This window comes from Leptolyngbya sp. Cla-17 (assembly GCF_016807185.1).
GTDB lineage: Bacteria > Cyanobacteriota > Cyanobacteriia > Leptolyngbyales > Leptolyngbyaceae > ULC077BIN1.
In genome coordinates this window covers 1,469,467-1,584,277 of record NZ_JAEVYN010000001.1, presented here as the reverse complement: position 1 = coordinate 1,584,277, position 114,811 = coordinate 1,469,467, and the positions used below count along the sequence as shown (strand labels likewise).

At 47.5% G+C, this 114,811-nt stretch carries 111 protein-coding genes, 2 tRNA genes and 2 pseudogenes (1 of these 115 cut by a window edge); 61 read left to right on the top strand and 54 right to left on the bottom strand.

Annotated elements, in window-relative coordinates; translation table 11 throughout:
* Window positions 1–401: the 5' portion of a DUF4230 domain-containing protein gene (locus JOY44_RS07100; RefSeq protein ID WP_197985029.1), read on the bottom strand. It extends 406 nt beyond the left edge of the window; only the first 401 of its 807 coding nucleotides appear in the window; it begins with the start codon at window positions 399–401; its stop codon lies beyond the left edge, outside the window.
* Window positions 402–757: 356 nt separating this feature from the next.
* On the opposite strand from JOY44_RS07100, the gene glsA reads away from it, so the two are divergent.
* The 3 genes from glsA to JOY44_RS07085 all read left to right on the top strand — a co-directional run bounded on the left by glsA (window position 758) and on the right by JOY44_RS07085 (window position 3,339).
* Window positions 758–1,756 carry a glutaminase A gene (gene glsA, locus JOY44_RS07095; protein ID WP_197985028.1) on the top strand — a complete coding sequence of 333 codons (999 nt, stop codon included), beginning with the start codon at window positions 758–760 and terminating at the stop codon, window positions 1,754–1,756.
* A 66-nt stretch (window positions 1,757–1,822) separates the two neighbouring features.
* Complete coding sequence (gene mtnA / locus JOY44_RS07090; protein WP_171572944.1) at window positions 1,823–2,884, top strand: S-methyl-5-thioribose-1-phosphate isomerase; 1,062 nt, start codon at window positions 1,823–1,825, stop codon at window positions 2,882–2,884.
* 98 nt (window positions 2,885–2,982) lie between these two features.
* The gene (locus JOY44_RS07085) at window positions 2,983–3,339 is read left to right on the top strand and encodes a hypothetical protein (RefSeq protein ID WP_171572943.1); all 357 of its coding nucleotides are present in this window, start codon (window positions 2,983–2,985) and stop codon (window positions 3,337–3,339) included.
* Between the two features lie 87 nt (window positions 3,340–3,426).
* Here the strand turns inward: JOY44_RS07085 and JOY44_RS07080 are convergent, their stop codons facing one another.
* The 6 genes from JOY44_RS07080 to JOY44_RS07055 form a co-directional block, all read right to left on the bottom strand.
* Window positions 3,427–3,867, bottom strand: coding sequence for a hypothetical protein (locus JOY44_RS07080; protein ID WP_171572942.1), 441 nt, complete (start codon window positions 3,865–3,867; stop codon window positions 3,427–3,429).
* A gap of 823 nt (window positions 3,868–4,690) precedes the next feature.
* Window positions 4,691–5,827: a DegT/DnrJ/EryC1/StrS family aminotransferase gene (locus JOY44_RS07075; RefSeq protein ID WP_171572941.1), complete on the bottom strand. Its 1,137-nt coding sequence runs from the start codon at window positions 5,825–5,827 to the stop codon at window positions 4,691–4,693.
* 209 nt (window positions 5,828–6,036) lie between these two features.
* Window positions 6,037–6,414 carry a ChaB family protein gene (locus JOY44_RS07070; RefSeq protein ID WP_171572940.1) on the bottom strand — a complete coding sequence of 126 codons (378 nt, stop codon included), beginning with the start codon at window positions 6,412–6,414 and terminating at the stop codon, window positions 6,037–6,039.
* A 123-nt stretch (window positions 6,415–6,537) separates the two neighbouring features.
* Window positions 6,538–6,900 carry a hypothetical protein gene (locus tag JOY44_RS07065; protein WP_171572939.1) on the bottom strand — a complete coding sequence of 121 codons (363 nt, stop codon included), beginning with the start codon at window positions 6,898–6,900 and terminating at the stop codon, window positions 6,538–6,540.
* Window positions 6,901–7,113: 213 nt separating this feature from the next.
* Window positions 7,114–7,195, bottom strand: a tRNA-Leu gene (locus tag JOY44_RS07060).
* 124 nt (window positions 7,196–7,319) lie between these two features.
* Window positions 7,320–8,504, bottom strand: a complete 1,185-nt coding sequence (locus JOY44_RS07055) for a chromate transporter (RefSeq protein WP_171572938.1) — start codon at window positions 8,502–8,504, stop codon at window positions 7,320–7,322.
* A 193-nt stretch (window positions 8,505–8,697) separates the two neighbouring features.
* Between JOY44_RS07055 and tatA the strand changes: the two genes are divergently transcribed.
* From tatA to JOY44_RS06955, 21 genes are all read left to right on the top strand, one after another.
* A complete protein-coding gene (gene tatA / locus JOY44_RS07050; protein ID WP_171573752.1) occupies window positions 8,698–8,874 on the top strand; it encodes a twin-arginine translocase TatA/TatE family subunit in 177 nt (58 codons plus the stop codon).
* 80 nt (window positions 8,875–8,954) lie between these two features.
* Window positions 8,955–10,907 carry an ABC-F family ATP-binding cassette domain-containing protein gene (locus JOY44_RS07045; protein ID WP_171572937.1) on the top strand — a complete coding sequence of 651 codons (1,953 nt, stop codon included), beginning with the start codon at window positions 8,955–8,957 and terminating at the stop codon, window positions 10,905–10,907.
* A gap of 510 nt (window positions 10,908–11,417) precedes the next feature.
* Window positions 11,418–12,428, top strand: coding sequence for a UDP-glucose 4-epimerase GalE (galE, locus tag JOY44_RS07040; RefSeq protein ID WP_171572936.1), 1,011 nt, complete (start codon window positions 11,418–11,420; stop codon window positions 12,426–12,428).
* A gap of 149 nt (window positions 12,429–12,577) precedes the next feature.
* Window positions 12,578–12,712 carry a hypothetical protein gene (locus JOY44_RS32325; RefSeq protein ID WP_281063282.1) on the top strand — a complete coding sequence of 45 codons (135 nt, stop codon included), beginning with the start codon at window positions 12,578–12,580 and terminating at the stop codon, window positions 12,710–12,712.
* A 191-nt stretch (window positions 12,713–12,903) separates the two neighbouring features.
* Window positions 12,904–14,268 (top strand): glycosyltransferase, encoded by a 1,365-nt coding sequence (locus tag JOY44_RS07035; protein WP_171572935.1) that lies wholly within the window; start codon window positions 12,904–12,906, stop codon window positions 14,266–14,268.
* A complete protein-coding gene (locus tag JOY44_RS07030) occupies window positions 14,255–15,472 on the top strand; it encodes a glycosyltransferase family 4 protein (protein ID WP_171572934.1) in 1,218 nt (405 codons plus the stop codon). The genes JOY44_RS07035 and JOY44_RS07030 overlap by 14 nt, the downstream gene beginning before the upstream one ends.
* A 22-nt stretch (window positions 15,473–15,494) precedes the next feature.
* The gene (locus JOY44_RS07025; protein ID WP_171572933.1) at window positions 15,495–16,655 is read left to right on the top strand and encodes a glycosyltransferase family 4 protein; all 1,161 of its coding nucleotides are present in this window, start codon (window positions 15,495–15,497) and stop codon (window positions 16,653–16,655) included.
* Window positions 16,656–16,659: 4 nt separating this feature from the next.
* The gene (locus tag JOY44_RS07020; RefSeq protein ID WP_171572932.1) at window positions 16,660–17,589 is read left to right on the top strand and encodes a glycosyltransferase; all 930 of its coding nucleotides are present in this window, start codon (window positions 16,660–16,662) and stop codon (window positions 17,587–17,589) included.
* A 356-nt stretch (window positions 17,590–17,945) separates the two neighbouring features.
* Window positions 17,946–19,223, top strand: a complete 1,278-nt coding sequence (locus JOY44_RS07015) for a glycosyltransferase family 4 protein (protein WP_171572931.1) — start codon at window positions 17,946–17,948, stop codon at window positions 19,221–19,223.
* A 34-nt stretch (window positions 19,224–19,257) separates the two neighbouring features.
* A complete protein-coding gene (locus JOY44_RS07010; RefSeq protein WP_171572930.1) occupies window positions 19,258–20,403 on the top strand; it encodes a glycosyltransferase family 4 protein in 1,146 nt (381 codons plus the stop codon).
* A complete protein-coding gene (locus tag JOY44_RS07005) occupies window positions 20,393–21,364 on the top strand; it encodes a glycosyltransferase family 2 protein (protein WP_171572929.1) in 972 nt (323 codons plus the stop codon). Before JOY44_RS07010 ends, JOY44_RS07005 begins: the two co-directional genes overlap by 11 nt.
* A gap of 32 nt (window positions 21,365–21,396) precedes the next feature.
* Window positions 21,397–22,824 carry an O-antigen ligase family protein gene (locus tag JOY44_RS07000; RefSeq protein WP_171572928.1) on the top strand — a complete coding sequence of 476 codons (1,428 nt, stop codon included), beginning with the start codon at window positions 21,397–21,399 and terminating at the stop codon, window positions 22,822–22,824.
* 336 nt (window positions 22,825–23,160) lie between these two features.
* Window positions 23,161–24,294 carry a glycosyltransferase family 4 protein gene (locus JOY44_RS06995; protein ID WP_171572927.1) on the top strand — a complete coding sequence of 378 codons (1,134 nt, stop codon included), beginning with the start codon at window positions 23,161–23,163 and terminating at the stop codon, window positions 24,292–24,294.
* A 97-nt stretch (window positions 24,295–24,391) separates the two neighbouring features.
* Window positions 24,392–25,516, top strand: coding sequence for a glycosyltransferase (locus JOY44_RS06990; protein ID WP_171572926.1), 1,125 nt, complete (start codon window positions 24,392–24,394; stop codon window positions 25,514–25,516).
* Window positions 25,517–25,562: 46 nt separating this feature from the next.
* A complete protein-coding gene (locus JOY44_RS06985) occupies window positions 25,563–26,618 on the top strand; it encodes an acyltransferase (protein WP_171572925.1) in 1,056 nt (351 codons plus the stop codon).
* Window positions 26,619–26,753: 135 nt separating this feature from the next.
* Window positions 26,754–27,935, top strand: coding sequence for a glycosyltransferase family 4 protein (locus JOY44_RS06980; RefSeq protein WP_171572924.1), 1,182 nt, complete (start codon window positions 26,754–26,756; stop codon window positions 27,933–27,935).
* 82 nt (window positions 27,936–28,017) lie between these two features.
* Window positions 28,018–29,046, top strand: coding sequence for a glycosyltransferase family 2 protein (locus tag JOY44_RS06975; protein WP_171572923.1), 1,029 nt, complete (start codon window positions 28,018–28,020; stop codon window positions 29,044–29,046).
* A gap of 47 nt (window positions 29,047–29,093) precedes the next feature.
* Complete coding sequence (locus JOY44_RS06970; protein ID WP_171572922.1) at window positions 29,094–29,885, top strand: glycosyltransferase family 2 protein; 792 nt, start codon at window positions 29,094–29,096, stop codon at window positions 29,883–29,885.
* Entirely contained in the window at window positions 29,882–31,027 is a 1,146-nt protein-coding gene (locus JOY44_RS06965) for a glycosyltransferase (RefSeq protein ID WP_171572921.1), read from the top strand. Before JOY44_RS06970 ends, JOY44_RS06965 begins: the two co-directional genes overlap by 4 nt.
* 27 nt (window positions 31,028–31,054) lie before the next feature.
* Complete coding sequence (locus JOY44_RS06960; protein ID WP_203031944.1) at window positions 31,055–31,222, top strand: hypothetical protein; 168 nt, start codon at window positions 31,055–31,057, stop codon at window positions 31,220–31,222.
* Entirely contained in the window at window positions 31,207–31,671 is a 465-nt protein-coding gene (locus JOY44_RS06955; protein WP_171572920.1) for an archaeosortase/exosortase family protein, read from the top strand. The genes JOY44_RS06960 and JOY44_RS06955 overlap by 16 nt, the downstream gene beginning before the upstream one ends.
* A 43-nt stretch (window positions 31,672–31,714) precedes the next feature.
* Here the strand turns inward: JOY44_RS06955 and JOY44_RS06950 are convergent, their stop codons facing one another.
* Complete coding sequence (locus JOY44_RS06950) at window positions 31,715–32,521, bottom strand: DUF3747 domain-containing protein (protein WP_171572919.1); 807 nt, start codon at window positions 32,519–32,521, stop codon at window positions 31,715–31,717.
* Between the two features lie 186 nt (window positions 32,522–32,707).
* On the opposite strand from JOY44_RS06950, the gene JOY44_RS06945 reads away from it, so the two are divergent.
* Both JOY44_RS06945 and pth read left to right on the top strand, forming a co-directional pair.
* On the top strand, window positions 32,708–33,073 hold the full coding sequence (locus JOY44_RS06945; protein ID WP_171572918.1) for a TatA/E family twin arginine-targeting protein translocase: 366 nt from the start codon (window positions 32,708–32,710) through the stop codon (window positions 33,071–33,073).
* 6 nt (window positions 33,074–33,079) lie between these two features.
* On the top strand, window positions 33,080–33,703 hold the full coding sequence (gene pth, locus JOY44_RS06940; protein ID WP_171572917.1) for an aminoacyl-tRNA hydrolase: 624 nt from the start codon (window positions 33,080–33,082) through the stop codon (window positions 33,701–33,703).
* A 93-nt stretch (window positions 33,704–33,796) separates the two neighbouring features.
* Here the strand turns inward: pth and JOY44_RS06935 are convergent, their stop codons facing one another.
* The 3 genes from JOY44_RS06935 to JOY44_RS06925 all read right to left on the bottom strand — a co-directional run bounded on the left by JOY44_RS06935 (window position 33,797) and on the right by JOY44_RS06925 (window position 36,304).
* Complete coding sequence (locus tag JOY44_RS06935; RefSeq protein ID WP_171572916.1) at window positions 33,797–35,203, bottom strand: amidohydrolase family protein; 1,407 nt, start codon at window positions 35,201–35,203, stop codon at window positions 33,797–33,799.
* A 163-nt stretch (window positions 35,204–35,366) separates the two neighbouring features.
* Window positions 35,367–35,672, bottom strand: a complete 306-nt coding sequence (locus JOY44_RS06930) for an Mpo1-like protein (protein WP_171572915.1) — start codon at window positions 35,670–35,672, stop codon at window positions 35,367–35,369.
* 128 nt (window positions 35,673–35,800) lie between these two features.
* Window positions 35,801–36,304 (bottom strand): sterol desaturase family protein, encoded by a 504-nt coding sequence (locus JOY44_RS06925; RefSeq protein ID WP_197985027.1) that lies wholly within the window; start codon window positions 36,302–36,304, stop codon window positions 35,801–35,803.
* Window positions 36,305–36,813: 509 nt separating this feature from the next.
* Between JOY44_RS06925 and JOY44_RS06920 the strand changes: the two genes are divergently transcribed.
* Window positions 36,814–37,971, top strand: a complete 1,158-nt coding sequence (locus tag JOY44_RS06920; protein WP_171572914.1) for a hypothetical protein — start codon at window positions 36,814–36,816, stop codon at window positions 37,969–37,971.
* 113 nt (window positions 37,972–38,084) lie between these two features.
* Here JOY44_RS06920 and JOY44_RS06915 read toward each other — a convergent pair whose 3' ends face one another.
* Window positions 38,085–38,510: a hypothetical protein gene (locus tag JOY44_RS06915; protein WP_171572913.1), complete on the bottom strand. Its 426-nt coding sequence runs from the start codon at window positions 38,508–38,510 to the stop codon at window positions 38,085–38,087.
* A 79-nt stretch (window positions 38,511–38,589) separates the two neighbouring features.
* On the opposite strand from JOY44_RS06915, the gene JOY44_RS06910 reads away from it, so the two are divergent.
* Window positions 38,590–38,886, top strand: coding sequence for a DUF6439 family protein (locus JOY44_RS06910; protein WP_197985026.1), 297 nt, complete (start codon window positions 38,590–38,592; stop codon window positions 38,884–38,886).
* A gap of 115 nt (window positions 38,887–39,001) precedes the next feature.
* Here the strand turns inward: JOY44_RS06910 and JOY44_RS06905 are convergent, their stop codons facing one another.
* Window positions 39,002–39,289, bottom strand: coding sequence for a hypothetical protein (locus tag JOY44_RS06905; protein WP_171572912.1), 288 nt, complete (start codon window positions 39,287–39,289; stop codon window positions 39,002–39,004).
* Between the two features lie 222 nt (window positions 39,290–39,511).
* Between JOY44_RS06905 and ilvD the strand changes: the two genes are divergently transcribed.
* Window positions 39,512–41,200: a dihydroxy-acid dehydratase gene (gene ilvD / locus JOY44_RS06900; RefSeq protein WP_171572911.1), complete on the top strand. Its 1,689-nt coding sequence runs from the start codon at window positions 39,512–39,514 to the stop codon at window positions 41,198–41,200.
* Window positions 41,201–41,296: 96 nt separating this feature from the next.
* Here the strand turns inward: ilvD and JOY44_RS06895 are convergent, their stop codons facing one another.
* Window positions 41,297–43,288: a DICT sensory domain-containing protein gene (locus JOY44_RS06895; RefSeq protein ID WP_197985025.1), complete on the bottom strand. Its 1,992-nt coding sequence runs from the start codon at window positions 43,286–43,288 to the stop codon at window positions 41,297–41,299.
* A 413-nt stretch (window positions 43,289–43,701) separates the two neighbouring features.
* Here JOY44_RS06895 and JOY44_RS06890 point away from each other — a divergent pair, with 413 nt between their 5' ends.
* A complete protein-coding gene (locus JOY44_RS06890; RefSeq protein WP_171572909.1) occupies window positions 43,702–44,592 on the top strand; it encodes a sirohydrochlorin chelatase in 891 nt (296 codons plus the stop codon).
* Between the two features lie 131 nt (window positions 44,593–44,723).
* On the top strand, window positions 44,724–45,491 hold the full coding sequence (cobA, locus tag JOY44_RS06885) for a uroporphyrinogen-III C-methyltransferase (protein WP_171572908.1): 768 nt from the start codon (window positions 44,724–44,726) through the stop codon (window positions 45,489–45,491).
* Between the two features lie 33 nt (window positions 45,492–45,524).
* Here cobA and JOY44_RS06880 read toward each other — a convergent pair whose 3' ends face one another.
* Window positions 45,525–45,884 (bottom strand): hypothetical protein, encoded by a 360-nt coding sequence (locus JOY44_RS06880; RefSeq protein WP_171572907.1) that lies wholly within the window; start codon window positions 45,882–45,884, stop codon window positions 45,525–45,527.
* A 249-nt stretch (window positions 45,885–46,133) separates the two neighbouring features.
* On the opposite strand from JOY44_RS06880, the gene JOY44_RS06875 reads away from it, so the two are divergent.
* A complete protein-coding gene (locus tag JOY44_RS06875) occupies window positions 46,134–47,081 on the top strand; it encodes an RluA family pseudouridine synthase (RefSeq protein ID WP_171572906.1) in 948 nt (315 codons plus the stop codon).
* Between the two features lie 201 nt (window positions 47,082–47,282).
* Here the strand turns inward: JOY44_RS06875 and JOY44_RS06870 are convergent, their stop codons facing one another.
* A complete protein-coding gene (locus JOY44_RS06870) occupies window positions 47,283–47,729 on the bottom strand; it encodes a PPC domain-containing protein (protein WP_171572905.1) in 447 nt (148 codons plus the stop codon).
* A gap of 63 nt (window positions 47,730–47,792) precedes the next feature.
* Complete coding sequence (locus JOY44_RS06865; RefSeq protein WP_171572904.1) at window positions 47,793–48,593, bottom strand: DsbA family protein; 801 nt, start codon at window positions 48,591–48,593, stop codon at window positions 47,793–47,795.
* A gap of 229 nt (window positions 48,594–48,822) precedes the next feature.
* Between JOY44_RS06865 and gatA the strand changes: the two genes are divergently transcribed.
* Entirely contained in the window at window positions 48,823–50,271 is a 1,449-nt protein-coding gene (gatA, locus tag JOY44_RS06860; RefSeq protein WP_171573748.1) for an Asp-tRNA(Asn)/Glu-tRNA(Gln) amidotransferase subunit GatA, read from the top strand.
* A gap of 6 nt (window positions 50,272–50,277) precedes the next feature.
* On the opposite strand, the gene JOY44_RS06855 is transcribed toward gatA, so the two are convergent.
* Window positions 50,278–51,102: an SDR family oxidoreductase gene (locus JOY44_RS06855; protein WP_171572903.1), complete on the bottom strand. Its 825-nt coding sequence runs from the start codon at window positions 51,100–51,102 to the stop codon at window positions 50,278–50,280.
* Between the two features lie 75 nt (window positions 51,103–51,177).
* The gene (locus tag JOY44_RS06850) at window positions 51,178–51,858 is read right to left on the bottom strand and encodes a phosphoadenylyl-sulfate reductase (RefSeq protein WP_171572902.1); all 681 of its coding nucleotides are present in this window, start codon (window positions 51,856–51,858) and stop codon (window positions 51,178–51,180) included.
* A gap of 180 nt (window positions 51,859–52,038) precedes the next feature.
* On the opposite strand from JOY44_RS06850, the gene JOY44_RS06845 reads away from it, so the two are divergent.
* On the top strand, window positions 52,039–52,356 hold the full coding sequence (locus JOY44_RS06845; protein ID WP_171572901.1) for a glutaredoxin family protein: 318 nt from the start codon (window positions 52,039–52,041) through the stop codon (window positions 52,354–52,356).
* 27 nt (window positions 52,357–52,383) lie between these two features.
* Window positions 52,384–53,898 (top strand): UDP-N-acetylmuramoyl-L-alanyl-D-glutamate--2,6-diaminopimelate ligase, encoded by a 1,515-nt coding sequence (locus JOY44_RS06840; RefSeq protein ID WP_171572900.1) that lies wholly within the window; start codon window positions 52,384–52,386, stop codon window positions 53,896–53,898.
* A gap of 204 nt (window positions 53,899–54,102) precedes the next feature.
* Here JOY44_RS06840 and JOY44_RS06835 read toward each other — a convergent pair whose 3' ends face one another.
* The 3 genes from JOY44_RS06835 to JOY44_RS06825 are packed head-to-tail and all read right to left on the bottom strand — an operon-like array spanning window position 54,103 to window position 58,018.
* Entirely contained in the window at window positions 54,103–54,711 is a 609-nt protein-coding gene (locus tag JOY44_RS06835) for a Uma2 family endonuclease (protein ID WP_171572899.1), read from the bottom strand.
* 41 nt (window positions 54,712–54,752) lie between these two features.
* Window positions 54,753–57,476 carry a DEAD/DEAH box helicase gene (locus JOY44_RS06830; protein ID WP_171572898.1) on the bottom strand — a complete coding sequence of 908 codons (2,724 nt, stop codon included), beginning with the start codon at window positions 57,474–57,476 and terminating at the stop codon, window positions 54,753–54,755.
* Between the two features lie 5 nt (window positions 57,477–57,481).
* Window positions 57,482–58,018, bottom strand: coding sequence for a hypothetical protein (locus JOY44_RS06825; protein ID WP_171572897.1), 537 nt, complete (start codon window positions 58,016–58,018; stop codon window positions 57,482–57,484).
* Window positions 58,019–58,442: 424 nt separating this feature from the next.
* Between JOY44_RS06825 and JOY44_RS06820 the strand changes: the two genes are divergently transcribed.
* The 3 genes from JOY44_RS06820 (at window position 58,443) to JOY44_RS06810 (ending at window position 62,539) form a co-directional block, all read left to right on the top strand.
* Window positions 58,443–60,320, top strand: a complete 1,878-nt coding sequence (locus tag JOY44_RS06820; protein ID WP_171572896.1) for a DUF3685 domain-containing protein — start codon at window positions 58,443–58,445, stop codon at window positions 60,318–60,320.
* A gap of 226 nt (window positions 60,321–60,546) precedes the next feature.
* Window positions 60,547–61,242: an AIM24 family protein gene (locus tag JOY44_RS06815; protein WP_171572895.1), complete on the top strand. Its 696-nt coding sequence runs from the start codon at window positions 60,547–60,549 to the stop codon at window positions 61,240–61,242.
* A gap of 220 nt (window positions 61,243–61,462) precedes the next feature.
* On the top strand, window positions 61,463–62,539 hold the full coding sequence (locus JOY44_RS06810) for a family 10 glycosylhydrolase (RefSeq protein WP_245404904.1): 1,077 nt from the start codon (window positions 61,463–61,465) through the stop codon (window positions 62,537–62,539).
* A 158-nt stretch (window positions 62,540–62,697) separates the two neighbouring features.
* Here the strand turns inward: JOY44_RS06810 and JOY44_RS06805 are convergent.
* Window positions 62,698–62,784, bottom strand: a tRNA-Ser gene (locus JOY44_RS06805).
* A 79-nt stretch (window positions 62,785–62,863) separates the two neighbouring features.
* Here JOY44_RS06805 and JOY44_RS06800 point away from each other — a divergent pair.
* The 9 genes from JOY44_RS06800 to JOY44_RS06760 all read left to right on the top strand — a co-directional run bounded on the left by JOY44_RS06800 (window position 62,864) and on the right by JOY44_RS06760 (window position 69,939).
* The gene (locus JOY44_RS06800; protein WP_171572893.1) at window positions 62,864–63,232 is read left to right on the top strand and encodes a 2Fe-2S iron-sulfur cluster-binding protein; all 369 of its coding nucleotides are present in this window, start codon (window positions 62,864–62,866) and stop codon (window positions 63,230–63,232) included.
* 33 nt (window positions 63,233–63,265) lie between these two features.
* Complete coding sequence (locus tag JOY44_RS06795; RefSeq protein WP_171572892.1) at window positions 63,266–64,114, top strand: inositol monophosphatase family protein; 849 nt, start codon at window positions 63,266–63,268, stop codon at window positions 64,112–64,114.
* A 60-nt stretch (window positions 64,115–64,174) separates the two neighbouring features.
* Complete coding sequence (locus JOY44_RS06790; RefSeq protein ID WP_171572891.1) at window positions 64,175–65,131, top strand: J domain-containing protein; 957 nt, start codon at window positions 64,175–64,177, stop codon at window positions 65,129–65,131.
* On the top strand, window positions 65,132–66,364 hold the full coding sequence (locus JOY44_RS06785) for an ATP phosphoribosyltransferase regulatory subunit (protein WP_171572890.1): 1,233 nt from the start codon (window positions 65,132–65,134) through the stop codon (window positions 66,362–66,364).
* A gap of 132 nt (window positions 66,365–66,496) precedes the next feature.
* Complete coding sequence (locus JOY44_RS06780) at window positions 66,497–66,724, top strand: indolepyruvate ferredoxin oxidoreductase subunit alpha (protein WP_171572889.1); 228 nt, start codon at window positions 66,497–66,499, stop codon at window positions 66,722–66,724.
* A 35-nt stretch (window positions 66,725–66,759) separates the two neighbouring features.
* A complete protein-coding gene (locus tag JOY44_RS06775) occupies window positions 66,760–67,488 on the top strand; it encodes an ABC transporter ATP-binding protein (protein WP_171572888.1) in 729 nt (242 codons plus the stop codon).
* Window positions 67,485–67,976, top strand: coding sequence for a Mov34/MPN/PAD-1 family protein (locus tag JOY44_RS06770; RefSeq protein WP_171572887.1), 492 nt, complete (start codon window positions 67,485–67,487; stop codon window positions 67,974–67,976). The genes JOY44_RS06775 and JOY44_RS06770 overlap by 4 nt, the downstream gene beginning before the upstream one ends.
* 39 nt (window positions 67,977–68,015) lie before the next feature.
* Window positions 68,016–69,188, top strand: coding sequence for a molybdopterin-synthase adenylyltransferase MoeB (gene moeB / locus JOY44_RS06765; protein ID WP_171572886.1), 1,173 nt, complete (start codon window positions 68,016–68,018; stop codon window positions 69,186–69,188).
* A gap of 79 nt (window positions 69,189–69,267) precedes the next feature.
* A complete protein-coding gene (locus JOY44_RS06760) occupies window positions 69,268–69,939 on the top strand; it encodes an ABC transporter ATP-binding protein (protein WP_281063281.1) in 672 nt (223 codons plus the stop codon).
* Window positions 69,940–70,112: 173 nt separating this feature from the next.
* Here JOY44_RS06760 and JOY44_RS06755 read toward each other — a convergent pair whose 3' ends face one another.
* Window positions 70,113–71,279, bottom strand: a complete 1,167-nt coding sequence (locus tag JOY44_RS06755) for a serine/threonine protein kinase (protein ID WP_171572885.1) — start codon at window positions 71,277–71,279, stop codon at window positions 70,113–70,115.
* Window positions 71,280–71,364: 85 nt separating this feature from the next.
* Window positions 71,365–72,660, bottom strand: a complete 1,296-nt coding sequence (locus JOY44_RS06750; protein ID WP_171572884.1) for an FAD-dependent oxidoreductase — start codon at window positions 72,658–72,660, stop codon at window positions 71,365–71,367.
* Window positions 72,661–73,060: 400 nt separating this feature from the next.
* On the opposite strand from JOY44_RS06750, the gene JOY44_RS06745 reads away from it, so the two are divergent.
* Both JOY44_RS06745 and JOY44_RS06740 read left to right on the top strand, forming a co-directional pair.
* Window positions 73,061–73,291 (top strand): DUF433 domain-containing protein, encoded by a 231-nt coding sequence (locus JOY44_RS06745; protein WP_171572883.1) that lies wholly within the window; start codon window positions 73,061–73,063, stop codon window positions 73,289–73,291.
* The gene (locus JOY44_RS06740) at window positions 73,288–73,620 is read left to right on the top strand and encodes a DUF5615 family PIN-like protein (RefSeq protein WP_171572882.1); all 333 of its coding nucleotides are present in this window, start codon (window positions 73,288–73,290) and stop codon (window positions 73,618–73,620) included. Before JOY44_RS06745 ends, JOY44_RS06740 begins: the two co-directional genes overlap by 4 nt.
* 244 nt (window positions 73,621–73,864) lie before the next feature.
* Here the strand turns inward: JOY44_RS06740 and JOY44_RS06735 are convergent, their stop codons facing one another.
* The 3 genes and pseudogenes from JOY44_RS06735 to JOY44_RS06725 form a co-directional block, all read right to left on the bottom strand.
* Window positions 73,865–75,193, bottom strand: a complete 1,329-nt coding sequence (locus JOY44_RS06735) for an IS110 family transposase (RefSeq protein ID WP_171571962.1) — start codon at window positions 75,191–75,193, stop codon at window positions 73,865–73,867.
* Complete coding sequence (locus tag JOY44_RS06730) at window positions 75,193–75,372, bottom strand: hypothetical protein (RefSeq protein WP_171571961.1); 180 nt, start codon at window positions 75,370–75,372, stop codon at window positions 75,193–75,195. Before JOY44_RS06730 ends, JOY44_RS06735 begins: the two co-directional genes overlap by 1 nt.
* Before the next feature lie 60 nt (window positions 75,373–75,432).
* Window positions 75,433–75,621: pseudogene (locus tag JOY44_RS06725) on the bottom strand (transposase family protein); the annotation flags it as partial.
* Window positions 75,622–75,681: 60 nt separating this feature from the next.
* Between JOY44_RS06725 and JOY44_RS06720 the strand changes: the two are divergent.
* Window positions 75,682–76,565, top strand: a protein-coding gene (locus tag JOY44_RS06720; RefSeq protein WP_197985024.1) for an IS630 family transposase whose coding sequence is annotated in 2 segments (ribosomal slippage) — window positions 75,682–76,008 and window positions 76,011–76,565 — 882 coding nt in all. Because the reading frame shifts where the segments join, the coding sequence is not laid out codon by codon here.
* Between the two features lie 2 nt (window positions 76,566–76,567).
* Here the strand turns inward: JOY44_RS06720 and JOY44_RS06715 are convergent.
* A complete protein-coding gene (locus JOY44_RS06715; RefSeq protein WP_242541723.1) occupies window positions 76,568–76,768 on the bottom strand; it encodes a hypothetical protein in 201 nt (66 codons plus the stop codon).
* An 11-nt stretch (window positions 76,769–76,779) separates the two neighbouring features.
* Complete coding sequence (locus JOY44_RS06710; RefSeq protein ID WP_171572881.1) at window positions 76,780–77,214, bottom strand: transposase family protein; 435 nt, start codon at window positions 77,212–77,214, stop codon at window positions 76,780–76,782.
* Between JOY44_RS06710 and JOY44_RS06705 the strand changes: the two genes are divergently transcribed.
* Complete coding sequence (locus tag JOY44_RS06705) at window positions 77,213–77,908, top strand: hypothetical protein (RefSeq protein ID WP_203031943.1); 696 nt, start codon at window positions 77,213–77,215, stop codon at window positions 77,906–77,908. The genes JOY44_RS06710 and JOY44_RS06705 overlap by 2 nt on opposite strands.
* Before the next feature lie 23 nt (window positions 77,909–77,931).
* On the opposite strand, the gene JOY44_RS32790 is transcribed toward JOY44_RS06705, so the two are convergent.
* Window positions 77,932–78,682, bottom strand: a protein-coding gene (locus JOY44_RS32790; protein ID WP_415881097.1) for an IS1 family transposase whose coding sequence is annotated in 2 segments (ribosomal slippage) — window positions 77,932–78,411 and window positions 78,413–78,682 — 750 coding nt in all. Because the reading frame shifts where the segments join, the coding sequence is not laid out codon by codon here.
* Window positions 78,683–78,766: 84 nt separating this feature from the next.
* On the opposite strand from JOY44_RS32790, the gene JOY44_RS06690 reads away from it, so the two are divergent.
* Entirely contained in the window at window positions 78,767–78,970 is a 204-nt protein-coding gene (locus JOY44_RS06690; protein WP_171572879.1) for a hypothetical protein, read from the top strand.
* Window positions 78,971–79,196: 226 nt separating this feature from the next.
* Here the strand turns inward: JOY44_RS06690 and JOY44_RS06685 are convergent, their stop codons facing one another.
* From JOY44_RS06685 to JOY44_RS06650, 8 genes are all read right to left on the bottom strand, one after another.
* Window positions 79,197–79,406 (bottom strand): DUF6887 family protein, encoded by a 210-nt coding sequence (locus tag JOY44_RS06685; protein WP_171572878.1) that lies wholly within the window; start codon window positions 79,404–79,406, stop codon window positions 79,197–79,199.
* Window positions 79,403–79,621 (bottom strand): DUF6888 family protein, encoded by a 219-nt coding sequence (locus JOY44_RS06680; RefSeq protein WP_171571756.1) that lies wholly within the window; start codon window positions 79,619–79,621, stop codon window positions 79,403–79,405. The genes JOY44_RS06685 and JOY44_RS06680 overlap by 4 nt, the downstream gene beginning before the upstream one ends.
* A gap of 155 nt (window positions 79,622–79,776) precedes the next feature.
* A complete protein-coding gene (locus JOY44_RS06675) occupies window positions 79,777–81,033 on the bottom strand; it encodes a GNAT family N-acetyltransferase (protein ID WP_171572877.1) in 1,257 nt (418 codons plus the stop codon).
* A 92-nt stretch (window positions 81,034–81,125) separates the two neighbouring features.
* Window positions 81,126–81,827, bottom strand: a complete 702-nt coding sequence (locus JOY44_RS06670; protein WP_171572876.1) for a RibD family protein — start codon at window positions 81,825–81,827, stop codon at window positions 81,126–81,128.
* 3 nt (window positions 81,828–81,830) lie between these two features.
* Window positions 81,831–82,556, bottom strand: a complete 726-nt coding sequence (gene rnc, locus JOY44_RS06665) for a ribonuclease III (protein WP_171572875.1) — start codon at window positions 82,554–82,556, stop codon at window positions 81,831–81,833.
* Window positions 82,557–82,576: 20 nt separating this feature from the next.
* Window positions 82,577–83,197: a hypothetical protein gene (locus JOY44_RS06660; protein ID WP_171572874.1), complete on the bottom strand. Its 621-nt coding sequence runs from the start codon at window positions 83,195–83,197 to the stop codon at window positions 82,577–82,579.
* Between the two features lie 218 nt (window positions 83,198–83,415).
* Entirely contained in the window at window positions 83,416–84,327 is a 912-nt protein-coding gene (locus JOY44_RS06655) for a succinate--CoA ligase subunit alpha (protein ID WP_171572873.1), read from the bottom strand.
* A gap of 205 nt (window positions 84,328–84,532) precedes the next feature.
* Window positions 84,533–85,726, bottom strand: coding sequence for a succinate--CoA ligase subunit beta (locus JOY44_RS06650; RefSeq protein WP_171572872.1), 1,194 nt, complete (start codon window positions 85,724–85,726; stop codon window positions 84,533–84,535).
* Window positions 85,727–86,135: 409 nt separating this feature from the next.
* On the opposite strand from JOY44_RS06650, the gene JOY44_RS06645 reads away from it, so the two are divergent.
* Window positions 86,136–87,776, top strand: a complete 1,641-nt coding sequence (locus JOY44_RS06645; RefSeq protein WP_242541722.1) for a transglutaminase-like domain-containing protein — start codon at window positions 86,136–86,138, stop codon at window positions 87,774–87,776.
* A gap of 116 nt (window positions 87,777–87,892) precedes the next feature.
* Here the strand turns inward: JOY44_RS06645 and JOY44_RS06640 are convergent, their stop codons facing one another.
* Complete coding sequence (locus JOY44_RS06640) at window positions 87,893–88,825, bottom strand: hypothetical protein (RefSeq protein ID WP_171572870.1); 933 nt, start codon at window positions 88,823–88,825, stop codon at window positions 87,893–87,895.
* A 400-nt stretch (window positions 88,826–89,225) separates the two neighbouring features.
* Here JOY44_RS06640 and hisA point away from each other — a divergent pair, with 400 nt between their 5' ends.
* From hisA to JOY44_RS06625, 3 genes are all read left to right on the top strand, one after another.
* Entirely contained in the window at window positions 89,226–89,999 is a 774-nt protein-coding gene (hisA, locus tag JOY44_RS06635) for a 1-(5-phosphoribosyl)-5-[(5-phosphoribosylamino)methylideneamino]imidazole-4-carboxamide isomerase (RefSeq protein ID WP_171572869.1), read from the top strand.
* Window positions 90,000–90,093: 94 nt separating this feature from the next.
* A complete protein-coding gene (locus tag JOY44_RS06630; RefSeq protein ID WP_171572868.1) occupies window positions 90,094–90,660 on the top strand; it encodes a Uma2 family endonuclease in 567 nt (188 codons plus the stop codon).
* 66 nt (window positions 90,661–90,726) lie between these two features.
* Window positions 90,727–90,945 carry a hypothetical protein gene (locus JOY44_RS06625; RefSeq protein WP_171572867.1) on the top strand — a complete coding sequence of 73 codons (219 nt, stop codon included), beginning with the start codon at window positions 90,727–90,729 and terminating at the stop codon, window positions 90,943–90,945.
* 61 nt (window positions 90,946–91,006) lie between these two features.
* On the opposite strand, the gene ada is transcribed toward JOY44_RS06625, so the two are convergent.
* On the bottom strand, window positions 91,007–92,086 hold the full coding sequence (gene ada, locus JOY44_RS06620) for a bifunctional DNA-binding transcriptional regulator/O6-methylguanine-DNA methyltransferase Ada (protein WP_171572866.1): 1,080 nt from the start codon (window positions 92,084–92,086) through the stop codon (window positions 91,007–91,009).
* A gap of 299 nt (window positions 92,087–92,385) precedes the next feature.
* Window positions 92,386–93,243: a DUF1206 domain-containing protein gene (locus JOY44_RS06615; protein ID WP_171572865.1), complete on the bottom strand. Its 858-nt coding sequence runs from the start codon at window positions 93,241–93,243 to the stop codon at window positions 92,386–92,388.
* A gap of 293 nt (window positions 93,244–93,536) precedes the next feature.
* Between JOY44_RS06615 and JOY44_RS06610 the strand changes: the two genes are divergently transcribed.
* Window positions 93,537–93,944 (top strand): VOC family protein, encoded by a 408-nt coding sequence (locus JOY44_RS06610; RefSeq protein ID WP_171572864.1) that lies wholly within the window; start codon window positions 93,537–93,539, stop codon window positions 93,942–93,944.
* Window positions 93,945–94,134: 190 nt separating this feature from the next.
* Window positions 94,135–95,367, top strand: coding sequence for an acetate kinase (locus JOY44_RS06605; RefSeq protein ID WP_171573744.1), 1,233 nt, complete (start codon window positions 94,135–94,137; stop codon window positions 95,365–95,367).
* Here the strand turns inward: JOY44_RS06605 and JOY44_RS06600 are convergent.
* Window positions 95,354–95,533 carry a hypothetical protein gene (locus tag JOY44_RS06600; RefSeq protein WP_171572863.1) on the bottom strand — a complete coding sequence of 60 codons (180 nt, stop codon included), beginning with the start codon at window positions 95,531–95,533 and terminating at the stop codon, window positions 95,354–95,356. The two genes, JOY44_RS06605 and JOY44_RS06600, sit on opposite strands and share 14 nt — an antisense overlap.
* Before the next feature lie 178 nt (window positions 95,534–95,711).
* Here JOY44_RS06600 and JOY44_RS06595 point away from each other — a divergent pair, with 178 nt between their 5' ends.
* Both JOY44_RS06595 and cobN read left to right on the top strand, forming a co-directional pair.
* On the top strand, window positions 95,712–96,626 hold the full coding sequence (locus tag JOY44_RS06595; protein ID WP_171572862.1) for a hypothetical protein: 915 nt from the start codon (window positions 95,712–95,714) through the stop codon (window positions 96,624–96,626).
* Window positions 96,627–96,715: 89 nt separating this feature from the next.
* Window positions 96,716–100,495: a cobaltochelatase subunit CobN gene (gene cobN / locus JOY44_RS06590; protein WP_171572861.1), complete on the top strand. Its 3,780-nt coding sequence runs from the start codon at window positions 96,716–96,718 to the stop codon at window positions 100,493–100,495.
* A gap of 240 nt (window positions 100,496–100,735) precedes the next feature.
* On the opposite strand, the gene JOY44_RS06585 is transcribed toward cobN, so the two are convergent.
* The 7 genes from JOY44_RS06585 to deoC form a co-directional block, all read right to left on the bottom strand.
* Complete coding sequence (locus tag JOY44_RS06585) at window positions 100,736–101,089, bottom strand: hypothetical protein (RefSeq protein ID WP_171572860.1); 354 nt, start codon at window positions 101,087–101,089, stop codon at window positions 100,736–100,738.
* Window positions 101,090–101,224: 135 nt separating this feature from the next.
* Window positions 101,225–102,130: a lysophospholipid acyltransferase family protein gene (locus JOY44_RS06580; protein WP_197985021.1), complete on the bottom strand. Its 906-nt coding sequence runs from the start codon at window positions 102,128–102,130 to the stop codon at window positions 101,225–101,227.
* Window positions 102,131–102,416: 286 nt separating this feature from the next.
* Window positions 102,417–104,384: an acetate--CoA ligase gene (acs, locus tag JOY44_RS06575; RefSeq protein WP_171572859.1), complete on the bottom strand. Its 1,968-nt coding sequence runs from the start codon at window positions 104,382–104,384 to the stop codon at window positions 102,417–102,419.
* A gap of 74 nt (window positions 104,385–104,458) precedes the next feature.
* A complete protein-coding gene (locus tag JOY44_RS06570; protein WP_171572858.1) occupies window positions 104,459–105,673 on the bottom strand; it encodes a glycosyltransferase family 4 protein in 1,215 nt (404 codons plus the stop codon).
* Between the two features lie 91 nt (window positions 105,674–105,764).
* Complete coding sequence (locus JOY44_RS06565; protein ID WP_197985020.1) at window positions 105,765–107,507, bottom strand: MFS transporter; 1,743 nt, start codon at window positions 107,505–107,507, stop codon at window positions 105,765–105,767.
* A complete protein-coding gene (gene recO / locus JOY44_RS06560; RefSeq protein ID WP_171572857.1) occupies window positions 107,504–108,388 on the bottom strand; it encodes a DNA repair protein RecO in 885 nt (294 codons plus the stop codon). The genes JOY44_RS06565 and recO overlap by 4 nt, the downstream gene beginning before the upstream one ends.
* Window positions 108,389–108,529: 141 nt before the next feature.
* Window positions 108,530–109,210: a deoxyribose-phosphate aldolase gene (gene deoC, locus JOY44_RS06555; RefSeq protein WP_197985019.1), complete on the bottom strand. Its 681-nt coding sequence runs from the start codon at window positions 109,208–109,210 to the stop codon at window positions 108,530–108,532.
* 232 nt (window positions 109,211–109,442) lie between these two features.
* On the opposite strand from deoC, the gene JOY44_RS06550 reads away from it, so the two are divergent.
* A protein-coding gene (locus JOY44_RS06550) for an IS1 family transposase (protein ID WP_171572121.1) occupies window positions 109,443–110,272 on the top strand; the annotation gives its coding sequence in 2 pieces (ribosomal slippage) (window positions 109,443–109,784 and window positions 109,787–110,272; 828 coding nt in all).
* Window positions 110,273–110,440: 168 nt separating this feature from the next.
* Here JOY44_RS06550 and JOY44_RS06545 read toward each other — a convergent pair.
* From JOY44_RS06545 to JOY44_RS06530, 4 genes and pseudogenes are all read right to left on the bottom strand, one after another.
* Window positions 110,441–110,902 (bottom strand): annotated as a pseudogene (locus JOY44_RS06545) (DUF29 domain-containing protein).
* 59 nt (window positions 110,903–110,961) lie between these two features.
* Window positions 110,962–111,600 carry a histidine phosphatase family protein gene (locus tag JOY44_RS06540; protein ID WP_171572856.1) on the bottom strand — a complete coding sequence of 213 codons (639 nt, stop codon included), beginning with the start codon at window positions 111,598–111,600 and terminating at the stop codon, window positions 110,962–110,964.
* Between the two features lie 161 nt (window positions 111,601–111,761).
* Window positions 111,762–112,106, bottom strand: coding sequence for a hypothetical protein (locus JOY44_RS06535; protein WP_171572855.1), 345 nt, complete (start codon window positions 112,104–112,106; stop codon window positions 111,762–111,764).
* A 135-nt stretch (window positions 112,107–112,241) separates the two neighbouring features.
* On the bottom strand, window positions 112,242–114,791 hold the full coding sequence (locus tag JOY44_RS06530; RefSeq protein WP_171572854.1) for a glycogen/starch/alpha-glucan phosphorylase: 2,550 nt from the start codon (window positions 114,789–114,791) through the stop codon (window positions 112,242–112,244).
* Window positions 114,792–114,811: the final 20 nt, after the last annotated feature.

Here is a 114,811-nt window from a genome sequence, read left to right as displayed (position 1 = left end):
GTGTCACCGCTGGTTTGCACGCTTTGCTCGGTCAGTTGACTCAAATCAACTCCTGCTAGCACTTCGCCATAGGCAACATACAGCAGCTTGGTGGTGCCGATGGTAAAGCCGCTTACGGTCGCATCTTGCTCCGTAGGCACAACTGCTTGCATCGTGAAGGATGCGGTGGTCAATTCACTCGCTTCGCGCACTTTTTGGATCATGATTGAGCGCACATCCACCTTTGGCAGAGGTTGGGGTGGATTGATTAAGGTATTGAAGGCAGATAGTAAGCGATCGCTCCAGTGCCACTGACTAAATCCAATCAGCAATGCGGCAGTCACAGCGCCTCCCGACAGCATCCAGAGCAAGCCGCCAAACCAACTGCCTCTACGGTGATAGTGATGATCGTCCTGTCTCACGCTGCACTAATGGTTGACGACTCAAGCCGAAGCAATTATCAGTTACAATGTACTACTTTAGCAGCCAACCGAAATAGTTACCTTGGGTTACCACAAAAAATTCCATGAAAAAAGCCCCTGGGCGTCTGTCCGTGTTTCGACTCCAAGGGCTTCTTTCTTTCGATTAACTCCTCACATCGATATATTCCTACGGATCCTTGGAAATGTCTAGCCCCTTGTGCCAGATTGGCGAGTGGAACTAGGTGAACTGACAAGTTGGCGCTTGCTAGGGCGCTCCAGCAGCCTTAAATACTGTGAAACACCACGACGGGCTATATGATTGGCTTCCCTACTCTTTATGCCATTCACAACCAACCATGGATATGACTACTGGGGAAAATCTTGCTTCTGAGTCAGGCACTCGCTCTTTTCGTCCTCAGCCTCATTCGCTGGACTCTGTTCTTCATCAACTCCACTCAAAATATCAATTTTTACAATCAGGCAACTTGGCAACCTACATTCCAGAACTGGCAAAAATGGACCCCAACTGGTTCAGTATTTGTGTCATGACCACAGATGGGAAATTGTTTGAAGTAGGAGACTCTCGCCAGCTATTTACCATCCAATCCATTTCTAAGGTGTTTGTGCATGGATTGGCGTTGGAAGATCATGGACGCGATCGCGTGTTGTCGAAAGTGGGCGTAGAACCAACAGGTGATGCGTTTAACGCCATTATTTTAGATGAGCAGTCAAAGCGTCCTTATAACCCAATGGTGAATGCAGGCGCGATCGCGACCACCAGCTTAATCAAAGGCAAAGGAGCTACCGAACGCCTCAACCGCCTGTTGGAAATGTTTGAACGCTACATCGGACATGAAACCTTCATTGATATGCCAACTTTCATGTCTGAGCGCACAACGGGACATCGGAATCGGGCAATGGCACACCTGATGCTGAACTTTGGCATGATTGACGAAAAAATTGACGAAGCGTTAGATCTTTACTTTCAACAATGCTCCCTCATGGTGAACTGCTGCGATTTGGCAACAATGGCGGCCACGTTAGCCAATCGCGGTCAAAATCCCTTGACTGGGACGCAAGCGGTGCCTGCTTGCTATGTTCGGGATATGTTGAGTGTGATGTATGCCTGTGGCATGTATAACTATTCCGGCGAATGGGCTTACCGCGTGGGACTGCCAGCAAAAAGCGGAGTGAGCGGCGGAGTGATTGTGGTCGTTCCGGGTCGGATGGGCATCGGCATCTTCTCCCCACCCTTGGATGAGCGCAGCAACAGTGTGCGCGGCGTAAAAGTTTGCGAGGATTTATCTCAGCTTCTAGGGTTGCACCTGTTTAACTGTGCTGAAACCGAAGGCTAGGAAATTGCTCAATCGATAGGGGGCAACTTCAGGGATAATTTCTTTAGTTTCTGGTGCGTGTTTCAAATGGCTCAAGCAAATCCCGTTTATCCGGTTATCTGGCACAACGACCATGTGCGCCTAATTGATCAAACTCGCCTGCCCAACGAATATGGCAGCGCGGAGATCCGCCATTCTGAAGAGATGGCAGTGGCGATTGAAACGATGATTGTGCGCGGTGCCCCGGCAATTGGCGTGGCAGCAGCCTATGGCGTGTATTTAGGCGCAGGAGAAATTGAAACGGGCGATCGCGGCGAATTTTTGGCTCAGTTAGAGAAAGTAGCTGAACGCCTCCGAGCCACTCGACCCACCGCGGTCAACCTGTTTTGGGCGATTGACCAAATGATGAAAGTTGCCTACCACACCGAAGGCTCCGTCGATAAGATCAGAACTCTCCTGCTGGAAACAGCGCGCACTATCAACGCAGACGATATTCGTACCTGTCAACAAATTGGCGACCATGGATTGAGCATTTTGCCTTCCGCTCCGGCAAAACTACGAATTTTGACTCACTGCAATGCTGGCGCTTTGGCAACGGCGGGCTATGGCACTGCTCTCGGCGTGGTGCGATCGGCGTGGACAGCAGAACGGTTAGAGCGAGTGTATGCCGATGAAACCCGTCCTCGCTTGCAAGGCGCAAAGCTGACTGCCTGGGAATGCGTCCAGGAAGGGATTCCCGTTACAGTGATCACCGACAACATGGCAGCACACTGCATGAAGCTCGGCATGATTGACCTGGTAGTGGTGGGAGCCGATCGCATTGCGGCAAATGGCGATGCGGCAAACAAAATCGGCACCTACAGCCTGTCGCTCGTTGCCAAAGCCCACAACATCCCGTTTTACGTCGCGGCTCCCCTATCCACCATCGATTTCGCGATCGCCGACGGCTCCCAAATTCCGATCGAAGAGCGCAACCCCAGCGAAGTTTACCAAATTGGCGACACCACCCTCTGCCCCGCCGGAGCCGAGTTCTACAATCCCGCCTTTGATGTCACTCCCGCCGAATTGATCACCGCAATTATTACCGAACATGGCGCGATCGCTCCGGGTGAACTGAGCGATCGACTAAAAGCAAAATCGGCTGCTTAGCACAGATGCATCGCTGCAATAGCCTGATTAGCTGCTTGAGTTTGAGCGGTTCGAGCGCAGACTAACCGCACTATTCAAAATCTTTTAGGGAATGTGCGATGGCAGTAAATTTGGATATCTTCAAAACCCAATATCTACAACATGACGTTTCGGCTCAGATCGGTCGGTTGGTTGAAAACCTAACTCAAATCAAAGCAGTGGCTCAAGCAGGTACAGAGGAGAAGCTTGCTCAAGACCTGATTCGAGAAAGCCAGTTTTTTGTTGAGTGGATAGTTTCCAGCCTTAACCTGGATACAAACCTAGATTTAGCCAGCGAATTGGTTGAACTGCAACGCCAGTTGAGTCGATGGAAACTCCACTGGTCAAAGCTCTGGTTAAGCTCAGGGGATCGCTTGCAAATTGCTAGATGCTCTCAAGAGTGGAGCGATCGCTTGTTTAAATCACATATGCGTTGAAAAAGGAGATGCACCACGGTGTGGAGAAGGAAGATAGCTTTTCCAATATTGAACTTTGAAATTCAGATTAGTGAATAATCAAGAACTTCAAAATGAGTCTAACCAACGAAAGAGTTTTTCTGCTGAATCCCACCATCGTTGGAGAATCTCCTCACTAATCTCATACTCTTTTCCAGTATCATCTTTGAATTTAGGTTCACCTCGATGAGCAACTTTGTTTCGACACCTAAATAGATGATCAATATCTATATAAGCATTCTTGTCAAAATCCTTGAAGCTTTGACCAATGACCTGCACTGCGACTCCAGTTATCAAATCTAGAACTTTGACATTTACACGTCCTTTATCCTCAAGATACTCGAATGCCAGCCCTGCGCGACTAGCTTCTCCAAAAAATGATTGTTTCGTAGCAAGCTCGCAGGCAATAGCTAGCTCTAGTACAGCTCGACGCAGATTTCCGTTGAAAACTGAAGCTTGGGACTCCGAAAGAATTTCTTCATAGAAACGAAATTTAACCTGATTAGCCAAAGCTTTAAGAAGTTGTTGATCGTGCTTTTTCTCAAATTTCTTGATTCCAAATCCTTTTGAACCGATTCCTGGAACGGGTTTTACTACTCATACTTGGCGAGCTTTTCCAACTTCGTTTCCATCTTCATCTAGCCATCTTGGGTTTTGAACATCTTGGTGAAGCTCATCTATAGTTTTTAGAAGTGGATGTCTCAGCTTATATTTAAAGAAAAGAATTGCTTGATTCAGTACATTAACCGCTACGTCTGTACTCTGGCAATCTAGCTTCAAAGTAGGGCGTTTGAACTGTGTATTCCCTTATTCCCTTTGTTATTAATACTGATGGTGGGGCTTCAGTTTCACTGCGTGATACGGAAATTCTTATTTGGTCTGAAGGATGCGTAAAATGTCGCTCTGTCTTGTGCTTTGAGCCAGTACCTCTCTCAGGAATGATCTCCAGTTCTACATCAAAACCATCGATTGTAATTTGATATCGAAGCTTGTCATTTGATGACCTTTTTGTAACCAAAATTCCCGGTATTTCAACTTGAAATTCAGCTACTAAACATCGCGTGCTTGATCTAGTGTTACCCATATCAATCTATCAACAAGCTACAGTCGAGAATGATCCATGTATAGCCCAAATCGTTTCAATATTAAAAAATCCCCTATCGTGAGGCAGGGAATTTTTTAGTGAGTTAGCAAGTCGGCGTTAGCCAAACTTACCAGCAGTCGAAGTAATCACAAATGTAGCGTAAGTCAACACATACCCAACAGCAAAGTGAACCCTTTCAGCTAACTGAGGCAAAGTTGGCAGAGGATTGGGCAAATGCTTAATGTGAAATCACATTAAGCAATCTTTGAGGCTGTAGGCAACTTGCTCTTGCTGATCGGGGCGAAGTTCTGGAAACATCGGCAAAGACAGGACTTCTTGAGAAGCTTGTTCGCTATTGGGCAACTGACCCCGTTGATAGCCCAAGTCTTTGTAAGCGGCTTGCAAATGTAAGCAAAGCGGATAGTAGACCATTGACAGGACATTTTTTTCTTGTAGACGGCTTCGTAGAGTATCGCGGAAGGGTTCAGGGTTCTCTGACTCAGATTGCTGAGTGACGCGAATCGTATATTGATTCCAAACGCTTTTCCCGCCAGGGATTTCTTGAGGTAAAACGATGCCTGGAACCAGGCTCAAAAGTTGCTGATAGCGATCGCTGATTGCTTGACGTTGCTGATTCCACTGGTCTAGATAACGGAGTTTAATTTGCAAGATAGCCGCTTGCACTGCATCTAAACGGCTGTTTACGCCTAATTCTTCGTAATAGTAAGCCCCTTGACGACCGTGATCCCGCAAACGACGCAAGCGATCGCGAAGGGCTACATCATTCGTGGTAATTGCCCCGCCATCGCCACAAGCGCCCAAGTTTTTAGTGGGATAAAAGCTGAAACAGCCAATATGCCCAATGCTGCCAACCCGTTTGTCTTGCCACTCTGCTCCCGTAGATTGAGCACAGTCTTCCACGACAAACAAATTATGGGCTTGAGCGATCGCCATCAGGCGAGTCATATTCGTTGGCTGCCCAAATAAATGGACGGGAATAATCGCGCGAGTGCGATCGGTGATTGCCGCTTCAACTTGATTCAAATCGAGATTGAAAGTGTCTAACTCAATATCAGCAAACACAGGCGTTGCGCCAACTGCACTAATTACCTCAGCCGTCGCAACAAACGTAAAGGGTGTGGTGATGACTTCATCCCCTGAGCCGATTCCTAAGGCTCTTAGCGCTAGAAACAGAGCGTCTGTGCCGGAGTTGCAACTCACGCAGTCTGATGTGCCGATGTAGCTGGCAAACTGTTGTTCAAACTCTTCCACAACAGAGCCGCCAATATACCGTCCCGAAGCCAGCACTTCTAAAACAGCAGCATTAATTGTTTCGCCAATCAGCTTGAATTGTTCTGATAAATCAAAGGGTGGAATCTTGTTCACTCACCGACACCGTAAGTTTAGTCACCAATCAAACTAGATTATGTCCTGAAATGGAACCTTTTTGGCTTGACGCATACGGAATCAAAGTTGTTCTCCATAATCTTTCTAAGAATTGCCCTGTTAAAACTCAGCTAAAAACCATCAAAAAAGAGCCAGAAGAATTAAGCACTGGGGCTTCGTCTTCTGGCTCTTATGTCGATTGAGATTGATTAGGATGCCGATTGAGGGCTAGGGCTATGAAGACCTTGGTCAGGCTCAACGCATTTCCATTTGCCATCTTCACCACGAACATAGCGATCGCTGTGTTCGATGGTTTGCCATGCTGTTTGAGTCGCTGCTTCGCGATCGCTGTTTCCTTCAAAGATGGCATTGTAAGCAGCAACAAAAGCCATTTGGGCATCTTTAGGCAATGCTTGAACATCCTGTGGTAAAGAATCAATGGTTAAGAACCCTTCTCCCTGCCACTGGGGGTTGTCGATTTCTGCCTGGTCTTCTCGCTGATCCTCAGGAGACATAATCACATCTGTGGTCGTGCCTTCAGTTTCCTGCTTCTTTTGAAGCGTATCTGGTGTATTTGGTTGATTCATAAGAAGCCTCAAACTGTAATTTTCAGATTTCTGTAGTAATCGTAAAAATTTGATGCATTACTTTCCTCTTTCAAATGAGAGAGAAAAAGATAACGCCACAATTTGAATGAGTCGCTGAGCGCATTAGCTCTTCTCTGGGGATCTAAAGCGGCGTACTGGTTTTACAGAAGCGGCTGAGCCAAAGGGTTGACGGCTAATCTGCTGAAAGACTTGATTTGCAACAGGTGCATCCAAAATCAAACACCATACGTTGGGTTTACCGTAATATTGGCAGCGCTTTCCAACCTTGGTAGATGGCAAGCTGACCGTTTGAAGATATTGCTGAAAGGCACTGCGCTGGCTGGAAGAAAGCTGGGTTTGATCCACCATCACCATTTGCAAGACTTCGTTTGACTGCGCTTTTGGTGTGGCGGATTGAACGATAGCCATGGGCACCATTCCTGCGATCGCACCGATTGAAATCAAAGAGAATACTGGGTGAGACATTGCGGCTTCCTGTGATAGTTGAACTAATGCTAAAGAGTTCTGACTCAAGAACTTAGTTCAAATGTACTATTTTAGGCAAGCATATTTTCTGAGCGGTGGATTGTCAATCCGTAAGGGGGCGATCGCGTGGTCTAAAATACACCGAGCTTCCGCGAACGCATTAAAAAAGCAGGCACCGTTAAATTTGGATGCCTGCTGATTAAATTGAAGCTATGGGCAGAGCGAGACTCGAACTCGCACGAATTTCTTCGCCGCATTTTGAGTGCGGTGCGTCTACCAATTCCGCCACCCGCCCAAGATTTGCTTATTGAGTATATCAGGTAAACCAGATGTGAAGCAAATCTTTCAGCAAATGTAAGTTGGATGGAACAGGCTTATGGCAGCAGGTTTTTGAAGATAGCTCTGAAACCTGAAAACCCTTAGACAGGCAGCAGCAGTTTTGCGAGGAAGCCGATGAGTGCCCCCGCCAGCACTAACCAGGCGGAATTAATTTTGAACCGAAAGACCGCGATCGCGCTCAGAATTGCGACAGTAACCGTGACCCAATCCACTAAAGCGGTGCGTGCCAAAACATAGGTGACTCCTGCCATCAGCCCCATGGATGCAGCATTCACTCCATCCAAGAAGTCACTTGCCCAGGGAGATTGGCGCAGTTTTGGAACCCAAGGATTAATCAGTGCCACCAATATGAAGGCAGGCAGAAAGATGCCAACTGTTGCCGCGATCGCGCCGCTGTTGCCTGCGAGCAAATAGCCGATGAACGTTGCCGTTGTAAACACCGGACCCGGCGTGAATTGCCCAATGGCGATCGCGTCTAACAATTGTTGAGAAGTCAACCAGTGCCGTTCCTGCACTAACCCATTTTGCAAAAATGCCAGCAACACATAGCCACTGCCATAGAGTACAGAGCCAACTTTGAGAAAAAACAAAAAGACGCTCAATCCAGTCGGGGCGGGCACTGCTGGAACGGTCGTCACCTGCGTGATCGCACCCACTGGCACCATCCATGCTCCCATAGCACCCAGGTTACGGCGACGCTGCCAATTCTTAAACAGCATCACGGCAAGTCCACCCAATAGCAGCAGCAAGATTTCGTTGACATTCAAGAAATAGGCAATGGTGACCGCAATCGCAGCAATCACTGTGGGCGTATCTTTCAATGCCTTTTTGCCCAACTTCCACACTGCCTGCACCACGATCGCCACGATTACCGCCTTAATGCCATAGAGCAACCAGCCCACCTGCGGAATTGCCTGAGTCTGGACATAGATCGCCGCCAACCCCCAAACAATCAGCATTGCAGGCAAAATGAAGCAGACACCCGCGATCGCCAATCCCCATAATCCGCCACGCTCATAGCCAATGTGAATCGCCAGTTCAGTCGAGTTTGGTCCCGGAATCAAGTTGGTGATGCCCAATAAATCCAACAGCTTTTCGCGGCTCATCCACTGCCGCCGCTCTACAACTTCTTCATCCATCATGGAGATGTGAGCAGCCGGTCCACCAAAGGCGATCGCGCCCAATCTTAAAAAAACCACCGCCAGTTCTTTAAGGCGCTGCCGCTGATGGTGAGGAGAAAGCTGAGAATAGGCATCTTGTTCCATAGGGCGGGTGAAAGGCTAAATTTGCCCACTGAGCCTATCAAACCGAAAATTTTTAATAAAGTGTTTTGGATACAAAGTCTTAGGGCATCCAATTTGCCTGTACGCTGTACCCTAGGTTTTGGACTTAATATGATGCTCTCTCCCGATGGGAAAGAGCTAGGGTGAGAGCATTAAAATCCTTTTGGAGGCGCTTATGTTTGGTTTGGGTTGGCCTGAAGTCGTTATTATTGGCGTGGTAGCCGTGCTGATTTTTGGTCCGAAAAAGATCCCCGAACTGGGTGGCACGATTGGCAAAACCCTCCGGGGATTTAAAGAGGAAATGAGTAAGCCAGAGGACGAAGACCTCGATCTCGAGGAGAATGATCGCTAACTCGCTCTAACAAAAAAATCATCACCGATAGGGTGTTTAACAATTCCGTTACACTAAAGCTGACAGACATGGCATGATTTATGGCTCTCTTTTCGCTGCGATCGCTCAAAAAAGACTTTGGCATTAAGGAAATTCTGCGGGATGCCAGTTTCAGCCTGGATGAAGGCGATAAGGTTGGGCTAATTGGTACCAACGGCTCCGGCAAATCCACCTTGCTGAAAATGATCGCCGGATTGGAGCCGATCGACGGCGGCGAACTGTGGGTCAACTCCAGCGCCAAAATTATTTACCTGCCGCAGCAGCCTGATTTGGATGACAGCCTCACCGTCTTAGAGCAAGTGTTTGCTGACAGTGGCGAACAGCTAGCACTGGTGAAGCAGTATGAAGCCATTTCAGACAAGCTGGCCCATGGCGACGGTGATACCGACCTGCTGTTGTCAAAACTATCCAGTGTGTCAGAACGCATGGATACTTTGGGCGCATGGGAACTAGAAACCAACGCCAAAGCCATTTTGACCAAGCTGGGGATTCACGATTTTGAAGCAAAGATTGGCGGTTTGTCCGGTGGATATCGGAAACGGATTGCGATCGCCACTGCGCTTCTATCCGAACCAGATGTGCTGCTGATGGATGAGCCAACCAACCACTTGGATGCCCTCTCGGTGGAATGGCTGCAAAGCTACCTGAATCGATTTCGTGGGGCGTTGCTGTTGATCACCCACGATCGCTACTTTTTGGATCGAGTCACCAACCGCATCATCGAAATCGATCGCGCCGATTTGTTCTCCTATGCTGGCAACTATGCCTATTACCTGGAGAAAAAAGCCCTTGAGGAAGATTCTGCTGCCAGCACCCAGCGTAAACATACTGGAGTCTTACGGCGCGAGTTGGAATGGCTAAAACGGGGACCCAAAGCCCGTAGCACCAAACAAAAAGCCCGCATCGATCGCATCCGCGAGATGCAAGATCAAGAGTTTAAGCAGACGACTGGCAAAGTGGATATCACCACTGTGGGGCGGCGGATTGGCAAAAAGGTCATTGAGTTAGCGAATATCTGCAAAGCCTACGGCGATCGCACCTTAATCAAAGACTTCACCCACCTCTTCACCCCCGAAGACCGGATTGGCATCATTGGCAGCAATGGAGCCGGAAAATCGACTCTGATGGATATCATCACCGGGCGCATTCCACCCGATTCTGGCACCGTAGAAATTGGCACCACGATTCACATTGGCTACTTCGATCAGCATTCCGAAGATGTGGGCATGAACGACAGCCAACGGGTGATCGAATATCTCAAAAACGTCGCTGAACTGGTCAAAACCTCCGACGGCAGCGTCATCACTGCCTCTCAAATGCTGGAGCGCTTTCTGTTCCCCCCCGATCAGCAATATGCCCCGATCGCCAAACTCTCCGGCGGCGAAAAACGGCGGTTATTTTTGCTCAAGGTGCTGATGGAAGCGCCCAACGTGCTGATTTTGGATGAACCGACCAACGATCTAGACGTACAAACCCTGGCAGTCCTCGAAGAATATCTCGAAGACTTCAACGGCTGCGTCATTGTCGTTTCCCACGATCGCTACTTCCTCGATCGCACCGTCGAAACCATCTTCGCCTTTGAACCCAACGGCACTCTCAAACAATATCCCGGCAACTACTCCGTTTATTTAGACTTCAAAAAAGAAGAAACAGACGACAAAAAGCAGGCGGAGGCAGGAGTTCAAAAAGCAAAAAAGCAAAGCGCCGCTAACGAGGATAAAACGCTTAATACTTCAAGTCCGCACTCGGCACCCCGCACCCCAAACTCTTCATCAAAGAAGCCCTCCTTCAAAGAAAAGCGTGAGTACGAAACCTTAGAGGCAAAAATTCCTCAGCTAGAAATTGAAAAAGCAGAGATTGAAAAAGTGCTGTATGGCGGCGCGAATGGCGGCTTTGTCGATATCCGCAAACTAAGCGATCGCTTGGCAGAAGTCACCAAAGAAATTGACAAGTCAACCGAGCGCTGGATGGAACTAGCAGAAATCATTGGCTAAGGTTTTTACGCTTCCCCTGCATAATTTCCTTGTCGTAAACACTTGCTAGATGGTGCGGTAGGCAGTAATCTTATTACCGCCTACCGCAGGCTTCAGTTTCATCGACACACAACCACTACGACATCACATCAGCATCTAAGCAAGGCATAGTTCTTGAAAGAATGTCGGATACACGCGTAATCTCCGCCAATCAGTTCATAACGTGGGTCATTGCCATATTCAGCCAGAAACTCCTCGAATGTCAGAGTTTTGGATGGGTATAAGTCATCAATAACCTTACTTTGCTGTAAGCACTTACCCAGAATTATAAAGAAGCTGCAAAGAATCGCAAGCAAACTCGTGTTTCTCCTGATCCTGCTGCAAATCCTTCGTACAAGTTGGAAGAAATACACGTGCTAGCAGAGCTGACAACTAGCGCTCGTGATGCTCATGCTTTGGAGTGGCATCCAGTCTTTCCGTCCCATGAGCGCGTATGGGTCAAGATGATTTGAAGTGATTTAAGAGTAAATCATGATGCAGATAAAGCCGACGATTCTGGTGACAGGCGGCGCGGGTTATATCGGTTCTCATACAGTTTTAGCGCTGAAGCAATCTGGTTACGAAGTAATTGTGTTAGACAATCTGGTGTATGGTCATCAGGACTTGGTTGACACGGCTTTAAAGGTCGAGCTGATTGTCGGTGATATTTGCGATCGGGCTGTGCTTGATCAAGTCTTTGAGACTCGACAAATTGCCGCAGTGATTCACTTTGCTGCCTATGCATATGTGGGTGAGTCGGTGGCGGAACCGCTGAAATATTATCACAACAATGTGTTAGGTACTTTGACCTTATTAGAGGCGATGTTGGCGGCAGGGGTGAAAACGTTTGTGTTTTCGTCTACCTGTGCCACCTACGGCATTCCTGACACGGTTCCTATTCCTGAGGAGGCTCTGCAACAACCGATTAATCCGTATGGAGCTTCTAAACTAATGGTGGAGCGTATTCTGGCGGATCTTGATCGCGCTTATGGGATGAGATCGGTATGCTTGCGCTATTTCAATGCGGCGGGAGCTGATCCAGAAGGGCTATTGGGGGAAGATCACACTCCAGAAACCCATCTGATTCCGTTGGTGTTGCAAACAGCAATGGGGCTAAGAGAGTCGGTGTCGATCTTTGGGACGGACTACCCAACACCGGATGGAAGTTGCGTTCGAGATTATATTCATGTGATGGATCTGGCAGCGGCGCACATTTTGGGATTGGAGTATTTGCTCAAGGGTGGCAAGAGCGATGTCTTTAACCTGGGAAATGGGCAGGGTTTTTCCGTCAAACAGGTGATTGAAACAGCACGGCAGGTGACTGGAGAATTGATCGCCGTAGTGGAATGCGATCGGCGTCTGGGAGATCCGCCTGTGCTAGTAGGAAGTGGTAAGAAGGCAAAGCGGGTGTTGGGCTGGCTGCCACAGTATGGGGAGTTAGAAATGATTTTGACTCATGCCTGGAGCTGGCATCAAATCCGGCATGGAGAGTTAGAACGCTAGCTGGGCTATGTAAAGCTCAGGAAAAGAGTGAGGAAGCAACCAGTAATCTTCCTGATTTTGTCACAGAGTTTTGGAATCAATTACTAGTAGTAAATTGAATACCTTAGAACACCTTCTAACTAGTAGGAGGAAAAGTGGAGATAGTACAAATGGTAGAAAAGAAATTCTATACAAGAGAGTTCTATAACTTTGTCGTGCAAGATGCTCTTCAATCAGCCAATGTGATCGCCCATAGACTTTCTACCATTGCCAATGCCGACAAGGTAACTCTACCGCTGATCTGAAATCTTAATTGGGGATGAAGTTCTTGCAGTAGGAGATATTCAGTTTTAAAGGAGACGCTTAGGCAAGATGAAGAATAAAGAGCTTAGATATATGGGAATTCAAGAGAAACGATATTAGGAGTTGCAACCTGCTAATGAGTATTTCAATTCAATTGATTTAGTAGATTATCAAGATAGCAGAGCCAGCTTTTATGACAGTTTCTAATGACATGAACATACTTTTTATTGCATTCGATAAGATCTATCCAATAGAGACTGGCGCGGGTGTTGCACAGTTTGGGATGGTTGAGTTTTTTAGCCATATTTGTAATGTTAGCCTACTTCTTTCGGAGGAAAATATTCTGACAGAGGTGGAGTTAGCTGAACTCAGGGCTCTTCTGCCAAAGACTAAAGTTTATTCATCTAAAATCTTAAAACCTGACGAACCAAAGAGCGCTTTTAGTAATAGTTTTCAAAATCTTTTAGCGTTTTATAGAATCCTAAAAGCTAAAATCAAGTCTGCTTGTAGAACTTTAGTTAGCAGAAGCAGTGAGCATAAAGATTTAGAAGAAAATCCAGAGACATTTTTTAATGAAATGTATTCGTCATGGAATCCATACCAGCTACACAGCCAGGAATATATAGAAACCATTTATGAAATTATAGATAAAGATCTTATCAATATTATTCAGTTAGATTTTATCCGAAACTTGAATCTTACAGTAGTTCTACCTTCCACAATAAAAAAAGTATTTGTAGAACATGAGTGCATATTCTATAGAATCAAGTCTCACATGTCTGCCAAACACATTACTTCAGGGTTTGCCAATTATATTTTGGAATTTTATAAAAAAGTTGAGATTTCATTATTAGAGCAAGTAGATGGTGTCATTACGTTTAATGATTCTGAAAACGCATTATTGAAAGATGCTTTAGGACAGCAAAATCATAGTATCAAATTCATTAATTCTCCTTTTCCAGTACCAAAGCAGGAAATTAAGGAATTAACCAAGCAAGATGTTGTTCGACCAGAAAAACTTTTTTTCGTAGGAGGAGAGGAGCATTATCCAAATAAAGACGCTGTAGAGTGGTTTCTAGAAGAAGTAGCAGAGGAAGTTTTTCAGAAGTTAGGACTGTCTCTTCATGTTGTTGGTAAGTGGAGTGCAGAGACGGTTGCGAAATATCAAGATCACTCAAGCAAAGTAAAATTTCTGGGTTTTGTAGATGATATTTACAAAGTTTCTAGAAACAGTATTGGTATTGCCCCAATCAGAATAGGAGGTGGTTTAAAGAGTAAGGTTCTTCTGTCGATGGCTCAAGGTATTCCAGTAATATGTACTTCTTTTGCTTTAGAAGGAATCAATGCCAATAATCTAGAGAGCATAATGATTGCCAACAACAAAGATGAGTTTTTTGGCGCTATTGAATATCTTCTTTCTGATCTAGAGCATACATTCAATATGTGCAAACATGCACAAGACTTGATCAAGAAATACTACTCTCCTTCTGTTATCTACGAGCAAAGATACAAATTTTACAGAAGCATTTTAGAGGATAAAGCTAATGTTGAAAGATAATGCGTTTATTCTTCCTTTGGGAATGGTGTTGGGTGGTGTAACCACCTGGTCAATTAAAATGATTCAAAAGCTTCAAGAGGTTGATACACCAGCTATTTTAATCAAGCATTCGGAGCCAAACTATGAGAGGCAAATACCTTTACCATCAACAGTAAAATCTACTAGTTGCTTAGGTAAACCAGCATACCAGGCACGAACAGAAGATATTATTTCTTACCTTCCAACCTACCACAGTGTTCTTCCTGCAACGTTTATCCCCAATTGGTCTGCTGACACTTATGCCACTTGTGCTCTGCTGAATCTGACTCAATCGCAAGACATGAGAGTAATTGGTTTTGCTCATACTGATGAAGACGATTATTATGAATGGTTGCAATATTATGAATCAATCATTCATGCCTTTGTTGCTGTAAGTCTAGATATTGAGGCTAAGCTGAAATTAATTTTGCCACATCGAGTTAATGATATTTATGTCCGTCCTTGTGCTGTAGATGTGCCTATAGAACTGGTTGAAAAAAGTCAGACTGGTTCTCCAATTTGTTTAATGTATGCTGGGAGAATTACAAATAAGCAAAAGCGAATTTATGATTTATTGAACTTAATTCAAAAGCTTGAAAAAGCTGAAGTGGATTATTTCTTCCGAATCGTTGGAGATGGCGGAGAGAAGGATTGGCTAAATGAACAATTACAATCACTCCCAAATAACGCACAAAGAAGAGTAAAACTTGAGAACACAGTACCTCCTGAGCAAATAGCTAATTTGTGGAAGGAGTCTGACGTTTGTATCCTCGTTTCTGAATACGAAGGAACGTCGATCTCCATGCTTGAAGCTATGGCGCAGGGCTGTGTTCCAGTGACCACAAATGTTAGTGGTACTGCTGCAGTTATAAAAAATGGAGTCAATGGCTTTACAGTACCTGTTGGAGACATAGAAGCTATGTCTCAGATAATAAAAGAACTTGCCGATAATAGAGAAAGCATTAAAGAGATAAGTCGGGAGGCTTATCAGACTGTCAAGACCTATTTTTCCTTCGAAGACTACATTCCTTGGTTTCAGGAATTGATAAGTACCGTTTGGGAAAAGCCTCCTCTTCAGTGGAATAATGAACGTTCAGTTTTTCTTAAAAAGGCTGATGAACCTGTTAGAAAAAGAAGCCTACTAGAAAGACTGCGTAAATTAAAGAAGCTGATTTATACACCTTAACTCTAGGGGAGTGTTTTTCATAATGGCAAAGATTGCATTCATCTCAACAATGGACGGCTCTCCTTGGGGAGGTAGTGAGTACCTTTGGGCGGCGGCGGCAAAACAGGCTCTTAAAGATGGGCATGAAGTTCTAGTATCATTGCATGACTGGTCAGAAAAACATTCAATCGTCTCTGACCTCACACGACAAGGAGCGCAATTATTTTTACGCCCTCGTAATAGCAAATCCTCTATATTCTTTAGAGCTTTTAGAAGAGCTAGTCAATCTATTCCTTCTTTTATTCCCATTCATTCTAAATCTCTTTATCAATCACTTTTTGATTTGAATCCAGATGCCATTTGCATTAGTCAAAGTAATAGCTTTGATGTGAGCGGCCAGCCAGATCTCCTAAATTTACTTTACTCGTCATCTATTCCATTTACTCTTATCTGCCAGTTAAATGGTGATGCTTTTTCACTTAAAGACTCTGCCCGCGCCACTGTTCAAAAATTATTTACTCAGGCTGCTGTCGTTGCATTTGTTTCCCGTCACAACTTAACACTGGCTGAACGCCAGTTGGCTCAGACGCTGCCACAGGCAACGGTAGTACAAAACCCTGTTAACTTAACCAGTACAAATCCGGTACCCTTTCCAGATCAATCTACAGCAAAATTTGCCTGTGTTGCTCGTCTGGAAACAACATACAAGGGTCAAGATGCCCTTTTCGAAGTGCTCAGTTCACCAGAATGGAAAGAGCGCCACTGGCTATGCAGTCTTTATGGATCGGGACCGGATCGGGCTTACTTAGAAGCCTTAGCTAAATATTATGGGATAAGCGATCGCATTCAGTTTGCAGGTCATGTCAATGATATTCGCTCAGTTTGGGCTGAAAATCATCTATTAGTTCTACCCTCACGCAGTGAAGGTACTCCCTTAGCCCTCGTTGAGTCTATGCTCTGTGGTCGTCCAGCTGTCGTCACTGATGTGGGAGGTAATGCCGAATGGATTCAGGAGGGTACAACAGGCTTTATCGCAGAAGCCCCGACTATGAGATCGTTGAGTGCTGCACTTGAACGAGCTTGGTTAGCTCAGGACAAGTGGATACTAATGGGCGAAACAGCGCGTGCATATGCGATCAATCGACGGGATGCTTTCCCTGGTAAAAGTTTACTCAACTTAATTGTAGATACTATTAACCCCTAGCAATATGCAACCTACTCTCAGCGTTATCATTTGTACCCACAACCCTCGCCGGGATTACCTCGATAAGGTTTTGACTGCGCTTAAAGATCAAACATTGTATAAGGAAAGATGGGAACTACTACTCATTGATAATGCAAGCGATCGTTTGCTTTCTCGAGAAATCGATCTTAATTGGCATCCTCAAGCTCGTCATATTAGAGAAGAGCGATTAGGTTTAACTCCAGCACGTTTACGAGGTATTCAGGAGGCAAAAGCTGATCTTCTCATTTTTGTAGATGATGACAATGTGTTAGATGGTGATTACCTGAAGAATGCATTGGAGATTAGTAGCAGTCATCTCATGTTAGGCGCTTGGGGTGGGCAAACATTGCCCGAATTTGAGCATAATCCGCCTGCATGGACAGAGCAATACTGGTCATATATAGGAATCAGGAAGTTTGATCAAAGTCACTGGTCTAAGACGCCACTATGGGAAGCAACACCTATCGGTGCAGGAGTATGCATTCGTAAGCAGGTAGCCAAGGCTTATGCCGATTTAATTAGAAATGATTCAAGGCGACTTATGCTTGGTCGTAGTGGGAATTTGTTGCTCAGTTGCGAAGATTTAGATATGGTGTATACCGCTCATGATCTAGATTTATACACTGGCCTGTTTGCAAATCTGAAACTCCAACACCTAATGCCAAGCAAACGACTGGAAGAGCAATATCTTTTGAAAATTTATGAAGGAAATGCTTACTCTGCAACAATTCTGAGTTTTCTCAGAGGTCAAATTAAACTGCCACTAGATCTAAGAACTCAACTAAAACTGATATTTCCGTGGTTGAGAAGACCAACATACTTCTTTCAAAACAGAAGGCAGAAAAAATTTGGCGAAGCGGAAGCAAAAGGCAGAGTTAATGCACTTAAAGAGATTCTAGAGTTATCCGCATAAATTCATCAAGGTAAAACTCTGCCGTTGAATTAATTTGTTTGCTCAAAAAACAATAGAAGAGGTTTGAGAAGCTATGAAAAATGGCTTGTGTCTTTGAAATATTTTTAATTAATGTGGAAAGAATTCTTTGGAGGAAATCTAGCGATGACATCGCAAAAGATAGATGGTGTACTTCCACTCATACTTAAAGATTATGAAAGATTTAAGATTCTAGAAAGTCTTTGTTGTCGTTCAATCAAATACACGTATTAGCCCAGACATCGTTTGGAAAGAAGTACGCAATTACTTAGAATTCTAGAAGCTGTTTTTCTAGCTTTCTAGAAGCTGTTTTTCTAGCTTGGAAACTATTAAATATCATGCGATTATTGTTTATTTCCAGCGATGCTCCCACCGATTTGCAAACCGCATTTGAGGGAATTCAACGGCGCATGGGTATGTTTGTTGAAGCTCTGGGGCGGCTGGGGCAACTGGATGTGCTGCTGTACGTTGCCCCAGACACCGATAGCTCACCCATCGCGATCGCCGCCCGTGAACGCTCTCTTTCCGCCTATTGGAACGTCAACATTACACTGTTTCAATGTCCCAAGTTTGAGCCTCACCCTACAGTGCCACTTTGGCAACAGCAGGTGGGCGGTATCGTTAGCCTGTTTCGCCAACCAGGGTTTATTAGAACCAGTCAACCCGCTCAAGTTCAAGCGCTAGAAACCTGCCTGCAACGCCAACCTGCTGCCATCTTTGTACATCGACTGCAGTCCATGTGTCCGGTGCTGCGAACTCGCCACCCCCTGCCGCCCGTTTTTTTCGATCTCGACGACATCGAACACATCAAGCTGCTGCGCTCGATCAATCAACCTCCCTCCAGCTTAATCACTCGGCTGTATGGATTACACATTCCCGTGCTATGGCAGCAAGAGTGCCATAGCATTCGCCTTGCCGCTCGCAGCTTTATTTGTTCTGATCACGATCATGACTACTTAGCCAACCGCTGGCAACTACCTGGCGTAACGGTGATTCCCAACGCAATTTCCATTCCTGCCACCTCAGCTATCACGCCTGAACCCACGCTGCTGCTTCTGGGCACCTATAGCTATCCGCCCAACAATCACGCCGCTAACTTTCTGATTGAACAAGTGTTTCCCCTAGTGCAGCAGCAGATGCCAGAGGCAAGGCTGCTAATTGCTGGCAGCGCGGCTGACACGATTCGAGCGTATGACCAATCGCCCACCGGGGTTGAATTCACTGGATTTGTTCAGGATTTGAAGGCGCTGTATCGGCGATCGCGGGTTGTCTGCTGTCCAATTTTTTCGGGTGGTGGAACGCGCGTCAAAATGATTGAAGCAGCCGCTTATGGCAAACCCATCGTTGCCAGCCGAATTGGAGCCGAGGGACTGGAGATGAGGCCCGACCAAGATTTTTTGCTGCGTGACTCAGCCGCTGAATATGCCGCCGCCTGTGTGCAGTTGTTGAAGAATGACGACCTCTGCCATCGCTTAGGCACAAACGCTCGGGCAGCAGCGATCCAGCATTACGATCGCGCCAACATTGTCAACCTGGTGCAACATCACATTCGATCTGGGTTGCAACCCTCAGAAGCACTTGAACTTTCAACCTATTCTGATACCTCTGTTTCGTAACTAACTAACCCTGCCAGTGAGCCGAGGTGACATCATGAAAATCCTACTAACTATTCATCATCAGCTCGACCCGAACGCTGGAGCACCCGGTACTGTGCTTAAGTTGGGGCAAGTTTACGAGAGTTTGGGGCATGAGGTGCACTATCTCTCCCACGATAATCTGCCCAAACACATACCCGGTGTTTTCTTTCCCGAATTTGCCGCCAATTATATACATCAACATAACCGCCAGCATCAATTTGATGTCATTGATGCCTCAACTGGAGATGCTTGGATTTGGGGAAAATTTCTTCACAATAAGTCCTCCAGCCAGCCTCTTTTAGTGACTCATAGTCATGGTCTTGAACATATTGCTCATTTGGCAATATTAGAGGAAGCGCGTCTTGGCAAACTAAACTTAAGCTGGAAATACCCCCTTTACAGGGGTGGATTTCACCTATGGGAAGTTTCAACGTCGCTTCGCTGTGCCGATTGTGTTTTCATGCTCAATCAACAGGATGCTGAATATGTGATTGAAGAACTACATGTTCAGTCTGAGCGAGTTCATGTAGTTGCCAATGGCATTCCAACTGATTTTCTCAATCTTCCACTCGACCATACTCCGTCTTCAAGCACTGCAACGATCTCGATCGCCCAGGTAGGCACCTATATCTCGCGTAAAGGAATTCATTACAGTACTCCTGCGCTAAACGAAATTTTGCTGCAACATCAACACGTAACCGTCAGCTTCTTAGGCACAGGTTGCCCAGAAGACTTAATTTATGCGGATTTTGACCCAATTCTTCGCGATCGTATACAAGTCGTGTCCAGTTATCCTCACGATCAGCTACCTGACCTACTAAAGAATCATCACATCTTGCTGTTTCCCTCACTGTCAGAGGGCTTTCCGTTGGTACTACCTGAATCAATGGCGTGTGGTTTAGCACCCGTAGTGACCAATATTCCTGGTCCCACTGAAATTGTTACTCATGGGGAAAATGGCATTGTAATTCCGGTTCGTAGTATTCAAGCCATTTCTCAATCATTAACTTATTTAATCCAGGATCGCTCTGAGCTAGAAAGGCTGAGACGGAATGCCTACACCACTGCTCAACACTACGCTTGGAGTAACATTGCCCAAAAGCGCTTATCTATCTATAAAAAAGCACTAGAAAAAAGAGGCTTTCGATATGAAAATTAGTGTGATCGTGCCAACCTATCGCCGTGTAAATGACCTCGCTCGCTGTCTTAATGCCCTTAGGCAACAAACTCGCTTAGCAGATGAATTAATTATTGTTGTTAGAGACTCCGACATTGAATCCTGGATGTTCCTAGATTCCTTTGATGTCGGATTTTTACCGCTCAAAACCTTGCAGGTAAAAGTTCCTGGGGTAATTGCGGCGATGAATGTTGGAGTTGAAGCCGCCACGGGAGACATTATTGCCTTCACCGATGATGATGCTGCACCCCATGCCGACTGGCTCGAACGAATGGAGTTTTATTATCTAAAAGATGATCGCGCGGGTGGAGTGGGTGGACGAGACATCATTCAACGAACGGAACCCTGGTTTGAAGAGGAACGAGCCACCACGGTCGGGCTATTGCAATGGCATGGCAGGCTGATTGGCGAACATCATCGCGGAGTTGGGACAGCCCGTGAGGTGGATGTCCTGAAAGGGGTGAATATGAGCTTTCGGCGATCAGTATTCACTGACCTTCGATTTGACCAACGCCTGAGGGGTACGGGCGCTCAGGTTCATTTTGAGGTTGCCTTTTGTCTGGAGCTAAGGCGCAAAGGCTGGACGTTAATCTACGATCCGGCAATTTTGGTTGATCACTACATCGCCCAACGATTTGATGAAGATCAACGGCAACAGTTTAATGCGATCGCCTATATCAATGCTGTTCATAACGAAACCTTGGCACTGCTAGAACACTTCTCTTGGTTCCAGCGAATTATTTTTTTGATGTGGGCTGTCTTAATTGGAACCCGGCAGTCTTTAGGTAGCGTCCAATGGGTACGGTTGTTTCCCAGTGAGACAACGCTTGCCACCCGTAAATTATTGGCTTCAGTACAAGGGCGTTGGCAAGGCTGGCAAACATGGCGGCAAAGTCAGAGCGATCGCCCACCCTCCGGATCTACCCAAGCGATCCACGAATAGTGAAAACAGCAGCGTAATCTCATCTGTTAACTGTGTTAAATCAACCGTCACTCCCCGTTAACCAGTCTTCTCCCAACTACACCAAACAGGCGCGGCTGATAATTGGAGTTTGGAGCGTTTTTCTTGCCCTGTGTTTACTAGGCAGAGGTGGAAAGTTGCTGGTGCCTCTGTTTCCCCTGGGTTCGGTTGCCGTTGGTTTGTTCCTCTACCTTCGCACCCCAGTTTTATACGTTGGCTATGTTTGGTGGATGGGCTTCTTGGGTTCCCTGGTGCGGCGCATTATTGACCAACAAAGTGGCTATGTTACGCCGGGTCGTTGGAGCACAGCCAGCCTACTAGTCACCAGCATTTGTCTGATCACTTTAGTGAAATATTTACCCAAAGCGTCCCGTCAAGGAGGCATGCCTTTTTTACTGAGCTTGCTGGCAGTCGTTTATGGCTGCTTGGTCGGGTTCATCAATGGAGGTCGCCCAGACCTGCAATCTATCATTGGTCTAATGGGTTGGGTGATGCCGATTGTATTTAGTTTTCATCTATTTATTCATTGGCAATCCTATCCCGCCTATCGCCAGGTGATCCAACGCACGTTTGTGCTAGGAGTGCTGGTGATGGGAGGGTATGGCATCTTTCAGTATTGTGTTGCACCAGAGTGGGATCGGTTTTACCTGAATAATATAGATGCTAATTCATTTGGTAATCCGTTTCCATTTGAAATTCGTGTCTTTGGAACACAAGGCTCACCCCAAGATTTTGCCAATACAATGATGGCAGGTTTAATTCTGATTCTCACCAGCAATGAACAGTTGCGGTTTGCAGCCTCAGGAACCGGATACATTGCCTTTTTGTTGACAGCCGCTCGATCAGCTTGGTTAGGCTGGGTGGTAGGCTTACTCGCATTTCTCCCTTCTCTCAGTCTCAAGTTTCAAATGCGGCTAGTGCTGACCCTTTTACTGATGGCATTGCTCGTGGTGCCCTTGGCAAATATTGAACCCTTTGCCACACCAATTCGACAACGCTTAGAAAGCCTCTCAGAAGCAGGATCAGGGGATGACTTTAGCCTGCAAGAGCGGCAGCAAGGCTATAACGATTTGCTGTCGATCGCAGTGACCGAGTTTGTCGGCAGTGGCATTGGTGGGCAAGGAAGATCTTTACCTGAATCGGCGATCGGTGGTAGCGATAGTGGAGTCTTGCCGCTACTGTTAACCCTTGGTTGGTTTGGCACACTTCCCTACTTGGCTGGCATTGTGTTGATCCTTTATCAGCTTTTTCAAACTAAAGAAAGTCGCAATGATCCGTTCAGTAGTGCCAGCAGAGCGATTGTGGTTGGTTGTCTAGCACAAGTTTGGCTCAACAACATTTTTGCGGGTGATGTCGCCATAATTTTGTGGGGCTTTTTGGGCATGGGTATGGCAGCAAGTAAATACTATGCTGATCAAGCGATGATTCGACCGAGTCGGTAGTTCTGCTCAATCCTTGGTACCGATAAAACTAGACACTGAGCACCAACGGTATGACATCTAAAAATGTTGAATCTGATGTGAAGTGAAAGCTCCCAAAATATAGTTTCTGTAAAGAACTGTACATCAATACGGTAAATCAAAAAAATCACAGAATTAGTGATTAGTTGCAGGTGTTTTAATTAATTTTGTAAACGTATCTGCACTTTACTAAATAACTCGCAAAATCGAGCTAGTCAGATCAATTCTTTTATACGTCTTCTTTGAGAGTTATAGAAGATTCATCGACTCTTGTTTTCCGTAATCAGTGATACAGCATTCTATTGAAAGAAGTTGAACATGAAACTTTGCATTGTCACTGCGATCGTGGCGAAAGGAAATGGGCAGGGACGAGTCAACTATGAAGTTGCTCAAGAAGCCATTGAACGGGGGCATCAAGTCACACTAGTGGCTAGCAGTGTTGCGCCCGATCTCTATGAACATCCGCAAGTTCAATGGGTGTCTATTCCAGCAAAGCGGTTTCCATCGGCGCTGATAAGAGAAGCCATCTTTTCCTACAAAAGTGCCAGATGGCTCAAGCAACATCAAGCGGAATTTGATTTGATTAAGGTTAATGGTGCGATTACATCAGCTAGCAGCGATGTCAATGCAGTTCACTTTGTCCACAGTGCCTGGTTAGAGTCAAATGTTAATCCCGATCGAGGAATCCGTAACCGTAATCTACATGGCCTCTATCACTGGCTATATTCCACTCTTAATACTCAGTGGGAAGCGAAAGCCTTTCGTAATACAAAGGTAATTATTGCTGTCTCTGAAAAAGTTAAGCAAGAAATTGTCAGGCTTGGAATTCCGGGGGAATCAATTCAAGTCGTATTAAATGGGGTGGATTTAAATGAGTTTTATCCAGGTCGAGTGGATCGTCAAGCTTTAGAACTGCCTGGTAATATTCCATTGGCACTATTTGCGGGTGATATTCGTACACCCCGAAAAAACTTAGACACCGTTTTACATGCTTTGGTGCAGGTGCCAAAGTTACATCTGGTTGTTGCAGCAGGCGTTGAAAAAAGCCCATATCCTCAACTAGCCGAGAAACTTTGCGTCAAGGAGCGGGTTCACTTCATTGGATACAGGCGAGACATTCCTAAATTGATGCAAGCGGTTGACCTGTTTGTGTTTCCCTCCCGATATGAGGCTTGTAGTCTCGCGCTCCTAGAAGCAATGGCATCAGGGTTGCCTGTGATTACAGCACAAACAACCGGAGGCTCGGAGATTGTGACATCTGATTGTGGGGTCGTACTGTCTAATCCTGATGATGTGCAGAGTCTAACTGAGGCATTAAATCAGCTGATGGATGATCCTGAGAACCTCTATCAAATGGGGCAAGCCGCCAGAAAAGTAGCTGAGCAGTATAGCTGGCAGCAACAGGCAAAAGCTTATGTTGATCGCTTTGAAGACATGGTTGCTATCAGTTGATTCTTGACTATGAGTTTGTACAGCCTCATCTGCACATTGAGCTTCCTGCTTGATTCATGCAAGTGAGGCACCGCTAAGTAGATTGTGTAGCTCACATATGAACAAAAACCTAATTAGCTTGTTTATTACGCCAATGACCGGGAATGGAGGCGATCGCGTTGTGCTGAACTTAGCTCAATCTTTTGTCTCCAAAGGATTCTATGTCGATCTGGTTGTACCAGAGGTAACAGATTATCATCGGGCAGTGATGGCAAACCTACCGCCGCAAATTCAAACAGTTGATTTAGAATTGCCAATTAGCAAAACAATCTATTTCAAAAAGCTAATTAAGCTCAAGCGTTATTTAGATCAAAAACAGCCGCTTGCATTGCTATCCAATGGAGACTATGTCGGTTTAGCCAATTTTGCCGGAAACCTTTCCCATAGCCCCACAAAAATCATTCAGGTAGTGCATGTCCATGTTTCTCGCTATTTTGGCAAGTTATCGAGTTTTAGAGCCAAGCTTAAGCTGTTTACTTTCAAGCATTTTTATCGAACCTCCGATGGCATTATTGCCGTGTCAAAAGGAGTCGCTGAAGATGTTGCTAAGTTAACAAACTTATCTTTAGAAAAAATTCAAACAATCTACAACCCAGTTGTCACGAGCGATTTGAGCAGCAAAGCACAGGAAGCGATTGAGCATCCCTGGTTTGCGAGCGGTGAACCCCCTGTCATTTTAGGAGCAGGTAGACTCCACCCACAAAAAGATTTTGCCACCCTAATTCGAGCCTTTGCCCTAGTGCGGCAGCAGCGTTTAGCTCGTCTTCTAATTATTGGGGGTGAACCTGATCAAAAGCAGGCATTAGAGGCACTCATTCACGATTTAAAGTTAGAGCAAGATGCCCAATTGTTTGGCTTTACCGAAAATCCTTACGCTTACATGGCAAAAGCGGCTGTTTTTGCGCTGTCATCTCGCTATGAAGGCTTTGGCAACGTGCTGGTTGAGGCAATGGCAACCGGAACCCCTGTTGTTTCAACAGATTGTGAGAGTGGTCCCGCTGAAATTTTAGAAAATGGAAAATATGGTCAGTTAGTACCTGTTGGGGACTATAAGGCTTTAGCAGATGCCATCATCACAACGCTGAATCATTCAATTAATGTAAAAATTTTGCAGGAACGTGCTCAAGAGTTTACGAATGAAAAGGTTGCAGAGCAATACCTCCATTTCATCAATCAGTTATGAGTAGTCTCGTCTTAACTCTGTTCCAAATCTTTAAATTAGACATTCAATGCAGCCTCATATCTCCGCAAGCAAAAGCTACTATCGTTGGATTGATCTGCTCAAGGCTTTAAGCATTTTTGGAGTAGTTTATATTCATACCAGCTTAGGTTTATTTGATTCTCTAAGCTTGCTGCCAATTACTAATTATTTTAGATTTTGCGTACCTGTATTTATTACAGTTAGTTTTTTCTTACTTGAAAGACGCTTTGCGTCTGATACAAATAAATTAAACATATCTATAGAACGTTTTATCAGCAGCCGCTTATCTCGGTTAATTATTCCATATGTATTTTGGACGTGCGTATATATCATTATCAACCACAAACCCAATTATCCTTCTATCATTAAATTCATTACAAATCATTGGATAGGCTTTGGTTTTTCAGGGCAGTACTATTTTGTGGTTCTGATAATACTTACGTTGGTTTACCCGTGGTTAAGGCAAGCCAAACTATCATGTTCGTCCCTATTTATGATTACTATTCTTGCAGAATTTTCATACATACCCGTTACATACTTTCCCATGTTCTGTGAAAACCAAAACTGCTTAGAAATACCCTTTTTGTATCTTTTCTATATGTTTTTTGGAACTTTTATAGGACGAAATTACGAAGAGATAAAAACAGTTCTTCACTCAACTAAGTTACATAGCCTACAAGTTAAGGCTATTCTTCTTTTCACATCTCCGATACTAATAAGTATAGAAGAAGAATTATTAGGAAATTGGGACTCATCAGGTAGAAAAGTCTACTTTCGGCTATCTACATTGCTTGTAACCTGTTTAGTTGTTATGGCTTCTATTGGTCTTGAAGACTTCTTGGAGAGATCAAAATCTATCAAAATATGTATTTCTTTTCTGAGTTCGTGGTCATTAGGAATTTTCTGCTTAAATCCTTTGCTTATTGACATTCTTTACAAGCTTGATTTAAGAATAGCTACTCAAGAATTAAATTATTTACTTGAGACTTTAATATCATTCATACTTTCATCCCTAGTTGTTTTAATTTCTGTGTTAATAAGCTTTTTTATTAGTTACTTCGGCGGAAAAGCTTTGGTTAGATAGTCGAATATAAAACGGAAGCGCATCTCGAAGAGGAAATTCCATAATGCCCTGTCCACTTGAGTTGGAGATAAGAAGTTTCGTACTCCATGTCTTTGTTTGATGTATTCCATTGAAGCTCAATCTTGCTGATTTACTATGCAATACGCTGACCTGCGATCAAAATCAATTTTGTGTTTGGGCATGGGTTGGTTTCCTCAATCACCTGGCGGGTTAAACCGTTATGTATATGAACTGATTCAATCACTGACGAGTCAGCACAATCTAGTTGAGTATTGCGGCATTTCTATCCCAAAAACTTCCTCTGTTACTGGGTTACAGCTAACGAACTTGGCAGCGGGCGATCGCTCCTTACCGCAACGGCTCTGGTCAGTACATCAACAATTTGCCCAGCGTCAGTTTGTGCGACCGGATGCCATTAATTTACACTTTGCCCTCTATAGCCTGCCAATTTTACGCCAGTTACCAGCAGATGTTCCAGTGACCTTTACCTTTCATGGTCCTTGGGCGCTTGAAAGTCAACAAGAAGGAGCATCACAAATGGCAATAAACCTAAAACATTGGATTGAAAGCCGAGTGTTTCGACGGTGCGATCACTTTATTGTGCTCAGCAAAGCCTTTGGCAAAATCTTGCATGAGGAGTATGCGATTCCCTGGGAGCGAATTCACATTATCCCCGGCGGTGTGGATACTCACCACTTTCAGGCAAACTTGACCCGTCAACAAGCCCGCGCAAAACTAGGCTGGTCATCTGATCGCTTTATTGTGTTTACTCCTCGTCGCCTTGTGCATCGCATGGGACTAGATAAGCTGCTCACGGCGGTGGCAGAGGTCAGGCAGAGCTATCCTGACATTTGGCTGGCGATCGCGGGTAAGGGACCTCTAAAAGATGATTTAGAGCGCCAAGTCAGCGAATTAGACCTCAAGCACCATGTGCAACTACTCGGTTTTGTGCCCGATGCTGATTTGCCAATCGCCTACCAGGCAGCAGACTTGACCATCATGCCCAGCCAATCACTGGAAGGGTTTGGGTTAGTGTTGGTTGAGTCGCTTGCCTGTGGCACTCCTGCGGTTTGCACTCCCATTGGGGGAATGCCCGATGTGATTGGCAACCTGTCGCCTCAACTGATTACAGCTGATCGTGAAGCTAGCACGATTGCTCAAACGCTGAAAGCTATTTTAGCGGCAGAGGTGCCTCTGCCAACCCGCGAAGCGTGTCGAGACTATGCTAGACAGCACTTTGAATGGGCAGCGATCGCTCCACAGGTGCGACAGGTTTTGTTAGCTGAGCATCAACCCCACTTCACAAAGAAATCGTAAAGTTCCGCCCAGTTTTGCGGATCAAGTTGCTGCTTGAACGTAAACGTAAATAATTTCACAGGTATCAGCCCTAACTTGTCCTATGTTGACTTTTGGCACTGTTATTTGCACCTATAACCGCCCCCATCTATTGGAGCGTTGCCTCGAAGCTTGGAATTCTTCTAATCACTTGCCCGATCAATTTATTGTTGTTGATTCGACTGAAGGAGCCGAGCAATATCGCACCGCTCTCATGCAAAAGTTTCCTCGACTATTTACAAACTCCGATAGTCAATACCTAATTGCCCCAAAACCGGGGCTGACGACTCAGCGCAATCTAGGACTAAACCAGGTAAAAACAGACATTGCCTGCTTTGCCGATGATGACACCTTCATCACGCCGACCTATGTCTCGAAGATATTAGAGGTTTTTCAAGCCGACCTCCACAAAACCATTGGTGGTGTCAATGGAGTTGCTACAGGGCAGTTTGATAACTACTCACAAAAATATTTTCGATTAACTAAAAACTACTTTCGGCATCATCTCGGTTGGTTTTTGCAGCGCATTCATATTCCTAAAACTGATACGAAGTTGTTTGAGCCAATCGCACCTCAACTCCGCCATTTCCCCTTGATTCCTATTGATCGGCTGTGGGGTGCAAATATGAACTATCGCACAGAATTAATCGCCGATTCAGGGTTCGATGAAAACTTTCAACGGTATGGTTTGTTTGAAGATGTGGATATGTCTGTGCGAGTCGGCAAAACGCATAAACTTGTGTGCCGTTTAGATGCAGAAATTAGCCATGATGATTCGCTTGGAAAAAGCACCCGACCCAATGATGCCCGTTATTTTTTAGCCTCGTGGGTGAACTCGGCTTACATTATTGAAAAGCTATTTCCCTGCGATGAAAGTCGAAATTCACACCAGCGCTTGTTTAACATGGTTCAGTTAGCCTCGGCGATCGCGCCAGCCAAAATAGCCGAGAAAAAACTCAAGACTTTAGGTGCCGAACAACTGATTGTAAAGGCTCATGAATATATTGCGCTTTTACGTAATTGTGACAGTCCAGCCAGCCTATCGGAGACATTTGTAAAGCTGCAAACTGACATCTCAATGACGGATTTATAAAATCCTATCGACCTTTCTATCAGAAGCCTTTAACTTGCTGATAACGCATGGATCTGCTTACAAAATCTCCTCTTCCTAATGCTTCTACTATTCCTTCACGGCAGATTTCAGTGGTGATTATTGCTCTCAATGAAGCAGAACGGATTACCAATACGATTCAATCTTGTCAGACATTTGCTGATGAAATTGTGGTGGTGGATGGCGGTAGCCAGGATAATACCATGCAAATTGCTCAAACCCTTGGCTGTCAGGTTTATCAAAACCCTTGGTCTGGCTACGCTAAACAACGTAACCAGGGTGCTGCATGGGCAAAATTTGATTGGATTTTTTTTATAGATGCAGATGAAACGATTGACCAGCAACTTAATACGGCGTTACTAGATTGGAAGCAGTGTCCTCACATAGAAGCCAGTGCCTTTAGCTGCGATCGCATCGGAGACTTTTTAGATGGTTGGTTACAGGGTCGTCCTGAAAGTCACATTCGACTTTATAACAAGACTGTTTTGCAAATCAATGATGCGTTAGTACATGAGCGAGTTGAGGTGAACACTGCACCCGTCGGTAGACTATCTGGCACCATTCTACATCAAGGATTTCGTAACATCAGTGAGACGGTCATTCGGTTTAACCGTTACACCGATCTAGATGCTCAAGAAAGTTATAGCCAGGGTCAGAGATTTAATCACTGGCGGCTATTACTTAAACCACCTGCCAAATTCCTGCAAATGTATCTTTGGAACTACCTCTGGCAACAAGGAATTAGTGGACTAGCAGTCTCTATTTTGTGGAGTTACTACATTTTTTTGAAAGAGATCAAACTGTATGAACTGGAGCCATGAAAATTCTATTTTTAGATCAAAGTGGCAAGACAGGAGGGGCAGAACTTTGTCTGCTAGATGTGGCGAAGCCCTACCGCGATCGTTGCCTGATTGGATTATTAGCAGACGGTTCATTTCGAGAGCTACTAGAACAACAAGGTATTCCAGTGCAGGTGCTAACTGGGCAAGCCATTCCAGTGCAAAAAGATAGCAACCTGCTGAAAGGACTCAGTAGCATCGGACAATTGCTGCCGTTAATTGGGCGAATTGCTCAATTGAGTCGTGATTATGATGTAATTTATGCCAACACGCAAAAGGCTTTAGTCGTTGGTGCGATCGCGAGTCTTTTAGCTAATCGCCCGCTGGTCTATCATCTACACGACATTGTTTCTTCAGATCATTTTAGTACTGTTAATCGCACGCTTATCGTTAGCTTAGCAAATCGATTTTCATCGTTAGTCATTGCCAACTCTCACGCTAGTGCAGACTCATTCGTTGCCGCTGGAGGAAACCGCGATCACGTCAAAGTGGTTTACAACGGATTCGATCTTAAACAATATCAACATCATGCCGATGCTGCTCAAATGCGTCAAGCATTGAGCTTAGGCGATCGCTTTGTGGTTGGTCATTTTAGTCGGCTATCTCCCTGGAAAGGTCAGCATGTGCTGATTGAAGCGTTAACTCACTGTCCTGATGTGACCGTGCTATTCGTAGGCGATGCGTTGTTTGGTGAACAGGATTATGTAGAACAGTTACATCAACAGGTAGAACAGATGGGAATCAGCGATCGCGTCCGGTTTTTAGGATTTCGGTCTGACATACCGCAGTTGATGACGATGTGCGATCTGGTTGCCCACACTTCCACTGCTCCAGAACCCTTTGGTCGAGTGATTGTGGAGGCGATGTTGTGCGGCACGCCGATTGTCGCGGCAGCAGCAGGGGGCGTGGTTGAATTAATAGAAAACGACAAAACTGGCTGGTTATCGCCACCGGGCGATGCACTGAAACTTGTAGATATCATCCAGCAGTGCCAAAGTCAACCAGAGCAGGCGACCGCGATCGCCCATCAAGCTCAACAGTCAGCCAGCCAGCGGTTTAATCTAGAAACAACAAATCAACAGATTGCCCACCTGTTACAGCAAGTAATGAGCGATCGCGGGTAGAAAAATTAACTTTCTTTTGGGTGAGCATTGGTACGTTGGCAAGGAGCATTTAAGGGTGTCGATGATGTAGTTTGGCTACGATGGGCAACTTTGAATGATACTCTTCTGCCGATAGACTGCGAACCCATTAAACAAGAACATCAACGCGCCGAGCAAAAACGCCAGCGCACCTACTATTTTTGGCAAATAGCCTAAGGAGAATCCTCACGGGAGCGCAGCTTGAGCATGGGATGGCGTGGGCAAGCGGTTTAGCGCTGAGGGCAATCGAACAACCTGTGACCGTTGAAGGGTCAATTCTTTCGTTGTCTACAACGATCGAGGCAAAAAAAGTCGTTGAGGTCGCTTCGGGTTGCAGCGGCTTTGATATGGCGTTTGTGTTGGCGGGCGTGGGGGTAATCATGGGATTATTTTTCAAACGCTCTTGGTCAAAAATTGTGGCTTTGGTTGCCGCCGGAGTTTTTCTGGCGCTGGTTTTCAACGTGCCACGAATTATGCTGCTGGTGTTTGCGGTCGTCTATTGGGGCAAGGATTCCTTTGAGTTTTGGCATGGCGCGATCGGTGGACAGATTTTTGCTAGCATCCTGCTAACAGCTTACTACTATCTCGCCATGGCGATGCTACGGAAAAGTGCTTCGAGCCTGTAGAAAAACGTAAGGGCGCTTCGTGAAGCACCCTTACGTTTTTTATCTATCGTCCAAACCATTGCTGAAACCAGCTAGGGCGGCGTTTTTGCACCGTCTTAGGTTGAGGTTGTGCCACGGGGCGGGGCGCTTGCACAGACGGCACAGAGACGGGCGCAGCAGAGATCGGCGCAGTAGAATTTGGCGCAATCACCACTGAATTATTGGAATTGGAATTGACAAAAACAGGGCTGCTTGGATAAGCGGCAACTGGGCGGGTAAACACCGGACGAGCCGCGATCGCGGCTGCATTCAAGCTGGCAATGGATTGATTGTTTGTCAGGTAAATATGCCCCAGAGATGAGCCTTGATAGGATCGCTCGGTGACTCGCCAGCCTGGTTCAAAGTAAAACTTGGCAAAGCCAGACGTATAGCCCCGCGTTCTGGCAATCAGCAGTTCTGGCAGGGTGCGATCGGTATTTGGCGCAGCGATCAGGTGTAGATCGCCCTCTCGCTTCATCACCCGAAAACTGTAGCGCCAGTTTTGATCTTCGCCACCCACCCTCATGGAGTAGCCATTGCTGTCGATACTGCGTCCGCAAATATCGGTAAAATCAAACTCCACCAGCAGCGGATTGATCCTGGTTGGGCTAGCGCCACTTTCGCTCCAACAAGAGCGAACATTGCTAAGCTGTTTTATGATCAGAAGTTGATGGGCATTTCCGCCATAGGGAGAGGCAACGGCAACAAAGCGGCTTTGGTCGATTTCTTGTTGACCAAACATAGACTGGGCGATCGCTGGAGTCGCTTGACTAACAGCAGCCAGCGCAAGCGTAGCTAGCGTAGCCAAACGCAGGTTCAATGAAGTATGCATAGTATCAAGTCAAAGTTAGAGAGTGGTTAATTGATGCGACATATTCAAACTATTGCCCAGTGCGCACCCCGTATCCGGACAATAATTCCCTCAGTGGAATATTTTTGTTTGGATGTCTGTTCACCTTTTTGACGCATTGACACCGTAAATGTTTCTCGATCTCACCGACCTATAGGAGTCAGCACTATGAATATTTTTGGAATTGGTTTGCCAGAGATGGTACTGATTTTCACCCTAGCGCTGCTCGTTTTTGGACCCAAAAAACTACCCGAAATTGGTCGTAGTATGGGTAAAGCCATTCGTGGTTTTCAAGAGGCTTCAAAAGAGTTTGAAAGCGAATTCAAACGTGAAGCCGAGCAAATTGAGCGGATTGTCAAAGAACCTATGCAGGCAACCCTGGAAGAACCCGTTCCGCCAGCCTTAAGTGCCGCAATTGAACCAACCGAAACAGAGGTGCCCACAGTACAATCTGAGCCTATAGAATCTGAACATACAGAATCCGAGCCTGTGACTGCTAGCCCAGAACAAAAACCAGAAGAATCTTTGGGCTGATCCGCAATGACTGACCTAACGCCATCGCCCCTAGTGATTCCCCAAGTGATTGTAGGATTGGGCAACCCTGGTGCCAAGTACGATCGCACGCGCCACAACATCGGGTTTGAAGTGGTGGACTTGTTAGCAAAGTGGTGGCAGATCAGCCTATCGGAGCAGAAAAAGTATCAAGGGTTATTTGGGGAAGGGCTAGGAGCAAGCAGCGCCAAAGTGCGGCTGCTAAAGCCCCAAACCTATATGAACAACTCTGGGCAATCGATTCGCGCCGTGCTGGATTGGTACAAACTGCCACCAGAATCAGTGCTGATTATCTACGACGATATGGATCTGCCCGTGGGTAGGCTGCGGATGCGCCTTTCGGGTTCTGCTGGAGGGCACAACGGCATGAAATCCGCGATCGCCCATTTAGGCACTCAAGGTTTCCCCCGATTGCGCCTCGGTATCGGCAGCGCCAAAAATGCTGATATCGACAAAGACACAATCTCCCACGTATTAGGGAAATTTGCTCCCACTGAAGCTGCGATCGTTGCAGATGCAATTAAACTCTCTGCTGAAATGGTGGAATATAGCCTCAAGCAAGGCGTGGAAAAGGCTATGAGTCTCTACAACAATCGCACGGCGGGAGAGTAGAGAGAATAGGGAAGTTCAGAGTACGAGGTGCGGAGTAATTTTACAACTCCGCACTCCGCACTGCTCAACGCCGTACTCCCTACTCTTCAATCATCATCGTGTTGATGTTGCAAGCTCAGAAGATGCCACGCAGTCAGCGGGGAGAGACTGGCGTAGGCGATCGCCATAGAGCGCTAGTGCGTTCCCTGCAAGTAAGCGGGTGAGGTAGTCGCGATCGTAGTCGCCTTGGGTAGCCGCATCGCGAACGCAGTTTTGCAGTACGCCATCCCAGTGCCCATAATCCCCAGAGAAGCAGGCGACTCGCTTACCCATTTCGCCCATTGCCTGGGGCAAATAGGTGGGAGCTGGATCATCAGATTCAAAAGAGACAAAAATTTGCCCCCGTTCAAAATACTCTAATGGGTCGCGATGACGCAAATCAGCGTGTTCATAGAGACTAGCATCCTCAATCTTGGCAGGGTCGCGCTCGGCTGACCACATCAAGTCAAACAGAGTCTTCACCTGGTTAAGCACGTTGGCTTTGTTGCGACCGCTCCGCTCCTGCATCATCAGGCGAGTCATCTCCATCATGGAAGGGCGATAGGGATTTTTTGGATCAAAGTCACGCACTCGTTTTTCCCAATGTTCGTGCATGGCATGGGATAGGTCAGGCAGCCAACCACAGCCGCCTTCCAAAAAGCCAACCCGCAGGGTCGGAAATTGCTCAAATGCACCATCAAATACCATGCGGGTCATGGCGTGCTGCTGCTGGTTGCGCTGCACAAAAATGTGAGTCAGCACAAAGGTTTCCATATGATCCGCAATGCCGCCCATCATGAAAGAGCCGGGTGCGCCGTGAATTCCTAGGGAAACGTCCAAATCCACAGCGGCTTGCAAAATCGGGCGGAAATCGGGATGGCTAATCGCTTTGCAGGTGCGGATTTCGGGGAAGGCTTCTGGGGCGCGGGGATGGGGAATAGGAATATTGGGCGGCACTGCTACACCCACCATACCTAGTTCTTCGACGCAGCGATGCAGTTCTTTGACGGCTTCGCCCACGTCCTGCAAGGGCAATACGCCAATGGGCCTGATCCGATCGCCATAGCCACGACAATCCTCTGCCATGTAGGTGTTATAAGCTTTGCAGAACGCGATCGCCAGGTCGGTATCCAGCAAGCTAGAGAAAATCAGATTTAGGGTGCCATAGACAATATGTACATCTACACCTTCTCGATCCATATGTTCAATTCGCACATGGTTGAACATGGCCCCCAATGTGGTTTCAGGGTGCAATGTGCGAAATCCACCTTTACCTAAGCCACTTGGTTGAGGAAACAACTGCACCAAATCGTTTTGCCCTGTTTTGGGGTTGAAATCCATAATTTTGATGCGTTGATCGCCCAAACTATCGATGATTAACCCCAGGCGATCGCGATACTGCGGTTCTAGATAATCCAGCATCACTAAAGGGTTTTCAATCTTGTGAGCATCCGCATCAATAACCAGTAAACCTTCGTACATAAAACTCCTTAAGTAATGTAGAAATGGAAAAACGCTGTGCGGAGTTGAAGAGTGCAGGGTATGGAGTTAAGGAGTTCGGAGTTAAAGAGTTCGGAGTTGAAGGGTTCGGAGTTAGATTGAAACCGCGTACTTCCGTACTTCTGTACTTCCGTACCCCTTGCCTCTAACTCCTCGCCCTTCTAATCACTTGGCGTAATCCAAACCAGTTTTCAAATGACCAGGATAGGGATGCCAAGATAGTGATTCCGGGATATTTCACAAACGCAGGTTCATTTTTCTCAAAAAAGGCATGACCACCCAGCGCAAAAATCTGGGTAAACACCAGGCAAATTAGGGTGATGCGCCAATCAATAAACAGAAAAATAACAGCAGTGATCGCTAGTAAGTTGGTGAGATGGTGAAGCGCTTGATTAATGGGATTTTGGTGACTCGCGACGAAGTGTGCCTTTGCCTCGTTAAAATAGCTCACAGCCTATACAATGCCTCCATTTCAACCAAAATTTTTGGGAAAGATGTTGGAACAATAGCACAGGCTTTTTAATGCGACAGTGGAGTCAAAGCAAATCTTTGGAATTGAGAAGTGTGCCAACCGCTAAATTACCACCACTTCAGCTCTAGATAGCTGCGCTCTGTATGGGTTTGCTCATCATCCGTGAGCCATTCCACCACTTTATAGGTGCCAAAGACGTGATCCCACCAGTCTACGCCTAAGCCAAAGTTGTGATGCCACATGTTGTACTTGTGATGGACATAGTGAACGGGCATTTTCATCCAAAAGCACTTGGTTGGGTTTTCGTGCTGAAGCTGATGGGCATAGGAGGAAAAAGCAGCATAGATCACAGCGCCTAAGCTCCAGCCAATGCCAGCGGATAGCGAGACAAAAAACATCGGCACCAATAAAATAATGGTGCCTTTGACGTAATCCAAAAACTCCCAGACAACGCCCTGTGCTTCGTTGCGGCGATGGTGATCTCGGTGGCGTTCCCCCAATTGAAGCGGTTTGTGCATTAATCGATGCACCCAATATTCCACCAGGCTAGCAAGTACAAAGGCGATCGCAAAGCAGGCGATTCCAATCCACATAGGGAAAAGCTCAAACATGCCTATCCATTCCTCACATTCACTTCTTCTTCAAAGTATAGAGTTCTAAGCAGATTCCTAAGGGCTGCCGCTATATTTGCCATTTTGAGCAGTCAGGTAATGCGGGTAATTGAATGGCTCCCTGGAGTACTTCAAGCATTTTGGCAGGAAGAACACTACTGTCAAGTCCAGGTTTAGCCAAAATTCAATCGGTTACAAGCAAATTAATTGCAAAATCTGCCCTTACTTTGTTTGCCATAAACTACCAAAAAGTTAAGATTCACCTTATTTTTTATGAATCAGCTTGCTTAATTTCTATCTCAAGAAGGTTTATTTAAATGCCTCTAAGGACAGATGGGTTAGAAGCCGGTTTTCGTTAGCATCCTCGCGGGGCTAGCAATTATCCTGTTCGATGCTAGTTCGATCGCTGAGCGATCACCGCCAAAAAAATGTTTTGACTATCGCAGCAAGCAAATCGCTTGCCTAGCAAGCCCTAACATGTCTGCATCTGAGAGTAAAAGGAGATAACCATGGTAGATTCAGCAAACTTTAATCCAAGTGTCAACTTTCTGTCGAGCATAGGAATCAATCAGAGTTCTTTAAGCTCGGCTCTCTCTCAAACCTCCAGCTTTTTAACCGAAGTAGCTTCAGAAGTTCCTTTTATTAGCTTGTTAGGTTCTTCTAGCAATTTACTGACACCTAGCACTGTGGGTGCTCTAGATGCGTCCTTGGTAGATATCGTTAATTCTTTAGACGAAATTCAAGGCACCGTAACGTTGGCAAACGGCGTGCTGGTTAGTACCGTGTCTACACCCTTTGGCTCTTTAGCAGAAACGGTGAATGTAACCGAGCAGGCAAACAACTTCCTAGTCACCCTGAATCAGATAGATGGAACGTTGGATCTTGCCAATGGAATTGCCTCTGGAAATTTAGACCTGGGGAACGAAGACTTTGTTGGTAGTTTTAATTTTGCTCAACTGGTTAGCAGTTTTGTAGGTGAGCAGTTCACAACCTCAAATGGAACGGTGGCATTTAAAGATGGTCAGATTGCAATCGATCTACCCACATCGCTGGGAGATGTGGAAGGAACGATTAGTTTTAGCAGCGGTCAGTTGGTTACAGACCTGACCACTCCCTTTGGAGATGTTGATTTTGCGATCGATTTTCCTGAGAACGCTCAATACACTTTTCCGGTAGGTGCATCGGAGGCGATGCTTGATCTGAATGCAGGCACGATAGCTGTTGATGTATTTACTCAAATTCCTGGTGCTGAAGTGGTTGTGCCTCTAGCAGCACTCTCAGGAGCTGTTGATTTTGCCGACGGAATCGCACTCGCAACGGTGGTTACACCCATAGGTGATCTTAGTTTCGACTTTAATGTAGCTGGAGAAGTGACTGAGGAACTAGCTGAATTTTTAACGGATGTCAGTGGCACTTTGGATATTGCAAATGGTAGCCTAATCAGCGACATTACTTCGCCAGCGGGGGCTTTTGCAGGCACTTTCAATCTTAGTCAGCTAATCGCTGATTTCATTCCTCAAATACCGCAATACTCAGCCACTGCCTCTTTCGCAAACGGCGTAGTGGTGGCGGAAGGAAGCACACCCTATGGTGACTTTGATGTGAACTATGACTATGGGCAATATTTAGATGATGTGGCTCTCCTGGTGGGTGATGTGACTGCCTAAGCCGGAATGTTTATAGGGGCGCTTCTCAAGCGTCCTTATAGGATCCTCGCACCAAAGCGGTTCTGCACTCCGTACTGGGTACTCGTCATATTACATTTCACACTACTCTGACATTATTGTGAATTTTGAGATGTACCCGGTGAAGGTTGAGAAGCAGGTTGAGGACGTTGCAATACAGCGATCGCCATTAACCAGCCAATCACCAACCCCAGTCCACCAAAACGAACAATCTGCCAAAATGGTTTTTCCCAACTGAACAGGCGGCTTTCTAATTTAACTTCCAACTCATCCAGGCTGTCTTGAATGTGCTGAAGTTCGACCTTCAGTTCAGGAGAGGCAGCCCGTTGATGTTGGCGCTTAATTTGCTCTTGCCGCTGTTGAAGGTTGGCTTGTGCGGCTTGGGCTTGCTGCACTTGATTATGGCGATCTTTGAGTTCCTGAAGCGATCGCTCCACCTCTACCAGTTCTTGATCAAAATCCGGTTCATCACCTGACTGCCCCTGATCTAAATACTCTTCACCTTCTTTAGAAGCCTTCATACTCTATTTCCTACTCCTCTTTTCTCAGACATAGTAAAGTGAAGAAATTAGCACTCCTTAAGAATACTGTGGATTATTTATGGTGAACCTGGCATCTCAAACGATGGGTTCAGTGGAAGGTTTGAACACGCCAGATTTGAATCAATGCAGCGCAGAAGAGTTAGCGCAGGCGTTGATGGCAAAACTGACGATTACCGACAAAGACTGGCATCGCCTCAAGGCAAACCGGAAAGCCAGAGCCTCTGAGCAAGCGATCGCGGCATTGGTCTTTTTACTCAAAAATCAACCTGAAGAAGCGCTACCTCGTTTGCAACAAGCAGTGAACTGGCTCGATCGCTCCATTTCTGCACCACCCTGTGAAACTCATGGCAAGTAAATGGAGAGCGTTCGCCTAGCGTCTGTAGTAAGAAACAGGGTGAATGGTGAAAGTAGAATAGCGAGAGGTAGATTTCGATTAGGCTTCTAGCTTTAATTCGTCACTCTTTATTCTTTTATGTTTCTTCCTCATCCTGATTCTTATCGCGGGAAGCCTGAGCAATTAAATGAAAGGAATTCATGGCGTTGGTAGCGGTTTTGCTAGTGGTCGTGGCGATCGCGGTACTGGATGCGCTCGTTTGAGCCGTTTGCAGTGCTTCTGCGACGGGATGATACAAAATCGTCATAAGACAGGAACATCCAGCCAACAGCAACAAATCGAGTTCTTTGCTGTTAGGTTTGCGAAACCGACCTTTGCGACTGCCAACTGAAGAAATGACTGAAACACGCTGACTACTTGACATGCTTTCCTTTATATTCACTGAACCCGTTACAGGTAGATAATTGGAGTGATCGCCATGCACCTATGGAAAGGGTGTCATGAAACGAATAACTCTTCACTAATCTTCGCTGCTAATCTAGACTGCTCAGAAAAAAATCGGTTCCGAACAGAAAACACTATAACGCAGCTAGTGTTCTGCGAAAATTAGGAAAGCTCACTGCCGATCTAAATGTGGAAGAACGAAATGTCTGAAAATTGGAGAAGTAAGATTGTTACTGAGGGTGTGCAGCGATCGCCCAACCGCGCCATGCTGCGAGCCGTGGGATTTGGTGATGGTGATTTTAGCAAGCCCATTGTGGGCGTTGCCAGTGCCCACAGCACCATTACCCCTTGCAACATGGGCATCGCGCCCTTGGCAACGCAGGCGGAAGCAGGCATTCGGTTGGCAGGCGGTATGCCCCAGATTTTTGGCACAATTACCGTCAGCGACGGCATTTCCATGGGCACCGAAGGAATGAAATATTCCCTCGTGTCCCGGGATGTGATTGCTGATTCAATTGAAACCGCCTGTAATGCCCAAAGTATGGATGGGGTGTTGGCGATCGGCGGCTGCGACAAAAACATGCCCGGTGCCATGATTGCCATGGCGCGAATGAATATTCCGGCGCTGTTTGTCTATGGCGGCACCATCAAGCCAGGAAATTTGGCAGGGGAAGATCTCACAGTCGTCAGTTCCTTTGAAGCGGTGGGTCAGTATAGCGCTGGCAAAATTGACGAGGTGCGGCTGACGGCGGTGGAGCGGAATGCTTGCCCCGGTGCGGGTTCTTGTGGCGGCATGTATACCGCCAACACGATGTCTTCAGCCTTTGAAGCCATGGGCATGAGCCTGATGTATTCTTCCACAATGTCAGCGGAAGACCCTGAAAAAGCAGAGAATACCGCACTGGCAGGAAAAGTTTTGGTGGAAGCGATTCGCCATAATCTGCGCCCTCGCGATATCATTACCCGTCAGTCGATCGAGAATGCGATCTCGGTCATCATGGCAGTGGGTGGTTCGACCAATGCGGTATTGCACTTTTTGGCGATCGCTCACTCTGCCGAAGTCAACCTGAAACTGGATGATTTTGAAGCCATCCGTGCCCGTGTGCCAGTACTGTGTGATCTGAAGCCTTCTGGTCGCTACGTCGCGACGGATTTGCATCGGGCAGGCGGCATTCCTCAAGTGATGAAAATGCTGCTCAATCACGGCTTGCTGCATGGCGACTGCCTCACTATCACAGGAGAGACGATCGCAGAACGCCTGAAGCAGGTGCCCGATGAACCCAGCGCTGACCAAGACGTAATCCGTCCTTGGAACAACCCAATGTATGCCAGCGGACATTTGGCAATCCTTAAAGGCAACCTGGCAACCGAAGGTGCAGTTGCCAAAATTACGGGCATCAAAAAAGCTCAAATTACGGGACCTGCACGGGTATTTGACTCCGAAGAAGCGTGTTTGGATGCGATTTTGGCAAGAAAAATCGTTGCGGGTGATGTGATCGTTATTCGCTATGAAGGTCCTAAAGGTGGACCCGGAATGCGAGAAATGCTGGCTCCCACTTCAGCGATTATTGGGGCAGGGTTAGGTGACACTGTTGGGTTGATTACCGATGGACGCTTTTCCGGCGGCACCTATGGCATGGTCGTGGGACATGTGGCCCCTGAAGCCTACGTGGGAGGAGCGATCGCCCTAGTTCAAGAAAACGATTCCATCACCATTGATGCCGCTGCTCGTCTGTTGCAGGTGAATGTGTCGGATGAAGAGTTAGCACTGCGCCGTGCTGCATGGCAAAAACCGAAACCGCTCTACACCTCTGGTGTGTTAGCAAAATACGCCACGCTAGTGTCTTCTAGCAGCCTCGGTGCCGTTACGGATTTGCACGTCAATCCATAATCTGGATGCCGATGAAGGAGAGTCGGGTAGGATGTGTTAGGCGTTGTGCCAACACATCCTACAGAGTTGCCTAACACATCCTACAGAGTTAAGGCTTCAGCGACGTGCTTTTGAGCCACGGACGGTTTTAATAGGTTTCTCTTCTTTTTCGGATGGAGAAATGGGCAGCGTCAGGTGAAATTGGCTACCGCGATCCTTTCCTGCGGATTCTGCCCAAATGCGTCCGCCTAGACCGGCCACAATTTGGCGACAAATGGCAAGCCCTAGTCCTGTCCCTCCAGTCGATCGACGCAGAGCACCCTCTTCCTGATAAAAGCGATCGAACACGGTTTCCAGGCGATTAGATTCAATGCCGCGCCCTGTATCAGAAACAGTCACTTCTAGCATTTTTCCGCCGTTGGGCTGCGCTTGAATCAGCACTTTACCCGTCGGCTCAGTAAATTTGCAGGCGTTATCTAACAGTTTCGATAAAACTTCTACAACCCATTCACCATCAGATTGGATTAATGGCAGTTCAGGCGAAACTTGGGCGGTAATTTCGGGTAATGTTCCATCCATTTGTCGCGATCGCAGACTGCTCAGGGCAAGATCGACGCATTCCTGAAGGGGAAGTGGTTCCAGATGCCATTGAATTCGCCCACTTTCCAGTTGAGAGAGGGTCAAAAAGTCTTGAATTAGCTTTCGCATCCGTTCTGCATCAGTCAATGCCGTACTTAGCATGACTTGGCGCAGTTCTTCAGGCATATCGGGTTCGGTGGAGAGGCTTTCTAGGCACACTTGAATGGTGGAAAGCGGTGTTCGCAATTCATGTCCAGTGATAGCAATCAGGTTGCTACGAGTGCGATCGAGGGCTGCAAGCTGTTGATTTAGGTCTTCCAGGTTGGCATAGGCTTCGGCTTGGATCAGCGCTACCCCAATTTGGTTCGCGATCGCTTCGATCAGCCCCACATTGCTTTCATGCCAGTCATGGGCAGTATCGCCACAGTGATGCACTTCCACCATGCCCAGCAAGCGATTCTGATGCACCACAGGCACCATCAACCAAGCCTTGATCGCCCAACGCTGCATCTGCTCCGTTGGTACCGCAACTTCCTCCTGTCCTAGCAACCAAACATCTGCCGGGGTATGAGGCATACAAAGAGGCTCTTGATGTTGCGCGACCCATTGAAACAGGGAATTATCTGCCAGATTCCAGCGTTGACCAATTAGCGATTCCACCCCCTGGTTGAGCGATTCGTGCTGGAGGGTGACGGTGACATCCGTGGCACGACACCGATAGATTAAACAGCGACAGGCATCTAGGGCTTGCCCCAGTTCCTGTACGGCAACTTTGAAGATTTCATCGGGGTCAAGCGATCTCCGAATTGCCGAGGTAATCGAATTGACTAGGCGCTCTCGTTGTTCTTGAGCCGCGATGGAGCGGTATGCCTTCAACAACTTGTATTGCCCAGCTTGAATGTAGGTCACCAAGCGTTCGGCAAACGGCCCTGGATCAACATGGCTAAAGCTAGCTTGGGCGTTATCCACTAATACCGTTTGCGCTGCTGACACTTTATCGACGAGTTCTGGGCGGTAAAGTACCACTTTCGTTAACAGCAACTCTGCTGCTTTACATGCCACCGATCGCTCAAATGTCCAAATACCTTCAAATCGGCGAGATTGATCAGGCGGCAAATGCAGAGATGATTCCCCTGGGGCTGTATAAACCTGACGTTCACGACAAATCAAGCAAGCGGCATAGTGAGCACTGACCACAACCAAATGCCATTCTTGGGCGAGGGCATCTGTTTTATCAAAGGCGATCGTTTCATAGCGATCCGAGCGATTGGCAAAATCAGTTTCAGGTGCCGCCAGCACATAGACCTGCTCTGTGCGATCGGCAATTCTCAAATAACGGTGAGCTTCTTGACGATAAAATCGTTCCCGCTGAAAACTAGCAATCACCACAGGCTGATCTACCCCTGCCAAAACTTGATCCTCCATTGCGTGAGACAGCGCCGTGAGAGAGGATTTGAAGTAAATTTGGGGTCTTAAGTCGGGCAGGGAAGCGAGCAGATCTTCCAGAATGGAAGGAGAGCGACTGATCAAGATAGAACTCTACTTGAATAAACGCGGAAGCCTCACTCCGGTAAGAAGTGATGTCTCCAAAATTGCGAAATCTAAGCCTACTATACCGCCTAAGCTTTATCGGCAAAGAGATCATACGATTCTTATTGTTCTATTTGTCTCTATCGGCAACTTTTTTTGGTTTAGAGAGTTCTGTCAAGGCTGGGTATTTGGGAAATTATCTCGACGGCTCAATCAAAAAACGACAGCCACATGCTGTTCCTTATGCAAATGCCAGGTCAAAAGATTGCAGCAGGATTAATTTTGAACGTGAGATTAAAGAGTTTGCGTGACTGATTGGCTTAATTTTTGTCGCTGCAATTTCAATTTTCAAGCGTCTTTTAGGCATCTTTTTGAATTGTTTTGCTGTAGCCACTTCTACAGAGTTTTGTAAGATGGAACAATTAAGATCTTCTTGGTTGACACACTTGAATCCTTTGACTGATCCATCCTCTCTATCGGTCTATATTCTGATTTTTCATGGCAGTTCCGATCCACGATCGCGAAGTGCCTCAGAAGCTTTGACTAGCCATTTCCGCGATCGCGTATCCTCCACTCAGCCAGCCGTTGGGGTAGCAAATAAATCGACGATTGCAGTGAAATCTGATAGCTTTTCGTCATTGGAGCAAGGCACGTCCTCTCTGCTGCAAGCACAGCCTTTTGATCCAGATCTTTTCGTTCACGCTGCTTATTTAGAGTGCCATCCGTTGCCGTTGCATCAGCAGATTGAGCAGATTGCCCAACAGATTCAAGCAAAAAATCCGCTCAAAAAGATTTCTTTACGATTGCTGCCAGTCTTTTTGTTGCCTGGAGTGCATTTGCTAGAAGATATTCCGGCGGAAGTTGCTCAAGCTCAGCACTTATTAGGGGACAGCATGATGCTAACTGTGACTGCTCATCTGGGTTCACAGTTAGGGTTAGGGCAGTTGCTCAACGAACGCATATCGCCTCTGCCGATGGATGCTTGGATTTTACTTGCCCATGGCAGTCGCCGATTGAATGCTAATCAACCGATCGCAGCCCTTGCCAATGATATTGGTGCAACCGTTGCCTACTGGTCAACGCCACCGAACCTAGAATCGCGCTTGCAAGAATGTGTTCGCTCAGGCTACCAACACATTGGCATATTGCCTTATTTCTTGTTTCCTGGCGGTATCACCGATGCGATCGCTCAAGCCATCGCCCAATTTTCCCAGCAGCATTCCACTCTCAAAATCACCCTTGCCGAGCCTCTGAATGCTAGTCCCAGACTGGTTGATTTACTCATAGATTTGGCAAACGAATGACGGAAGGCGCTTGACGATTGACGCAGGATACGCCCTTACCTTTCGCTGTTCTCACTCTAAAACTCAAGAACTCTGCACTTCATCTTCTGCCTTTCCTAACCCTCTACCTCTACTCCTGACAGGCTCCTGCTATGAATCAACTCGGCAAAGTCTATCTCGTTGGTGCTGGACCCGGTGATCCCGGCTTAATGACCCTTAAAGGGAAATCTCTTTTAGAGAATGCCGATGTGGTGATCTACGATGCCCTGGTCAGCCCGCAAATTTTAGCGATGATTAATCCGAAAGCGGAGCAGATTAATGCTGGAAAGCGGCGGGGAATGCATTCGTTAGTGCAGGAAGATACTACTCAATTACTGGTGAACAGAGCCCAAGAAGGTGGCTGCATTGTGCGCCTGAAGGGCGGAGATCCATTTATCTTTGGGCGAGGTGGCGAGGAAATGGAAGAATTGGTGGCAGCCGGGGTTCCCGTGGAAGTAGTGCCGGGGATTACCTCTGGGATTGCAGCTCCCGCCTATGCAGGCATTCCTCTCACCCATCGCAACTATAGTTCTTCAGTTACTTTTGTCACAGGGCATGAAGGTGCTGGAAAATATCGTCCGGCTGTGAATTGGCACGCGATCGCCCATGGCTCAGAAACCATCGTGATCTATATGGGCATTCACAACCTTCCCTACATTATTGAGCAACTATTAATCGCAGATTTAAGCGCTACAACACCCATTGCTTTAATCCGCTGGGGCACTCGTCCAGAGCAAGAAGAACTTGGCGGCACCCTGGAAACCATTGTGCAAAAGGTAGAAGCAACAGGATTTTCGGCTCCTGCGATCGCGGTGATTGGGCAAGTTGTCAATCTTCACGCAATCCTGGCAGATTGTAGACCGCCCCAATCTAGATCCTAGCTTTTACCACTCAGTTGCTTGCTTGACAGCCGCTTAGTTGGCAAAGTCAATCAGTTCCTCTTCGGCGGGGTCAAACGCACGCCAGCCAGTCGCTTGACAGATCGAGCGAATCACACCCATAACAACTGCATCATCCCCGGTATAAACATCCAAACCCAGCATCAAAATTGGCTCGTCGTCTGGGATATAAAATTCTAAATGGCACTGTTCACTAACCACGCCACCCCGATCTGGATGGGTTGGATGAACTGGAAACTTCCAATCTGGACAGGTTTTAGACAATACGGACAGGACTTCTGATCTGCGTCCTAAGGGAAGCATATCCGCGTTGGTAACCCCTTCAAACGAGGTGATAGTCTTAGAGATATTGATAAGATCGATTTGCCGAGTCATGGATCACTGTGATGAGCGTTTGTTAGGAGCCGAGGATATTCATTTAAAGTAGTAAATCGAGTAGTAGGTAAAGCTTCAGAAGCCAGATTTGCTGGCAATCGGGAAGTTAATCTAAATCCTAATAAACTCTCTGATCAGAGTGTAAGATATTGCCACCCACTCACCTCGTAAGTTTTCTAACTTAATTTCTACTAAAAATTCCACTTAAAATGATTGTCCCTGAATGAGTGTATCTGGTTAGCGAAGAAGTTGCCTGCACAAATTGAATTACAAGTTGACGAAGAAGAAGCTGGAGAACGGCTCGATGCGTTTCTAGCAGAGCAGTTGGTTGATTTATCGCGATCGCGTGTACAAAAACTTATTGTTCAGCAACAGGTGATTCTCAACGGTGAGATTTGTCTCTCCAAAAAAGAATTGGTGCAGGCCGGCGATCACATCCATCTCACCATTCCCGATGCCGAGCCACTTAATCTTCAGCCAGAAGATATCCCCTTAGATATTTTGTACGAAGATGCCGAACTGCTGATTGTAAATAAGCCTGCTGGGTTGGTGGTGCATCCAGCCCCTGGACATTCCAGCGGCACCTTGGTCAATGCGCTGCTGTGGCATTGTCGCACTGACGGCATCAGCACCCTGTCGGGCATTGGCGGCATTCAGCGTCCCGGCATTGTGCATCGGTTAGACAAAGACACCACCGGCGCGATCGCCATTGCCAAAAGCGATCGCGCCCATATTCATTTACAGCAGCAGTTTCAGCACAAAACAGCGAGGCGAGACTATCTGGGTATCGTCTACGGTGCACCCAAAACTGAAAGCGGCACGGTGAATGCACCCATTGGTCGGCATTCAGGCGATCGCCAAAAAATGGCGATCGTTGCCGAAACCGATGGTGGACGAGCCGCAATCACTCATTGGCAAGTGAAGGAGCGAATTGGCAATTATACGCTGATCAACTTTGAGCTAGAAACGGGGCGGACTCATCAGATCCGGGTGCATACCGCTCATTTGGGACATCCCATCGTAGGGGATCCGGCATATGGACCCAAGGGTTCCGTGGGAGTCAATTTACCAGGTCAAGCGCTCCATGCCTGGAGATTGCGGTTGCTGCATCCCGTGTCAAACGAGTGGATAGAGGCGATCGCTCCTGCTCCAAGTTCCTTCACAACCCTGTTAGAAGTACTGCGAAAACGTCAGTAAAGCAAGAGGAAAGTGCGGGATGCGGAGTATGGGGTTAAAAGCGATCGCCTCTGAATTCGGATCTCTCCAGCCCATTGCTAAAAGTGCTGCGACAGTACCAGCAAAGTGATTAGGAGTGTATAGCTGACATAAATACGTCCACTGCATCAACTCCGCACCCCGCACTGCCTAACTATTTGATTGGCGACTTTACGCTCAGGATTATTGCGGTTTCAGCAGGGTTACTTTAAGAGTAAAGTTGCCCGCAGAAACCTCACCAAACGATCGCACTCGAATAGAGTAAGTGCCCGTTTTGGTAATGCGGGTAAACAACAGTGAATTGGTGGTGCCATCGGGTCCATCATCATTTTCAGCAACCGTTGTACCGTCGCTAGCGAGTAGATAAACAATCGTGTCAAAGTTATCAGATGCTAGGTCGATCGCAAGTTGGCTGCCTGCCTGTAGCGGCACCACATAATCACGAGCAAAGCCTCCCTGTCCGGTGGGAATGTCTCTATTAGACAGCTTATCGACAACATTTTTGCCCGGTGTCAGCGGAATCGGCGTATAAATAGGCGTTTGAGCATTGATAGTAGATAGATTCGCACTGATAGCCACATAGGCGATCTGGAGTGCAACAGCGTGAAAGAGAGCAAAAAAGCGAGACATGAAAAATCTTCCGGCGGCGCAATATAGGCGATTCACCTAATTATGACCCAGAGACTTAGGAATTCACTTAATTAATCGGTTCGTCTGCGCTAATGCTGCTTCTAAATCAGATAGCTGCACTGCGCCTGGAAGAGGTTCTCCATTCATCACAAAAAACGGTGTGCTCTCAACGCCTAACTTTTCCGCTACTTCCAAATCTTGATTGATGGCGGTTGTCGCCGTGCTACTCGTGCGATCGCTCTCAAACTTCGCGAGATCTAGCCCCAAAGATTTTGCCGTTGATTGATACAATGCCTCACCCAGTTGCTTTTGATTAGCAAACAGGGCATCGTGAAATTCCCAGAATTTGCCCTGTTGTCCCGCTGCCCATGCCGCTTTAGCCGCAGGTAGCGCCTCCGCATGAATTGAAGTCAGCGGTAAATGCTTATAAGTAAGCGTTACGGTATCTCCATGTTTCGCCATAAATTCTTTCAGCGTGTCATTTGCTTTGGCGCAGTAAGGACACTGAAAATCGGAGAACTCCATTAACAGCACTTTTCCATTTTTCGAGCCTTTGGTTGGCGATTTCCCAATCACGGCTTTGGGGTCCGCTTTCATTTGCTGCAAAAAAGATTGTTGTGCTTTTTGCTGAGCCTCTTGCTGCTTTTTTTGGTAAGCCTGAACTGTTTCTAAAATGGCCTCTGGATTCTCACGAATGATTTGTAGGACTTGGTCGCGGAGTTGAGGATTAATTTCGCTACCACCGGCTTCTGCGGGTAACCACCGATTAATCAACACAATGCACACTACCGCCAACAGCAATCCGGGCAGCCGCTGAAACTTGATGAATTTTCCGATCTGCTTCCAAACCTGATTGCGACTCATAGATTCTCCTCACGCTTTACGCTTCGACACTGCCTGGCGCAAACTGATAAGTCAACGCTGGCGCAAACTGATAAATCAGGGCTATCACGAACGCCCCTATTCTGCCACAGGCATCTTCAAGTTGGGGTTGCAAGGTTGTGACATCGCTTCCCAATCCCCAGGAATGGCTGATGCCACTTGGCACGGAGGCGATACACTAGGAAAGCATTTGCGTCGCATGAGGTACGGCATGGCATCCATTCGGGAGTTGCACCAACAACTGATTCAAAAAGAGCGATCGGCAGTAGAAGTGGCTCACGAAGCCCTCGATCGCATTCAGGCAGTGGAACCAAAACTGCACAGCTTTTTGCAAGTAACGGCAGACTATGCCTTGGCGCAAGCCCAACACGTTGATGCCAAAATTGCGGCGGGTGAAGAGATTGGACTGTTGTCTGGCATTCCCATTGGCATCAAAGACAACATTTGCACGAAAGGCATCCGCACGACTTGTGCCTCTCGCATTTTAGAAAATTTTGTGCCGCCCTACGAAGCTACCGTCAGTCAAAAGCTGATGGATGCAGGCACCATTATGGTGGGCAAAACGAACCTAGATGAGTTTGCCATGGGCGGCTCAACTGAAAACTCTGCGTTTCAGCGCACCGCGAACCCCTGGGATATTTCTCGCGTACCGGGTGGCTCTTCCGGCGGATCAGCAGCGGCGGTAGCGGGTGGTGAATGCATCATTTCTCTAGGTTCGGATACGGGCGGTTCGATTCGTCAACCGGCTTCGTTTTGCGGCATTGTCGGAATGAAACCCACCTACGGTTTGGTTTCGCGCTATGGATTGGTAGCGTTTGCCTCGTCGTTGGATCAAATCGGTCCCTTTGCTCGATCAGTGGAAGATGCAGCAATTTTGCTAGGGGCGATCGCGGGACACGACCCCAAAGACTCCACCAGCCTCAAAGTGGAGATTCCCGACTACAGTCAATTCCTAATTCCTGATCTCAAAGGCAAAAAAGTTGGCATCATTCAAGAAACCTTCGGCGAAGGATTGAGTCCTGATGTAGAAAAATCAGTGCGGGCCGCTATCCAGCAGCTAAAAGAATTGGGTGCTGAAATTGTCGAAATTTCTTGCCCCCGCTTTCGCTATGGCATTGCCGCCTACTACATCATTGCTCCCTCTGAAGCATCCGCAAACCTTGCCCGCTATGACGGCGTAAAGTATGGTGCCCGCGCCGAAAACGCTGACAACCTGATGGAAATGTATACTCGTACCCGCGCTGAAGGCTTTGGAGCGGAGGTGAAACGCCGGATTATGATTGGCACTTACGCCCTATCCGCTGGCTATTACGATGCTTACTATCTGAAAGCGCAAAAAGTTCGCACATTAATGAAGCAGGACTTTGAGGAAGCCTTCAAAAAAGTCGATGTACTGGTTACCCCGACCGCTCCTTCCACTGCCTTTAAAGCTGGCGATAAATCTGCCGATCCCCTCAGCATGTACTTGATTGATCTGATGACTATTCCCGTCAACTTGGCCGGGCTTCCAGGCATCAGCATTCCCTGTGGCTTCGATGCTGATGGCTTACCCATTGGTCTACAGCTAATCGGCAACGTCCTCCGTGAAGACCAAGTATTTCAAGCCGCCTACGCTTACGAGCAATCCACAGACTGGCATCAAAAAACACCCAAGCTTTAGTGGTCTCTAAGATGAACGTCCGATAGTGGCAGCACGGACGATCGCGGCAAACATTGCGTCGGGCAGCAGTTTGCGTAACAGCAGCAGCATACCAGCATTGCCTCCAGCCGGATAGCGCAGACGTTGGATGCCATCTGTTGCGGCTTGGAAAATCACGGCAGCGGTCACTTCTGGGGGAGATCCGGTTTCTCCAGATTTAGTCATATTGGGCATGACCTTTGCAATAAAGCTGTCATAGGCAGTGAGACCGGGCTGTTGAGATATTTCGGGCGATCGCGTATAGAAATCCGTCTTAATCGGACCGGGTTCAATCAGTTTGACTCGAATATTGAAGGGTTCCAGTTCATATTGCAACGAGTCACTAAAGCCTTCTACAGCCCACTTGGTTGAGTGATAGGGGCTATACAGCGGAAATGCAATCCGTCCACCAATGGAGGCAATGCTTACGATCACACCAGAGCGTCGCGATCGAAAATGAGGTAAAAATGCGCGAGTCACTTCCATTAGCCCAAACACGTTGGTTGCAAACTGCCGCTGAATTTGCTCTGCGGTGCAGGCTTCAAACGCTCCAAGCAAACCGTAGCCTGCATTGTTGACTAACACATCAATGGCGGCAAATCGTTCCAATGCCGCATCCACAGCCGGCTGAATCGAACTGAAATTTGTCACATCTAGCGGTAAACACAGCACATTATCCAACTGGGCAAGGCTAGTCGCCTTTTCAGGCGATCTCATGGTTGCCACTACATTCCACCCTTTTTGGTGAAAAAGCTGAGCCGTAGCATAGCCAATCCCTGTAGAAGCACCCGTAATAAAAACAGTTTTAGGCATAGAAAAGAGGTGTCAGGTACTGCTCACTTTCTACGGAAAAATCCCGCATTCGGTTTGTTTTTGCCAATGTTCAGCTTATTTGCTAGCGACTTCAGTGGGTAGCCTGGTTAAGGGTTCATCCCCAATGTTGGAGTAACCTTGATCGTGCAAGGGATTGTAGGTGACATCATATTCAAACACGTATGCCCAAGTTTCTTTACGTGTCCAATTTGCTAGAGGATTGACCTTTAACCGCTGTTGTGAATCCAGTTCAAAGATAGGTAAATTGGCGAAGGTGGACGCTTGGTCGCGGCGATTTCCAGTTAGCCATGCGATCGCACCTAGTTCCGCTAAGCCCCGTTGCAGTGGCTCAACCTTCGTCAACTGATGAAACTTATTGCTATCCTTTTCCCACAGGGCTTCACCGTATTTTTCGGCAAAGTCTTGCCGCATAGTCACACCAGGGATTTTATAACTTTTGAGATTGAGACGGTAAAGATGCTTCGCTTTTGCAACTAAATCGAGTGTTTGAGGAAAGTGGTGCAGCGTATCTAGAAAAAGGACAGGAACGGAGTTTGGTGGCTGCAAATCACGATAAAGCAAATCTGTAATCAACAAGTCATCGACGCTAAAAACACTCGTTTGAACCAATCCAGTTGGAATATTAATAACGCACCAGGCAAGAATATCTTTGGGGTGAGCCTGCTCAAATTTTTGGTTAAGCCGTTTGAGATCAAGGCTAGCGGGGTTAGTCAGAGGTTCAATAGACTGGTTCATTTTAGATTTAGTTGCTTGCTCTAATCCGCGTTGTAACTAACATACCCAAATCTGGTTAACCTTGCATGGCGATCGCAGCAATTCATCCTGCTTGATACTCACCCTGACCAATAGGATGATTAAGATAGGCGAGTCCTGTAGGAAACGCTTTGCGGAACCGCGCCAAAGGAGTTTTCATTTATGCAGTTAATTTTATATAGCAAACCAGGTTGTCATCTTTGTGAAGGGCTGCAAGAAAAACTAGAGCAAATTCACAGCATTCTATTGGAACTAGAGATTCGAGACATCACCACGCGAGATGATTGGTTTCAACAATACCAATACGAAATCCCCGTGTTATTTTGGGTGAAAAAAACTCCACTACTCAACCTCTCTTACGGAGAGACGCTGAGTGAACAACACTCGACACTTTTTTCCATTACTCGCCCTTCTCCTCGTGCCACGATCGCTCAGTTGGAGCAGATGCTACAGAAATTGCTCCTTGATCCGGCACAATAGAAGTTCATTTTGTGAGGAGGTGCTGACATGAAGCTGCGAGAATTGCTAGCTGCATCTGGGATTGTCCCAACGGCTGATCACTCAGCGCTGGATGACGAGGTGACAGGCTTATCCACTAATTCGCTGGCGTGTCACCCAGGAGATTTATTTATTGGAATGCCAGGAACACGAGTCGATGGGGGCGAGTTTTGGTCAGGGGCGATCGCGGCGGGTGCCATTGCCGCGATCGTGTCTCCTGCTGCTGCTGGTAAAGCATTACATAGTGCTGAAACCGCTTTCAATGCCTGCATCATTCCCACAGAAAATATGTCGCAAGTATGCGCTCAGCTTGCTGCCGCGTTCTATCATCAGCCTGCCCAAACCTTAAAGCTAGTGGGCGTAACAGGCACTAACGGCAAAACCACCACCACCCATCTAATTGAGTTTTTTCTCAACTACGCGCAGAAGTCCCCCGCCCTTTTAGGCACCCTCTACACCCGCTGGAAGGGCTATCAGCAAACCGCTGTCCACACTACGCCCTTTGCTGTGGAACTCCAAAAGCAACTTGCCGATGCGGTGAATGCCGGGTGCGATTATGGCGTAATGGAAGTAAGCTCTCACGCATTGGCGCAGGGTCGGGTGCAAGGCTGCACTTTCGAGGTCAGCGTGTTTACGAACCTGACCCAGGATCACTTGGACTATCACGCGGATATGGAGGAGTATTTTGCTGCCAAAGCGCTACTGTTTAACCCAGATTATTTGAAAGGACGGGCGGTGATCAATCTGGAGGATGGCTACGGTAAGCGGCTACTTCAGACTCTGACTCAAGAAAAATGGAGCTATAGCACGCAGGATAGTAGCGCAGATTTGTGGACAAGTGACCTGAGCTATGGAGCCACTAGTGTTAGCGGAGTGCTGCATACGCCTAAAGGAAGCACTCGGTTCATGTCGCCTTTGATAGGGCAATTTAACCTAGAAAATTTGCTGGCAGCGGTCGGCGCAGTGCTGCATCTAGGGTTGGACTTGGACGCGATCGCGGCAGCGTTGCCTCACTTCCGTGGCGTGCCTGGTCGCATGGAGCAAGTGCAGCTTTCACCCGATCAGGACATCAGCGTGATTGTAGACTATGCCCACACGCCAGATAGTCTGGAAAATATGCTGAAAGCCGCCCGTCCCTTCATCACTGGACAAATGATTTGTGTATTTGGCTGCGGCGGCGATCGCGATCGCACCAAGCGCCCACAGATGGGTCGCATCGCTGCCGACCTTGCCGATGCAATTTATGTCACTTCCGACAATCCCCGCACCGAAGACCCCCAGCGCATTTTGGAGGATGTGGTCGCAGGCATTCCTGAAGCAGTGAATCCAATCGTCATGGGCGATCGCGCCGCCGCCATCTGCGCTGCCATTCTCCATGCCCAACCGGGCGACGGAGTTCTGATTGCTGGCAAAGGACACGAGGATTATCAGATTCTTGGCACTGAGAAAATTCACTTCGACGATCGCGAACAAGCAAAAATAGCACTAATAGAAAGAAGGGGCCTGACGCAATCGTTCGGCTAGGTCATTCAAACTTTTTTTCACTTCAATTGAGGTGATCTCTTCTATCCAGACATAGCCCTAAAAAACGGCTCAGTTTACCCCGTGATTAGAGCTTGAAATCGCTGGCGGCTGGCGAAGAGATATCTGGCGACACCTCCACCCTAGAAGATTGAAGCGTGTTAGAAAAACTGCGCGAAGGTTAATCACTTTTGGTGCCAGTCAGTGCTACTCACTTGCTGAATCAGGTTCGCGGGTGCTCTCTAGTTTATCGCTCGCCAAATGAGTATCTTCGTACAACGAATCCATACTCATTTGTAGATTCACACTAGTAAGGTGAAGGGTGTCACCCAAATTAAAAGAAAACAGAACCCAGCGCCCTTCTTCGTTACGACGAAAACAATCAACGCGCTGGCGCTTTTGGCTGATCAGTACATATTCTTGCAGACTGTCTAGCTGTTGACAATCGGCAAACTTATCGCCCCGGTCAAAGGCTTCTGTAGATTCAGATAACACTTCAATAATTAGACAGGGATAGCGCTTATACAAGGGAGTTGCTTGATCTCGCTGATCACAGGTCACCATCACATCGGGATAATAAAAACAGTTGAGCGCCTCAATCTGAGCTTTGATGTCTGAGATAAATATCCGGCAGCCGCTACCGCGCAGATGATTTTTGAGGACTGCAAAAAGGTTTCCAGCGATCGCATTGTGAGTGTCAGTCCCCCCTGCCATGGCATAGATTTGCCCATCCCGATATTCGTGTTTGACGGCACTACTTTCTTCTTCAGCCAGATAATCCTCTGGAAAGAGATAGGGAGTTTGAATCGCGATCATATCGTCGGTGATTTGAACAGCAGATTTCTAAAGTATGGTACTCATTTCACATCTTCACTAACACCTTCAAGGAAAGCTACAAGACCTTTACCCCAAGGATTAGACTCAGTAAAGTGCTCTCCAACTTTAACAGTTGCTTTTTTGCCACCATTCCAAAGTCGTTTAATGCTCATCAAATCTTGCCATTGGGGAAGTTGTTTAGCTTTAATATCTTTGAATTTTACATCAATGATGCTAAGTGCCTGTTGTTCATCTTGTACAAAAGTGTATTTCTGCTCCAATGCCTGAATGATTTGTACCACGACGGCTAAAGCCATTTCGGGGGAAGATTGCTGAGTATTTTGAACGTTTTGAATAATCTTGGGGTTACTATCTTTGGCGGCGTAATTGACTCCAATCGTGGCACCTTGCTGATTAAAAATGGGTGGTTGCTCTGACATGAGTGTGAGTTCCTTTACAGATTTTTCGATGTAGTTACCTTGTATATGAAAAATGTGATGTGGGGAATCAGCCATTGTTTTTAACATCTGTTTTATATTTTCTAGCACATGGATAATGTGTGAGGAAGCAGTAGGTGGAGATAGCTTATTCTGATTGTTTTGAAAGGTTAATTGTGCCGCAAATCGTTTGGCTTGAATTTTCGGATCTGACTTTTTACTAAGCTTCATAGCATTAGCCTGTACGTCCACAGTCTTTTTAGTAAGCTTGATGTCAAAAATATCTAGCCAGTCTTCAGTAGAAAATAACTCATCCTCACTCACTCCTGTAGCCAAGCTATTGATGGTGTTATCAATCAGGATGCGTTTATCGATCAGTTTCTTTTTAATCCGTTCTTCAATGGTGTTTTTCATCCAGAAGCTGTAGATTGTCACACCTTTTGTCTGACCTATGCGGTGAATTCGATCCTCAGCCTGATTCATTTTAGCTGGATTCCAAAGATGATCGAAGTTAATAACATAGGTCGCTTCAATCAATGTAAGCCCCTCTGAGGCAGTTCCAAAAGTCGCTAGAAAAACGGTAATCTCTGGTTTACTCTTGAAATCGCTTTTTGCCTGCTCTCTCTGTTGTGGTGATCCTTTATAAAACACATAGCCAATCTCTGTTTGACTTAGCAAATGAGCAATTTTGTCTGTCCCTTCTGAACGATACTGCGAAAAGACAAGTACCTTTTTATGATTAGCTGCAATGGTTTCCAGTAATTCCAACAGTAAATATGTTTTAGGGCTAGTTATTTGTTCCTTAGCAAAGTTACAAATCTGCTTCAATTCAGCCAGCAAAGCGAAGATATGCCGTTTGATTTGAAATGTTTGTTTTCCATCTAATGAAGTTTCGATCTTGTGACGACCTGTATGTAATGCTTGGTTGTAAGCATTTCTCTGAGCATCATCTAAATCCAACCAAGCTTCCTGTCTTTCTTTATCAGGAAGGTCTTGAAGTACATCCTGCTTCAAGCGACGCAACATGAATGATTTGATTGCATTTGAGACATCTTGGGATGAATATTGCACGCCTCCCCTAAATGTTCCTGGACGAATGAAATCAAATAGTGATATTACATCATCCAACCGATTCTCAATCGGAGTGCCAGTTAAAGCCCAACGATAGTCTGCTTGAAGGCGACGAATAGCTTTTGCTGTCTTTGTCTCTCGATTTTTGACAGTTTGAGCTTCATCCAAAATAATGCAATCGAACTGTTGTAAGTTGGTGAGTACATCATCATTTAAATCGATTCTTAAGGTGGCATAAGTTGTGATGTATACATGAAAAGGTTTTTGCCAATCAAGTTTCCTTTGCTCTTTTTTGCCGCCACGCATCACAGCAACCAATAATTCTGGTGCCCAATGGTAAAAATGTCCGCTCCATCCCTCAGAATTACCAGTTTTAATACTTAAGTCAACGCTGCCAATCACGGCAGAAGGACAAACAACTAGAACCGATTTTATGTGTGCTTGACGAAACAGTAACCTTAGAGCATTCACAGCTTGTACAGTCTTCCCAGTCCCCATTTCATCAGCTAGCAGTGCTGATGGAGTATCAAATAAAAATCTGATGCCTTGCTTCTGATAACCACGCAATGGATTGTAGAAATCCAGGTCATTATGAACTTCTAGAGATAAAGGTGGTAGAAGAATAGGGTGCAGAATTTCACAGTAGCTTAGCGATTGGGACAGAATCTTATCTTTACTCTCATGCTCATTGTTCTGTTCTTTAGAAAAGTCCTCATATTGTTTTAACTCTTCCTCGTCATCATCTTGACCAAAGCAGCACTTCAAAATCCCTGGTCTCTCAAAAGCAACAAATGAGTTTTCTAGAATCTGGGAAACATCTAAAGAAACAAGCAGATACTCTAGTTCCGCCAGTACTGATACTTCAAAATTAGTAATCTTTTCTGTAAAAGTTTCAGGAGCTATGAAGAGTTTTACATATGCCTGTGAACAAGCTACTGCTTCAATTAACCAATCAGTTAACTCAAAAATTGCTGGTACTGTAACCTTTATTTTGCTAGAGCCAAAGATTTTAGGGGTAGTGCAAGGTTGTAACACCTCATAGGTTGCAGGTCTTTTCGGCAACAAGTTAGCTGATGGTTTACTCGTTGCCATTACCAAGCAAAGATCATCAGACACCAAAGTATCAAAAAGCCGAAAAGTCGGCGAGATAATTGATGGCGACTGGATAATCCAACCGGAAACCGGATAAGTTTCAGCGGGACGGACACCCGATGCTACACGGGTAATCCGCCTTGCAATTCCACGGATCGGGTTCATAAACGCTATCTATCGCCTAACTGGCGACCATGAACATCAACACAAGCTCTTTCGATGCGTTCAAACGGCTCCATAAGATCTCTTTGTAAAAAGATTACTTGTAGCTGTTCAGCGATTGTTTGCAGGTTTCCCGCGAATTTTTCAGAGGTATAGATTTTTGCTGGTGGGTGGTTTGAGTTATGCGGATTCAGCATTTTAGGTTCAACTCCTTTTTGCATCAGGGGTTGATCCGCTTTCATTATCCGAATCGTTGGAATCTCCTGCTTGCTAATGATGCTCATCAGCAAATTATCACGAACCAAAACCAGATCAGGCTTAGTCTCTACCGCATCAAGAAGAGGTAGTCCCAGCAAATCTACTGCGATGTGTTCATTCAACAGTTCACCGTAAAGGGTTGCCTGAAAGCTCTGTGGACGAACAGGTGCTGTGATGCGAAACTCAAGTGGTTTTGTGTCCATAGCAGTAACCAAGATAGCTCCACGTGTAGCGGCTCCATCTTCAAAATGCTGTATTCCAAGAAATCCAATTGTAGTAATTTGCATGTGTGGCCAAATGTCAATAGAGCACAAATATCCAATGAGTCTGTTTTATGCTAAGTGATCGCTACTGCGTTTCAAAATCCATTGAAAACTCAAAAACTTTACAGTCCCGATTAATTCTTCCGGCTACTACCCAGCAAGTGTATCCTGATTAATCCCGAGATCGTAGGACACAATGTCGATGGTCTGGTCTTCACAGGTGTAGGGCTGATAGCGATCGCTTCAGGAGCAGTTCATTAATGATTGAAGCCTGCGATCGCGGGTTGATAATAAAAAGGGATTTCGCAATCGCACCAAGAGGAAACTTGACTTAAACACACCTCATTTTGCCGAATAGTCGTCTCAGGTCAGACAATGAAATGATGAAGCCTTCATACTTGTGGTAAAAGAGGCTAAAGAGTAACTCGATTCTTCAATTGATTGCCTGATGACTTCTCAGCCCATTGCGACGCTGAACTTGATGCTTGTTGAAGACGATCTGGTGTTTCGCCAGGATCTAATCACTAGCCTCCATGCCTACCCAGACATGCATGTGGCGTTAGAGGCATCCAGCGAGGGGGCGATCGCAGAGCTAGTGCAGTGGTTCGAGCAGGATAATCAGCGATCGCTTAATCTAATCCTGCTCAGTTTAGATCTCAGTGCAGCCAATGGCGCAAAAATCGGGCTGTCGCTGTGTCAGCAGATCAACGCTCGGTATCCCCAAATCCCTATCCTGTTGCTCAGCACCATTCCTGATTCTGCAGTGCTGGCGGCAGCATTGCAGACCCAAGCGATGGGCTATTGCCAAAAGGGCACTGCAATTGGGGAGATTGTTTTAATTATCCGCCAAATCGCCGCTGGGTACTCTCACTGGACTCAAGCAATGCGTAGCCTTGCCCAATCCTTAAAGTCTAATGTACCTAATTCTAATGTCCCTAATTCCAGCACAGCATCCCTTGCACTGCCACCCTTAACTGCGTTAGATGTGATGCGGCGAAATATGCGCCTGTCTGGTGTGCAGCAAATTGATGACGCGATCGCCCAACTGAACGCCCAACTCGACAGTGCTAATCTTTCCGTGCTGGATCAGCTATTTCTCACCGGGCGCAGACGAGAATTACAAACCGCTCGTTGGGTTGTCAATCGGCTGCTGACTTCTGAATCAGAGCGCTTTATAGAACGGTTGAAACGGTCTGGATCGTTGTCACAAACTGAGCAATCCATGCTGGAGCGATCGCAGCCTACTGCACAATCCGTCAAAGTAGCTATGACCGCGATCGCCCCAGTTTCCACGCCAACGTTGTACACCGAAATCAGCGTGCAAACCACTTCAGCCGATCACCTCCGCAGCATTCAGGCATCTCTGTTTGACAGCACCTTTGCCAAGCTGCAAGGTGCTTTGCACAACCTGAGCGATCGCCCTTTGGAAATTGATATTCTCAGCAGCGACAAAAAGCGAGAGTTGCTGGCGATCGTGCTCCGTCAACTAGAAGAGACTTTAAACGACTTGCGGTTTTCCAATCTTGAATTAGCGTATCTTCCAGAAAAGCGCAGCATGGTACTACGGAATCTTTGGCAAGCGGTGACTACTGATTTTTTTGGACAATATACAACCCTTACTTTAGGCAGTTCTCCCATTGAGCAAGTGCAACAGCCGACTATAGATGTGGTAGAAGTATTGCTGCTAGATGGTGATGTTGTCCAGGCGAATATTTTAGATAAGATTCCCGCAGTTAGCGATTTTTTGGCGCATCTACTGTTTCAAACACCGCTGCTGATTGACAATACAACCTATGCAGTGGGTTCTGTGGAAGCAATGGCACGGTTGGAGACAGTGCTGCAAAATATGATGATTCAAGTAGCGAATGCAGTCATGCAGCCTTTACTCAACCGCTTTGGAGATGCGCTCGCGATTAAGCAAACCTTCTATGATCGCCGCCTACTCTCCACCCGTGAAATTGAGCGGTTTAGAAACAACCTCTCCTGGAAGTACCGCGTTGATCGCTTCTTTAGTGAGCCAACCGCCATTTTTGAAAGTCGCCATCAACTGTATGTATTGGAACAGCAGGGCATTGTTCAAACATCTATTTACGCGCCTCGTAATCAGGAGCTTGCTGATTTGGGCGGAGTTCGGCTTGCGGTTACACTGGCATTGGAAGCACGAGATGCGATCGCCCCCCGTTTGCAATCAACGGTTTCCTTTGTCGGCAGCGGCGTGGTGTATGTACTCACGGAAGTAATTGGTCGCGGCATCGGCTTAATTGGACGCGGCGTAATCAAAGGCATCGGCAACGCCCTGCAAGACACCCGCTTTAGCCGACGGTAACTCGACATCAAGATAAATCTGAATGGTTCGACTGCTAAATCGCCTGTAAAGAACAATCAGAAGGCTATCGGTGGGAAAAGATTTCTAAACATATCGGCAAGGACGAACCACAGAACTCTGAATTCTGGAATCACACTACTTTTTGCTGAAGAGTTGCACATGAAGATGGGAAGAATACTTTGATTACCTCTTCAACCAAATCCCCCTTTTACATAGATGATCCGTTATGTCTCGATACTCTATCAATGAATTTCTTAGCACCTCATCTCAGAGGGATCGCGGACAAGGCACTTTTGAGCTGGAAAGCCCACACCTACTTGAAGTAAAAGTAAATGGCAGAATCTGGGCAAAAGTAGGGGCGATGATTGGATATTTGGGCAATGTGACATTCAAGCGTGAAGGGATGCTCGAACATGGATTAGGAAACTTGATGAAAAAGATGGTTTCTGGCGAAGGAATGTCTCTAGTAAAAATGGATGGCATGGGACACGTTTACTTAGCTGATAAAGGTAAACGAATTCACATCTTGAATCTCCAGAATGAAACTATTTTTGTCAACGGTAACGACGTGTTGGCAATGGAGAACACGATAAAGTGGGAAATCAAGCTAATGCGACGTATCGCGGGTATGGTAGCGGGCGGGCTCTTTAACATTCGTTTATCGGGCACAGGGATGGTCGCAATCACAACACACTACGAGCCACTGGCATTAAAAGTTAAACCCGATATGCCAGTATTCTCCGATCCTAATGCAACGGTAGCTTGGTCAGGTTCGCTAGAACCTGAAATCGTGACCAATTTTACTCTGGGTACTTTTTTGGGCCGTGGCAGTGGGGAGGCGATTCAATTAAAGTTTCAGGGCAATGGTTGGGTCGTTTTGCAACCTTATGAGGAAGTTTACCTCCAAGAAGTAAGTAGATAGAGTTTGTATTAGTTGCTATGGTGCGCTCCGATGAAGATTACCGTAAGCGTTGAAAGTCACTCATATTGCCATGCCGCCTAAAAAAGAAAACTCTGGATGTGGATGTTCGAGCATTCCCCTTTCATTCATCATCCTTGTACTAGGGGCTGGTTACTGGGGCTCTACTCATCTAGATGATTTAGGTATCAAAAAACTTCTACCTGATTATATCGGCAAACTTTTGCCTAATAATTCACAAACTCCTCCTCCAATTACTCAACAACCCACTGCTGTTGTTTTGACTCCTCCTCCAACCCAGCAGGCACCGATCGCTAATTCACCCTCACCGCAGATCTTGCCGACTATGGCACCAACGACTAAATCCCAAGCTCAGCCGTTACCAAAACCTGCTAGAAAATCGTCATCTCAAACCCTGTGGGAGAAAAAAGCAATCAGAGGAATTTATTTGAGTCGATATCAGGTAACGAATAATGCCAGCGAACAAACGATCCGCGATCGCGTTCGTTATTACCGCAAGCAAGGAATGAACACCATTATTCATGGAGTATGGGGCAACGGCTGCACAATGTATAACAGCACTGTCATGCAGCAAACATTTGGGTATAGAAGTTGCCCCAATCAGTTTCAAGATCAATGGTTAGAGTGGTTAATTGATGAGGCACACAAGCAAGGAATGCAAGTTCACGCCTATTTTGAGAAGGGTATCAAAATCGACAAGAACAGCCCAATTTTTGACTTAGCAATCTCTAAACGGTGGATTGTGCCTGGAGTTGACAAAACCTACGCTGGCATTGATCACTACGTGCTGGATGTTGAGATCCCAGAAGTTGCTGCGTTATTCAAAAAAATCTCAGTCGAGTTTGTCCAAAAATATCCAACTATTGATGCCGTCCAGTGGGATGACTACCTGGGTTATCATGCCGAACTCCCTGGCAAGATTGACCGCACTGCTCGTCTGACTAGCTTTGTGCGGCAAATGAGGTCTGGTATTAAGAAAGCGAATCCAGCGGTTAGCTTCGATCTTTGCCATCACAACCCCTACTGGGGTAAACGTTATTTCGCTGCAGATTGGCAAAATTGGAATGTTGATCGGGTTTTCATTCAGGTTTATAACGATAAAAACTTTAACCAAGAGCTAGAGTACGCCAAAAACTATGCTGGAGTTGCAATTTCTGAGAAGCAGCTATACCGCTTAAAACCCCTGATTAACAACGCCAAAATTAAGGGTGTTTTAGTGTTCCCCTACGCTGGAAAACCAGAAGAAGCCGCATCGCTCGTCAAACAATCACTCCAGTGAGTAGGCAAGCACTTCACCTTCAAACCAATGTCTGGCAGCGATTGAAGAAAACCCAATATTACTTAAAAGCCTATAGTTCTCTGATAAAAACCTTCTATATCTGGAGGGGTTTTCTAAAGCTTATTTCTGAGATTATTTATCCTGTTAAAGTCTAAGAACGGAGAGAGAGGGATTCGAACCCTCGTTAAAGTTACCCCTAAACAGCATTTCCAGTGCTGCGCCTTCAACCACTCGGCCATCTCTCCAAAAGGTTGTGCTGCATAAACAGCCGTGAGACAACTATAGTAGCAAAACAAGTGTCATTTTGGTAACAAGACTAAATTCATGGCTCTTTTTCATACGATTCAAATTCGCGATCGCCGCACCAACACGCTCTACACCGTTCAAGTTCCTGAAGACCGCTACATTCTGCAAACGGTCGAAAATCAAGGAGCCCCATTGCCCTTTGCCTGCCGCAATGGAGCCTGTACCGCTTGCGCTGTCCGAGTTATTTCTGGCGAAATATATCAGCCTGAAGCCATGGGGCTTTCTCCAGATTTACAGCGACAGGGATATGCCTTGCTCTGTGTCAGCTATCCGCGCTCTGATTTAGAAGTAGAAACTCAAGACGAAGATGAAGTTTATGAGCTGCAATTTGGGCGATACTTTGGCAAGGGTAAAGTCAAACGTAGACTTTTCCTTGACGAAGAATAGTCTTTTGCCCTTCATCCCTCGCCCCTAGCGCTCATGCCTGTCTCTCCCATTCAACTTCAAATCTTTCTCGACATTGCCACCGAAGCCGCCCTGGCAGCAGGCACAATTTTGCAGCAGCATTGGGGCAATTTAGAAAGCGTGGAAGAGAAGGGTCGTCCCGGAGATCTCGTTACGGTTGCCGATCGCGAGGCTGAGACGGCTGTTTTGCAGGTACTTCAGCGACATGTGCCTGGTCACAACATTTTGACTGAAGAATCTGGGCAAAAGGGAAACTTGGAGAGCGAGTTTTTGTGGGCGATCGATCCATTAGATGGCACCACCAATTACGCCCACTCCTATCCCGTTTCTGCCGTATCGATCGGTCTCATGCTAGACGGAGTGCCCATCGTTGGAGCCATTTTTGACCCATTTCGACAAGAGCTATTTCGCGCGGCTCAAGGACAAGGAGCCACTTGCAACCGTCGCCCAATTCATGTTTCAAAAACGACTGAGTTAAGCAAGAGCTTGCTCGTGACTGGCTTTGCCTACGATCGCCGCCAAACCACCGATACTAACTACGCTGAATTTTGCTACCTCACCCATCTCACCCATGGTGTGCGGCGCAGCGGATCTGCTGCCCTGGATTTAGCCTATGTTGCCTGCGGTCGATTTGACGGCTACTGGGAACGGGGGCTATCTCCCTGGGATATAACCGCCGGAGCCATTCTGCTACAAGAAGCGGGCGGCAAGGTGACAGCCTACGACCAATCACCTTTTCAGATAGACTCCGGGCGCATTCTGGCAACCAATGGCAGCATTCACGCCCACCTGAGTCAGGCATTGCAGGACGTTCCCTCCCTAGAAACTTGGGTAGATTCCACCAAGTTTGTTCGCTTACCCTAGCGCAGACTGGGAATGGTCAGATTACACTAGAGAAAATTCCACGGCAGGCAGCAGTACACCATGTCTTTTCAACTTGAGCGAGGGCTGTTTCTATTAGATTTTGTAGATCATCACGCCATATTAGGGGTGCCGATCGATGCCGATATACAAACCATTCGGAAGCGGTACCTTAAAGTTGCCCGCAAGCTTCATCCTGACAGCAGTGCCGTAGAAAATGAAGCAGACAAGAAGCTGGCTAGCGAATTTTTATCAAAGCTTGTGAATCCTGCCTGGGAAAAGCTTTCTCAAGAAAAAGACCGCGCCGAATATGGCATTGTTCTGAACCTGAAAGGGCAACAAGCTACTCGTCAAGGAAACTGGGAATTGGGTAATTTGGGCAAAGAGATTGCGAATGCTAGCAATCCTGAGCATTTTTATCGCACTTCATTGAAAGGGCTTGCTGATAAGCAATATGAGCAGTTAGACCAAACGCTAGAAGTTACAGGACAAATTAGCGAACTCAATATGGTTTACCTGATGCGGAAGGAAGGTCAGGGTGGTTTTAACAGGGCTGAAACATCGCGAACAATTTATACAGGCAGCAATCTTCCAGATTCTTCCCAATCATCGGTAAGACCGACGGCGACCAGCCAACCACAGCCAGCGCGTCCAGAGTCAGTGGCCGACCAGTATTACCGTCGGGCGGAGGGCTATATGGCGAAAAATAATTATGCCAAAGCGGTTCTAGAACTGCGGGACGCGCTCCAACTTGAACCTAAAAATGGCAGTTGTCATGCTTTGCTAGGAGCGGTTCATTTTAAGCAAGGTCAGGCAACTATGGCAAAAATTCACTTTAATAAAGCGCTGGAGCTTGATCCGACTAACGCGATCGCGCTGGAAGGTAAACAAAAGCTAGAAAAAACGACTGGCACTTCAGCAAACTCTAAAAACTCGACCCAAAAGCCTAACGCTAAAACGAATAAACCCGACGATAAGGCAGGCGGCGGTCTATTTGGTTTATTTGGGAAAAAGAAATAAATGGTATACCAACCTCCTGCGGGAGCCAGAGATCTCCTGCCTTTAGATGTTGCCCAGAAACGCTGGATTGAAGACCGCTTACAGCAGATGTTTCATCAATGGGGCTACCACCGGATTATTACTTCAACATTAGAGCGATTGGATACTTTGATGGCAGGGGGAGCCATTCAACGGTCAACCGTTTTGCAGCTACAAGGACTAGATGACGAAGACTTAGGATTGCGTCCTGAGTTAACTGCCTCGATCGCTCGGACGGTCGTAACGCGCATGGCAGGAGCAACCTACCCTCTGAGGCTTTACTACAACGCCAACATCTTTCGCCGCGCCCACGAAACCAGCCACACCCGCCAGCAGGAGTCTTATCAGGCGGGTGTAGAGTTACTCGGCAGCGGCGGAGTGCTGGCTGATGTAGAAGCATTGCTGCTGCTGATGGATTGCTTGCAAAGCCTTGGCTTGCACCAGTGGTCGATTGTGCTAGGCGAGGCGGGGCTAACGCGATCGCTGCTCTCCGTCTTTCCATCGGCCATTCAATCAACCGTGCGGCGGGCGATCGCCAACCTGGATCGCATTGCCCTAGAAACCTTGCCTATGACTCAAGACCTACGCGATCGCGCCCTACTATTGCTCGATCTGCGCGGCACTCCTACTGAAGTCTTGCAAAAAGTGTCTAGTCTAGATCTCAACCCGACTCAGCAAGCCGCTCTAGACAATCTTAAATCCCTGATTGACCTGTTACAAACCACTCCAAACTCCGTATCCTGTACTCCGAACCTTATCTTAGACCTCAGCTTAATCCAAACCCTGGATTACTATACAGGCATTGTGTTTGAGGTGGTCAGTGATACTCCTAATGGGCGGCAAGTATTAGGTCAAGGCGGACGCTATGACCAACTGCTGGGGTTGTATCATCCCCAAGGCGAAACCGCTCCGGGTATTGGATTTGCCTTACAAATTGAGCAGTTACATCAGGCGATCGCCCTCACCAATCAGATTCCCCAGAACATTCCAATCAGTGATTGGCTCGTGGTTCCAGCAAGCCCCCAAGCTTATACCGCTGCACTTGCCTACGCCCAACAGCTTCGCACTGCTTCAGAGAACGTGAGAGTCGAACTTGATTTAGGTGGGCGCACCACCGCCGAAATTCATGATTATGCCCAACATTGCCGGATTGCTGCGATCGCCTGGATTTCACCAGACGGCACCGCCAAGGTTGAACCCATCCATCTAGAATAAAAAGTGCGAAATACGAAGTGCGAGGTGTAGGCTGAATACTCTGGCCCCGTTCGGTGAGCGCGACTAGACTGAGCGATCGCCAAACGTCTCATGTCGCCCTACCTTTGCCACCAACCCCTTTTGGAGATTCCTGTGCCCCATTCAATTGTGACTGAAACCTGTGAAGGCGTGGCAGATTGCGTCGATGCCTGCCCTGTTGCCTGTATTGATCCAGGACCTGGCAAAAACCTGAAAGGAATGGATTGGTACTGGATCGATTTTTCCACCTGCATCGACTGCGGTATTTGCCTGCAAGTATGCCCAGTGGAAGGCGCGATCGTGCCAGAAGAACGCTCTGATTTGCAAAAAACACCCCAGTAGCGGACTCTTCCGCCTATTCCCTATCTCCTCTTACCATGCCCGATTCTGCTCCCTTACTCGAAGTTGAAAACGTTTACGCCGGATATGTCAAAGATTTACACATCTTGCAGGGCGTGAATTTTCGGATTCATCCAGGGGAGTTGGTGGCGGTAATCGGTCCCAACGGTGCCGGAAAATCGACCCTGGCAAAAACGATTTTTGGCTTGTTGACTCCTCATTCGGGCAGTATCGTCTTTGCGGGCAGAAGCATTGTGGGCTTAAAGTCAGACGAAATTGTGCAGCACGGCATGGGCTATGTGCCGCAAATTTCCAATGTGTTTCGCTCCCTCACCGTGGAAGAAAACCTAGAAATGGGTGCCTTTGTTCTAGACCAGCCCACTCAACCGCTAAAAGATGAGATTTTCACGCGCTTTCCTAAACTAGCAGAGCGCCGCAACCAACGCGCTGGAACCTTGTCTGGTGGAGAACGGCAAATGTTGGCAATGGGCAGAGCATTAATGCTAAAACCCAAGTTGCTTCTGCTAGATGAACCTTCTGCGGCATTGTCGCCCCTGCTAGTAGACAGCGTATTTGAACAAATTCGAGAAATTAATCGAACTGGAACCGCGATTGCCCTAGTTGAGCAAAATGCCCGTAAAGCATTGGAAATGGCAGATCGGGGCTATGTGCTGGAGGCAGGACGCGATCGCTTTGAGGGACGCGGCATTGATCTGCTCAACGATCCCAAAGTCGGCGAATTATATTTGGGAGCCACTAAACGATGACGCTCAGCCTCAGTGGCGATCACATCCAAGTCATGAACGCCCATGCCGAGCGTACCTATCCTGAGGAGTGTTGCGGTTTAATGCTGGGTACTGTTGAGGGCGACACCGATTCATCAATTCGCGTTGTGATCGAGCTTTATCCCGTTGAAAATAGCTGGAATCAGCAAGTAGCAGCCGACCTGCACGATCAATCGTCCTCCAAAGATCGCCGATACGCGATCGCCCCCGAAGATATGCTCAAGGCAATGCGATACACACGGAGTCACCGTTTAGATATTATTGGGATCTATCACTCTCATCCCGACCATCCAGCAGTGCCCTCAGAGTGCGATCGTCGCCTTGCATGGCAGCACTATTCTTACAGTATTATTTCCGTTCAGCAGGGAAAAGCCACGGAGTTTTATAGTTGGAGTCTAGATGTAAATCATCAATTTCAACCCGAAGTGATACTACAGGATACCTGTCATCGTTACATAGCGTTTTCCTAACTCCTAACCCCTATTTCTTGTCCCCTATCCACGCCAACCATGCTAAATCCCAACCTGGACGACATCCAGTTAGACAAAGAAGAATATGAGCGCTATTCGCGCCACCTAATTTTGCCCGAAGTTGGGCTAGAAGGACAAAAGCGCCTTAAAGCTGCCAGCGTTTTGTGCATTGGTAGTGGTGGCTTAGGGTCGCCTCTCCTGCTCTATCTCGCTGCTGCTGGCGTTGGGCGAATTGGGCTAGTGGATTTTGATGTCGTCGATCGCTCCAATCTTCAACGTCAGGTGATTCACGGTACTTCCTGGATCGGCAAACCTAAAATTCAGTCTGCCAAGGATCGAATTCTAGAAATCAATCCCTACTGCCAGATCGATTTGTATGAAACGCGCCTGAGTGCCGAAAACGCGCTGAAAATCATGGAGCCCTACGATATCGTCGTTGATGGCACCGACAACTTTCCCACTCGCTATCTAGTCAACGATGCCTGCGTGCTGCTGGATAAGCCCAATGTCTACGGCTCCATCTATCGGTTTGAAGGACAAGCAACTGTCTTTAACTATGAAGGTGGCCCCAACTATCGCGATTTGTATCCCGAACCACCCCCGCCTGGATTGGTGCCTTCCTGTGCCGAAGGCGGCGTATTGGGCATTTTGCCGGGGATTATTGGAGTGATTCAAGCAACGGAAACGGTCAAGATTATTTTGGGTAAAGGCACCACGTTGAATGGTCGCTTATTGCTCTATAACGCTCTGGATATGACCTTCCGCGAATTGAAACTGCGACCCAATCCCGTACGTCCAGTCATCGACAAGCTAATCGACTATGAAGTATTCTGCGGAATTCCTCAAGCCAAAGCGGCAGAAGCACAACAACAGTTGGAATTAAAGGAAATGACCGTCACCGAGTTAAAAAAACTACTCGACAGTGGCGCAGATGATTTTGTGCTGATTGATGTGCGTAACCCGAATGAGTATGAAATTGCCCGAATCCCCGGAGCGGTACTGATCCCCTTGCCCGATATTGAAAACGGCACTGGCGTACAGCAAGTAAAAGAGGCTTTGAATGGGCACAAGCTGATTGCTCATTGCAAACTGGGTGGGCGATCGGCGAAGGCATTAGGCATTCTCAAGCAGGCTGGCATCGACGGGATCAACGTCAAGGGCGGCATTACAGCTTGGAGCCAAGAAGTCGATCCATCGGTTCCAGAGTACTAAAAAAGGAAAGGAGATAGGAGCCAGGGACGCTTAGTTCCTCCTCCTATCTTTTCCTTCTCCATAGCTAGGAGGCTGTTGGATGGCAACGATGATCTGGATGGAAGACATCACCAAAACCTATCGGTTGGGCGAAGTGGATGTGCCCGTACTGAAAGGCATCGACCTGACGATTGAAGAAGGGGAATATGTCTCGATCATGGGTGTCTCTGGATCGGGCAAATCGACGCTGATGAATATTTTGGGTTGCCTCGATCGCCCAACGCATGGACATTATGTGCTGGAAGGCAGAAACCTTACCACACTTAACAACGATGAGTTGGCTTACATTCGCAACCGCCGGATTGGCTTTGTGTTTCAGCAGTTCAACCTATTAGCTCGTGCCACTGCGCTGGATAATGTGATGCTGCCAATGGTATACGCCAATGTTTCTAAGTCGCAGCGCAAGCAACGAGCGGAGGAAGCCTTGAGCCGTGTGGGTTTGGCAGAGCGGATGAAAAATCGCCCCAGTCAGCTATCGGGTGGACAACAGCAGCGGGTCGCGATCGCCCGTGCTCTGGTTAACCGTCCTGCGTTAGTGCTAGCGGATGAACCCACAGGAGCCTTGGATACTGAAACCTCTAAAGAAGTGATGCACCTGCTGGCAGACCTAAACCACCAGGGAATCACCATCATCATCGTCACCCACGAACCCAATATTGCCGCTCAAACCCAACGAGTCATTCATGTCAAAGATGGCTTGGTCGTGGATTAAAGCAATTTGATCACTCCGCGGAAAGCCAGCTACATCCCGCTCCCTCTCCTAAGGAGAAAAGCTTTCAGACAGTTTGGGTTCCACCCTCCATTGGGAGACGGTTAGGGCAAGGACGTTGCTGACAACCGAATAGGATGACTGACTACGAACACTCCTTCTTAGAACGCTCATTCTTATTGGCTCAGAGGCACCTTTAGCCAGGTTGAAAGTTCGTAGGTTAGCCAGTCCAGTTCAGATTTTGTCAGAGATGGCGTACTCTTCAGCTCATATTTTTGAGTATCCGCCCAAATAATGAAAGTAGCCTCCCCATCAGCCGACTGCGAACACTCTAACCGGGTAATGTCTTTGCGGGGTGAGGTTTGCGATCGCCCGGTTTGAATACCCAATCGTTTCTGTGTCAGGGAAATTTGCTGCTGATCAATCTGAAGCTGAACTTGACCCAAGCGAGCAGGTAAGGTGATTTCCAAAAAGGTCGGTTCCTTTGTCAAAGTGATTTTGGTATCAGCGGGTTTTCGGGCTGGGGCAATTTTGACGGGTGCGGCCTCAGCCTGCCGTCCGTGATCCAATCCCTGCAAAGCGTCCTGAGTTGACTTCACCCGCCGATCCAAATTGGGTTCATAGAGCCAGCCCAGCCAATCGGCAAATTGTGGGCTGACGTTGGGAAGTTTGGCATAGTCGATCTTGGTGCCAATACGAGGCAGGCTGGAGGGATGAGTGCCGGTGACCAAAGCCAATAGAGTTGCGCCCAAGCTAAATAAATCGGATGCTACAACAGCTCGCCCGCTGAACTGTTCGGGTGCCATATAGCCGTAGGTGCCAACCACTGTAAAAGCAGTAGTATCGTTGCCCGATACCCGCTTAACGGAGCCAAAATCGATCAGATAGAGTTGGCGATTGGCGAGTAGCACATTGCTGGGTTTAAGATCCCGGTGAATGATTGGCGGTTGCCGTCCGTGCAGATAGGTCAAAATTCCCAGCAGGGCTTTGGCAATTTGCTTGGTTTCTACTTCCGTAAATAGTCGCCCCTGCTGTAAACATTGCTCTAGCGATTTGCCTTCTACATAGGTTTGAATCAGCGTCAGCGCTTTAGCATTGGGTAACTCATGCTCAAAGTAACCTAAATAGGAGGGAATCGATGGGTGAGAGAGGGATTTAAGGATCTCGACCTCGCGCTCGAATAGCTTCAAGTCGTCCCATTGCAGTTGTTCATCAACAAACAGCAGCTTTAAAACAACTAACTCCTGAGTTTGAAGATCGCGGGCAAGCAGAGTCCAGCGTCCGGTTTGCTTGCCGATCTGCCGCTCAACTTGGTAGCGATCGCCCAAAATTTGACCCGCCATATCTCCTCCAGCGCCTATAGCTTCTTATCTAACTCTGATTTCTGCCCTAAGACAACCAGAGATCTTCCTAGAGATGGATTTCATTCTAGTCGAGATTGTGAATGCGATCAGCTTCTCGCCAGCCTGAAAGCAGCGCCCCATGCACCGTTGCAGCATATTGTCGGGAAGTCGCTTCTCCAGCAAAAAAGAGGCGATCGCCCACAGGTTCCGCCAATCTATCGTAATCCTCATCAGTAGCATGGGTTGCCAGGAAGGAATAGGCACCCTGAGTAAACGGGTCAGAACGCCAACGAGTAATGCAGTGATGGGTCGGATTGGGCACTTTTGCGCCGTAGATCGTTCGCAGAGTTTGCATTGCTGCTGCCACAACTTTTTCATCCGACCAGTCTTCTAAAGTTTGGGCATAGCTACCTGCATTAAACCCAACGAGAATCGGCTGTTTGGTAATGGGGTAGAAATTAAAAAACTCAACCCATTCGCCCTTTTTCTTTGGAATGTAGCCAATCACTTCTGCCGACTTCTCCCAAAACATCTTGGGGAAACGTAAAACAACTTTATTCAGCGTCCCCATGCCCAAGCGGTGAATTGCTTTTTGTTTAGCATCCGGCAAAGCTGGAGAGAACGTCACGGACCCTGCCTTCAACACTCCCAGCGGCACGGTGACGATCGCGTAGTCTGCTTCAAAGGTGTCATCCTGACACTGTACTCGCACACCTGTTTGCTGGTACTCCACCGCTTTCACAGGATGCTCCAATCGAATATCTAAATCTTTTGCTACTGCGGTCACAAGCTGGTCGTAGCCTTTGGGAAATAGACCATCCTCGCCATCAAATTCTTCGCCTTCATCCCAGTGATAGCACGATAAGTCAGCACTGTCGGCAGCGTATTCATGCTCGATCAAAGAAGCGATCGCATAATCCAACTCGCGCCGATCTTGAGCAGACAGTTCCCATTTACTCAACACAATATCCAACGCGGTTTGCAGCGAAATATCCGCTTCATTCTCCTCATCCATTTGCTCGACGAGTTCTTCCACTTCGTCCAGCGCTTCCCAAAATTGCTCTTCTAGCTCTACTTGATCGTCATCTTCTAGAGCAACGCCCTTCGTGTCATAGAGCCAAAGATTTTCGTAATCCGTGGTCACCGTTTCTAGATCCCACTGTTGTGCCAGATCCATCACTGGGTTGCCATCCATGCCATGCACCCAGGTCGCCCCCAGTTCCACCGGAACGCCCCAGCTGCGATCAGTGTGGATTCTGCCGCCAATGCGATCGCGCCCTTCCAGCACCGTTACGGTATACCCAAAGGACTGGAGCCTGCTAGCCGCCGCCAGCCCTGCAATTCCAGCACCCACCACAATCACACGGGTCGTTTTAGACATATGCTCAACTCAATCTACAGCCGCTTGCACCAACGCCTTTAATCCTATTACAAAGACCTGACACAACTACGGCATATGTTGATTGGCGATTACGCTTCTCTATCAACCCCCGGCTTATTAAGCGCTAGATGATTAGCCTTACTGGCGAGCGTGGTAACTTGCGGCAAAAGTTCTACCCATTCACTAAAACAGCCCACAACGCAACAAACCCTCGTCTACTTAGGTTGAGCTTGTTACAAGAAATTTTCTGCATAAGTCCCTAATTGAGGGTGTTATGCGAAAATTTTCAGTATATTGAGCTGTTATGCAGGCCATCTGTTGGTGCTGATGCAGAGCCAGATCCGCAGCCATAATCTGAGAGTTTGCAAAGGTCAAGAACACAATGACGATAATTTAAACGATGAACTACCGAAACTACATCACGATCGAACCCAATAAACGCGGTGGTAAACCTTGTGTACGTGGCTTGCGAATTACGGTTTATGAAGTGCTTGAGTACCTGGCTTCCGAGATGACCGAAGTAGAAATTCTCGACGACTTTCCTGATCTGACGCGAGAAGATTTAAAGGCCTGCATTGCTTATGCCGCTGACCGTGAGCGTCGGTTTATGACAGCTCCATTACCCACATGAGATTACTTCTCGATGAAAACTTGTCGCCTAAGTTGCCGAATCGTTTAAGTGATCTTTTCCCAAATTCGCTTCACGTTCGAGATGTAGGCATGGAAGCAACGGTCGACCCAGTAGTTTGGGATTATGCAAAAGACAATGATTTGATGATTGTCTCGAAAGACGCGGACATGCACGACCTGAGCTTAGTATTTGGAAATCCACCAAAAGTTATTTGGCTTCGCCTTGGAAACTGTTCGACATTACAAGTTGAAAATTTGTTGCGTCGAGATTTTAACGCGATCAAATTATTTTATGAAGATAAGAATTTGTCGCTGCTTGCTTTATCTTAGTGAACCAATAGCTTTGGATCTCTTTCCCCAGCTTTTACAGATAGAGAAGATGTAGCGGCGATCGCTACGAACCACGACTGTATCAAAAACTAGATGGTTAACGTTAGATAGCGATTACAACTTGTGGCAGAGTTTCTACCCGTCTATCAAAATAGGCTGCTTATGCGGTGCTTAGTGCTAATTGTGTACTCTTATGGTAAGCACGTAGGAATTTTCTAAATAGACCTGCTTTGAAAATAGAGGACTAGCTCGGTGGTTGAGGGGCGGTAAGGGGCGTTAATTGAACCTGATATCCCAACCGCTCTATCCGGTGCTGCAAGGTTTGGAGCAGTTGGTGTTGGGTGCGTTGCCCCGAATCGGTAGTGCGGTAGTCGCGGTAGGGTTGGTGTTGTTTGAGGATGTGATAGACCGCAATCAACAGGCGGTGGGCGACGGCAACAATGGCGCGTTTGTGTCCCCGACGGGACGCAAGTCGGCGATAGACCGTAGCAAAATGGGAGGCTTTGCAGCGCACAGCAGCATTTGCCATTTGTACCAAGATGCTTCGCAACCAGCGATTTGCGGGTGGAGTTTTGCCAGAGTATTGTTTGCCCGCACTCTCATGATTGCCCGGACAAACCCCAGCCCACTTACACAGATGCGCGGCGCTGGGAAAGCGTCGCATATCACTCCCGATTTCTGCCAGCAGCAGTTGAGCACTGTGACGGGCGATTCCCGGAATGCTGTCGAGCAACGGCATCGCTTGCTGCCACGCCAACGGCAGGTCAGAGGAAGAATCTGTCTGAGGCTTGGATTCAGCCGCCGGAACGAGGACTTCGACCGGAGGCATGTGCTGCTCAATCAACTGCTCGATTCGCGCGTCAAACGGTTTGAGCTGGCGGTCGAGAAACTCTAGATGGTCGAGATGCATTTGGATCAAGAACCGATGATGGTCCCGCACTCGACCCGAGAGCGCTGCAATCAGTTCGGCTTGCTTGGATCGCATGCGTCCTCTGGCAAGTTCAGCGAGGGCTTCTGGGTCTTCAACTCCTGCCACCAGTGCTTTGAGTATGGCGCGCGACGAGACTCCCCCGATGTCACTGACCACCGATGCCAGCTTCAGATTTGCCCATTCCAACACTTTTTGCAGGCGATTGATGACACTCGCGCGTTCGCGAATCAGCGTCGTGCGCTGGCGGGTCAAGTCGCGCAAATCACGTTGGGGCAGGGGTGGAATAAAACTGCCACGGACGAGTCCATAGCTCAGTAGCTCGGCTAACCACTCGGCATCTTTGACATCGGTTTTGCGTCCAGGTACTTGCTTGAAGTGATGCGAGTTCACGACTATCACCTCAAAGCTGCTCTCCAATACGTTGTACACGGGTTTCCAATATTCCCCTGTACTTTCCATGGCAATGTGCGTGATCTCGCTACTCGATAGCCAGTCGCACAGATTTAACAACTCGCGGATGGTCGTACCGTAGGTGCGGGTTTCGCGCTGCGGTTTCCCATTCATATCCAAACTTAAGCAACAGACCACGACCGTCTTTTTGTGAACATCAATTCCAGCGCAGCGCTCATGGGTGACTTGCATCAGGCTTCTCCTTGATTAGGGTTAAGCTGGTTCACCCGCCATGTCGTTAATTGATCCTGCTTTGCGTGCTGTCTCGCAGTCGGCGAAATGCACAAATGGGTGTCCCAAGGGCGGGTACGGTCAGTCTCCTGCTCAGGCTGATTGGCACTAGTTCCAATTCGACCTCTAAACCAGTTCATCTGACGTTACCACTTTCATCCCAGGGTGTGAGCAATCGCTCATGATGTCTCCTGCATAAATCATGAGGCCTGTGTCAGTTCGTAATTCAACAAGCCAGCAATGATATTTAAGCGTAAGCCAAACCGCCTTCTACGATTACGATAACGCCCTGAGAAGATGCAGAAGATCTTGAAGCGGCGAATCACATGTTCAACTCGCACCCGCAGTCGTGCTAAGGCTCGGTTATGCTGCTTTTCTTCCTTTGGTATAGCGCTACAAATCAGTGCTAGGACATATCATAGGGATGAGAGTGCATAGAGAAATTGCCCATGCCAGGACCCTACAGCGATGACCTTCGCCAAAAAGCGATCGCGGCAGTTGAGCGCGGAGAAGGCAAAAGTCATGTGAGTCAGATGTTCAACATCAGTCGTAACACCCTCGACCTGTGGCTGAAGCGAAAAGAGCAAACAGGAGAGTGCCGAGCGATTACTCACTATCAGCAGGGATGTAGACATAAAATCACAGATTGGCAACGGTTTCGTGAGTTTGTCCGAGAGCATGGCGGCAAGAGCCAAGGGGAAATGGCGAAGTTGTGGGGAGACGGGGTGAGTCAGCAAAACATCAGTGATGCGTTAGGTAAACTTGGATTAAGTCGAAAAAAAAGACCTACGGCTATCAAGAACGCGATGACCTCAAGCGTCAAGAGTTTGAGGAACGCTTGAAGACAAAACCAACGGCTCAAGTGGTGTACGTTGATGAAGCAGGCATTGATAACCGAGAGGACTATGCCTACGGCTACTGCAAGGTTGGGCAACGCTTCCACGCGCTCAAATCGGGTAAACGAACTGAGCGCGTCAGTTGGATTGCCGCACTCTGTCAAGGAAAGCTGATTGCTCCACTAACCTTTGAAGGTTCGTGCAACCGAGACTTATTCGAAATCTGGTTAGAGCAATGTCTGTTACCTCAATTGCAACCCGGTGATGTCATTGTGATTGACAATGCCAGTTTTCATCGCTCTCAATACATCACTGAACTGGTGGCTGAAGCAGGATGTGAGATCTGGTATCTGCCGACCTATTCTCCTGACTTGAACAAGATTGAGCGTTGGTGGTTTGTGCTCAAAAACTGGATGCGGCAACGGTGGGATGAATTTGACAACTTTCGGGATTGTGTCGATGCCGCGTTTAAGAACTGTCCTAACGTACTTTCGTAGTGCTATAATAGCTGCTTGCGAGGCTTTTTGGTTGGGGTACAAGCGCCAGCATGAAGTTTGGCAAAGCCTTGATAGCCTCGGTCTGCTAAACACAACTGCGAAGAAACAAACGGTAAACGACTTTGCTTAAGCAGTTTGAAGTCGTGCGTTCTACCTATATCCACTGCGGTACAAATGATTTGCCCGGTGTCAAACTCCGCCACCACTTGCGCTTTCAGGGTGTGACATTTTTGTTTGCCGCTGTAGTAGCGTTTCTGTTTTTTTTAGGGCGCTCGATTTCTATCTCCCCGACATCGACCATCATCACCTTCCACTCCCAACCGGGTTGGTACAACTGGCGTTGGCTCGGTAGCCGGAACTTGCCACATTTGACCAAAAGGTCTTCCACTTTTCGCACAATTCGCCCAACCGTGGTCTCATGCAATCCCCAACTCACCCCGATATGAAACTGGCTGCGATACTCTCGCCAGTATTCCAATGCCACCAACAGTTGGTCTTCCACGCTCAGTTTGGCTTGACCGCCCTTGCGTCCTCGTCGGTCTAGTGCAGGGCCTACCACCTCGACCATTGCACTGCATGTTTTACGGCTCACCCCACATAAGCGTTTGAACTCACCATCTGAAAGAAACTCGATCTCTCGGTACGACATGACGATTCCTCCTGCACTGGCTCTTTGCCTGCTATATGATTGTGCAACGACGCGATCTCAACTGGCACACTCTTTTACTATTCGTGCAGGAAGTCTAATGGATGAAGCTGATTTTTTACTGTCGTTTAGATGTCTTCCACCTAGCAATCAGAATGAGTGGTTGAATCTCAAAGGCTTTGTAGATAGTTATAATTCCACGCACCATACAAATTACATTCTCAAATCTTTTCCCGAAAACGATAATCGTACAAGTCCAGAACCAGAAGTTTTGCTTTGCGACGGTGATGCAAAAATGGTGATTGAGCGTAAAGTTTTTGCATTTCCTCCAAGCCATATTAGGGAGCATCAGCTCTGGCATCAATTCAACAATATTTTTCTAGAAAAAGTAGTCGATACTTTCTCTGATAGTCTGTACATTCTTGAGATTAAAGATGTAGATATGCCAGCCAGTAAAAAAGAAATCATTAAATTGGCTGACGAGATAGCAAGTGCAGTAATTGAACATGAATATGAGATTAAGAATGCACAAGGAATTTATTCAGATGATCTTGTTCCTTGGAGCTTTTTTGAACTATCCGAGATGGATCGAGAAGACAGTCCGATAGATTTTGGTGTGGGTATTCGACTGAAAACGTCGTCATACTTTTATGACAGCCACCAACTGGGTAATGCAATGCCAATAATAAAAGGGTAATGGACTAGACCTGTGGAATAAATCTAAACATTTAAGCCAAACTCATAGCGGTTGATGAACAATCCAATGACGACATCATGCAACCAGATGGATTTGGAAAAGCAAATGGTTTTGCGAGCCAACCGTTTAATTCGGGTGCGTAAGGTCAGATGCTTGCGCTCAATCTTCTGAGTATGGCGTTTACCCACCCTGTGTAGACTTGGATCGAGGTGTCTTTCATAAGCACCCCAAGCATCGGTGTAGAACTGCATAATCCCAAAGGGTTCTAACAACGCTTTGAGTGCCAAGAAAGCACTGTCTTGATGATGAGACAACACATACGCCAACACTTCACCCGTCTGATGGTCAATGGCGTGCCACAACCACCGTTGCTGTTTCTTTGAACCGACGTAACTCCACATTTCGTCAGCTTCAGCCTCCAGATCTTCCCACTGGCACAGTTTCACTATCGTTTGAGTCGGTTCAAGTTCTGCCAAACGAGCTTCATTGATTGCTTTGAGGTGACGGTCTTTTTTTTAGCGTTTCAATCACCGTTGTGCGGCTAATCTTGAGAACACGGGCGGTATCTCGAATCCCACTCCCGTTGACTGCCATATCTGCAATTTGCCGTTTCACTTCTGGGAGGTATCCACGATACCGATAGTCGCGAATAAAAGTAGAGCGAGAACATTGGGAGTTGCGACATTTGTAGCGTTGCTTGCCTTCACCTGATTGACCATGCTTGACGACATCGTTACTTCCGCAGGTTGGGCAAAGAATCGGTTCAAGCACCATATTCAAGTCTCCAGACAACTACCCTTTTGATTGTTACCTGTTTCTACAGGTCTAGTCCACTACCTGCCAATAATAAAAGCTCAAATGTTGAAGCTGATTGAAAATTCAGTTCCAAAATTTAGCAACTATCGTGATTGCCTCAAAATTTTGATTTTGGAGCCACACACAAAAGTTTTGAACGTTTCAGTGAAAGTTTTAAGTGAGGTAATTCAAAGTATTGGAACACCCACAAGTATTGATCAAGTTTATCTAGCCGCACAGATTGAGCTTAGTGATGGAGAATTATAGCGTTTTCGGTTCCCGTAAGGTACAAACTAGAGGCTTAAACCCTTACCCTGTGTCGTCTTATCTGTACCTCATCCGACGAAGAACCGCTATAATACGAGACTACTAATGTGTTAAAAGCAACTTGTGATCTTAACAATCCGCAACATAACAACGTTGAGGCGGAAGACTACTGCAAACCGCCAGTTGGATTTATGAAGATACTTTCAATTGCTGACCACGAACGTTTTCAGGAAGCCTCTTGCTGTCTTTTGCTTTTCAAATAATCTGCGATCGCTTCAGTCACGTCATCTTCAGCTTTATAAACCCGTGAATTAGGATTCTCAGAACGCCGTCTATCAAGATAGGCTTGTAAGGGTTCATCTTCATCGCGATGCTCCAAAACATACGCTCGAAGTTGTAGCGTTGTCATCATAGCGAAGTCCGGTTTTACGCTCATACAAACCTCCAATCTCCGTCTGGATCAATCTCAATATTGATTTCTTCTTTCGACAAGATAACCACTTGCCCAGTCCGTTTATCCAGAGTCACTGGATCAATCGAGCAATATTTGTTAGTCAGGTCACAGCAAAGCTGAAAACACTTCAACGCTTGTGCTGTAATGTGCATCCTATCCCCATAATCAATGTATGCCCGAATATCAGTCCACAGCATACCCGAAAAGCTATGATCAGCATTTTAGAATAACTAAAAGTATCTGTCTTGAGTAGGTCGTTATGACTGAGTTAGTTGAAGCGCGATCGCCCTCTAGCCACTTTGCAAACATCATTTGAGCAGCGATCGTGTTGATTTACTCCACACAGCAACGCCTAAAATTTTTCCTTCTCCAATTCCAGTAATCTTTGAGATGCCAGTTCTGCGGATGAGTTTTCTTGTTTAAAGGGCAAATCTTGATTAATAGCTTCTATCTCCTGCTGTTCCATTTCATTCACCTCGCCAATATAGGTGCTAAAGATGTGAGAAAGGCGGGGATGATAGAAGCGATGCAGGCTGTAATTGGGTGTTGCGGGAAAGCCGCGTCGCTTTTTATGCCGTCCGCCTGCACCCGGATCAAATGTTTGAATGCCGTGATCAATTGCCCATTCAATTGGCGTGTAGTAGCAAGCATCGAAGTGGAGACAGTCGATTTCATCGGATGAACCCCAGTAGCGCCCATAGAGTTTGGTGCCTTTCGTGAGGCAAAAGGACATACCTACGGGACGGTGGAGATCGTGTTCTTGGTAGGCGGCGACAAAAACGACGCGATGGGCGTAGTTGGGGTAAAGCTGTTCAAAAAACTTTTGCGTGAGATATTTACTACCCCACCAGCCAAACTTATCGCAGGTGTCACCGTAGTAGGTATACATAAGAGAGAACAAAGATTCTGGAATAGCGTCTCCATTCCAAGTTTTAAGCACCAACCCTGCGTTCTCAACGGCTTTACGTTCTCGTTTGATGTTTCGTCGCTGGTTCGCATTAAATCCGGTCAAATAGTCTTCAAAAGTCTGATAGCCTTGATTTTGCCAGATGAAGCTGTGGTGTAGCCAGGTGTTGAATCCGTGGCGCTCCATTAATAGTTTCCATTCAGGGTCGGCATAGAGAAAGTGACAGCCAGAAATATTGTTGCGATCGCAAAACTGTTCGATCGCGTCAACCATCAGCCCAGTCAACGCATCTTCGTCTTCTTCAGGCGCAATCAAAAACCGATAGCCTTCTGCTGGCGTAAACGGCGACATGCCCAGCAGCTTCGGATAGTATTCAATCCCCAATCGCCCTGCCAACTCTGCCCATTGGTGATCAAACACAAATTCACCATAGCTGTGCCCTTTCACATACAGGGGCGCAATGGCAATCAGGCTGCGTCGGGACAGATCACCCGCTGAATGTTCGCGCCATATCGTTAAGTGGTTAGGTAGCCATCCGGTGCGAGCAGTGGTGCTGCCGGAAGTTTCCATATTGTTCAGCCATTCCCACTCAAAGAACGGAGTTTTAAGTGGAACTGCCAGAGCATCCCAATCAGCCTGTGGAATATCTGCAATGCAATTGACCCAAGTCACGGAATAGCGGGGCTTTAGCTGTTCGACCATTGCTCATGTGATTAAACTTCATACAGCGTAATGCATCTAACTAAAAGTGGGGGAAGGAGTTCGGAGTTTTTGGTTTTTTCCCTATTGCCTGCTTATCGCTCACTGTCTGTTTTTCGCTTGACTCGATAATGTAGAAACACTTCTTGGTCGAGCGATCGCGCTTCGATTAGCTCTAAACGAGGCGCGATCGCTTCTAGAAAGCCTTCACCTTCAACGAGGGTTGGGGCATTGCGTCCACCTAAAATAAGTGGGCAAACGGTGACCCAAAATTCGTCTACACACTCTGCGGTGAGCAATCCAGCGATCAGTTCGCCACCACCCAGCGCCGCAATGAGATCGCAGCCCAAGGTCGCCAATCTTTGAAAGGCTGCAACCCAATCCACGCCACCGGATTGTTCTGCCACAATAATCCGCTCAAAGCCGTCTTGATCGGTCCATTTCTCAGCCCCAGTAGCTGTTGTGAGGAGCCAGCGGGGAATGGGTTGCCGAAAAAATGCAAGTTGAGGGTTGATGTTGCCAGAGGCAGAACAAACAATATGTGTCGGCTGAGGAGGTTTATTTTGAGCTTGGCGCTGCCGTAAGAATTCGGGGTGAGAAATGGGTAGCGTCGTGCCATAGGAGCGCAATGTGTCTGCACCAAACAGCACGGCATCGACTTGGGCAATTTGTGATTCTAGATGATGTTTATCGGCAGCAGAGCCAAATCTTGCGGGAGAACGTTGGCGATCAGCAATCTTGCCATCTAGACTAATCGCCAAAACCACGGTGATGAAAGGACGCAGCGGCTGGGCCATGAACTAGCCGCGATCGCGCTCTTGTGGCACACAAACAACGAAAAAAGCAACCTGGGCAGCCGCTTGCTCGGCCGCCTTAATCGACCGTCCGCTTCCTTGCCCAAGACACTGATCTTGCAGCCAAACTTCTGTAGTAAAGCGGTGCGGTAGAGCTGAGGTATCTGACTCAGTGAGGCGATAGGTTGGCAGCAATTTATAATGCGCCTGTGTCCACTCTTGCAGAGCTGCTTTATAGTTTTGACGGGCAGGATCGGTACGAATTTCGTCGATTAATGGAATCAACTGAAAATCAAGCCAGGGGCGAATCAGAGAGAAATCGTGGGTACTGAGATATAAGGCACCCAAAATGGCTTCAAAAGATTCTGCTAAACGTGATTCTTCGCCTAATTTATCGTTGAGGGCACTATTGGTTACTAACAGATAGCGAGCCAGCCCATAGTCAGCCGCGATCCGAGCGAGAGTGCGATCGCTCACCAGCATAGAACGAACTGCCGCAAATTCGCCCACCGGCAGCTCAGAATAACTTTCTAGCAAAAACTCAGCCACGGCTAATCGAATCACCGCATCTCCGACAAACTCTAGCTGCTCATAGTTTGCTGTCGGTGAGACCGTGGGATGGGTCAGGGCTAAATTTAGCAAATTCCAATTAATTGGCGCAGTTTTTGACAACCCTAGCTTTTGAACTAGGGTTTCTAAGTCTTTTTGGCGAGGCGGATACGGAATGACCATTCCATCAGCCTAACAGTTCTTTAGGCACTCTGAGGTAACCTGCTTAACTCTGGTGCAAGCCCTAAGTAGGGTGACCGCTCAGATTGGGAAGCTCGCAACTTAATCGGCTGAAAGGTAGTTCCATCTAAAATGACAATAGGCACCGCTGCCTCGCACGCATTTGTGTATCTGAAACTATCACTTAACCCAAAATGACGATTTTGCGATCGCACGGCTGAAATTGTTTGTGGCAATACGCCTGCCAGTAATGCCAAAATTTCATCGGGAATGCGTGACACAACTTCGCCACTAAAAAATTCTTCAAATCCCGAAAATAGCTTTTCTGCGCGTTGAACTGGATCAGGATGAAACACAATCTTTTGCAGCCAGCGAACCCACTGAATTCTTCGACTATAGGCGCGTTGGCGATCAATGGGACCGATGACCTCAAGCAGGTCTGGATCGCCAATCGCAATAATGGATGAATACCCTGATTCGGTTGGGCTAGCGATAGCGGCACCCGGACCCGCAAACTCAGCATAGTAGGGCTTGCAAAGGATTAGACCACCCCGCTTTGTTTCTCCGACGGCTAGTAAGCGACGGCAGGGAGTAAAAATATCTGAGACTTGAGGAGTGATGTCCTGAGAAATACTGCTATTCACGTAGTTATCCTGCAATGTCGCAGATAGCGAGAGTTGAATAGGAGCAATCTCCTATCCCTGCTTTTATCCTAAGACCTGCCTGTGAGATCAAACTCCCATCATTAAAGGGCTTTGCAGAATCTACACACTTAAGTAATTTTTCTGAAGAATTGGGTAAGACTTAGAATTTATTCCTGTTAGGTATTTGGCAGCAAATCGTGCATCCCGCTTTCCGGCGTTTACACACTGGATTGTTTTGTTGGCAGCCTTAAAGTTTTTTTGATTAATGTTGGAATTTGGGATGGGTAATTTGCTACTGGAATTTTTGCCCGTTCAAATGCAGTAGTTTTGCTAGCAGCAGTGCCAATTTCATTGCCCAATTCAGAAATTTGGGATGCAATGATTGCTCCAGCATGACCCACTCGCCGCCCTTTAGGAGCAGTATGTCCGGCAACATAAGCGATTACAGGTTTGTCGATCGCCTCTGCAATGTAGTGAGCCGCTGCTTCTTCGCTATCACCGCCAATTTCGCCAACCAACACAATAATATCGGTATGCTCATCCTCATCCATAATTTCGAGCCACTGAGGAAAGGATGATCCTAGAATCGCGTCGCCCCCAATGCACACTCCCATGGATTGCCCCAACCCGGCAAGGGTCAGTTCACGGGCAATTTCATAGGTCAAAGTGCCACTACGGCTAATCAACCCAACAGCCCCCGGCGTGTAAAATTCAGCGGGGTGAATTCCTAATAGCAGCTGTCCTGGCACAATTACCCCAGGGCTGTTTGGACCCACGATTAATGTTTCAGTTATTTCTGCCTTACGGAGCAGTTTGACCATATCCAACGGAGGAATGCCCTCGGTAATGAGAACAATCTGCCGAATGCCTGCCGCGATCGCCTCTAGGGCTGCATCCAAGGCTGCATAGGGATGGGTAAAGATGATGGTGGTATCAATTTCGCCCACTGCCGATAGCGCCATTTCCACCAGATCAAAAACGGGAATGTCATCCACCTTTGTGCCGCCATAGCCGGGGCTAACTCCTGCCACAATACGAGTACCATAAGTTCTCATGTGTAAGGCATGCACGGTTGCCAAAGGTTCTGCAATTCCCTGAATTAGGACTCTGTTGTGGGGCGTAAAGTTCATGACAATTTGAATAATAGCGTTGAGCGCAGGAGAGAATTAAATCTGAAATAGATGGAAGATTGCAAAAAAGCCTATGTCTAGAATTGCGGAGGTTTGAAGATACCGCTGCAATCTTGATTACAGTCGAGCGATTTTTTGTTAGCTTTTCGTTAAAAATTTGAACAAAGTTGGGTAAGAGATCGCAACAGGCACCTATGAATCGAACCTAGCTACGACCTGCTTTTGCTAGCGCAACTGCCTGAGTTACAGCTTCATCTAGATTGTCGAGTAAAGAGATTTGGTTTGCTGCCAGCCGCGACTGGGCGCGATCGCACTGACTGCCCACTAATCGAACAACCATCGCCGGCATTCGCGTTGCCTGAGCAATCAGTGTGCTTGGTCGAATGCCCTTCAAGGAAGAAGTTCTTGGGATGGGCTGCCCAACCGAAGCTGCAATAATATCTGCGACTTCATCACAGGGAACCAAATTGCTAATGAGATTGATTAAAACCACTTTCACTTGCTTGTTTTGTGTCATGTATTCTAATCCTTCTTGGAGATGGCGTTTTAGCTGCGCAGGTGAAAAATCTGCGCGGGTTTCACTGCCAATATTCAAAAAGCTAATTGGTTTGCCACCGGCTTGATAGACCAAATCCATGGTTGCCATAGTCAATCCGGCACCATTACAAATGATCGCGATCTGCCCGTCGGATTCCATTGGAACAATCGAAATATCGGATGATGGAGAACTGCTGCCTTCCAGCCTGGTAATTAGAGCTTCTAAATGCGGATGACGCGCCCAGGCATCGTCATTGACACTAATTTTTCCATCCAGCGCCATGACATCGCCGCTTGCACTTACGCCTAAGGGGTTAATCTCGATTAAATCTAGGTCGTTTTGTACAAAAAGCTGATACATCTTTTCCACAACAGAACTGACTGATTCAATTAGAGTGCCTTCTAGCCCCATTTTTAGCGCCAGTCTACGGGCATAGTAAGCGGAAAATTCTTGCTCAACGACGACATGCTGCATTTGATCAATCGCCATCTCTACGTCAATGCCACCCTTTTGCGATCCTAATAATACGGGTCGGCGCACAGAACGGTTTAGCGTGATGGCAAGATAAAATTCTTGATCCGCATCATACTTAGCTTCTGCTAATAGCACTTTGGGATACTCTCCCAAGATGGATAAGTTGAAAATTGTTTGCGCAGCCGCGATCGCATCAATCGTGTTTTCAACAAATCTCACCCCTCCTACTCGTCCCCGTTCCCCGTTGTAAACTTGAGATTTCAGCACAACTGGATAGGGAATGACTAAACCCTTTAAATCCTTCGGGCGCTCAATCCGCTGAGAGGGCAGCACTGGAATGCCCATGGCCCGGAACAATTCTTTTGCTTGATATTCCAGTAGATCCATTCATTTATACCCTTCAGCTCCACAATTCCAAGTTATCCATTGGCGTTCCATTGCTCAGGCATACATCAAGCAGAATCGCGGTAAACTGCGTACAACTGTGGAAAAATTCATTTACAGAATCTGTTTATCCTACGGTAGGAACAGCAGAATATCAAACGGTAACCCAGTTCGAGCAGTTTATTTTTCGCGATCGCCTTCTTTAGAACAAGCCTGTCTTTTGCTAACGGCGGTATCAAAAGTTTTTGCCAACTATCTTCTAGATACAGTTCTAATCCGACCCTTGCAATTATGATTTGATGGTGTTTTCGGAAAAATCTGTTTGTGCTATCTGTAGAGGCTGGCTGACTGTATGCAGCCTATCCTTGAAACTTCTTTCCCTCAATCATCCAAATTTACTATCGAGTTCGCCGTGCAAGATCCCTGGCTCCGTACTATTCGTCCTTTGGCTGCCTGTGCTTTACAAGGTATTGGCTTTTTGGGTGATGATCTCATTGCCCTCGACTCAATTCGTGGCTATTTGCTCAGGATTAACCCAGCGACTGATAACACCACGATTCTAAACACGTTGCAGGTAGAAAACTTTATTGGAGCAGCAGGGCTAGCGCTTTTGCAAGACACACTTTGGGTTGCGCGTGATAATAGCGTGTTCTTTTGCCAATTTGGTGCGTTTTCTTTGCAGCACTTTTTCACAGTGCCCTACCCCATAACCGGAGTTGGGGTTTGGGAATCGACGATCTATGTTGCCTCGCAAAGGGCAGGCTATATCTATATTTTTGAGCAAGCATCTCGCCGAGAAATTACTCGGTTGCCGCTGCCTGGGGTGGGATCTGCCAATCTGGTGGTGCGAGAAGAAGAACTGTGGGTGTGTGATCGCACGGAACAAACGGTATATTGCTTGGATCGGGCAACAGGGGAACAAAAGTTTTCCGTGTTAACTCCCTTTGAATCGCCTACCGGGCTTGCTTTCCATCGCCATCCGACTACGGGTAGCGAGATCCTTTATGTGTCCTACGCCAAGGATGAAGCGTTCATTCGAGATAATCCCAATAATTTGGATAATCCCTATGAGGTATCCTTTCGCGATCGCACCGTTGTTCATCCCTTGCAGTTTCATTACAATCCTAAAACTCATTGCGCCCTGTCGAATGGCTACCTGATTGAAATGTCCTATGCAGAGGAACTGCTGCCTTTAGAAGAGGTGAATTTGAAGCAGTTGGAATGGCGCATTGCCCTGCCCACTGAAACCGATCGCCAAAAGGTGCGATCCATTGAACCGATTGGACGACCTTACACTGAAGAAATTCAGGATGGTCAGCGAGTTGCTGTGTTTCAGTTTGAGACGCTGAAACCGAACGAGCGCCATTTGTTTGGTTGGAAAGCGCTGCTAGAAGTCCGGGCAATCAAATACCAATTTACTTTTGACGATGTAGATAAAGTGCCACCGCTGTCGCCTGAGTTTAAGGCAATGTATCTGGTGGATGATGATGAACTGGCGATGGATATGCCGCTGATTGTGGAAGCCGCACGGGAGGCGATCGGCACTGAAACAAACATCCTACGGAAGATGCTCAAGATTCGTAATTTTGTCTACGATCGACTCTCCTATGCGCTGACTCCCCGCATCGAGCCGCCCGATATTGTACTAGCGCGGGGCGTGGGTTCCTGTGGCGAATATGTGGGATTGTTGCTGGCGCTGGCGCGACTAAATGGCATTGCCTGCCGCACCGTGGGGCGTTACAAGTGTCCGCCCCAAGCAGAATATCGCCTGGTGCCGCTAGAACCAGACTATAACCATGTGTGGATTGAGTTTTATATTCCTGGCTATGGCTGGCTGCCGATGGAATCGAACCCAGATGATACGGGCGAGGGTGGTCCTTATCCCACGCGTTTTTTCATGGGCTTACCCTGGTATCACGCCGAAATTGCCAAGGGCATTCCGTTTGAAACCTTGATGTCGCAAGGCAAACCAGTGGATACAGTTTCGATTGGTGAACTAGCAATTAACCACGTCCGGTTTACGGTGCTAGATGAGTTGCCACCGCCAAACTGAGTAAGAGGTTCGGAGTAGGGAATTCAGAGCGCTGAGCAAGAAGAAATCAACCGACCACCCAAGTGGATGACCACTCTGCTTCGAAGAATTTATAACGAGATGAGCCGTTACAAAGCCTAAATGCCTGTTTGTGGCCATGGAAAATGGAAGCGCCCGTTATAGTAAGTTTGCTTCAAATAAGCTAAATCAGCCTCCCATTCTTGAATGGCGTTACTTAAATTACCACTGTTTCTGCGGCGTGCATTGCGTGCGAAAGCGGCAATGCAATTAGCTGATTTTTGTAATCTCTGAGATGTACCAGGTTCGCCCCATTCACCTAAATAGGCGGTGTCATTAACAAAAGGCAATCGTTCTAAAAAGACGCTATCAAGAATTTGCCGACGTTGGCTTTCTGGCAACCCATTTGCTCCAACTTCATAGCCACAATGGCTTAGCAAGCCTTCGCTATACCGAAAGACATCACTTGATAGATCTTGTGAACCAAACGTGGCTGTCGTTGTCCGCACAAATTGCGTACTATGCAACTGGGTCAGCCTTTGGGTAATGCGTTCACGAAGAGCTTGAGGTCTTCCCCAAGAGCGACGAGACTCTAACTCATGATTGATTTTGCTTAGAAGTTGCTTGTTGTTCCATTCAGCATCGGCAATTCTTTCAAGTTGATCAATACGGCACTGAATGTAAGGGCGCTGTCGGGTGGAGGTATCTGTACGTAAGGGTTGAGCAGGTGCAGGTGGTGGTGTCGGAATACTGGATTGTACTCTTGAATTGGAGACAACTTGTTTTGGTGTCGGTTTAGGTTGTTGATTGCTTCTGTTAAGCCGTTGCTCGACAGACTCCACTGCGTAATGACCTAAAACCGTCATCCCTAAAAAAATCCAGGAGAGCGGAATGCTCAAAAGTGTTCCCAAGACTTGCAACTGTAAAAATGGATTGAATATTTGGACAAAATTGTGGCGTAAATAAGTCCACTCCACATAGAGCAAAAGAATCCCGCTCCCAAGATTCCCTACTCCCCAAAAAACAATAGATAGAATTTGCAGTAGTCTCATGGTTGTATTAATTCTGAGCAAGCAATGTTCAGTAGTTACTAGAAACTAACGAAGGAAACCTAAAAAAATTGCGATCTAGGGTTTCTCTAAGCTCGGATGCATTCTTGATTTTTTCAGAGGCATCAAGTTGTAAGAGTACCCACGGACAATCCTGAAATACTGCTTTACCAATAGCTTCAAAGTAATTTAAAGAAGTAATCTATGCGCTCAATTGGGAGCAGTGAGGCCTTCATTCGTGATGTTTCCGATGAATTTTGAGATTTTATTTTTTTCATTGTTTGCAAACTGGGTCAATTACTTGGTTAGCTTTAACACTAGTGGTTCACGAAATTGATTGGAACCCGGTAGGCTGGAGAGGGCGCGCGATCGCTGCGAAAAATTTAGGTATGGAGCTTTGGTTATGGATGTGATTCCCGCGATTGACCTACTGGGCGGGCGCTGTGTGCGTTTGTATCAGGGCGATTATGACCAGGTGCAAACTTTTGGCGAAAATCCAGTAGAGGTGGCGCGTCAATGGCAGGCGGAAGGCGCAACCTATTTGCATGTGGTGGATTTGGATGGAGCAAAAGCAGGACATCCAGTCAATTTGGAGGCGATTGAGGCGATCGCTCGTGCGGTTGAGATGCCCGTGCAGGTGGGTGGCGGTTTGCGCGATCGCGCAAGTGTTGTCAGTTTGCTCAATCTGGGGGTGCGGCGAATTATTTTGGGCACGATCGCGGTCGAACAGCCGGATCTAGTGACTCAGCTTTGCCAAGAGTTCCCCGACCAAATTGTGGTGGGGATTGACGCAAGGGCTGGCAAGGTGGCAACCCGCGGCTGGATTGAAACCTCCGAAGTATTGGCGACGGAACTGGCTCAGCGGATGGCGATCGCGGGTGCAGCGGCGATTATTTACACCGATATTTATCGGGATGGCACGATGCAAGGTCCAAATCTAGAGGCTCTGCGCGAGTTGGCAGGGGCGATCGAAATTCCCATCATTGCATCCGGCGGCGTGAGTTCTGTACGCGATTTGCTCAGCTTGCTGTCGTTAGAACCGCTGGGCGTAACAGGCGCGATCGTTGGCAAAGCTCTCTACACCGGTGAAGTTTCCTTAAAAGAAGCTGTCCGCGCTGTGGGTCAAGGGCGCTGGCAAGATGTCCCCCCCGATTTTGGCTCCTCCGCCTTCGCTTAAAATGGAGAACCAATCACCTTTTTTGGGGTTGATGTAGAGCCAATTTACTGGTCTGCAAAACTATACTCGGCTAACAACACCTTGGGAAATCAACATGGTTGCAACCCCTACTAAACCTCTGACGCTCGACGAATTTCTTGCCCTGCCCGAAACTGAACCTGCAAGCGAATTTGTTGACGGCAAAATTGTTCAAAAACCAATGCCAAAGCGCAAGCATTCTGTTATTCAAGCTAAACTCACTGCGGCTATCAATCAGATTGCAGAACCTCAAAAGCTGGCATTTGCTTTTCCAGAATTACGCTGCACTTTTGACAATCGCTCTTTGGTGCCGGATGTAGTTGTATTGGAATGGCAGACGATTGAATTTGATGCAGACGGGGAACCCACGGATGATGTTTTTGTTGCACCCGATTGGACGATTGAAATTCTCTCGCCTAACCAAAGCGCTAACTCAGTCATCGATAAAATTTTGCATTGCGTCAACAATGGCACTCAGCTAGGCTGGTTAATTGATGCTAGCGATCGCTCGGTTCTGACATTTACCCCAAATCAAACCCCGCGATTGTATGCCGATGAACAGTCTCTACCCGTTCTTGACAAGCTCACCTTAGTGATCACGCCAGTTCAAGTTTTTAGCTGGCTCAAGCTTGGGCAAGATTAAACTCAACGTGTTTTTTAACGGCATAACAACGCAAAATTCAAGCAGCGTTGCAGATCCAACCTAACTGTGTTTGCAATGATTGCGCGATCGCCAAAAGTTGACAAGCAAGTCCAACGGCAAGTCATGAAATATTCCGATCTCAAAGCCATTTTTGCAGAAGAGCAGACCAATCGGGGTTTGCTGGTGATTGGACTCAATGGTCAAGGTCGCCAGGTAGAAGTCCTGTTTCACATGACCACCGAGCCAAAATCAAATTGGGAAGCGATTACCATCAGACATTTGTAAATCTTGTAGGACGACCTCGCTCAATTTGAGTGGGTTATTCCCTGTCTCTTACGTAAGGGCACTAGTAGGTTGTTCGTCTCAATGCTTCTCGCTCAAGCAGGGCGCGTTTTCGCTCAATGCCCCAACGATAGCCGCTCAAATCACCATTGCTGCGAACCACTCGATGGCACGGAATGGCGATCGCAAGCGTGTTGGCGGCACAGGCAGTCGCAACTGCTCTTACGGCTGTAGGCTGATTGATTTGTTTGGCAACATCGGCATAGCTCACCGTTGTTCCTGGTGGAATGGTTTGCAACGCTTGCCAAACTCGCTGTTGAAAGGCAGTACCCTGAATATCGAGGGGTAAATTGAGTCCGCGATCAGGGGTTTCAATCAATCCAATCACCTGAGCGACCCAATTCGAGAAAGTCGGATCGGATTCCTGTACTTGAGCATTGGGAAAGCGCGTTTTTAATCGCTCTGTTAGCATTTCTGGGGTGTCGCCAAACTCGATCGCACAAACGCCCCGCTCCGTCGCTGCCACTAAAACCAAGCCCAGAAACGATTGCGCGATCGCAAACCGGATTTCAATGTTTGTCGCCCCAGCTTTGTATTGACTGGCTGCCATACCTAATTTATCGCTCGCTCCGGCATAAAACTGACTACTTGTACTAAACCCAGCGTTATAGATCGCTTGAGTCACAGACGTAACTTGCTGCAAACTATCACGAACCCGCTGTTCCCGCTGAGCGATCGCATATCGTTTGGGAGTCACGCCCACAATCTCTTTAAACAACCGTTGAAAGTGGTATGGACTCAATCCCGCTGTGACCGCCAATTCATTTAATGACAGCGATTCTTCGGATGTTTCAATCAGTGTGCAGATTTTGGCGATGAGTTGGACTTGCTCCTCTCGCGGCGACATTGCATTAGGTTGACATCGCTTGCAGGGACGAAAACCTGCCTGTTCTGCCTCAGTGCAGGTTTGGAAGAAACGAACATTCTGGCGATTGGGCAACCGTGAAGCACAGGCTGGACGGCAGTAAACGCCCGTTGTTGTGACTGCATAGAAAAAAGTCTCATCTGCCTGGCGATCGCGACTAGCTACTGCATCCCAACGCAGTGCATCAGTCGAAAATAATTCAGCGATCGCGATTTGCATAGCCCGTCCTAAAACTCAAAATTCGCTTTGAATCATGATGATACGAATTAGGCTAGCAATCCACTATCAGATTCTTGCGGTCTAATTCAATTAGCATCCTGATTGACTTTCACGCAATAGTTCTGTGGCTTTAACCATGCGCTAAGTCGTGAGATATTGCAGTCATTAACGTCTGAATCTTATTAGTGCTACGTCTGTTTCACAGGCGGCACAATGACCAATTCTGGTTTATCCTCCAACTCAGCTTTCCTTCTGGCTGAGGGGTTGAAAGGGTGTCATGAGACCTGAAGCTTTAACTTTTAGGCAGTTCCAATATGCCGATAGCGCGCCTGCACAATGTAGTAAATGCCGTAAGCAATCAGCCCGATCGCCACAACACCTAAAATCCACGCACCATAAGGTTGTTGCGCCAGTGCTTCTAGGGCACCCCCCAAACCTTTCGCCTGATTAGGGTTAGACTGCCGTGCTGCCTGAATAAAGAAAAAGCCAATGACTACAAAAACGATTCCTCTTGCTGTCAAGCCAACCCTACCCAAGTAAGTAGTCCAAGTCTGTTCAGCATCGCTCATTTCATTTAGCTTCAATTTCTTTCGAAACTTTGCTTTGTAAGCTTCGTAAAACTGGTAAAAGCCAAGCCCAATCACCAGCGCACCAAGTGTTCCAACCAACCATTGCCCAAAGGGTTGAGTGAGCAAGCGAGCCGTCCAATCTTGTGAGGCATTGCTGTTACCCCCAGCAGAACCCAAAACGATTTGCACTGCGGTTAGCGCCAAACTGGCGTATATCAATCCGTTTCCTGCATAGCTACAGCGCTGAAGCAGCCCTTTGGCATCGTTGCCCTTTTGCTCCGGGTCAGCAACCGCTTCAACCAAGCGCCAAAGGGCATACCCTAATAACCCGATCGCCACCAGACTCAGCAAAACTTGCCCAAAGGGCTGAGTGACAATTGTTTGTAGTGCGCCTTGGGTATCGGTTTTTTTACCACCTGGACCCAGTGCTGCCTGTGCTGCTAATAAGCCAACCAACGTATAAACAATTCCTTTCGCTGCAAAACCTAAGCGGGCCAATCGTTCTACCCAAGGGTTAGCCGCTGCCTGTTGCGCTACTCGCTCTGCTTGATTTCTAGCACTTCCAGTGGATGAATTCCGCCCTTTCATGACTGTTATGTCCCCGGTTGTGAGTTTGCAGTGTTGATGCAATCAAGCTGTGCTTATTGCGTAGCGTGATAAAAGCTTAGTATGTCAGGACAGAATCACTATCCTCGCCCTTCTGAGGTAAGAGGTAATGAATTGCAATATCGCCCAATATTGCTAAACAGTCTGAAATTGGTAGTGTGCTGTAAGCAATTAAGGTCTTAGTAAGGTGCTAAACGCTGCTTATTATTTTGAGCTTACCATTAGTTGATTTGTGCTGAGACTTTAACGCTCGTTAAATTGCAAAAGAAGAAAACATGGCTACTCAAATTTTTGTTAATTTACCCGTCAAAAATCTCAATCAATCTGTGGAGTTTTTCACTAAGCTTGGCTTTAGTTTTGACCCTCAATTTACCGATGAAACAGCCACTTGCATGATTGTGAGTGAGAGTATATTTGTCATGTTGCTGATTCACGATAGGTTCAAGACGTTTACGCCCAAAGAGATTTGTGATGCAACGAAAAGCACGGAAGTGCTGGTGTGTTTGTCTTCCGAGAGTCGAGAAAAAGTTGATGAGATGGTTCGCACTGCGATCGCTGCGGGTGGCACAACCTATAATGAGCCGCAAGACCACGATTTTATGTATGGACATGGATTTCAGGATTTAGATGGTCACATTTGGGAACTTGTCTACATGGAGCCAAGCGTCGAAAACCCTAGCTAAACGGCACCCATCTTGCATTCGTTTCACCTCGTGCCAGCAGTCGTGCGAATAGTTAACCCCTAAAATCTAATTCCTAAAATTGAAAAGATCACGAAGGAGATCGCGAGAAACCTTTTCAAAAATTGCTGCCAACACAGCGAATCTTAGAAGAATACAGTAGGCTTTGGAGGATGTCGAAGGGCTGTGAGTGATGAAGATATTGGTGCTAAACGCTGGCTCCAGCAGCCAAAAAACCTCCCTCTACGAGTTGTCGGGCGAGTTACACCATCCGCCAGAGCCACTGTGGGAAGGGACAATTGACTGGACCATAGAGCCAGGTAAAGCAGCCCTAAGGGTGGCAGCCAATGGAACGGTGCTGAAGGAAATTGTTTCTTCTACCTCCAAGGCTGAGACAACAACGCAGCTATTGCAAACCTTGTGGCAGGGCGACACTCAGGTTCTTAAGGCACCCAGCGATATTGATGTGGTGGGGCATCGAGTGGTGCATGGCGGGGCAGACTATCGTGAGAGTGTGCAAGTCACGCAGGCAGTGAAAGCGGCGATCTCCCGTCTTGCTGACTTCGCGCCACTTCACAATCCCGTAAATCTGGAAGGAATTGAAATCATCGAAACGATCTTGGGAACTGAAATCCCCCAAGTTGCTGTGTTTGACACCGCTTTTCATGCTCACTTGCCGCGCGACGTGTATGTCTATCCCGGTCCCTACGATTGGCTCGAAGCCGGGATTCGTCGCTACGGATTTCACGGCACCAGTCATAAATATTGCTCCGAACGGGCAGCGCATTTGCTGGAGCGCGACTTGTCAGATCTCAGGCTGATTACCTGTCATCTGGGCAATGGTTGTTCTCTGGCTGCAATTCGCGATGGCTACAGCGTGGATACGACCATGGGCTTTACGCCGCTGGATGGTTTGATGATGGGCAGCCGCTCTGGTTCGCTTGACCCCGGCATTTTAATCTACCTGATGCGAAAAAATGGCTGTACCGCTGATGAGTTAGAGACTATTCTCAACAAAGAATCGGGTCTAAAGGGCATTTCTGGGCTAGGCGCAGATATGCGTCAGATTTTGGCTGAGATTGAAAAAGGCAACGATCGCGCCAAGCTAGCATTTGATATCTATATGCATCGTCTGAAGGCGGCAATCGGTTCTATGCTGGCAAACTTAGATCGGCTTGATGCGATCGTGTTTACAGCAGGTGTGGGCGAGAATGTGCCCTTAGTGCGAGAGCTTGCCTGTCAAACCTTTAATTTTTTAGGCGTAAAGATTGATTCCGAAAAAAACAGTAGCCATCCAGTAGATATGGATATTTCCACACCAGACTCTAAAGTAAAGGTACTGGTGATTCATACTCAAGAAGATTGGGCGATCGCGCAGGAATGCTGGCGACTTGTAGAAAAAGCTCAATCCGTCAAGCCTGAGTGAAAAAACGCACGGCATCGTCAAATCGATGGATTAAAGAATTTGCAGGAATTTTGATTAAATCGATTGCATGATGTTGAGTCGAAATATCAATTCCGGCCGCTGACTTCAGCAGGTAAAGCACGTAAAGGGAAAGCGCGATCGCGCAAGCTTGCTGAAAACGATTCATAGCCGTGCGGTTTGAAAAGAACTGGTCCAGACTTCAATGGGATCAAGGCAAATTCCTTAAGTCTGGCATATGGGGCAAATCTAGCATATTGGGCTGAGGTAAAGCTGCCTGATAATCAGGATAATGTGTAAACGCCTTTTGAGGCGCGAAGTCACTATAACTGAGGAGCGATCGCGTAATGCTAGTGTGGTTTATGCATGGGGCTTCGGTGCGGCGATCTGGCTATGCCGATCCGCTACGCGATCGTTTGATTGCAGACTTTTCCGATCGCGACTTAACCCTACCTGAGTTCTATTCCAGCTATTGGGGTGAAGAGTTGGGTAGCACGAATGAAATTTGGGATTATGTGCAGCAAGACTTAGAAGCCTTTAAATGGGATTATCCTCAAGTTGATATTGACGATGTATTTCACTATCGCCAACGTCGAGAGCAACTGATTACAGGCTTCTTTCAAGATATTTTCAAATATCTCAGCAGTCCACAAGGGCGCGAAATCCGCCGCACGGTGGCAATGCAGTTCCTCAACTTCGTGACCGACAATCCCTACGACGAGGATTTGCACCTAGTAGCGCATTCTCTGAGCAGCGTCATTTTGTGGGATTTGCTGTTTTCAGACTACGGAACCTCCGATCCAGCTTATTACTTTCGCAGCGTGATTGATGGGCTAGTGGATTCGCCCAATAAGCGCAAGGTGAAACTCCGCAGCATCACGACATTGGGCTGCCCGCTGCTGATCTTCAAGCAGATGATGAATGTGAATGACCAACGGCTGAAAATGTTCGCTAGCACCTATTCTGGTACGGCTCTCCGGTGGATCAACGTGATTCATGCATCCGATATCTTTGCCTATCCTCTCCGCTCTAGCCTCAATTTGGATGATACTGATTTGTTTTTTCGCGATCGCTATCTAGGAGAGCACAATTTTCTGAAGAAAAACATTGGGGATGTGGCAATGGCGCTGGGTTTAATTGCTGACCACACCAGCTATTGGCGCAGTTCGCGGGTCAGTAAGTTAGTAATGGCAAACTTACTTGGCGACTACGACGAGCTTTCAGGCAACAGCCCGATCTTAGAGTTTGGCGAATTTGATTAGCGAGTGCTGGGGGCAGAGTTGGCTAAAGATGCGATACACTCACCCAATGCCGCGATCGCGGCAGTCTCACTCACTCGAAAGACATCATTATGCATAGACTGGCAGCAACACCGGGCGGTTGGACTCCTGACACAGAAGGCGTGATTTTTGTTGATCAGACTCCTGCACCCATCGTGTTGATTACCGCAGCGGATACTGATATCAACGCGATCGCCCAGGCAATGCCCTATCTCCCTGCCAACTTTCCGGCTTTGCGGGTGGTCAATTTATTGCAGCTTCAGCAGCAGTTGTCGATCGACACCTACGCTGAAACTGTTTTGGAGAAAGCTCAGGTGATCGTGCTGCGGCTGTTGGGCGGTCGTTCCTACTGGTCTTATGGATTGGAAGTGGTGCGCGAGACGGTTGAACGCACGGGGGCAACGCTGATTGTGTTGCCGGGAGATAATCAGCCCGATCCAACGCTGATCAGCCATTCCACTTTAGCGATCGCCCAGGTAAACCAGTGCTGGCGCTACTTTTTGGAGGGCGGTGTAGAAAACATGGTCAACGCGTTGCGCTGGCTGGCACATCACAGCATATCCAATCAGTATGAGTATGAACCGCCCCAACCCGTGCCGTCTGTAGGGGTGTATCCTTTCCACATCTCGCCTGCGATACAAAACGCGCCTCAAGTCGGAATTGTGTTTTATCGGGCGCATTATTTAGCAGGCAACCTGGCTCCAATCGATGCCCTCTGTCAGGCATTGAGCGATCGCGATTTGCATCCCGTGCCCATTTTTGTCTCTTCGCTGCGAGATCCGGACGTTCAGGCAGAGTTACTGCACTACTTCCGTCCCAAAGATGAAGCTGGCATTCAAGTGCTGCTGAACACCACCAGTTTTTCTTTGGCTCAATTAGGAGAAAGGGAGCGGGGCGATGAAACGACTTCTGACTTCCCGGAGTTGTGGCAACGGTTAAATGTTCCCGTGCTGCAAGTGATTCTGAGTGGAGGTGGCTTGGCGCAATGGCAACAGGAATGGCGCGGTTTATCTCCTCGTGATGTGGCAATGAATGTGGCATTGCCAGAGGTGGATGGACGCATCATCAGTCGAGCGGTTTCGTTTAAGGCAGTGCAGGGATGGAATGCAGCGTTGGAAACTGAGGTGCTGAACTATCAGCCCGTGGACGATCGCATTCAGTTTGTGGCGGATTTGGCAGCAAATTGGGCAAAACTGCGACAGGCGAACCTGTGCGATCGCAAAGTGGCGCTCATTTTAGCCAACTATCCAACTCGCAACGGTCGCCTTGCGAATGGAGTCGGGCTGGATACTCCAGCAAGCTGTGTGGCAATTCTCCAAGCAATGAAACAGGCTGGGTATCACGTCGAGAACATCCCAGAAACCGATGACGAACTGATTCGACGACTCACCGCAGGCATCACGAACGACCCAGAAACAAAAGGAATGAATCCGGTTGAGCAAACGCTGTCGGTCGCGGCCTATCAAGCCTGGTTTGATACTCTCCCAGAAACGGTAAAGACTCAGGTTAACCAACGCTGGGGAGATGCCCAAGACTCATTTGCGATTGCCGGAATTCAACTCGGTAATATTTTTGTTGGCATTCAGCCTTCACGTGGGTATGAGATCGATCCAGCACTCAACTATCACGCGCCAGATTTAGAACCCACCCACGACTATCTCGCGTTTTATCACTGGTTACGATCGGACTTTGGCACCCATGCGATCGTCCATGTGGGGAAGCACGGCAACTTAGAATGGCTTCCTGGCAAAAGTGTTGCCCTGTCTCAAGATTGCTATCCTGAAGTTGCCTTCGGTGCAATTCCTCATCTGTATCCGTTCATCGTCAACGATCCGGGGGAAGGCTCCCAGGCAAAACGGCGATCGCAAGCCGTGATCATCGATCATCTCACGCCGCCCATGACCCGCGCTGAACTGTACGGTGGTTTGCAGCAGCTTGAAGGCTTAATTGATGAATACTATGAAGCTCAAACCCTCGATCCATCTCGGTTAGCGGTGATCCGTGATCGTATGACGGCACTGATTCAACAAGAGAATCTCAGTCAGGAAGTCCAAGCCATGACAGGCGAGGTGTCCATTGCCCAATTTACACCCGCCGCCTTAACCGAGCTGATCACCAATGCTGATCGCTATTTGTGCGAACTGAAAGAATCCCAAATTCGCGACGGCTTACACATCTTTGGACAATGCCCCACAGGACGACAATTGCGCGATCTGATCGTCTCAATCGCCCGCCATCCATCACCGGGACGACTGGGCTTGACCCGCGCGATCGCCCAAGCCTGGGAGCTTGATTTCGACCCTTTGATGGCAGATCCAGCACTCCTCTACTCCTTCACCCCGCCACTCCACCACTCCACCACTCCATCACCCCGCACCATTGGAGATGCCGTTGACCTGATCGAGAACTTCGCCGCCGACCAGGTTGAGCAATTGCTGAATGGAGGTGCTCCTTTGAATGACGATGAGATAGCCGCAGAGTTGAACTGGATTCGCGATCGCCTTCTGCCCGATCTGCACCATACAGAGCAGGAAATGTATTACCTGCTGCATGGGCTGGCAGGGGGATATGTGCCAGCGGCTCCATCGGGTGCGCCAACGCGGGGTCGTCCAGATGTGTTGCCCACGGGGCGCAACTTTTATTCGGTTGACATTCGTGCGGTGCCGACTGAGAGCGCCTGGGATGTGGGTCGTAAAGCGGCTGAAGTTTTGATTGAAGCCTATACCCAAGAGCATGGTGAATATCCCAAAACGTTAGCGCTCTCGATTTGGGGCACTTCCACGATGCGGACGGGGGGCGATGATTTGGCCGAGGCATTAGCGCTGTTAGGCGTACAGCCCGTTTGGGAAGGAGCCTCGCGGCGGGTGATTGATTTTGAGGTGTTGCCGCTGTCGATATTGGGTCGCCCACGGGTGGATGTGACCCTGCGGATTTCAGGATTTTTTCGGGATGCGTTTCCCAATTTGATTGATTTGTTTGATCAAGCGGTGACGGCGGTGGCCGCACTGAATGAATCCGCTGATGGAAATCCCTTGGCGGCACAGGTGCAGCAAGAAACCCAGGAGTGGCAACAGGCAGGCTTGACGGTTGAACAGGCAGAGCAGCGATCGCGATATCGAGTGTTCGGCTCCAAACCGGGTGCCTATGGTGCCGGATTGCAGGGCTTGATCGAATCGCAAAACTGGGAAACAACAGACGATTTCGCCCGTGCGTACCTCAACTGGAGCAGTTATGCCTACAGCGCTCAGGGCGTTGGCTACTCCGCACCAGAGGCTTTTGAACGCCGTTTAACCAACCTGCAAATTGTGCTGCAAAATCAGGACAACCGTGAACATGATCTACTCGATTCCGATGATTATTATCAGTTTCAAGGTGGCTTAACCGCAGCGGTGCGATCGCTCCAAGGACAAAACCCAACGGTATATTTTGGCGATCATTCACTACCAGAAAATCCAAAAGTGCGATCGCTGCAACAAGAGATTGCGCGGGTCTATCGATCGAGAGTAGTCAATCCAAAATGGATTGCCGGAGCAATGCGCCATGGCTATAAGGGAGCCTTTGAAATGGCTGCAACAATTGACTACATGTTTGCCTATGATGCCACGGCTCAATGCGTTACGGACTATATGTATGAAGGCGTGGCAGAAGCCTATGTGCTTGATCCGCAGGTGCAGGCATTTGTGCAGCAGAAAAATCCTTGGGCACTACGCGATATAACAGAACGACTGCTGGAGGCCCATCAACGAGGCATGTGGGAAAACGTGGATCAGACGATGCTGGATCAGTTGCGATCGCTCTCTTTGGAAGCCGAAGCCGAGATTGAAGGGCGACTGGGAAGTATAGGTGAATAGTTATACAGTGCTAATTAAAAAAGACAAACACTACAGCCTCAATGACATTCATTTGGCACTATGACAAATAAAAAATCACGTAAATTTAGAACAGCTCACACAGGTGATTCTTAGAATCGATGGCAATTTTAGAAGAAAAATGCATAATTTGATTTCTTCAAGTGCAATTTGCCAGAAAACCCCCTGCTTAACCATTGGGCAGGGGGAAGAAGAGCAGAGTGTGTTGACGAGACAGAGTGCTTATGATGTGGGTGAGGAGTGCTTTTCAGCTTCCTTTTCAGGGTGGTAGCCCTCGGTAATTTCGTCAAGATTCAGCTTTTTCTTCAACGTTTCACCTAATGAACTGCCCTTATCGTTTTCAACATCATGTGATGATTCTTTCTCTTGCCACTCGCGGCGTTGTTCTTTCAGCTCACTAACGTTTTCGCCAGGAATCGGTGCCGTAATACCCGGTGTGCCATGTAATTTTAGCTCTGTAGCAGATGCCGCCAATACCGCCGTTTGAGTAAGGCTTAAAAGTATTACAACACTAACCAGCAGCACGGTCAGTTGTTTGATAATCCCTTGAAGCGCACGAAAAGCATGGTTTGTCATATGATTTACCTTCTTAGTAAGTGAATTAAACTAAATTAATCAGGATAATTTTCCCACCTACAAAAGGAACTCACTTCTATACAAATGCATAGATTTTCTGAACGAACGCTGTCAGCCGGTAGAAGCGATCGCGCGCTAAGCCGGTGGCTCTAAGATTCCGCTAGTGCCACTTTGCCCTTGCACCAGAAGATCTAGCTCCAACTGCATCTGCTGCACTACTCTTTCATAGCAATCATCCACATAAGCACAGTCCATTGCCGCCGCCCGACCATACCGCTCAAACACAATTGGGGCACAAATACGAGTGTGGATGGATACCGGCAGTGGAATGTTTGGCAAGGGTCCAATTGCCAACCCCCAAGGTAGCCCTAAATAAATCGGAAAGACGAGCGGATCAACGCCAAACAACCAGGGCATTCCCCAATCATGGAGTTGCCGCAGTTCCTTGTAATAATCGGCTAAAACGATCAAGGTATCATGGGCACCCTTCGAGATGGCAGGGACAATCGGCACACCCTCTCGTAACGCTAACTTGATGAAGCCTTTACGCCCAGCAAAGTGAATGCGATGACGCTGCTGGTGGGGTCGCCATAGATCTTCAGCCCCACCAGGATACACCAAGACCGCGGCACCTTTTCTGAGAGCGGCGATCGCGGGTTTAGGATGAGCCTTAATTGCCCCTAGCTCAACGGTCAATCGAGCATAACCAGGCACCATCCAAACATTGGGATGCATTAGCCCATAAACCGGGCGCTCGGCACCAAATCGGCGAAACCAATCGACCATAAACATTAGGGTATCGGGTGCAATCATGCCGCCGTTGTGAGACCCAACCAGCAACATGCTGCCAGCCGACGGTAAGTGTTGCCAACCGTCGGTTGTGACCCGAAAGTAGTAGCGGTAAAGCCACACTCCGAACGGAAGTAACGCATTAATCGCTTGCGGCGATCGTTCGTCTAAGGACCAGCCATCGAAGGGAGAGTGAGTGCCTTGACTTTGAGTGCGGCGACCATCCAAGCGGACATCGAAATTATGGGACAACGAGTATTCACTCCCCTACGTAATGCAGTTTTCAAACGGGCTTGGCTCAGTCAGCGCTATTCGCAAATCAGCGTAAGTTGCCTGGTTCGGTAGCAATTTGATTAATCAAGCGTCAGCAAAAGAGAACTTGGTTGCTGCTTGTAGTTAAGCAAAGAATGGTGAAAAAGAAAGGCGTTACATTCCGTCGCTGCGGTCCTCGTATTTAATGAGGGTGTAGAAGCAGTATTACCCCGTCCTAATTACACCCAACAAGCAAGTGAGTGGAACTGGCTGGCACCAAAAGTGATTAGCCTTCGCGCAGTTTTTCTAACACGCTTCGATCTTCTAGGGTAGAGGTGTCGCCAGATATCTCTTCACCAGCCGCCAGCGATCGCAGCAGCCGACGCATGATTTTACCTGATCGCGTTTTGGGCAAGGCATCGGCAAATTTGATTTCACCGGGGCGCGCGATCGCGCCAATTTCCTGCACCACATGCTTTTTCAGTTCGTTTTTCAACTCATCGCTGGCAGCAATGTTATTTTCCAGCGTCACAAACGCCACAATTTCTTCCCCTTTCAGATCATCGGGTTTGCCGACCACAGCGGCTTCGGCTACTGCCGAATGAGACACCAGTGCTGATTCAATTTCCATGGTGCCAAGGCGATGCCCTGCCACGTTGATTACGTCATCCACGCGGCCCATTACCCAAAAGTAGCCGTCCTGATCGCAACGGGCACCGTCACCAGCAAAATAGAGATACTGTCCATCTTTTGGTGGAATGTGTTCCCAATAAGTGCGACGGAAGCGATCGGGATCGCCGTACACCGTTCGCATCATGCCGGGCCAGGGATGCTGCACCGCTAAATAGCCGCCCTCGCTTGCAGGAGCGGGATTACCCTCCAAATCCACAATATCCGCCAAAATACCAGGAAATGGTAGCGTCGCGGAACCCGGTTTCGTCGGCACTGCACCAGGAAGAGGCGTAATCATAATGCCGCCGGTTTCCGTCTGCCACCAGGTATCCACAATGGGGCAGCGCTCTTTGCCAATAACCCGGTGATACCACATCCAGGCTTCCGGATTGATCGGTTCGCCGACAGTGCCCAAGAGCCGCAGCGAGTCAAGATTGCGGGCGTTGGGCAACTGTTCGCCCATTTTGATAAAGGCACGAATAGCGGTAGGCGCAGTGTAAAAAATATTCACGCCGTACTTTTCAATCACATCCCACATACAGCCCGGATTGGAGGCACGGGGCGCACCTTCATACATAACGCTGGTGGCACCGTTGGACAAGGGACCATAGACAATGTAGCTGTGCCCAGTAATCCAGCCAACATCGGCAGTACACCAATAAACATCAGTGTCTTTCAGGTCAAAGATCCACTTTGTGGTTATGTGGGTATAGAGGTTGTAGCCGCCCGTAGTGTGGACGACCCCTTTGGGTTTGCCGGTGCTGCCAGAGGTATACAACACAAACAGCATATCTTCGCTGTCCATGGGTTCGGCAGGGCAATCGGCAGAGGCTTTAGCTTGCAGGTCATGCCACCAGTGGTCGCGACCGGATTCCATGGTAATTTTTTGCTCAGTGCGCCGCACTACCACCACGTTCTCAACGTTGGGTGCACTATTGCCAGCCAAGGCTTTGTCTACCTGTTCTTTGAGAGGCACGATCACGTCTTTTCGCCAACCGCCATCTGCCGTCACCACCAGTTTTGCCTGCACATCCACCAGGCGATCGCGCAGTGCCTCAGCGCTGAAACCACCAAATACGACGGAGTGCACCGCTCCAATTCGAGCACAGGCAAGCATGGCGATCGCCGCTTCGGGAATCATGGGCATATAAATTCCCACGCGATCGCCCTTCTCCACGCCCAGTTGTTTTAGCACGTTGGCAAACTGACAGACTTCTCGATGGAGTTGGGCGTAGGTCAGTGTGCGTGAATCTCCCGGTTCTCCTTCCCAAATCAACGCTGCCTTATTGCGCCGCCAAGTCGTCAGGTGCCGATCTAAACAGTTGTAGGAAATATTGATCTTGCCATTCACAAACCATTTGGCAAAGGGTGGCTGCCAATCCAACACCGTGTCCCACTTTTGAAACCAATGCAGTTCAGTGTCTGCCAATTCTGCCCAAAACGCTTGCGGATCAGCTTTTGCTTTGTCATAAAGCTGCTGGTATTGTTCCAGGCTTTTGATCTGAGCGTGCTGTGAGAATTCCGCAGGCGGATGAAACAGACGCTCTTCGTGCAGAATGGATTCGATCGTAGGCTGAGACATTGGGGTGATTGTGGAGTAGCGATTCTAGATTTTAGATCGCAATGGGTGAGATTGTAGAGCGAACAAATCTTTTTCTAATATTTAGAGCGAACAAAGGCGCTGTTTTTGAGGTGAGTTGAAGCGTGGCTTAAATACTGCGGAGTGTGACGTTTAGACTGAGATCGCAACAGCAGCAGATCGCTATACAGTTTCTCAACTTGAGCGATGTTATCGCTTAAGGTATAGCGTTCCTCAGCACGCCGACGGGCATTGGTTCCAAGGGTCGTTGTCCAAGCAGCGTGATCTCGCAATTGAGGCAGTAAGATTTTAAGCTGAGTCGCTACACCCTGGGTTTTAATAATGACTCCGGCTTCTGCTTCCAACACTTCGCCATCTGCTCCAGCGTCGGTTGCCACACAGGCAAGACCACACGCCATTGCTTCTAGTAGGGAAAGCGATAGCCCTTCCACCAAAGAAGGCAACACAAAGACATCGGTGCCCCGCAAAATTTCGATGCGCCGCTGCTCATCTGCAATGAATCCCATCCACACAATGCCGTGTTCTGCTCCATAAAATGGAGTCAGGGAAGCAGCAAGCGGTCCGTGGTTACCCACAATCACCAGTTTGGCTCCCACTCCCATGTTGGATTGCTTCCAGGCTTTTAACAGAGATTCAACATTCTTTTCAGGAGCAATGCGTCCTTGATAGAGAAACACTCGATTTGCCCCAACTTCTGCTTTGAAGTTGGAAACACCAGGGCAATATTTTTGAGTGTCTACGCCGTTGGGAATGACGGCAATGCGAGCAGGAGCAACTCCAAGCTTGATCAAAATTGCCCGTTGAATATTAGAAAAAACAATCACGCGATCGTATTTTGCCAAACAGGGCGCATAAAGCTGATAGGCAAGGTGCTGAGTGCCTGAGGAGAAGTTTCGCAGTTTGCGATCAAAGGCAGGATGAAAAGTGGCAACTAGCGGAATATCCAGGTCTTCACAGATTTCTGGGAGCAAAAAATCCAGCGGTGATAGCGTTAAAGACGCATGTACGACATCTGGTTTCAGATCTTCCAAAGAGTCGGTCAGCACTTTTTTGGAGCGAAGATTTGGAATGGTATACAGCTGTGATTTATAGAGGAATGGAATTGAAATTTCTTCTAAAAAATCGGGCCAATTATCAGGGGGCGGTCCTTCTTGGGCGAAGTGAAAGAAGCTAACCTGATGTCCTAAATCTTGCAGAGCATTCGTCACCTCTCGACTGTAAGTGACATTGCCGCAAAAGGGAGCCTTTTTTCCAAGCCATGCAATGTGCATTCGATTTTATTGCTGTATGCGAAGGTTAGTGGGATCTAAGCAGTGGAAACTGCCAAGCAGTCTAACCAATCGTAAAGAACAACTTACGATTCTAACGGTTGGCTAGGCTTGTGCGAGCAATATACCAGCTTAAGACCCCACCTGCGACCATCAAAGCAGCCAGACCCAAAAAAACGATTCGTAGACCAAAGAACGTTTCGGCAATTCCGGCTAATGCAAGCGGCAAACTCAAAGCAATATTAATAGCATTGTTTTGCAGACCAAATACTTTGCCCCGCATGTCTTCGGGCGTTTCTTCCTGAATAGTTGTTTGCATGGGCACGCCCACGATCGCCGAACACAAGCCCAATGTCACTAGCAGCAGCAGCACTGGAATTAGATGATTGGAGAAGAAGGCTAGCCCTGCCAGTGCCAACGCCATACCCAGCGAACCCCACAGGCTCAGACGAGAATGAGGAAAGCGTTGCCCAAAATAACCAATAAACGTTGCCCCGATCGCCATCCCGACTCCTCCTGCTGCCAACAAGAAGCCGAACTGAGAAGATTTGATTTCAGGAATCACCTCCGCCAAGCGCACAGCCAGCACTGCCAATGCCGCAAATACCGAAAACAAGATCACCAGTTGAATCAACGCGCCCCGCACCTGAGGCTGCTGTCCTAAATAGCGAACGCCATCCCGGATGTCCGCAAATACATGAGGGGGTTCTTCTGTCGCCTCAGCGGCATCATTAGTCGCACCATTGGATGAGAATTGAAAAGATGGATAGCGTTGTTTTTCTGTGATTTTGAGCAGTAGCAAAACTAACCCAGCAATCACGTAGCTTCCACCCACCACCAACTCTTTACCCAATCCCACCGCTGTCCAGCCTAGATGAGTCACAATGCCATCCGCGATCGCCAACAGCGGCTCTCCAACTGCGAAACCAACAATCACCGATGCCATCATCGTCGTGGTGTAAAGAGAATTGGCAGAGAGAAGATGCCTGCGCTCGACAATCAATGGAATCGCAGACTGCTCTGCCGGAGCAAAAAACTGGGTGAGCGTAGAAACCAAAAAGGTAATAGTCAGTAGCACGTAGAAACCCACGGGCAAGCCATGCCAGGGTGCCCATCCTTTAGTCAGCCACAGCAAAAATGGCAAGAATATGACCAAACCTCCACGGAGCAGGTTCGTGATCACCAAGACTGTTTTTTTAGACCAGCGATCGACATAAACCCCTGCGATCGACCCAAACAATACAGCGGGAATGGTGGATGCAATCATAATGGATGACACCCAACCGCTAATGGTTTGGTCTTCTGCTTGAAAGCGACTGGCAATCAACGCAATCATTAGCACCAAATACACCTTATCCGCCAGTTGGGAAAAGACCTGACCACCCCAAAGCGTTAGAAAACTACGATTTTTTAAGACTGGCAAAAAGCCACGCTCTGGCTCAGACCCGCCTCCAGTTTGGGGCGAATTAGGCAGGCTCGACTCATCCAGCGGCATCGACTTAACAATGGACTCGGCTGCGCGATCGCTCGCAGCCTCAGTTACCAAAGATTGCTCCAAAGCCCGCTCCGTTGATTCAAGTAATTCCTCTTCTTCAGAACGAAACATTGCCGAGGTGCGCTCCTTACTTCCATCGCAGACTGTATTCGCCGACAAAGCTGCCTTATCAGATAAGCGAGAATCTGCCTGTGAACCTGTAGCGGATTGTAACAAAGTTTGATCAAGCTTGGAATCTACACGGGACGTATCTTGATGAAGCTCTTGTTCCTGCCCCTCATTTAGAGATTCGGTAGACTGCATCATCATGGCTTCTAAATTGGGTTTGGGCAATTGCATCATGATTGTGACAGTTGGGGCAAAGGTGAGCTTGAAAAACAGGCATCCATCAGGGTTGCGGAGCGAATAGAGCGATCGAAATGGTACTGAGCGTACTGGCGCAAAATCCGCTCTACAGAAATGCAAGCCGTCATTGAAGTCGCAACCTGAGCAAAATTGTCAGACTGACTGGAATCTGCATCCGTTTGCAACGGCCCAGTTTGGGCGATCGCCTGTAGGATGATTAACTCCTTTGATCCAATTAGACTATGAAGTTGGGCATTTCGCCTAAACGAACTCTGAACGGGTTTGGTTATACGGACGTGCGGACTGTTGGGCTGTTGCAGTTGCTCTAATGATTCTAAAGTAACGGTGCCGCCAGCAGGAATACTAAAGCCAACGGGTTCATTGGGAACTAAAGGTTGCTGCGTGACACAGCAGCGATGCACTTCAGGAGCAACTCCCGCCACGGTCAAAAGTTGATAAATCCCAGAGATCAGCGTTAGCAAAATGAGCGAGGTGGGCGATCGCTCTAGCCGCTGTAATTGTTCATTCAAGATGCAGAATAATTCGTCTTGAGGCTGATCGCTTAAGGCTTGATAGAGGCACAGTTCGGCTAAGTATTGGCTAGCCGTTAATCGCTTCAGATCTTTTCCTAACCCCGAATAAGAGATGACTGTTTCTGCTTGAGTAATTTTATCGAGCGATTTTCCCTTGGCGATCAGTAAGTCATTCACCACAAACAGACCGCTGCGCCCGCTCATTTTGGAGTTATGTTTACGGGCACTGATGGCGATCGCCTTCACCAAACCATGCTCCCGCGTCAAAATCGTCAGCAACCGATCCGCTTCTCCCAGCGGCATACTTTTGAGATTAATTCCGATAGCTTTATAAGTACGAGACATACAGAGGTGCGAAGTGGAAAGTACGGAGTATGAAGTGCGGAGTGCGGAGTGGATAAGGCAAATTATAGAAAAGGAAAGGCGAGATGCAAAGGCAAAGTCCGAACGCCGAACTCCGCACCCTGAATCCCGAACTCCGAATCCCTACTCCTTTTGCGTGTTCCGCTGATGCACCAGTTCCACGCCGCGTGACGTTCCAATCCGAGTTGCCCCAGCGTTAATTAAATCTAACGCTTGTTCAACCGTTCGGATTCCTCCGGAAGCTTTAATCTCTACCCGATCTTGTGTGAGTTCCTTTAGTAACCGCACATCCTCTAACGTTGCGCCACCATTTAGCCCTGTGCTGGTTTTCAAAAAAGCAGCTCCAGCATCCATGCAAATCTCTGCTGCCAATTTTTTCTCGGCTGGAGTTAATAGCGCCATTTCTAAAATCGCTTTGATGGTTTGTCCCGTTTGGTCGCAAATATCAGCAATCTCACGATGCACCTCATCCACTTTCCCCGTCTTGAGCCAGCCGATATTGATCACCACATCGAGTTCTGTGGCTCCATTTTCGGCCGCTTCCGCAGCTTCATAAAGCTTAACAGTAGAGGTGTTGGCTCCATAGGGAAAGCCAATCACGGTACAAACTTTGGGTCTTTTGCCATGTAACAAGCGAGTCGCTTGCTGCACATGAACTGGATGTAAGCAAATGGCGGCAAATCCGAAGCGATCGCATTCTTCGCACCACTGCTCTACCTGCTCTGGAGTTGCAGTGGGGGTAAGCAAAGCATGGTCAATAAATGCGGCCAGGTCAATATCTAGATCGAAATTACTTTTCATCATGGGTTGGAATGACTGTTTTGAAGGGCAGACGATGTAGCCATATCCAATAATCAATCATTCGTAGAAGTAATGGAGGATTTGATTCTAATTTTGTTTGAAACTCCAAAGGCAGAAGTCGCCCCTGACGTTCTAGAAAGGTCACGGATTGTGCGTTAAAGGATTGTGGGCTTGGTAAAGGTTAAAGGATTGTGGGCTTGGTAAAGTAGGATCAATTCTTTCCCCTCAAGAAGCTATGGAATGCCGACTTTGTGGTCATCCTAAGTGTCATAAGCATGGCAAGCTGCCCAATGGACACCAACGCTATTTCTGCCCTCACTGCCAGCAAACCTTCTGTGAGAGCTTTGACACGCTGTACTACTGGCGACGAGTGAGTCCGGAACAAGTTCAGCAGGTGCTACAAGCTCATAGTGAGGGCAGCAGCTTACGAGGGATTAGCCGAATTACAGGCTTGGCATACAACACCGTGGTCAGTATTGTTCGGGCATCGAGTGCCAAGGCTCAGCTAATTCATAACGACCAGGTCAAGCAAGTGGCAACCGCAGAGGTGAGTGCGGATGAGATGTGGTCTTTCGTGCAAAAAAACAGAAGCAATGTCTTTCCAATGAATTAGAAGTGGGAGACTGCTGGATAGGTCTGAGTTTAGCGGACTCCAGTGGACTGATTTTAGCGGCACGAGTGGGCAAGCATACAGACGAACTTATTGAGGAATTGGTAATTAGTACACAGGGAAAAACGGCTTGCAAACAGTGGAACAGTGATGACTGGGGAGGCTATGAACGAGTCCTTCCGCCTGAAATTCTGCACTATGTTGGCAAAGACAAAACGCAGCGCTTAGAGCGAACCAACGGCATCGTCCGACAACAAACTGCTCGATGGCACCGCAGGCAAAACAAGTTCGGCAAACGGTGGGAGCAAACGAAAGTGACAACACGCTTAGTAGTCAGCTATTTCAATTGGATTTGGCGGCATAGTCGATTCAAAACAACTGCGGCTCAACGAGCAAAACTGGCTGAGCAGCCTTGGACCTGGCAGGATGTCGTTACCTACCCCACAATCCTTTAGTGCACTACCAGGTCACGGAACCAGAACAATAAGTAGCCGACTAATCAAGATAAACAGGCGATCGCAGTTCAAGTTCCAGGCCGATTGCGGATGTGTTCGGGAATATGGTAGCGATCGCCCAACACTTCTAACAGAGGACCGTGTTCATTAATTCAAAATGCGATTGCTCTAATCAGGCAAAAAAGTATCGTCCAAAATTTGCTCTGATAGATAGGGGCAATTTTTTGGCAGATCGTCATAATCCAAGGACGTTTCCTGGGCGACCAAGGCTAGACTCAGTTCATAGCCATAGGCGATCGCCTCTAAAATGTGAGGTTTCAGGCTAGGGCTTTCATCCAACAATTTACGAAGGCGATAGCGTTGTTCTCGAATGGTTGCTCGTCAGCTTTTACTGCGTTGGTCGGGCTGAAATTGCCATTTAAGCAGGTGCCCTAACAGAATCCCTAGCCGATTTCGGAGTTCTTGGCGTTGTTGTTTGCCCAAACTCTCAATCTCCTCAAGCACATTTGTCAGATCGACCTGATTCCACTTCTGCTCACGTAAGAGGATCGCTTGTTCTTGAGTCCATGCATAGAAATCGACCTCGTAAAGGGAGGAGAGGGTCGTGGGTTTCTCAGCAGCTTGAGACATCGCAAAGCCTCTAGTGAATTAAGGCTGATCATAGCAACGATAGACCGGCGATCGCGCCATCAAGTACCGGGTCGGTTGCGGATGTGTTCGGGAATATGGTAGCGATCGCCCAACACTTCTAACAGAGGACCATGTTCATTAAATTGAACGATGCTGACGGAAGTAGTGAGGATATTGATGCGATCGCGGTAACGCCCCAACTCGATTCCCAGCAAGCTACACAGCAAAATCCGAATAGTCGCTTTGTGGGAGACAACCAGCACATTCCCATCGCGATATTTTTCTTGAATTTCGGCAAGCACCAACGAGGCACGGCTGGCAATTTGTACGGAGGTTTCGCCGCCAGTGGGTGGGTTCCAGGCAGGCTCCCCACGCCAGCGCAGATAATCCTCGCCAAAGTGCTGCTTTACATAGGCTAATGTTTGCCCCTCCCACTTGCCATAGGAAATTTCCTTCAAGCCAGGACGGAGCTGCATGTCAACGCCAACCGCATCACATAAAGGTTTTGCAGTGGCGATCGTGCGCTTCATGGGGCTGACATACACGGCTTCCCACGGAACGGCTTTGTAAGCATCTGCAAACGCCTTTGCCATCTCTACCCCTTCTGGCGTTAGTTCAGCATCTAAATCGCCACAGTAGCCACCAGTCTGACTGAAGTCAGTTTCTCCATGGCGAAGAAAATAAATTTTGAGGCTCATGATGATGTGTAAGAGGTTGGCTTAAATGGTTGGTCAGTGAAACTTAAAGAACTGTGAGTTACAGAATACCCTCGCCCTAGAACTTTACGCTCTAGAAGAGGGACAAGAGACGAGGATCATACTCTCAGGTAAGCAACTTCGCTATTCGTATCGCGCTATTTTCAAGCCGTTTTGTCCTGCACTGGAGAAGACTGGTCATGGTGAATTTTGTATGCAGCGCTGGTGGGGCCTAATTCTCTACGAACAGAGCGCATGTGTAACAGGCGATCGGCGATCGAAAGAGAGTCACTCAAAATACCCAACAGAACCAATTCTTCATCTATTTCTCGAAGTTGCTTTTGAAATTCAAGCACTTGTCCATCCTCGGCCGCCTCAATTTGACTGAGCAAGGTACTCCGAGCAACTTTGTCGCGAGAATAGGAGTTGTGGAAGTAGTTGTGTAACTGAGCCACTAGCGAAGTAACAGACTGGTTCTCGGCGAGAAATCTGGGTTCTTTGCTGTTCATAGGTAAGACAATCAAGCGGCTAACTTTCCTAGAACTATACATGATTCTTTAAAGTCGGAGCCAGAGCCTTGGACTTTAAACAGGATCGGGGCACTACATCAGTGCAATGCCCCATAGTGCGATCGCTGCTTCTAGCTATAAAGAGACCCCACTTGGAGTATCCATCAAGCTGCCGCCTTGAACATACTCCTTCAAATCAATCGAAACAGGTTTCGCGTGCCAAATGTTATCGGTATAGTCGCGAATGGATCGATCAGAAGAGAATTTGCCCATCCGTGCCGTGTTCAACAGCGTCATCCGAGTCCAGCGATCTTGATCGAGATAGGTTAAACCTACCCGATCTTGACAATCGATATAAGAGCGGTAGTCGGCAAACAGGAGATATTGATCGTGGTACATCAAATCATCCATCAGCGGCTTGAACAGGTCTGCATCTCCATGGGAGAAATAGCCGGATGAGATGCGATCAATCGCTAACTTCAACTCAGGATCTGAATTGTAGAACTCCTGCGGGTTGTAGCCGGCTGCTTTTTTCTGAGAGACTTCTTCAGCATTTAGCCCAAACAGAAAGAAGTTATCGGCTCCCACTTCTTCTAGAATTTCCACGTTGGCTCCATCTAAGGTGCCAATGGTGAGCGCACCATTCATTGCAAACTTCATGTTGCCCGTACCGGAAGCTTCCTTGCCGGCAGTAGAAATTTGCTCTGATAGATCCGCTGCTGGATAGACCCTCTGGGCAAATTTAACGCTGTAGTCTTTCATAAACAAAACCTTGAGGCGATCTCGCACATCGGGATCACGATTGACTACATCAGCGATCGAATTGATTAGTTTGATAATCAATTTCGCCATATAGTAACCCGGAGCTGCCTTACCCCCAAACAAGAAGGTACGGGGTGTGATGTCGATGTTAGGATTTGCTTTGATTCGATTATACAAAGTCACGATGTGCAGAGCGTTTAAGTGCTGACGTTTGTATTCGTGAATCCGTTTGGATTGAATATCAAACATCGAATTGGGATCTACATTAAGGCCGTAAAACTCTTTGATGTAGTTTGACAAGTCTTGTTTAATGGCGTGCTTGATAGTGCGATACTCGCTACAGAATCCGCTATCATTCACATACCCTTCCAGTTGCCGCAGTTCATCTAGCTGTTTAATCCAGTTTCCGCCAATTTTACTGGTGATCAAGCTAGTTAAACGAGGATTGCTCAGTGCCACAAAACGGCGAGGAGTCACGCCATTTGTCACATTCACAAATTTTTCTGGATACATTTCTGCGAAGTCGTGCAGCACATCTTGCTTCAGCAACTTGGTATGTAGTGCCGCAACTCCATTGATGGCATGGCTCCCAACACAGGCTAGATGTGCCATCCGGACATAGCGCTCGCCACTTTCGTCAATTAGCGACATGCGGCTGAGCCGATCTAGATCATCGGGAAATTTGATTCGCAGATCATCTAAGAAATGACGATTGATTTCATAGATGATTTCCAAATGACGGGGCAACATCGACCCAAATAAACCAATAGGCCAGCGTTCGAGCGCTTCAGGCAGTAGGGTATGGTTTGTGTAGGCAAAAGTTTTGGTGACAATACTCCAGGCTTTGTCCCATTCCATTCCATATTCATCCATGAGCAGGCGCATTAGTTCGGCTACCGCGATCGTTGGATGAGTATCGTTTAGTTGAATGGTAAACTTTTCGTGAAATTGATCGATCGCAATTCCTTGGCGCTTCATAATGCGGAACATATCCTGCAATGAACAGGACACAAAGAAAAACTGCTGCTCTAATCGCAGAATTTTGCCCTGAGTCATGTTGTCATTGGGGTACAGCACCTTGGAAATCGTTTCCGATTCCATCTTTTTGAAGACTGCCCCAGAATAATCACCCGCATTAAACGCATCAAAGTCAAACGAATCTGTTGCTTCTGCTGCCCACAGCCTTAAGGTGTTGCAAGAGTTGACTTTGTAGCCAGAAATTGGCGTATCGTAGGGAACACCGCGCACCACTTTGTCAGGCACCCACAGCACTCGGTAGTTCCCATGCTCATCGGTAAAGGCTTGAGTATGTCCGCCAAATTTGACTTCCACTTCCCATTCGGGACGAGCAACTTCCCAAGGATTGCCGTAGCGGAGCCACTTGTCGGTTACTTCGACCTGCCAGCCATCTTTAATATCTTGGTCAAAGATGCCAAATTCATAGCGGATGCCATACCCAATAGAAGGTGTTTCCAGCGATGCAAGCGAGTCTAAATAGCATGCAGCGAGCCGTCCTAGACCGCCATTCCCTAAACCGGGTTCTTCTTCTTTTTCAAAGAGTTCATCAAGGTTCAACCCTAATTCAGTCATCGCCTGTTTGACCGTATCAAAAATGCCCAGGTTGATCAGGTTGTTACCGAGGTGAGGACCCATTAAAAATTCGGCTGACAGGTAGCAAACGGTACGCGCCCTCTGTTTGCTATAGGTTTCAGCAGTGTTTAGCCAACGACGAAACAAGCGATCGCGCACGGTGTAGGCCAGCGCCATGTAGTAATCATTTTGGGTCGCAATTTCTGGAAACTTGCCCTGAATGTAGAACAAATTGTCTAAAAATGCCCGTTTTAGAGTTTCAATATCCAACCCAGTGCGGTCATCTTCTACACGAACGGTGGGGCATTCGGGGGGAGTTGGCGCAGTTTGCATCGTCTCGGTTCCTTGTTATT

Bases quoted from the DNA above. Each gene is read 5' to 3' on its own strand.
- JOY44_RS06985 (WP_171572925.1), top strand. From the start codon at position 25,563: ATGCAGCCTCATATCTCCGCAAGCAAAAGCTACTATCGTTGGATTGAT.
- JOY44_RS07005 (WP_171572929.1), top strand. From the start codon at position 20,393: ATGAAAATTAGTGTGATCGTGCCAACCTATCGCCGTGTAAATGACCTC.
- JOY44_RS06595 (WP_171572862.1), top strand. From the start codon at position 95,712: ATGCTAGTGTGGTTTATGCATGGGGCTTCGGTGCGGCGATCTGGCTAT.
- recO (WP_171572857.1), bottom strand. From the start codon at position 108,388: ATGTCTCGTACTTATAAAGCTATCGGAATTAATCTCAAAAGTATGCCG.
- cobN (WP_171572861.1), top strand. From the start codon at position 96,716: ATGCATAGACTGGCAGCAACACCGGGCGGTTGGACTCCTGACACAGAA.
- galE (WP_171572936.1), top strand. From the start codon at position 11,418: ATGATGCAGATAAAGCCGACGATTCTGGTGACAGGCGGCGCGGGTTAT.
- JOY44_RS06755 (WP_171572885.1), bottom strand. From the start codon at position 71,279: ATGGCGGGTCAAATTTTGGGCGATCGCTACCAAGTTGAGCGGCAGATC.
- JOY44_RS06825 (WP_171572897.1), bottom strand. From the start codon at position 58,018: ATGCAAATTACTACAATTGGATTTCTTGGAATACAGCATTTTGAAGAT.
- JOY44_RS06585 (WP_171572860.1), bottom strand. From the start codon at position 101,089: ATGACAAACCATGCTTTTCGTGCGCTTCAAGGGATTATCAAACAACTG.
- JOY44_RS06565 (WP_197985020.1), bottom strand. From the start codon at position 107,507: ATGATGCAATTGCCCAAACCCAATTTAGAAGCCATGATGATGCAGTCT.
- JOY44_RS06670 (WP_171572876.1), bottom strand. From the start codon at position 81,827: ATGGCCCAGCCGCTGCGTCCTTTCATCACCGTGGTTTTGGCGATTAGT.
- JOY44_RS06740 (WP_171572882.1), top strand. From the start codon at position 73,288: ATGAGATTACTTCTCGATGAAAACTTGTCGCCTAAGTTGCCGAATCGT.
- JOY44_RS06835 (WP_171572899.1), bottom strand. From the start codon at position 54,711: ATGATCGCGATTCAAACTCCCTATCTCTTTCCAGAGGATTATCTGGCT.
- JOY44_RS06730 (WP_171571961.1), bottom strand. From the start codon at position 75,372: ATGAACTGGTTTAGAGGTCGAATTGGAACTAGTGCCAATCAGCCTGAG.
- JOY44_RS07055 (WP_171572938.1), bottom strand. From the start codon at position 8,504: ATGGAACAAGATGCCTATTCTCAGCTTTCTCCTCACCATCAGCGGCAG.
- JOY44_RS06890 (WP_171572909.1), top strand. From the start codon at position 43,702: ATGGAACAATTAAGATCTTCTTGGTTGACACACTTGAATCCTTTGACT.
- gatA (WP_171573748.1), top strand. From the start codon at position 48,823: ATGGCATCCATTCGGGAGTTGCACCAACAACTGATTCAAAAAGAGCGA.
- JOY44_RS06910 (WP_197985026.1), top strand. From the start codon at position 38,590: ATGGTGAACCTGGCATCTCAAACGATGGGTTCAGTGGAAGGTTTGAAC.
- JOY44_RS06675 (WP_171572877.1), bottom strand. From the start codon at position 81,033: ATGGTCGAACAGCTAAAGCCCCGCTATTCCGTGACTTGGGTCAATTGC.
- moeB (WP_171572886.1), top strand. From the start codon at position 68,016: ATGCTAAATCCCAACCTGGACGACATCCAGTTAGACAAAGAAGAATAT.
- JOY44_RS06735 (WP_171571962.1), bottom strand. From the start codon at position 75,193: ATGCAAGTCACCCATGAGCGCTGCGCTGGAATTGATGTTCACAAAAAG.
- JOY44_RS06865 (WP_171572904.1), bottom strand. From the start codon at position 48,593: ATGAGTCGCAATCAGGTTTGGAAGCAGATCGGAAAATTCATCAAGTTT.
- acs (WP_171572859.1), bottom strand. From the start codon at position 104,384: ATGTCTCAGCCTACGATCGAATCCATTCTGCACGAAGAGCGTCTGTTT.
- JOY44_RS07030 (WP_171572934.1), top strand. From the start codon at position 14,255: ATGTTGAAAGATAATGCGTTTATTCTTCCTTTGGGAATGGTGTTGGGT.
- JOY44_RS06650 (WP_171572872.1), bottom strand. From the start codon at position 85,726: ATGGATCTACTGGAATATCAAGCAAAAGAATTGTTCCGGGCCATGGGC.
- JOY44_RS06530 (WP_171572854.1), bottom strand. From the start codon at position 114,791: ATGCAAACTGCGCCAACTCCCCCCGAATGCCCCACCGTTCGTGTAGAA.
- JOY44_RS06870 (WP_171572905.1), bottom strand. From the start codon at position 47,729: ATGTCTCGCTTTTTTGCTCTCTTTCACGCTGTTGCACTCCAGATCGCC.
- JOY44_RS06800 (WP_171572893.1), top strand. From the start codon at position 62,864: ATGGCTCTTTTTCATACGATTCAAATTCGCGATCGCCGCACCAACACG.
- JOY44_RS07045 (WP_171572937.1), top strand. From the start codon at position 8,955: ATGGCTCTCTTTTCGCTGCGATCGCTCAAAAAAGACTTTGGCATTAAG.
- JOY44_RS06970 (WP_171572922.1), top strand. From the start codon at position 29,094: ATGGATCTGCTTACAAAATCTCCTCTTCCTAATGCTTCTACTATTCCT.
- JOY44_RS06680 (WP_171571756.1), bottom strand. From the start codon at position 79,621: ATGCTGTGGACTGATATTCGGGCATACATTGATTATGGGGATAGGATG.
- JOY44_RS06690 (WP_171572879.1), top strand. From the start codon at position 78,767: ATGTTGAAGCTGATTGAAAATTCAGTTCCAAAATTTAGCAACTATCGT.
- JOY44_RS06760 (WP_281063281.1), top strand. From the start codon at position 69,268: ATGGCAACGATGATCTGGATGGAAGACATCACCAAAACCTATCGGTTG.
- cobA (WP_171572908.1), top strand. From the start codon at position 44,724: ATGAATCAACTCGGCAAAGTCTATCTCGTTGGTGCTGGACCCGGTGAT.
- rnc (WP_171572875.1), bottom strand. From the start codon at position 82,556: ATGGTCATTCCGTATCCGCCTCGCCAAAAAGACTTAGAAACCCTAGTT.
- hisA (WP_171572869.1), top strand. From the start codon at position 89,226: ATGGATGTGATTCCCGCGATTGACCTACTGGGCGGGCGCTGTGTGCGT.
- JOY44_RS07035 (WP_171572935.1), top strand. From the start codon at position 12,904: ATGACAGTTTCTAATGACATGAACATACTTTTTATTGCATTCGATAAG.
- JOY44_RS06615 (WP_171572865.1), bottom strand. From the start codon at position 93,243: ATGAAAGGGCGGAATTCATCCACTGGAAGTGCTAGAAATCAAGCAGAG.
- JOY44_RS06630 (WP_171572868.1), top strand. From the start codon at position 90,094: ATGGTTGCAACCCCTACTAAACCTCTGACGCTCGACGAATTTCTTGCC.
- JOY44_RS06570 (WP_171572858.1), bottom strand. From the start codon at position 105,673: ATGCACATTGCATGGCTTGGAAAAAAGGCTCCCTTTTGCGGCAATGTC.
- JOY44_RS06820 (WP_171572896.1), top strand. From the start codon at position 58,443: ATGACTTCTCAGCCCATTGCGACGCTGAACTTGATGCTTGTTGAAGAC.
- JOY44_RS06605 (WP_171573744.1), top strand. From the start codon at position 94,135: ATGAAGATATTGGTGCTAAACGCTGGCTCCAGCAGCCAAAAAACCTCC.
- JOY44_RS06855 (WP_171572903.1), bottom strand. From the start codon at position 51,102: ATGCCTAAAACTGTTTTTATTACGGGTGCTTCTACAGGGATTGGCTAT.
- JOY44_RS07010 (WP_171572930.1), top strand. From the start codon at position 19,258: ATGAAAATCCTACTAACTATTCATCATCAGCTCGACCCGAACGCTGGA.
- JOY44_RS06685 (WP_171572878.1), bottom strand. From the start codon at position 79,406: ATGAGCGTAAAACCGGACTTCGCTATGATGACAACGCTACAACTTCGA.
- JOY44_RS06990 (WP_171572926.1), top strand. From the start codon at position 24,392: ATGAACAAAAACCTAATTAGCTTGTTTATTACGCCAATGACCGGGAAT.
- JOY44_RS32325 (WP_281063282.1), top strand. From the start codon at position 12,578: ATGGTAGAAAAGAAATTCTATACAAGAGAGTTCTATAACTTTGTCGTG.
- ada (WP_171572866.1), bottom strand. From the start codon at position 92,086: ATGCAAATCGCGATCGCTGAATTATTTTCGACTGATGCACTGCGTTGG.
- JOY44_RS06710 (WP_171572881.1), bottom strand. From the start codon at position 77,214: ATGTCGTACCGAGAGATCGAGTTTCTTTCAGATGGTGAGTTCAAACGC.
- tatA (WP_171573752.1), top strand. From the start codon at position 8,698: ATGTTTGGTTTGGGTTGGCCTGAAGTCGTTATTATTGGCGTGGTAGCC.
- JOY44_RS06640 (WP_171572870.1), bottom strand. From the start codon at position 88,825: ATGAGACTACTGCAAATTCTATCTATTGTTTTTTGGGGAGTAGGGAAT.
- JOY44_RS06840 (WP_171572900.1), top strand. From the start codon at position 52,384: ATGAAGCTGCGAGAATTGCTAGCTGCATCTGGGATTGTCCCAACGGCT.
- mtnA (WP_171572944.1), top strand. From the start codon at position 1,823: ATGGCTCAAGCAAATCCCGTTTATCCGGTTATCTGGCACAACGACCAT.
- JOY44_RS06795 (WP_171572892.1), top strand. From the start codon at position 63,266: ATGCCTGTCTCTCCCATTCAACTTCAAATCTTTCTCGACATTGCCACC.
- ilvD (WP_171572911.1), top strand. From the start codon at position 39,512: ATGTCTGAAAATTGGAGAAGTAAGATTGTTACTGAGGGTGTGCAGCGA.
- JOY44_RS06610 (WP_171572864.1), top strand. From the start codon at position 93,537: ATGGCTACTCAAATTTTTGTTAATTTACCCGTCAAAAATCTCAATCAA.
- JOY44_RS06600 (WP_171572863.1), bottom strand. From the start codon at position 95,533: ATGAATCGTTTTCAGCAAGCTTGCGCGATCGCGCTTTCCCTTTACGTG.
- JOY44_RS06815 (WP_171572895.1), top strand. From the start codon at position 60,547: ATGTCTCGATACTCTATCAATGAATTTCTTAGCACCTCATCTCAGAGG.
- JOY44_RS06965 (WP_171572921.1), top strand. From the start codon at position 29,882: ATGAAAATTCTATTTTTAGATCAAAGTGGCAAGACAGGAGGGGCAGAA.
- JOY44_RS07015 (WP_171572931.1), top strand. From the start codon at position 17,946: ATGCGATTATTGTTTATTTCCAGCGATGCTCCCACCGATTTGCAAACC.
- JOY44_RS06920 (WP_171572914.1), top strand. From the start codon at position 36,814: ATGGTAGATTCAGCAAACTTTAATCCAAGTGTCAACTTTCTGTCGAGC.
- JOY44_RS06880 (WP_171572907.1), bottom strand. From the start codon at position 45,884: ATGACTCGGCAAATCGATCTTATCAATATCTCTAAGACTATCACCTCG.
- JOY44_RS06535 (WP_171572855.1), bottom strand. From the start codon at position 112,106: ATGAACAGCAAAGAACCCAGATTTCTCGCCGAGAACCAGTCTGTTACT.
- JOY44_RS06975 (WP_171572923.1), top strand. From the start codon at position 28,018: ATGTTGACTTTTGGCACTGTTATTTGCACCTATAACCGCCCCCATCTA.
- JOY44_RS06785 (WP_171572890.1), top strand. From the start codon at position 65,132: ATGGTATACCAACCTCCTGCGGGAGCCAGAGATCTCCTGCCTTTAGAT.
- deoC (WP_197985019.1), bottom strand. From the start codon at position 109,210: ATGATGAAAAGTAATTTCGATCTAGATATTGACCTGGCCGCATTTATT.
- JOY44_RS07025 (WP_171572933.1), top strand. From the start codon at position 15,495: ATGGCAAAGATTGCATTCATCTCAACAATGGACGGCTCTCCTTGGGGA.
- JOY44_RS06850 (WP_171572902.1), bottom strand. From the start codon at position 51,858: ATGAACCAGTCTATTGAACCTCTGACTAACCCCGCTAGCCTTGATCTC.
- JOY44_RS07085 (WP_171572943.1), top strand. From the start codon at position 2,983: ATGGCAGTAAATTTGGATATCTTCAAAACCCAATATCTACAACATGAC.
- JOY44_RS07020 (WP_171572932.1), top strand. From the start codon at position 16,660: ATGCAACCTACTCTCAGCGTTATCATTTGTACCCACAACCCTCGCCGG.
- JOY44_RS06925 (WP_197985027.1), bottom strand. From the start codon at position 36,304: ATGTTTGAGCTTTTCCCTATGTGGATTGGAATCGCCTGCTTTGCGATC.
- JOY44_RS06980 (WP_171572924.1), top strand. From the start codon at position 26,754: ATGCAATACGCTGACCTGCGATCAAAATCAATTTTGTGTTTGGGCATG.
- JOY44_RS06775 (WP_171572888.1), top strand. From the start codon at position 66,760: ATGCCCGATTCTGCTCCCTTACTCGAAGTTGAAAACGTTTACGCCGGA.
- JOY44_RS06745 (WP_171572883.1), top strand. From the start codon at position 73,061: ATGAACTACCGAAACTACATCACGATCGAACCCAATAAACGCGGTGGT.
- JOY44_RS07070 (WP_171572940.1), bottom strand. From the start codon at position 6,414: ATGAATCAACCAAATACACCAGATACGCTTCAAAAGAAGCAGGAAACT.
- JOY44_RS06945 (WP_171572918.1), top strand. From the start codon at position 32,708: ATGAATATTTTTGGAATTGGTTTGCCAGAGATGGTACTGATTTTCACC.
- JOY44_RS06905 (WP_171572912.1), bottom strand. From the start codon at position 39,289: ATGTCAAGTAGTCAGCGTGTTTCAGTCATTTCTTCAGTTGGCAGTCGC.
- JOY44_RS06995 (WP_171572927.1), top strand. From the start codon at position 23,161: ATGAAACTTTGCATTGTCACTGCGATCGTGGCGAAAGGAAATGGGCAG.
- JOY44_RS06655 (WP_171572873.1), bottom strand. From the start codon at position 84,327: ATGAACTTTACGCCCCACAACAGAGTCCTAATTCAGGGAATTGCAGAA.
- JOY44_RS06770 (WP_171572887.1), top strand. From the start codon at position 67,485: ATGACGCTCAGCCTCAGTGGCGATCACATCCAAGTCATGAACGCCCAT.
- JOY44_RS06705 (WP_203031943.1), top strand. From the start codon at position 77,213: ATGACGATTCCTCCTGCACTGGCTCTTTGCCTGCTATATGATTGTGCA.
- JOY44_RS06950 (WP_171572919.1), bottom strand. From the start codon at position 32,521: ATGCATACTTCATTGAACCTGCGTTTGGCTACGCTAGCTACGCTTGCG.
- JOY44_RS06750 (WP_171572884.1), bottom strand. From the start codon at position 72,660: ATGTCTAAAACGACCCGTGTGATTGTGGTGGGTGCTGGAATTGCAGGG.
- JOY44_RS06830 (WP_171572898.1), bottom strand. From the start codon at position 57,476: ATGAACCCGATCCGTGGAATTGCAAGGCGGATTACCCGTGTAGCATCG.
- pth (WP_171572917.1), top strand. From the start codon at position 33,080: ATGACTGACCTAACGCCATCGCCCCTAGTGATTCCCCAAGTGATTGTA.
- JOY44_RS06790 (WP_171572891.1), top strand. From the start codon at position 64,175: ATGTCTTTTCAACTTGAGCGAGGGCTGTTTCTATTAGATTTTGTAGAT.
- JOY44_RS06935 (WP_171572916.1), bottom strand. From the start codon at position 35,203: ATGTACGAAGGTTTACTGGTTATTGATGCGGATGCTCACAAGATTGAA.
- JOY44_RS06845 (WP_171572901.1), top strand. From the start codon at position 52,039: ATGCAGTTAATTTTATATAGCAAACCAGGTTGTCATCTTTGTGAAGGG.
- glsA (WP_197985028.1), top strand. From the start codon at position 758: ATGGATATGACTACTGGGGAAAATCTTGCTTCTGAGTCAGGCACTCGC.
- JOY44_RS07065 (WP_171572939.1), bottom strand. From the start codon at position 6,900: ATGTCTCACCCAGTATTCTCTTTGATTTCAATCGGTGCGATCGCAGGA.
- JOY44_RS06540 (WP_171572856.1), bottom strand. From the start codon at position 111,600: ATGAGCCTCAAAATTTATTTTCTTCGCCATGGAGAAACTGACTTCAGT.
- JOY44_RS06915 (WP_171572913.1), bottom strand. From the start codon at position 38,510: ATGAAGGCTTCTAAAGAAGGTGAAGAGTATTTAGATCAGGGGCAGTCA.